The organism is Nannocystis pusilla (assembly GCF_020073745.1).
Classification (GTDB): Bacteria; Myxococcota_A; Polyangia; order Nannocystales; family Nannocystaceae; genus Nannocystis; species Nannocystis radixulma.
In genome coordinates this window covers 1-115,343 of sequence record NZ_JAIRAU010000036.1, presented here as the reverse complement: position 1 = coordinate 115,343, position 115,343 = coordinate 1, and the positions used below count along the sequence as shown (strand labels likewise).

Annotated in this window: 88 protein-coding genes and 2 pseudogenes (1 of these 90 running past the window's edge); 42 read left to right on the top strand and 48 right to left on the bottom strand. The window is 72.7% G+C overall.

Annotated features, from left to right (window positions below; all coding sequences use genetic code 11):
* Window positions 1-2,825, top strand: partial view of a DNA topoisomerase 3 gene (locus K7C98_RS27190; protein WP_224194697.1) — the 3' portion only. The gene continues 1,654 nt to the left of window position 1, outside the view; only the last 2,825 of its 4,479 coding nucleotides appear in the window; its start codon lies beyond the left edge, outside the window; it ends in the stop codon at window positions 2,823-2,825.
* Between the two features lie 5 nt (window positions 2,826-2,830).
* Here K7C98_RS27190 and K7C98_RS27185 read toward each other — a convergent pair whose 3' ends face one another.
* Together K7C98_RS27185 and K7C98_RS27180 are read right to left on the bottom strand one after the other, a co-directional pair.
* Window positions 2,831-3,586: a ferritin-like domain-containing protein gene (locus tag K7C98_RS27185; protein ID WP_224194696.1), complete on the bottom strand. Its 756-nt coding sequence runs from the start codon at window positions 3,584-3,586 to the stop codon at window positions 2,831-2,833.
* A complete protein-coding gene (locus tag K7C98_RS27180) occupies window positions 3,583-4,791 on the bottom strand; it encodes a hypothetical protein (RefSeq protein WP_224194695.1) in 1,209 nt (402 codons plus the stop codon). The genes K7C98_RS27185 and K7C98_RS27180 overlap by 4 nt, the downstream gene beginning before the upstream one ends.
* An 866-nt stretch (window positions 4,792-5,657) precedes the next feature.
* Between K7C98_RS27180 and K7C98_RS27175 the strand changes: the two genes are divergently transcribed.
* From K7C98_RS27175 to K7C98_RS27165, 3 genes are all read left to right on the top strand, one after another.
* Window positions 5,658-6,737 carry an aldose 1-epimerase gene (locus K7C98_RS27175; RefSeq protein ID WP_224194694.1) on the top strand — a complete coding sequence of 360 codons (1,080 nt, stop codon included), beginning with the start codon at window positions 5,658-5,660 and terminating at the stop codon, window positions 6,735-6,737.
* A 188-nt stretch (window positions 6,738-6,925) separates the two neighbouring features.
* Window positions 6,926-7,405, top strand: coding sequence for a hemerythrin domain-containing protein (locus K7C98_RS27170; protein ID WP_224194693.1), 480 nt, complete (start codon window positions 6,926-6,928; stop codon window positions 7,403-7,405).
* Between the two features lie 13 nt (window positions 7,406-7,418).
* Window positions 7,419-8,318, top strand: a complete 900-nt coding sequence (locus K7C98_RS27165; RefSeq protein ID WP_224194692.1) for an NAD(P)/FAD-dependent oxidoreductase — start codon at window positions 7,419-7,421, stop codon at window positions 8,316-8,318.
* Window positions 8,319-8,322: 4 nt separating this feature from the next.
* Here K7C98_RS27165 and K7C98_RS27160 read toward each other — a convergent pair whose 3' ends face one another.
* Window positions 8,323-8,520 carry a hypothetical protein gene (locus tag K7C98_RS27160; protein ID WP_224194691.1) on the bottom strand — a complete coding sequence of 66 codons (198 nt, stop codon included), beginning with the start codon at window positions 8,518-8,520 and terminating at the stop codon, window positions 8,323-8,325.
* 62 nt (window positions 8,521-8,582) lie between these two features.
* Window positions 8,583-9,101: a hypothetical protein gene (locus tag K7C98_RS27155; protein ID WP_224194690.1), complete on the bottom strand. Its 519-nt coding sequence runs from the start codon at window positions 9,099-9,101 to the stop codon at window positions 8,583-8,585.
* Between the two features lie 163 nt (window positions 9,102-9,264).
* Here K7C98_RS27155 and K7C98_RS27150 point away from each other — a divergent pair, with 163 nt between their 5' ends.
* Both K7C98_RS27150 and K7C98_RS27145 read left to right on the top strand, forming a co-directional pair.
* Window positions 9,265-9,846: a DUF6624 domain-containing protein gene (locus K7C98_RS27150; protein WP_224194689.1), complete on the top strand. Its 582-nt coding sequence runs from the start codon at window positions 9,265-9,267 to the stop codon at window positions 9,844-9,846.
* Between the two features lie 171 nt (window positions 9,847-10,017).
* Complete coding sequence (locus tag K7C98_RS27145) at window positions 10,018-12,567, top strand: DUF4215 domain-containing protein (protein ID WP_224194688.1); 2,550 nt, start codon at window positions 10,018-10,020, stop codon at window positions 12,565-12,567.
* A gap of 66 nt (window positions 12,568-12,633) precedes the next feature.
* Here K7C98_RS27145 and K7C98_RS27140 read toward each other — a convergent pair whose 3' ends face one another.
* Window positions 12,634-14,085, bottom strand: a complete 1,452-nt coding sequence (locus tag K7C98_RS27140) for a lyase (RefSeq protein ID WP_224194687.1) — start codon at window positions 14,083-14,085, stop codon at window positions 12,634-12,636.
* A gap of 215 nt (window positions 14,086-14,300) precedes the next feature.
* Between K7C98_RS27140 and K7C98_RS27135 the strand changes: the two genes are divergently transcribed.
* Together K7C98_RS27135 and K7C98_RS27130 are read left to right on the top strand one after the other, a co-directional pair.
* The gene (locus K7C98_RS27135) at window positions 14,301-14,507 is read left to right on the top strand and encodes a hypothetical protein (RefSeq protein WP_224194686.1); all 207 of its coding nucleotides are present in this window, start codon (window positions 14,301-14,303) and stop codon (window positions 14,505-14,507) included.
* A gap of 113 nt (window positions 14,508-14,620) precedes the next feature.
* Window positions 14,621-15,679: a hypothetical protein gene (locus K7C98_RS27130; RefSeq protein WP_224194685.1), complete on the top strand. Its 1,059-nt coding sequence runs from the start codon at window positions 14,621-14,623 to the stop codon at window positions 15,677-15,679.
* Between the two features lie 104 nt (window positions 15,680-15,783).
* On the opposite strand, the gene K7C98_RS27125 is transcribed toward K7C98_RS27130, so the two are convergent.
* Window positions 15,784-16,713 (bottom strand): hypothetical protein, encoded by a 930-nt coding sequence (locus K7C98_RS27125; protein WP_224194684.1) that lies wholly within the window; start codon window positions 16,711-16,713, stop codon window positions 15,784-15,786.
* A 145-nt stretch (window positions 16,714-16,858) separates the two neighbouring features.
* Between K7C98_RS27125 and K7C98_RS27120 the strand changes: the two genes are divergently transcribed.
* Both K7C98_RS27120 and K7C98_RS27115 read left to right on the top strand, forming a co-directional pair.
* The gene (locus tag K7C98_RS27120) at window positions 16,859-18,007 is read left to right on the top strand and encodes a hypothetical protein (protein WP_224194683.1); all 1,149 of its coding nucleotides are present in this window, start codon (window positions 16,859-16,861) and stop codon (window positions 18,005-18,007) included.
* An 872-nt stretch (window positions 18,008-18,879) separates the two neighbouring features.
* Window positions 18,880-20,604, top strand: a complete 1,725-nt coding sequence (locus tag K7C98_RS27115; protein WP_224194682.1) for a serine/threonine-protein kinase — start codon at window positions 18,880-18,882, stop codon at window positions 20,602-20,604.
* A gap of 142 nt (window positions 20,605-20,746) precedes the next feature.
* On the opposite strand, the gene K7C98_RS27110 is transcribed toward K7C98_RS27115, so the two are convergent.
* From K7C98_RS27110 to K7C98_RS27065, 10 genes are all read right to left on the bottom strand, one after another.
* The gene (locus K7C98_RS27110) at window positions 20,747-21,010 is read right to left on the bottom strand and encodes a hypothetical protein (protein ID WP_224194681.1); all 264 of its coding nucleotides are present in this window, start codon (window positions 21,008-21,010) and stop codon (window positions 20,747-20,749) included.
* 521 nt (window positions 21,011-21,531) lie between these two features.
* A complete protein-coding gene (locus K7C98_RS27105) occupies window positions 21,532-22,176 on the bottom strand; it encodes an RNA polymerase sigma factor (RefSeq protein WP_224194680.1) in 645 nt (214 codons plus the stop codon).
* A 162-nt stretch (window positions 22,177-22,338) separates the two neighbouring features.
* On the bottom strand, window positions 22,339-25,593 hold the full coding sequence (locus K7C98_RS27100; protein WP_224194679.1) for a serine/threonine-protein kinase: 3,255 nt from the start codon (window positions 25,591-25,593) through the stop codon (window positions 22,339-22,341).
* Between the two features lie 457 nt (window positions 25,594-26,050).
* Window positions 26,051-28,477: a type VI secretion system protein TssA gene (tssA, locus tag K7C98_RS27095; protein WP_224194678.1), complete on the bottom strand. Its 2,427-nt coding sequence runs from the start codon at window positions 28,475-28,477 to the stop codon at window positions 26,051-26,053.
* A gap of 22 nt (window positions 28,478-28,499) precedes the next feature.
* Window positions 28,500-29,933 carry a type VI secretion system contractile sheath large subunit gene (gene tssC / locus K7C98_RS27090; protein ID WP_224194677.1) on the bottom strand — a complete coding sequence of 478 codons (1,434 nt, stop codon included), beginning with the start codon at window positions 29,931-29,933 and terminating at the stop codon, window positions 28,500-28,502.
* 10 nt (window positions 29,934-29,943) lie between these two features.
* The gene (locus K7C98_RS27085; RefSeq protein WP_224194708.1) at window positions 29,944-33,498 is read right to left on the bottom strand and encodes a type VI secretion protein IcmF/TssM N-terminal domain-containing protein; all 3,555 of its coding nucleotides are present in this window, start codon (window positions 33,496-33,498) and stop codon (window positions 29,944-29,946) included.
* 5 nt (window positions 33,499-33,503) lie between these two features.
* On the bottom strand, window positions 33,504-34,172 hold the full coding sequence (locus K7C98_RS27080) for a DotU family type IV/VI secretion system protein (RefSeq protein ID WP_224194676.1): 669 nt from the start codon (window positions 34,170-34,172) through the stop codon (window positions 33,504-33,506).
* A gap of 3 nt (window positions 34,173-34,175) precedes the next feature.
* Window positions 34,176-35,540 (bottom strand): type VI secretion system baseplate subunit TssK, encoded by a 1,365-nt coding sequence (gene tssK, locus K7C98_RS27075; RefSeq protein WP_224194675.1) that lies wholly within the window; start codon window positions 35,538-35,540, stop codon window positions 34,176-34,178.
* Between the two features lie 19 nt (window positions 35,541-35,559).
* Window positions 35,560-36,309 (bottom strand): type VI secretion system lipoprotein TssJ, encoded by a 750-nt coding sequence (tssJ, locus tag K7C98_RS27070; protein WP_224194674.1) that lies wholly within the window; start codon window positions 36,307-36,309, stop codon window positions 35,560-35,562.
* Window positions 36,310-36,425: 116 nt separating this feature from the next.
* Window positions 36,426-38,186: an ATPase, T2SS/T4P/T4SS family gene (locus K7C98_RS27065; protein ID WP_224194673.1), complete on the bottom strand. Its 1,761-nt coding sequence runs from the start codon at window positions 38,184-38,186 to the stop codon at window positions 36,426-36,428.
* A 190-nt stretch (window positions 38,187-38,376) separates the two neighbouring features.
* Here K7C98_RS27065 and K7C98_RS27060 point away from each other — a divergent pair, with 190 nt between their 5' ends.
* Window positions 38,377-38,964 (top strand): hypothetical protein, encoded by a 588-nt coding sequence (locus K7C98_RS27060; RefSeq protein ID WP_224194672.1) that lies wholly within the window; start codon window positions 38,377-38,379, stop codon window positions 38,962-38,964.
* Between the two features lie 428 nt (window positions 38,965-39,392).
* Here the strand turns inward: K7C98_RS27060 and K7C98_RS27055 are convergent, their stop codons facing one another.
* Window positions 39,393-39,797, bottom strand: coding sequence for a hypothetical protein (locus tag K7C98_RS27055; protein ID WP_224194671.1), 405 nt, complete (start codon window positions 39,795-39,797; stop codon window positions 39,393-39,395).
* Window positions 39,798-39,825: 28 nt separating this feature from the next.
* Between K7C98_RS27055 and K7C98_RS27050 the strand changes: the two genes are divergently transcribed.
* Window positions 39,826-40,302 (top strand): hypothetical protein, encoded by a 477-nt coding sequence (locus K7C98_RS27050; RefSeq protein ID WP_224194670.1) that lies wholly within the window; start codon window positions 39,826-39,828, stop codon window positions 40,300-40,302.
* A gap of 411 nt (window positions 40,303-40,713) precedes the next feature.
* On the opposite strand, the gene K7C98_RS27045 is transcribed toward K7C98_RS27050, so the two are convergent.
* The 7 genes from K7C98_RS27045 to K7C98_RS27015 form a co-directional block, all read right to left on the bottom strand.
* A complete protein-coding gene (locus K7C98_RS27045) occupies window positions 40,714-41,649 on the bottom strand; it encodes a hypothetical protein (RefSeq protein ID WP_224194669.1) in 936 nt (311 codons plus the stop codon).
* Window positions 41,650-41,653: 4 nt separating this feature from the next.
* Window positions 41,654-43,012, bottom strand: a complete 1,359-nt coding sequence (locus K7C98_RS27040) for an FHA domain-containing protein (protein WP_224194668.1) — start codon at window positions 43,010-43,012, stop codon at window positions 41,654-41,656.
* Window positions 43,009-44,043: a type VI secretion system baseplate subunit TssG gene (gene tssG / locus K7C98_RS27035; protein ID WP_224194667.1), complete on the bottom strand. Its 1,035-nt coding sequence runs from the start codon at window positions 44,041-44,043 to the stop codon at window positions 43,009-43,011. Before tssG ends, K7C98_RS27040 begins: the two co-directional genes overlap by 4 nt.
* A complete protein-coding gene (gene tssF / locus K7C98_RS27030; protein WP_224194666.1) occupies window positions 44,019-45,749 on the bottom strand; it encodes a type VI secretion system baseplate subunit TssF in 1,731 nt (576 codons plus the stop codon). Before tssF ends, tssG begins: the two co-directional genes overlap by 25 nt.
* A gap of 7 nt (window positions 45,750-45,756) precedes the next feature.
* Window positions 45,757-46,176, bottom strand: coding sequence for a type VI secretion system baseplate subunit TssE (gene tssE, locus K7C98_RS27025; protein WP_224194665.1), 420 nt, complete (start codon window positions 46,174-46,176; stop codon window positions 45,757-45,759).
* 343 nt (window positions 46,177-46,519) lie between these two features.
* On the bottom strand, window positions 46,520-47,344 hold the full coding sequence (locus tag K7C98_RS27020; protein WP_224194664.1) for a hypothetical protein: 825 nt from the start codon (window positions 47,342-47,344) through the stop codon (window positions 46,520-46,522).
* A 77-nt stretch (window positions 47,345-47,421) separates the two neighbouring features.
* Entirely contained in the window at window positions 47,422-47,829 is a 408-nt protein-coding gene (locus tag K7C98_RS27015) for a DUF6010 family protein (protein ID WP_224194663.1), read from the bottom strand.
* A gap of 121 nt (window positions 47,830-47,950) precedes the next feature.
* Between K7C98_RS27015 and K7C98_RS27010 the strand changes: the two genes are divergently transcribed.
* Both K7C98_RS27010 and K7C98_RS43940 read left to right on the top strand, forming a co-directional pair.
* Complete coding sequence (locus tag K7C98_RS27010; RefSeq protein ID WP_224194662.1) at window positions 47,951-48,580, top strand: RNA polymerase sigma factor; 630 nt, start codon at window positions 47,951-47,953, stop codon at window positions 48,578-48,580.
* Between the two features lie 94 nt (window positions 48,581-48,674).
* Window positions 48,675-51,548 carry a serine/threonine-protein kinase gene (locus tag K7C98_RS43940; protein WP_263429851.1) on the top strand — a complete coding sequence of 958 codons (2,874 nt, stop codon included), beginning with the start codon at window positions 48,675-48,677 and terminating at the stop codon, window positions 51,546-51,548.
* Window positions 51,549-51,608: 60 nt separating this feature from the next.
* Here K7C98_RS43940 and K7C98_RS26995 read toward each other — a convergent pair whose 3' ends face one another.
* The 3 genes from K7C98_RS26995 to K7C98_RS26985 form a co-directional block, all read right to left on the bottom strand.
* Window positions 51,609-53,144: an ATP-binding response regulator gene (locus tag K7C98_RS26995; protein WP_224194661.1), complete on the bottom strand. Its 1,536-nt coding sequence runs from the start codon at window positions 53,142-53,144 to the stop codon at window positions 51,609-51,611.
* A 5-nt stretch (window positions 53,145-53,149) separates the two neighbouring features.
* Window positions 53,150-55,177, bottom strand: coding sequence for an ATP-binding response regulator (locus K7C98_RS26990; RefSeq protein ID WP_224194660.1), 2,028 nt, complete (start codon window positions 55,175-55,177; stop codon window positions 53,150-53,152).
* A 298-nt stretch (window positions 55,178-55,475) separates the two neighbouring features.
* Window positions 55,476-56,183, bottom strand: a complete 708-nt coding sequence (locus tag K7C98_RS26985) for a cobalamin B12-binding domain-containing protein (RefSeq protein ID WP_224194659.1) — start codon at window positions 56,181-56,183, stop codon at window positions 55,476-55,478.
* Between the two features lie 288 nt (window positions 56,184-56,471).
* Here K7C98_RS26985 and K7C98_RS26980 point away from each other — a divergent pair, with 288 nt between their 5' ends.
* Window positions 56,472-57,290: an arylamine N-acetyltransferase family protein gene (locus K7C98_RS26980; RefSeq protein WP_224194658.1), complete on the top strand. Its 819-nt coding sequence runs from the start codon at window positions 56,472-56,474 to the stop codon at window positions 57,288-57,290.
* 102 nt (window positions 57,291-57,392) lie between these two features.
* On the opposite strand, the gene K7C98_RS26975 is transcribed toward K7C98_RS26980, so the two are convergent.
* Window positions 57,393-57,881 (bottom strand): hypothetical protein, encoded by a 489-nt coding sequence (locus tag K7C98_RS26975; RefSeq protein WP_224194657.1) that lies wholly within the window; start codon window positions 57,879-57,881, stop codon window positions 57,393-57,395.
* 303 nt (window positions 57,882-58,184) lie between these two features.
* Between K7C98_RS26975 and K7C98_RS26970 the strand changes: the two genes are divergently transcribed.
* Complete coding sequence (locus tag K7C98_RS26970; RefSeq protein ID WP_224194656.1) at window positions 58,185-59,276, top strand: DUF4241 domain-containing protein; 1,092 nt, start codon at window positions 58,185-58,187, stop codon at window positions 59,274-59,276.
* Window positions 59,277-59,385: 109 nt separating this feature from the next.
* Here K7C98_RS26970 and K7C98_RS26965 read toward each other — a convergent pair whose 3' ends face one another.
* Complete coding sequence (locus K7C98_RS26965) at window positions 59,386-60,039, bottom strand: AraC family transcriptional regulator ligand-binding domain-containing protein (protein ID WP_224194655.1); 654 nt, start codon at window positions 60,037-60,039, stop codon at window positions 59,386-59,388.
* Between the two features lie 298 nt (window positions 60,040-60,337).
* Here K7C98_RS26965 and K7C98_RS26960 point away from each other — a divergent pair, with 298 nt between their 5' ends.
* From K7C98_RS26960 to K7C98_RS26940, 5 genes are all read left to right on the top strand, one after another.
* Window positions 60,338-61,996: an FG-GAP repeat domain-containing protein gene (locus K7C98_RS26960; protein ID WP_224194654.1), complete on the top strand. Its 1,659-nt coding sequence runs from the start codon at window positions 60,338-60,340 to the stop codon at window positions 61,994-61,996.
* A 188-nt stretch (window positions 61,997-62,184) separates the two neighbouring features.
* Window positions 62,185-62,793, top strand: a complete 609-nt coding sequence (locus K7C98_RS26955; RefSeq protein ID WP_224194653.1) for a sigma-70 family RNA polymerase sigma factor — start codon at window positions 62,185-62,187, stop codon at window positions 62,791-62,793.
* Window positions 62,794-62,845: 52 nt separating this feature from the next.
* Window positions 62,846-63,697, top strand: coding sequence for a hypothetical protein (locus K7C98_RS26950; protein ID WP_224194652.1), 852 nt, complete (start codon window positions 62,846-62,848; stop codon window positions 63,695-63,697).
* Between the two features lie 17 nt (window positions 63,698-63,714).
* Window positions 63,715-66,513 carry a CHAT domain-containing protein gene (locus K7C98_RS26945; protein WP_224194651.1) on the top strand — a complete coding sequence of 933 codons (2,799 nt, stop codon included), beginning with the start codon at window positions 63,715-63,717 and terminating at the stop codon, window positions 66,511-66,513.
* A gap of 60 nt (window positions 66,514-66,573) precedes the next feature.
* Window positions 66,574-68,682, top strand: a complete 2,109-nt coding sequence (locus K7C98_RS26940; RefSeq protein WP_224194650.1) for a S8 family serine peptidase — start codon at window positions 66,574-66,576, stop codon at window positions 68,680-68,682.
* Window positions 68,683-68,773: 91 nt separating this feature from the next.
* On the opposite strand, the gene K7C98_RS26935 is transcribed toward K7C98_RS26940, so the two are convergent.
* Window positions 68,774-69,523 carry a hypothetical protein gene (locus K7C98_RS26935; RefSeq protein ID WP_224194649.1) on the bottom strand — a complete coding sequence of 250 codons (750 nt, stop codon included), beginning with the start codon at window positions 69,521-69,523 and terminating at the stop codon, window positions 68,774-68,776.
* Window positions 69,524-70,293: 770 nt separating this feature from the next.
* Here K7C98_RS26935 and hflX point away from each other — a divergent pair.
* From hflX to K7C98_RS26900, 6 genes and pseudogenes are all read left to right on the top strand, one after another.
* Entirely contained in the window at window positions 70,294-72,474 is a 2,181-nt protein-coding gene (gene hflX / locus K7C98_RS26930) for a GTPase HflX (RefSeq protein WP_224194648.1), read from the top strand.
* 112 nt (window positions 72,475-72,586) lie between these two features.
* On the top strand, window positions 72,587-73,417 hold the full coding sequence (locus K7C98_RS26925; protein WP_224194647.1) for an NAD-dependent epimerase/dehydratase family protein: 831 nt from the start codon (window positions 72,587-72,589) through the stop codon (window positions 73,415-73,417).
* A gap of 835 nt (window positions 73,418-74,252) precedes the next feature.
* Window positions 74,253-74,402, top strand: a pseudogene (locus K7C98_RS45045) (glutathione S-transferase family protein); the annotation flags it as partial.
* 129 nt (window positions 74,403-74,531) lie between these two features.
* Window positions 74,532-75,782, top strand: coding sequence for a cytochrome P450 (locus K7C98_RS26910; protein WP_224194645.1), 1,251 nt, complete (start codon window positions 74,532-74,534; stop codon window positions 75,780-75,782).
* A gap of 85 nt (window positions 75,783-75,867) precedes the next feature.
* The gene (locus K7C98_RS26905) at window positions 75,868-76,611 is read left to right on the top strand and encodes a hypothetical protein (RefSeq protein WP_224194644.1); all 744 of its coding nucleotides are present in this window, start codon (window positions 75,868-75,870) and stop codon (window positions 76,609-76,611) included.
* Window positions 76,612-76,818: 207 nt separating this feature from the next.
* Window positions 76,819-77,478 carry a glutathione S-transferase family protein gene (locus tag K7C98_RS26900; protein WP_224194643.1) on the top strand — a complete coding sequence of 220 codons (660 nt, stop codon included), beginning with the start codon at window positions 76,819-76,821 and terminating at the stop codon, window positions 77,476-77,478.
* 29 nt (window positions 77,479-77,507) lie between these two features.
* On the opposite strand, the gene K7C98_RS26895 is transcribed toward K7C98_RS26900, so the two are convergent.
* Window positions 77,508-78,449, bottom strand: a complete 942-nt coding sequence (locus K7C98_RS26895) for a LysR family transcriptional regulator (protein WP_224194642.1) — start codon at window positions 78,447-78,449, stop codon at window positions 77,508-77,510.
* Window positions 78,450-78,544: 95 nt separating this feature from the next.
* Between K7C98_RS26895 and K7C98_RS26890 the strand changes: the two genes are divergently transcribed.
* From K7C98_RS26890 to K7C98_RS26880, 3 genes are read left to right on the top strand one after another with little or no spacing between them, the layout of a single operon-like run.
* Entirely contained in the window at window positions 78,545-80,020 is a 1,476-nt protein-coding gene (locus K7C98_RS26890; RefSeq protein WP_224194641.1) for a DUF1585 domain-containing protein, read from the top strand.
* Window positions 80,021-80,033: 13 nt separating this feature from the next.
* Complete coding sequence (locus K7C98_RS26885) at window positions 80,034-80,660, top strand: hypothetical protein (RefSeq protein ID WP_224194640.1); 627 nt, start codon at window positions 80,034-80,036, stop codon at window positions 80,658-80,660.
* Between the two features lie 19 nt (window positions 80,661-80,679).
* A complete protein-coding gene (locus tag K7C98_RS26880) occupies window positions 80,680-82,164 on the top strand; it encodes a hypothetical protein (RefSeq protein WP_224194639.1) in 1,485 nt (494 codons plus the stop codon).
* Between the two features lie 18 nt (window positions 82,165-82,182).
* Here K7C98_RS26880 and K7C98_RS26875 read toward each other — a convergent pair whose 3' ends face one another.
* Window positions 82,183-83,328, bottom strand: coding sequence for a hypothetical protein (locus K7C98_RS26875; RefSeq protein WP_224194638.1), 1,146 nt, complete (start codon window positions 83,326-83,328; stop codon window positions 82,183-82,185).
* A 687-nt stretch (window positions 83,329-84,015) separates the two neighbouring features.
* On the opposite strand from K7C98_RS26875, the gene K7C98_RS26870 reads away from it, so the two are divergent.
* Window positions 84,016-85,116: a hypothetical protein gene (locus tag K7C98_RS26870; RefSeq protein WP_224194637.1), complete on the top strand. Its 1,101-nt coding sequence runs from the start codon at window positions 84,016-84,018 to the stop codon at window positions 85,114-85,116.
* A 275-nt stretch (window positions 85,117-85,391) separates the two neighbouring features.
* Entirely contained in the window at window positions 85,392-87,107 is a 1,716-nt protein-coding gene (locus tag K7C98_RS26865) for an FG-GAP repeat domain-containing protein (RefSeq protein ID WP_224194636.1), read from the top strand.
* 48 nt (window positions 87,108-87,155) lie between these two features.
* Here K7C98_RS26865 and K7C98_RS26860 read toward each other — a convergent pair whose 3' ends face one another.
* Entirely contained in the window at window positions 87,156-88,640 is a 1,485-nt protein-coding gene (locus K7C98_RS26860; protein ID WP_224194635.1) for an FG-GAP-like repeat-containing protein, read from the bottom strand.
* Window positions 88,641-88,723: 83 nt separating this feature from the next.
* Window positions 88,724-89,818 (bottom strand): citrate synthase, encoded by a 1,095-nt coding sequence (locus tag K7C98_RS26855; RefSeq protein WP_224194634.1) that lies wholly within the window; start codon window positions 89,816-89,818, stop codon window positions 88,724-88,726.
* Between the two features lie 96 nt (window positions 89,819-89,914).
* Here K7C98_RS26855 and K7C98_RS26850 point away from each other — a divergent pair, with 96 nt between their 5' ends.
* Window positions 89,915-91,174, top strand: coding sequence for a citrate/2-methylcitrate synthase (locus tag K7C98_RS26850; RefSeq protein ID WP_224194633.1), 1,260 nt, complete (start codon window positions 89,915-89,917; stop codon window positions 91,172-91,174).
* A 30-nt stretch (window positions 91,175-91,204) separates the two neighbouring features.
* On the opposite strand, the gene K7C98_RS26845 is transcribed toward K7C98_RS26850, so the two are convergent.
* Window positions 91,205-91,771, bottom strand: coding sequence for a DUF2165 domain-containing protein (locus tag K7C98_RS26845; protein WP_224194632.1), 567 nt, complete (start codon window positions 91,769-91,771; stop codon window positions 91,205-91,207).
* Between the two features lie 193 nt (window positions 91,772-91,964).
* On the opposite strand from K7C98_RS26845, the gene lepB reads away from it, so the two are divergent.
* Window positions 91,965-93,350, top strand: coding sequence for a signal peptidase I (gene lepB / locus K7C98_RS26840; protein WP_224194631.1), 1,386 nt, complete (start codon window positions 91,965-91,967; stop codon window positions 93,348-93,350).
* 78 nt (window positions 93,351-93,428) lie between these two features.
* Here lepB and K7C98_RS26835 read toward each other — a convergent pair whose 3' ends face one another.
* Window positions 93,429-94,313: a haloalkane dehalogenase gene (locus K7C98_RS26835; protein ID WP_224194630.1), complete on the bottom strand. Its 885-nt coding sequence runs from the start codon at window positions 94,311-94,313 to the stop codon at window positions 93,429-93,431.
* A gap of 148 nt (window positions 94,314-94,461) precedes the next feature.
* Here K7C98_RS26835 and K7C98_RS26830 point away from each other — a divergent pair, with 148 nt between their 5' ends.
* Entirely contained in the window at window positions 94,462-95,376 is a 915-nt protein-coding gene (locus K7C98_RS26830; RefSeq protein ID WP_224194629.1) for a LysR family transcriptional regulator, read from the top strand.
* Window positions 95,377-95,496: 120 nt separating this feature from the next.
* Here the strand turns inward: K7C98_RS26830 and K7C98_RS26825 are convergent, their stop codons facing one another.
* A complete protein-coding gene (locus K7C98_RS26825) occupies window positions 95,497-95,814 on the bottom strand; it encodes a hypothetical protein (protein WP_224194628.1) in 318 nt (105 codons plus the stop codon).
* Window positions 95,815-96,089: 275 nt separating this feature from the next.
* On the bottom strand, window positions 96,090-96,611 hold the full coding sequence (locus K7C98_RS26820) for a hypothetical protein (RefSeq protein ID WP_224194627.1): 522 nt from the start codon (window positions 96,609-96,611) through the stop codon (window positions 96,090-96,092).
* Between the two features lie 432 nt (window positions 96,612-97,043).
* Here K7C98_RS26820 and K7C98_RS26815 point away from each other — a divergent pair, with 432 nt between their 5' ends.
* On the top strand, window positions 97,044-97,994 hold the full coding sequence (locus K7C98_RS26815; protein ID WP_224194626.1) for an alpha/beta fold hydrolase: 951 nt from the start codon (window positions 97,044-97,046) through the stop codon (window positions 97,992-97,994).
* A gap of 46 nt (window positions 97,995-98,040) precedes the next feature.
* Window positions 98,041-98,970, top strand: coding sequence for an AraC family transcriptional regulator (locus K7C98_RS26810; protein ID WP_224194625.1), 930 nt, complete (start codon window positions 98,041-98,043; stop codon window positions 98,968-98,970).
* Here the strand turns inward: K7C98_RS26810 and K7C98_RS26805 are convergent.
* Window positions 98,927-100,201, bottom strand: a complete 1,275-nt coding sequence (locus K7C98_RS26805; RefSeq protein WP_224194624.1) for a right-handed parallel beta-helix repeat-containing protein — start codon at window positions 100,199-100,201, stop codon at window positions 98,927-98,929. The two genes, K7C98_RS26810 and K7C98_RS26805, sit on opposite strands and share 44 nt — an antisense overlap.
* 86 nt (window positions 100,202-100,287) lie before the next feature.
* Complete coding sequence (locus K7C98_RS26800; protein WP_224194623.1) at window positions 100,288-101,136, bottom strand: pirin family protein; 849 nt, start codon at window positions 101,134-101,136, stop codon at window positions 100,288-100,290.
* A 149-nt stretch (window positions 101,137-101,285) separates the two neighbouring features.
* Here K7C98_RS26800 and K7C98_RS26795 point away from each other — a divergent pair, with 149 nt between their 5' ends.
* The gene (locus tag K7C98_RS26795; RefSeq protein WP_224194622.1) at window positions 101,286-102,245 is read left to right on the top strand and encodes a LysR family transcriptional regulator; all 960 of its coding nucleotides are present in this window, start codon (window positions 101,286-101,288) and stop codon (window positions 102,243-102,245) included.
* A 48-nt stretch (window positions 102,246-102,293) separates the two neighbouring features.
* Here K7C98_RS26795 and K7C98_RS26790 read toward each other — a convergent pair whose 3' ends face one another.
* Window positions 102,294-103,037 carry a hypothetical protein gene (locus K7C98_RS26790; protein ID WP_224194621.1) on the bottom strand — a complete coding sequence of 248 codons (744 nt, stop codon included), beginning with the start codon at window positions 103,035-103,037 and terminating at the stop codon, window positions 102,294-102,296.
* A gap of 315 nt (window positions 103,038-103,352) precedes the next feature.
* Window positions 103,353-103,970 carry a glutathione S-transferase N-terminal domain-containing protein gene (locus K7C98_RS26785; RefSeq protein ID WP_224194620.1) on the bottom strand — a complete coding sequence of 206 codons (618 nt, stop codon included), beginning with the start codon at window positions 103,968-103,970 and terminating at the stop codon, window positions 103,353-103,355.
* Between the two features lie 66 nt (window positions 103,971-104,036).
* On the opposite strand from K7C98_RS26785, the gene K7C98_RS26780 reads away from it, so the two are divergent.
* The 3 genes from K7C98_RS26780 (at window position 104,037) to K7C98_RS26770 (ending at window position 109,497) form a co-directional block, all read left to right on the top strand.
* Window positions 104,037-104,972: a LysR family transcriptional regulator gene (locus tag K7C98_RS26780; RefSeq protein WP_224194619.1), complete on the top strand. Its 936-nt coding sequence runs from the start codon at window positions 104,037-104,039 to the stop codon at window positions 104,970-104,972.
* Between the two features lie 296 nt (window positions 104,973-105,268).
* Window positions 105,269-107,029: a prenyltransferase/squalene oxidase repeat-containing protein gene (locus K7C98_RS26775; RefSeq protein WP_224194618.1), complete on the top strand. Its 1,761-nt coding sequence runs from the start codon at window positions 105,269-105,271 to the stop codon at window positions 107,027-107,029.
* A gap of 323 nt (window positions 107,030-107,352) precedes the next feature.
* Window positions 107,353-109,497: a beta-propeller domain-containing protein gene (locus K7C98_RS26770; protein ID WP_224194617.1), complete on the top strand. Its 2,145-nt coding sequence runs from the start codon at window positions 107,353-107,355 to the stop codon at window positions 109,495-109,497.
* A 78-nt stretch (window positions 109,498-109,575) separates the two neighbouring features.
* Here K7C98_RS26770 and K7C98_RS26765 read toward each other — a convergent pair whose 3' ends face one another.
* The 5 genes from K7C98_RS26765 to K7C98_RS26745 all read right to left on the bottom strand — a co-directional run bounded on the left by K7C98_RS26765 (window position 109,576) and on the right by K7C98_RS26745 (window position 113,824).
* Window positions 109,576-111,954 carry an ATP-binding cassette domain-containing protein gene (locus tag K7C98_RS26765; RefSeq protein WP_224194616.1) on the bottom strand — a complete coding sequence of 793 codons (2,379 nt, stop codon included), beginning with the start codon at window positions 111,952-111,954 and terminating at the stop codon, window positions 109,576-109,578.
* Window positions 111,955-112,025: 71 nt separating this feature from the next.
* The gene (locus K7C98_RS45040) at window positions 112,026-112,253 is read right to left on the bottom strand and encodes a hypothetical protein (RefSeq protein ID WP_346660303.1); all 228 of its coding nucleotides are present in this window, start codon (window positions 112,251-112,253) and stop codon (window positions 112,026-112,028) included.
* Window positions 112,254-112,457: 204 nt separating this feature from the next.
* Window positions 112,458-112,898: an SRPBCC family protein gene (locus tag K7C98_RS26755; protein ID WP_224194614.1), complete on the bottom strand. Its 441-nt coding sequence runs from the start codon at window positions 112,896-112,898 to the stop codon at window positions 112,458-112,460.
* Entirely contained in the window at window positions 112,895-113,224 is a 330-nt protein-coding gene (locus K7C98_RS26750) for an ArsR/SmtB family transcription factor (RefSeq protein ID WP_224194613.1), read from the bottom strand. The genes K7C98_RS26755 and K7C98_RS26750 overlap by 4 nt, the downstream gene beginning before the upstream one ends.
* A gap of 363 nt (window positions 113,225-113,587) precedes the next feature.
* Window positions 113,588-113,824 carry a DUF6289 family protein gene (locus tag K7C98_RS26745; protein ID WP_224194612.1) on the bottom strand — a complete coding sequence of 79 codons (237 nt, stop codon included), beginning with the start codon at window positions 113,822-113,824 and terminating at the stop codon, window positions 113,588-113,590.
* Between the two features lie 588 nt (window positions 113,825-114,412).
* Here K7C98_RS26745 and K7C98_RS26740 point away from each other — a divergent pair.
* Entirely contained in the window at window positions 114,413-115,138 is a 726-nt protein-coding gene (locus K7C98_RS26740) for a hypothetical protein (protein ID WP_224194611.1), read from the top strand.
* 7 nt (window positions 115,139-115,145) lie between these two features.
* Here K7C98_RS26740 and K7C98_RS26735 read toward each other — a convergent pair.
* Window positions 115,146-115,343, bottom strand: a pseudogene (locus K7C98_RS26735) (FAD-containing monooxygenase EthA); the annotation flags it as partial.

Below are 115,343 nucleotides of genomic sequence, written 5' to 3'. Positions count from 1 at the left end.
TCATCGAGACGCTGCTCCGCCGCGAATACGCGGTGCGCGACGGCAAGTCGCTCGCGGCCACGGACAAGGGCATCCACCTGATCTCGGTCGTCCACCCCGAGGTCCGGAGCCCGGCGATGACCGGCGAATGGGAGGCCAAGCTCAAGCGAATGTCGCGCGGAGACGGCGACCTCTCGACCTTCATGGCCGAGATCGCGTCGTTCGTGACCGACGTGGTCGGCCGCGTCACGACCGAGCCGTTGCCGCTCCGCAACCCCTCGGGCCGCGCCGCGCGAGACGCCGTCGCCACAACCGCCCCTCGCCGCGCGCGCAAGGCCGCGGAGGAACCGGTCCTCGCGTCCGACACGAGCACGCCGATCACCCCTTCGACGACCGCCCCTCGCGGCGCGCGCAAGCCAAAGAGCGAGCGAGACGCCACAATCACCACACCCGCCCCTCGCCGCCCGCGAAAGGCCGCGAACGAACCGGAGCTCGTCTCCGACCCCGGCGCCCCTTCCACGACCACGCCTCGCAGCGGGCGCGAGACCCAGAGCGAGCAAGACCGCGAAATCACCGCACCCGCTCCCCGGCGCACGCGCAAGGCCGCGAGCGAACCCGAACTCGCCCCCTTGAGCTCGCCGGGACAGCGAATCATCACTCCTCACAACACCCAGAGCGAGCAACACCTCGCAATCACCACACCCGCCCCTCGTCGCCCGCGCAAGGCCGCGGCCGAGCCAGACCTCGACCCGAGCCCGCCGCCGACCGGGCTCACGGGCGAGCGAATCGCCGCTCCTCGCAACAACCGCAGCGCCCAGAACGAGCCAGCTCTCCCAATCACCACACCCGCCCCTCCCGCGAGCTCGTCCCGGGCCCGCGAGCCGGTCACGCTCGATCTGTTCGCGCGCGGCACGGGCGACGCCGCGAGCCAGCGTGCCGCCACGGCCGCCACGGGCACGCGCGACCCGTCCACCCTCGACCTGTTTCCCCGCCGCGAACCCGCGTCGAGCGACCTGCGCGCCCTCTTGCAGTCGCGGTTCGGCTTCCCCGGCTTTCGCCCCTATCAGGAGGCCGTCTGTCGCGCTGCCACGCGCGGCCGCGACCTCTTGTTGGTCATGCCGACGGGGGCCGGCAAGTCGTTGTGTTATCAGCTGCCCGGCATCGCCCGCGGCGGCACCACTCTGGTGATTAGCCCGCTCATCGCGTTGATGGAAGATCAATCGACCAGGCTCGCGGCCCAGGGCTTTCGCGCCGAGCGGATCCACTCGGGCCGCAGCCGCCTCGAATCACGTCAAGCCTGCGTCGCCTACCTCGCCGGCGAGCTCGACTTCCTGTTCATCGCCCCCGAGCGCCTGCGCGTGCCCGGCTTCCCCGAGATGCTCGCCCGGCGCACGCCCGCGCTGATCGCCGTCGACGAGGCCCACTGCATCTCGCAGTGGGGCCACGACTTCCGCCCCGACTATCGCATGCTCGGCCAGCGCCTGCCCGCCCTCCGCCCGGCGCCGATCGTCGCCCTCACCGCGACCGCCACGCCCACCGTCCAGGACGACATCGTCGAGCAGCTGGGCCTCCGCGACGCCGCCCGCTTCATCCACGGCTTTCGCCGCACCAACATCGCCATCGAGGTGCTCGAGCGCAACCCGGGCGAGCGCGCCGCGACGATCCGCGAGCTCCTGTCCGAGCGCGCGCGCCGGCCCGCGATCGTGTACGCCGCGACCCGCAAGAGCGCCGAGGAGCTGGCCGACGCGCTCGGTCCGCGCCTCGCCGCGGCCTACCACGCCGGCATGAGCAACGACGAGCGCGACCGCGTCCAGGCGGCCTTCCTCGCCGGCCAGCGCGAGGTCATCGTCGCCACCACCGCGTTCGGCATGGGCATCGACAAGGCCGACGTGCGCACGATCATCCACGCGGCGCTGCCCGGCAGCCTCGAGGGCTATTATCAGGAGATCGGCCGCGCCGGCCGCGACGGCCGGCCGGCGACCGCGATCCTGATGCACGCCTACGTCGATCGCAAGACCCACGAGTTCTTCCACGAGCGCGACTACCCCGAGCCGAAGACGCTCGCCGCCATCTACACCCGGCTGCCGAAGACGCCGACGCCGCGCGCGACGCTCAACAAGAAGCGCAGCCGCGCCGGGCGCGAGGCGTTCGAGCGGGCCCTCGAGAAACTCATCGTCCACGGCGGCGCGGTCGAGACCGAGGGCGGCGAGATCGTCAAGGGCGCCGCCGGCTGGAGCGCCGGCTACGAGGCTCAGCGCGCGCACAAGGAGGCCCAGCTCCAGCTCATGGCCCGCTTCGCCGGCGCCCACGGCTGCCGCATGGTCCACCTGATCCGTCACTTCGGCGATCGCGAGGACGGCGGCGAGCCCTGCGGCCTGTGCGACGTGTGTGCCCCCGATCGTTGCATCGCCCAGGAATTCCGGGCGCCGAGCGCGAGCGAAAGGCTCCACGTGGCGCGCCTCCTCGCCGCCCTGGCCGCCGCCGACGGGCAGGCCACCGGCCGGCTGCACCGCGACACCTTCCCCGCCGGCGACGTCGATCGCCGCTCGTTCGAGCACTTGCTCGGCGGCCTGGTCGCCGCGGGCCTGGTGACGATCGAGGAGGCCTCGTTCACCAAGCGCGGCAAGGTCATCCCGTTCGAGCGGGCCACGCTGACCGCCGCCGGCCGCTCGCACGAGGCGACCGCCGTCGGGCTCAAGCTGCCGAAGCCGCCGCCGGCCAAGAAGTCCGGGCGGGCCGCCGCGAGCAAGCGGACGCGGACCCGGCGCAAGACCGCGAAGCGCCCGTCGACCCGGCGCAAGACCGCCACGAAGCGCAAGCGAGCGCCGGGCGGCGACGACGATTGACGCGATCAGGCGCTGTACTTGAGCTCCCCCAGCGCCGCGAGCTCGGCGTGGCGATTGAGCCACGCGATCACCGTGTCGCGGTGATGGACCTCCTGCGCGTGCGCGGCGCGGAACCTCGCGGCCAGCGGCTGTTGGTCGACGACGCCGGCGAGCATGCACAGCTGATCCCAGCCCGCGGCGTCGACCAGCTCGGCGATCATCTGCGCGTGGAGGCTCTGCGCCAGGGTCGTGCGCGGGTCGGCGATCGTCTGCAGGAGGCCCAGGCTCTCGACGCCGACGAGGTCGGCCGACGGCGTGACGACCGTCGGGTCGGCGCCGAGGTGGACCAGGACCTCGTGGATCAGCGTGAAGTGATTGGCCTCGTCGCCGCGGAACTCGACCAGCGTCTCGAGCGTCGGGCCGCCGTCCCACGTGTCCTGGGCCTCGAGCTTGACGATGAGCGCGTCGAACAGGCGCACGCCGGTGCGCTCGAACGCCAGCCGCTCGCCGAGCTTGTCGAGCAGCACCCCGTACCGGTGGCCGTGGATGAGGCCCTTGAACTCCTGCAGCACCGCGCGCACGGCCAGCGGCGGCGGCATGTGACCGATCGGGTGCGCCTCCTCGGCGAACTGCCGGCGCAGCTCGGCGAGCTCCTGCTCGGTGCCTGGCGAGGTCGGGCGGCTCTGACGCGCGGCCTCGACGGTGGCCGGGCCGTCGAGCGGCGACAGGAAGATGCCGGTGCGGTTGATGTCGAGGTCGGTGGGACGGTCGGGGGATTTCATGCTCCGCTCGCTCTCTTGAACAATTGAGTGGACGCCGCGGGGATGAGGAGGCTCGTCAGCTCGGTGCCGGGCGCCCAGCGATAGCCCGCCGCGACCGCCTCCGAGGGCGAACCGTCGCGGTTCATGTGCGTGCGGTACACCAGCGACGCCTTCGACTCGGCCGACAGCGGCACGAACTCGGCGCCGCTGGTGCGCAGGTCGACCTCGCGGGCGAGCACCTGGCGCACGAACTTGCGGTGGCTGACGAAGTCGAGCGGGTCGGGCAGGCTGGTCGGGATCACCGACGCCGGGTCGCGGCCCTCGACCTGCTCGAAGATCTCGCGGGCGATCCGCAGGTGCTCGAGCTCGTAGTCGAGGAACCGCTCCCAGATCGCCTTCACCCGCGGGTTGCGCTCGTAGGCGACGCAGCTCCAGTAGGCGTAGGCCTCCATCGCCTCGTGCACCAGCCACTTCTCGAGCCAGGTCTCGTCCGGGTCGCTGATCGCCTGGTACTGCGTCACGTGCTGCTCCTCGATCGACGCGATCTCGGCGTAGAGCTGGCGCGCGACCGGGTCGGCGAAGGTCGGCCCGACCGTCAGGTAGAAGTCGCGCGTCTGGTACTCGGAGCCGGCCAGCAGCGCGGCGTGGATCTTCGTCAGCGGCGCCGCGCGCTCGCGGTCGTACCAGCGCCGCAGGTCGTCGGCCGGCGCGCGGTGCTCGACCGCCGTCGCCCGGCCGGGGCTGATGTCGGTGTACGACTGCAAGATCGCGTTGGCGTCCTTGCCCTCGACCCGGTCCATCAGCGCGGCGAAGCGATAGAGGTGGTCGAAGTCCTCGAGCAGCCCGAAGCGGTGGACCTGGGCGATGTACGGGTCGGGCTCGACCCGGGCGACGTACGCCGTGACCTCGATCGCCGTCTGCTCGTAGCCGATCGTGGTCTCGAGCAGCGACTGATCGGCCGGCTGCATCCAATTGATCAGCGTGGCCTGGTGGTGCTCGACCCGGCGGATCGCCGCCAGCGACAGTCGCAGGTCGGGGTGGATCCCGCGCGACAGGACGTGCTTGAACCGACACGCGTCCTGCTCGACGCCGTGCATGAGGATCAGGCGCACGCGCGTGAACGCGTCGTCGTCGAGCTTGCTGATGGGCTCGGGGGCGAGCTCCTTCCAGCTGAAGACCTGCCGCCGGAGCGGCGTGCCGCGCTCGTGAAAAAGGTCGAGGCTCATGGCGTGAAGGTACCCCGCGTCACCCGGCTCGCAAGCGCGGCGAGCGATTTTGTCGCGTGTGTACCTCTCGACTATGTACATTCTCGATCGAGCTCGATATCGTATGATTCGACCGACGCGCCGCTCACCGCCGGAGCTGCGGCGGGAGCGGCCACGTCGAACGTCGGGGCCGCGAGCGCGGCGGATGAGCATCAACGCCGCTCGCGGTTCATGTCCCCGGACGGGCGGGCGCCTCGAGCCTCTCCGCCGCCCTGCTCGCCTGCGCGGTCCGCCGGCGAGCCGGAGCCCCTGCCCGCCGATTCGCCCGACGGCGCCGTGGCGGGTCTGCCGGCCGTGTCGGAGCTCGGCGCCGTCGCGCCGTGCGTCGTCCCGGTCGGGCTCTGCCTGCCCGGCCCCGGCGTGCTCGCCGAGCCGTCGCCGCCGGGGGTGCCTTGACCGCCCACCGCGCCGCCTTCCGCCGCCGTGGGCGTGGAGCTGTCGGCGCCCGTCTGACCGCTCTGGCCGGGAGGCGGCCCCTGCGTCCGCGTGTACACCGTCGACCGGTCGCCGCCGGCCTCGCGCGTCGTCTTCTCGCTCCGGCCCTGGCAGGCGGGCAGCGCCGACAACAGCAACAGCACGAAGAGTCCATGGATCTGCTTCGAACTCGACATCGTCTCAATCCTTCCGCGTGGGTGCACGCGGGTTAGCCCACGCGCCCGCGCGCGCAAGCGCGGCACCGGGACCTGCGCGCCCGAGGCCCGCGCTCCGGTGATTGCGAGCACCGCGAGCTCTGCCGGCGGAGCCGCGACCCCGGCGCTCTGGTGAATTTCCCTGGCGCCGGGCGACCGCCGCGGTCGCCCCGATTCGCCGCGTGCTACCACTCCGCCGTGACCCGCGAGCCCGATCTCCCCGCCATCGGCGGCGCGCCCGTCGTCCGCTTGCAATGCGAGGACCGCGACCGCGCCGGGCCCGCCTTCACCAGCGCCGACGTCGCCCCCGGGCGCGGGATGTTGCTGCTGCAACTACGCGCAGCGCTCCCCGGCCGCGGCGAGGTCGAGCTGCTGGCCACGCCTCCGCTCGACGAGGTCGCGCGGCACCTCGACGGCGGGCCGGACGACTTCGCCGGTAACCGCAGCTTCAGCCTCGGCGGCGCGATCCTGCTGCCGTTCGCCAACCGGATCCGCGGCCGGGCGCTGACCGACCGCCGCGAGATCGAGACGCGCGTGCTCGGCCGCATCGTCCGCCTGCCCCGCAACTGGGGCGGCAGGGCCGCGGGCGCCGAGCAGTACGCGATGCACGGCCTCATCCTCGATCGCGCGGCCGACGAGCTCGAGCAGACGCGAGGCCACGTGCGCGGGCGAATGCGGCCCGGCGACTTCGCGGGGCGCTGGCTGTCCCGCACCGAGGTCCGCTGCGACTACGCGCTGCGCCCGGACGCGCTCGACCTCACCGTCGCGGCGAGCAACGTCGGCCCGGATCTGCTGCCGATCGGGATCGGCTGGCACCCCTACTTTCGCTGCATCAGCGGCGATCGCAGGCAGGCGAGGCTGCACATCCCGGCGCGCGGGCGCGTCGTCGTGAACAATTACGACGAGGTCCTGCCGACCGGCGCGGTGCAGCCGGTGAGCGGGACCAGCCACGACTTCTCGCGGCCCGGCGGGCGCGCTCTGGGCGAGCTCTACCTCGACGATTGCTTCGTCGACCTCGCCCCGGGCGCCGGCCGAGCCGCGGCCGAGCTCGTCGACCCCGCCGCCGGTTTCGGCCTGCGGGTGAGCGCCGCGGCCCCGCCGGTCTCGGCCTTTCAGGTGTACGCGCCGATCGATCAGGCGTACGTGGCCTTGGAGCCGCAGTACAACCGCGCCGATCCGTTCGGCGCCGAGTGGAACGGCGCCGACACCGGCATGGTCGTGCTCCGCCCCGGCGAGACGACGACGTACGCCGTCCGCGTCGAGCTGTTCCAGGTATGATGATTCCCCGGCCGCCGCTTGCGCGTCCGCGGATGGCTCCCGTCGTGTCGGAATCGTCGAGCTCGCCGGCTCATCCTGCGGCCTGGCGCCGCCGCCTGGATCGCGGCGACGCGCGGCCTTTCGCCGCGGTTGCTTGCCTATCCACCGGTTCCGGACAACCTCGTCGAGGGCCGCCGGAGGAGCTCACCATGGCTTCGATTGTCGACCACCTGCGCGAGGAGCACGAGCGGCTCCGCCACTCGGTCCGCTGCCTGTATTCGATCGCAGCCGGCGTCGATCCGCAGCAGCAGTTCTACCAATTGCTGTGCCAGTACACGGCCTACGCCAGGGCGGAGGAGCGGATCCTCTACAGCTACATGCTCCACGTCCGGCACCTGCGCGAGCGGGCCGTCCAGGGGCTGGAAGAGCACGAGCAGCTCGACGCCCTGTTTTGTCGCGCCGAGCAGACGCCGTGCGGCTGCGCCCGCTGGAACGCCACCGTTCGCCAGCTCTGCGAACGGATGTCCCGCCACCTGCGCGAGGAGGAGCGCAGCCTGTTCGAGCTGGCGCGGACCGCCCTGACCGGGCAGGAGGCCGCAGGGCTCGGCATCTGCTTCGTCGCCGAACGGACGCGGGTGTACCGCGATCTCGTGCACCTGAAAGAGACGACAGGACCAAACCCGCGGTGAGCGAGTCATTCGTATGTACGACGTGATCGTGGTCGGCGGCGGCCCGGCCGGGCTCAGCGCGGCGCTGCTGCTCGGCCGCAGCGACCGCAAGGTCGTCGTGTGCGACAGCAGCGAGTATCGCAACGCGGCCTCGTCGGCGATGCACGGCTTCCTGTCCCGCGACGGCACCCCGCCCGACGAGCTGTTGCAGATCTCCCGCGCGCAGCTCGAGCCCTACGCCGTCGAGTTCGTGGCCGCGCGCGTCGTCGATGCGACCCGCGAGCGCGACGGCTTCACGGTGACACTGACAGACGGCGCCCGGCTGCGCGGGCGCAAGCTCCTGCTGGCCACCGGCCTCGTCGACGAGCTCCCGCCGCTCGCGGGCCTGGCGGAGCTGTGGGGCCGCAGCGTGTTCGGCTGCCCCTATTGCCACGCCTGGGAGGTGCGCGGCGCGCCGCTGGGGGTGTACGGCGAGGGCGGGTCCGAGCTCGCGCTCACGCTCCTCCGCTGGTCCGACGACGTCGTCCTGTTCACCTCCGGCAGCGGACCGCTCCCCGCCGACGAGGCGGACCGGCTCGTCGACGCCGGCGTGCGCGTACGCGACGAACCGGTCGTCCGACTCGTCGGTCGCGACGGCCTCCTCGCGCGCGTCGAGCTCGCGGACGGGCGCGCCGAGCCGCGACGCGCCCTGTTCCTCAAGCTCAAGCAGCGCCAGCGCTCGAACCTCGCCGAGAAGCTGGCGCTGCCGGTCGACGAGCAGCACGGCGTCGAGACCGGCACCCGCGAGAAGACCCGCGTGCCCGGCCTGTTCCTCGTCGGCGACGCGTCCCGCGACGTCATGTTCGCCATCGTCGCCGCCGCCGAGGGCGCGATCGCCGGTTTCACCATCGACGGCGAATTGCAGGCCGAGGATCGCCGCGCCCGTCGGCGCTGAGCGCTCAGGCGCGCTCGTCCTGGTCGCGGCGATGGGAGGTTCGCTCCTGCTCCCGCGCCGCGTCGCCGCTGCGGTCGTCACGCTCGTCGTATTCGTCCTGGTTGCGGCGATTCCTCGCCTGGTCGCGCTCGCGCTCCTCCGCGCTCCGGCCGGGTCGCCGTGCTCGCTCGTCGCGCTGCTGCCGATCGTCCTGGGTCGCCATGGGGCACCTCCCTCGCCGGAGAGCATGAGCGAGCAGCCGGCGGCGACAAGCCTGACTTGCCGTCAATCCATGTCGCGCTTGAGCTCGCGGACATGCCGTTCGAACGCGCCGCTCGACCCGTGGACGCCCCGCGCAGCGAGCCACGCGCCCGGCAGATGATTGCAGCGACGCGGCCGGGCCCAGCCGCTCCAGTACAAGGTATGCCCGTCGCCGAGCACCAGCAGGGCGGCGCGAGCGCCCCCGCGATCCAGCAGCTCGAGCGTCGGACCTGTCGCGTCCGCCGGCGAGAGCTCGTCGCGGAGCGAGCGGAAGGCGACCCACAGTTCGGCGAGCGCCGCGGCGTCGTCGACGTCGATCGACAGCTCGGCGCCGGGAGGGACGTCGGCTCGATCGCTCGACGACCACACGCGCACGCGGACGGCTCGTTCCAGTACGGACTCGAGCGCGGCGCCCTCCGGATCGCGCGCCGGATCTGCCCGAGCGGGCACGTACGGTCGTACCGGCGGCTCGCGCCGCGCCAGCGCCTTGAGCGTGGCCGCGACCACGAGGTACCCGACGAGCACGACGAGCAGCAGCTCCACGAGGAACAGGATAGACGCGGACGCGCGCGAAATCACTGCCCATCGCGATCCTGCGAGCGCGACGGATCGTCGGCGACCGTGAACACGGCGCGCGGCTGCTCTCGCACCAGGTCCCGCTCGAACGTGAGTTGCACGCCGACGCGACCGCGGCAATGCTCGGCGCATGGACGAGGACCTGCGCGCCGAGTTGATGCGATGGATCGCCGAGGACGACGAGACGCGCGAGCGACTGGCGCGCGACGGCAGCCTGTTCGCCGGCTATCACCCCGAGATGGAGGCGGTGCACCGGCGCAACGCGGCGCGCCTGCGCGAGGTGCTGGCGGGGGTCGGCTGGCCGGGGCGGACGCTGGTCGGTGACGACGGGGCGAGCGCGGCGTGGCGGATCGTGCAACACGCGATCGGCGAGCCGGCGCTGCTGCGCAGCTGCCTGCCGCTGCTGCAGCGGGCCGCGGCCGAAGGCGAGGCCGATCCGGCGGAGGTGGCGAAGCTCGAGGACCGGATCCGCGTGTCCGAGGGCCGGCCGCAGCGCTACGGCACGCAGTACGATTGGAACGAGGACGGCACGGCGATGGTGCCGATGGTCGGCGTCGAGGCGCCGGAGTCGCTGGCCGAGCGGCGCGCGGCCGTCGGCCTGCCGCCGATGGTGTGGCGCCACCCACCGCCCCCCGGCGTACTCGCGCCGGCGGACCCCGCGGCGCGCCAGGCCGAGATGGACGCGTGGGCGCGTCGCGTCGGCTGGCGCTGAGCGTTCGGGCGCGCTTGCGCGCATGCCTCGAAAGATAGGTTGCACCACGCACGAAGTCGACGCGACGTCGAGGCGACCCGGCAGCCCGTCGGCACGGCGGCCCCCGTGTTAGCATGCGCTGTCGTGAGCAGTGCGAGCAGACAGCTCCGCGGCTGCGACGCGAGGGTATCGATGAAGCGCGTTCGATTGGGATTCAGGGACATCTCCGCTCCGCAGCTTGCGACCGGTCGCAGGATCGGTGCGCTGCTCTGCGGCGTCCTCGCCTGCGGCGACCCCGGCGGTGCGGCGTCGACGGCCGACATGGTCACGACCGGCGGAGTCGCGGACAGTTCGACCGCGGAGGGGTCCACCACCGGCGACGCTCCGACCACGACCGCGCCGACTGTCAGCACCGGCGAGCCTGCGACGAGCGAAGCGTCGACGAGCACGAGCACCAGTACGAGCACCAGTACGAGCACGGACACGTCGACGAGCACGGAGTCGTCGACCGCCGCAGGATCGTCGAACGGCGCGGAGACGTCGACCGGTGAAGGCACATCGACCGGCGAGGACACATCGACCGGCGAGGGCACATCGACCGGCGAGGATGCGTCGACCGGCGAGGATGCGTCGACCGGCGGACCGCCCGTATGTGGCAACGGCCAGCTCGAGCCCGGGGAGGCCTGCGACGACGGCAACGGCGACAACAGCGACACCTGCCTCGACACATGCGAACAGGCGAGCTGCGGCGACGGCCATCAGGGCCCGGGCGAGGGCTGCGACGACGGCAACGCGGTCGACGACGACGCGTGCAGCAACACCTGCATGCCGCCGAGCTGCGGCAACGGCCAGCTCGAGTTCGGAGAGGCGTGCGACGACGGCAACCTCGACGACACCGACGGGTGTCTCGTCACCTGCGCGGCCGCCGGCTGCGGCGACGGTGCTGTGTGGCTCGGTCACGAGGCCTGCGACGACGGCAACGCCGACGACACCGACGCCTGCCTGAGCACCTGCGTGGCCGCGAGCTGCGGCGACGGGATCACCTGGGTCGGCCACGAAGATTGCGACGACGGCAACGCCGCCGACGACGACGCCTGCCTGAGCACCTGCGTGGCCGCGAGCTGCGGCGACGGGATCCAGGGTCCGGGCGAGCTGTGCGACGACGGCAACGACGACGACGACGACGCGTGCAGCAACACCTGCGCGCCCCCGAGCTGCGGCGACGGCAAGCTCTCGCAGAACGAGGCGTGCGACGACGGCAACCTCGACGACACCGACGGCTGCACCAGCTTCTGCAAGACCGCGACCTGCGGCGACGGCTACGTGCGGGTGGACGTCGAGGAGTGCGACGACGGCAACTTCGACAACACCGACGACTGCACGACGTCGTGCGCGCCGCCGACCTGCGACGACGAGCTCAAGAGCGGGGACGAGACGGGCGTCGACTGCGGCGGCAGCTGCGACGAATGTCCGTGGGGCCAGGGCTGCGACGGCCCCGAGGACTGCCTGAGCGGGGTGTGCAAGGCCGGCCTGTGCGCCGATGCGTGCTCGACGTGGATCAGCCAGCTGGGCACCGCGAAGGCCGAGGCGGCGCTGGGCATCGCGATCGACGCCGCCGACAACCTGTTCGTCGCCGGGTACACCGACGCCCAGCTCGGCGCCGAGCCGGCGCTGGGCGGCGGCGACGTCTTCCTGGTCAAGTACGGTCCGGCCGGCGCGATCCAGTGGATGCGCCAGGTCGGGACGCCCACCCCCGACGAAGCCCGGGACGTGGCCGCGGATCCCACGGGCCACGCGGTGGTCGTCGGCTACACGCTCGGCAATTTCGCCGGCAACACCAGCGCCGGCAGCTACGACGCGCTCATCATCCGGTTCGCGCCCGACGGCACGCTCTTGTGGAGCCGCCAGCTCGGCAGCCCGCTCCTCGATCACGCCGAGGGCGTCGCCGCCGACAGCAAGGGCGACATCCTCGTGACCGGGTTCACGGCGGGCGGCATCGTCGACGGCGTCCCGGCCGGCAGCTACGACGTCTTCGTCGCCAAGTACGACAAGGACGGCGCCCTGCTGTGGACGCGGCAGTTCGGCACGAACCTCGAGGATCGCGGCCTCGGCGTGACCACCGACAGCCAGGACAACGTCATCGTCGTCGGCTCGATCGCCGGCAGCATCGACGGGCAGCCGCACGCGGGCGACCTCGACCTGTTCATCGTCAAGTACACGCCCGACGGCGTCCGCCTGTGGACGCACCTGTTCGGCAACGAGACCCAGAATACGGCCCAGGCCGTGGCGATCGACCGGGCGGACAACATCCTGATCGCCGGCAAGACGATCGGCAACATCGACGGCGTCACGCCCGGCGCCGGCGCCGACGGCTACGCGGCCAAGTTCTCGCCCGCGGGCGAGCTGCAGTGGATCCGCCAGCAACACACCAACATGTACGACCAGGCGACCGCGGTCGCCACCGACGCCTCGGACAACGTCTACGCCGCCGGTTACACCAACGGGCCGCTCGACGGCAACGTCAACCTCGGGCTCGTGGCGGACATGTACGTGACCGCCTATTCGACCAACGGCGCCAAGTTGTGGACGCGGACTCTCGGCACGACCACCTACGACTCCGCGTTCGACCTCGCTGTCACGAGCAAGGCCGCGCCGGCGGTGGCCGGAAACACACAGGGGGCGCTGGTCGGCACCTTCAAGGGCATGTCGGACGCGGCGGCCGCCTTGCTGTGCAAGCCTTGAGGGCCGGTCGCTCCGTCGCCTGCGACCTGGCGTGAAGACCATTCACGCCGGGTCGCGGTCGCGGCATCACCCCGGCATGACGGCGTTGAACAGCCCGCCGCCGGTCATGTCGGAATAGGTGTAGTGGTCGCCGGCGATGAGCACCTGCGTCTTGACGTAGGTGTTCGGGTCGATGCGATAGGCCCAGCCGCCGTAGTCGACCATCCACACGAAGCCGTCGACGTCGATGCTGACGCCGACGGGCGTGCTGCACTGCTCGAAGGTGTGGAACTGGACGGCCGTCAGGGTGTTGGTGTCGATCTGGTTGAGGCCGCAGCCGTGGGTGCCGCCGGCGTTGGCGGCCACCCACGCCATGCCGTTGGCGTCGACGGCGATCCCGCGGTGGTTCTCGGCCGAGTTGGGGATCTGGTGGAACGTCTCGGTCTGGGCGTCGAACATCGCCACGTTGCCGTTGCTGTACGGCCCGAACCACACGTTACCCTTGCCGTCGACGGTCATGCCGTAGAACTGGATGCCCTCGCCCGGGTAGCGCTTGACCTCGAGCGTCTCGGTGTCGATGCGGACCAGCTCCTGGTAGACGTTGATGAACCACACGTAGCCGTTGCCGTCGGCGGCGGCGCCGTAGGGGGAGATCTGGCTGCTCCAGCCGTCGAGCGGGATGGTCGCGTCCTGCACCCCGGTGACGCCGTCGAAGCGGCCGATGATCGCGTGCGTCGGTGCGTCGAGCCAGCCGACCCACACCTTCTGGTTCTCGTACTTGCAGGTCGCCGGGTTGAACTCGCCGGGCGCCCACGCGGTGCCGCGCGGGCCGCCGTTGTAGCCGAACGGCGCCGGGCTCACCGCTGTGTTCCACAGCATGCACTCGTCGGCGCCCCACGGCAGGATGTCGTCCTTGTTGGCCGACGTCTGGATCACCCCGTCGCCGTTCTTGTCGACGCAGTCGCCCTTGTCGGCCGCGAATTTGGTCACGCTGTACGAGGCGCGGTTCGAGACGACCACGAAGTGGCCGTCGATGTTGACCGACGTGCGCGACGAGCTCGCCCCGGCCGGGTTCGGGTCGGCGTAGTAGCGGCCCTCCTCGGTCAGCGTCTGCGTGTTGACCTTCGAGATGCTGCCCTGCGAGGTGTTCGCCACCCACAAATAGCTGAAGTCGAAGGCGCCGCTTCCGCCGCCGCCGCACGGGTCGCCGGTGGTCGTGTCGGGCCCGGTCGAGCCGCTCGTGTCGGGGCCGCTGGTCGGGTCCGTGGTCGAGCTCGCCGTGACGCCGGTGATGTCCTGCGTCGTCGTCGGCAGCGCCGTCGTCGCCTCGCTGTCGGAGTTCGAGGCGGTGCCCACGTCCTCGGTCGGGCCCTGCGTGACCGAGGCCGTGCCGGTCGTCGCCGTCGTCGTCGGGCCCGGCGCTGCGGTGCTGTCGGTCTGTCCCGCCGTCGCCGAGTCCGTGGCCCGCCCGCCGTCGCCGCACCCCGCGAGCCCGATCACCGCGGAGATGACCCCCATCCACCGATGCATGAAAACCATCGCTCCGACCCTATCACAACCACTCACGAGCCCGCCGAGATCCCCGCCTCGGTCCGCCGGGCCGATCCCTCCGGTGCGCGCGCAACACCAGATCATCAAGTCGCAAGTCTTGACTCCCCCTCCGGGCACGTCACGGTTCGAGCATGGACCCCAAAAAGCGATTCAAGCCCTCCCACGACCGCGACGATCGCGACCGCGACGGTCCGTCCAGCGGCGTGAACCAAGTCAACCCCCACGACACCCCGCGCAACCGCGAGGACGGCGAGAAGGGCCACCAGGGCGGCGAGCCCGACGACGTGCGGCCGAGCGCGCTCAATCCCAACCGCGACCGCCAGTCCGACGGCCACCGCGACCCGGGCTTCGACGCCTTCGACCCGCGCGAGCTCCGGCGCCGCGGCAAGAACCCGCGGGGCGGACGCTGAGCGCCGGCCTCGCCGCGACGGCCCCCGGGCCGCGCGCGCGCGTGGCCCCGACCGCGCGCCGCCCCTGGGCAGCATCCGCGGACGCCGGCCGTCACCTCGCGCATGAACCACGCATGCGCGCGCGCACCGGCTCCGTCCTCGCCCTCCTCCTCTGTTGCGGCGGGCTCGGCTGCGTCGGCGCCGAGGGCATCACCCGCAAGGCCGTGCCGGCCGCGCTCGACGAGAGCGTGGCCTTCCTCGAGGACCCGGAGTCGCAGCGGCGCATCGAGCAGCTGATGCTCGACCCGCAGGTGCAGCACGCGGCGCGCGAGTTCAGCAAGACCCTGGTCGACGGCGTGCTCGCGGCGGCGACCGACGGCGAGCGCCAGGCCGCGCTGCGCGAGGCGTCGAGCCGCTACGTCCAGGCGGTCGCGGCGGCCGCCGCCCGCAGCCTGCGCACCGACCTCGGACCGGCCGCGGCCGAGGCCGCGCGCACGGCCGTCGCCGGCGTGCTGGACGGCGGCCTGTCCCCGGAGACACGCCGCAACGCCCAGGCGCTGGTGCAGGAGCTGACGCGCTCGACGGTCGACGGCCTGTCGCGCGCCGCCGGCCACGGTTTGAAGGAGCACCTCGGCCCGGCGATGCGGGCGGTGATCGAGGACGAGCTCGGCCCGAGCCTGCGCACCGTGCTGGCCCGCGACCTCGCGCCGGCGCTGCGCCAGGTGATCGCCTCCGAGCTGACGCCGGCGTTCGGCGTGGCCGCGCGCGAGGCGACGCGCCAGATCGTGCTCGGCGCCCACGACGGCCTCGAGGAGCTGCGCTTCCGCCAGCGCGCCGGCCAGTTCGAGGTCACGGTCTTCGACCGCCTCGACTCGCTGCTCAACAAGGGCATCGCCGTCAGCGCGATCGTGGCCTGGGTGCTCGGCGCGATCGTGCTGGTGCTGTCGATCCTGTTCGGCCGCGCGATCCTCCTGCGCCGCCGCCTCGACGAGGAGCGCCTCCGCAGCGAGCGCATGCTGCTCGGGGTGATGCGCGGGCTGCAGCAGGGCAGCGACAAGCCAGACATCGAGGCCTTCCTCGCCCACCTCGGCGAGCGCGACCCGAACTTCGCCGACCAGACCTACCTGGACGAGCTGGCCCGCCGCGTGTCCCAGACCGGCGGCCGCGCCGGCCGCCCGCGCCGCCGCCTTTAGACGCCGGCGCTGCCGGGCGCTCCTCACATGTACGCACGAGCATGTCCGTTCGGGCATGCCCATTCGGACATGCCCGAGAGGGCATGTCCTTTACGACCTGCCCCTCAGAACCGGCCCTGAAGCACGAGCCCGGCGCCGCCCCGCAGCCACGTGGGGGCCAGGCCGAGCTCGCGGCGGGCCCGCTGCTGGCCGGCCGCGCCGGCGCCGAGCAGGCCGATCCCGGTGACGACGAGGACGCCGCCGACCACCGCGGTGGCGATCGCCAGGCGGTTGGCGGCCATGCCCTGGTCGAGCAGGTCGCGGTAGACCGCGGGGTCGGTCACGCCGTCGGCCTTGGCGGCCTGGCCGTCGCGGTCGGCGCGGGCGCCCTGCGCCAGGCCGTAGGCCATCACGCCGAGGACGATCGCGCCGGCGCCGGTCAGCGCGCCGCCGGCGATCGTGAGCCGGCGCGACTTCTTGGCCTCGCGCTCGGCGGTCGCGCGGCGGTCCTCGGCGTCGCCCGCCTCGTCGCCCTTCTGGGCCGCCGGCTCCGACTCGGACTCGGGGTTCTTTTGCCCGGCCGCCTCGGCGGCGGCCTGCTTCTCGGCGGCCTCGCGCTCCTCGGCCGCGCGGATCTTCTCGCGCAGCTCGTCGAGCGTGCCCTGCACCTTGGCGGTGGTGACCTTGTCCTTGGCGCTGATCGTCTTGAGGTAGTTGTCGAACAGGCGCTCGGCCTTGCGGAGGTAGACCAGCTGCGGGTCGAGCGCGTAGGCCTCGACGCACGCCTGGGCGATCTGGTAGGCGAGCACGTTGCGCCGCTTCTCGTAGGCGGGCTCGTCGGGCAGCGCCGCGTAGGCCTGCGTCCACAGCTCGATCGCGCCGGCGAAGTCGGCCGTCTCGAAGCGCGTCTGCGCCTCCTGCGCGAGGCCGCTGATCTTGGCGTTCAGCTCGTCCTTGCCCTTCGCCGGCGCAGCGCGGACCTCGGCGATCCCCGGCGAACTCGCCAGCACCGCCGCGAGCCCCGCCGACCACCATCGCCGCGCGTATCTCGCCATGAACGCCTCGATACTATGCCCGCGGGCCCCACGGCCACAAGGCGCAGATCCGCGCGGCCCCTCGCTGAGCGTGGGTCATCCTGTCTCCGGGGACAGGTGATGCAGGCGTTGCACCCGGCGCGGGTCATCGCCGATACTGCCGATGATGGCGCGCCCGCTCTTCGTCGCCTGGGCGCTCTCGCTCAGCGCCTGCTTCACCGGCGGCTTCCTGTCCGGCCAGCCTTGCAATTCCGACGCCGACTGCGGCCCGAGCCTGCGCTGCGAGTCCGGCGTGTGCGGCGGCCCGAACAGCCCGACCAGCCCGACCTCGACGACGAGCCTGACCTCGACGACCCCGACCACCGGCGTCACCGTCGGCGACACGACCACCGTCGACCCGACGACCACGACGACCACGACGACCGGCGACACGACGCTCGCGCTGACCACCACGACGTCCACCGGCGAGGACGAGACCACCACCGGCGGCGGCTGCGGGATCGGTCGATGCAAGGACATCGACATGCTGTTCGTCGCCGACAACTCGCCGAGCATGCTGATCAAGACCCTGATCCTGCTCGACTTCATCACCGCGTTCGGCAGCGAGCTGATCCCCGAGCTGTCGCAGGCCTGCAGCGTCCACCTCGGCGTGACCACCACCGGCGTGTACACGCCGAACCCGGTCGAGTGCCAGAAGCTCGGCGCGCTGGTCACCGCCGACAACAACGGCGATCCGTGCAACTTCAGCGAGGGCCTGCCCTACGCGACGCTGCCCGACCTGCAGATGCCGCTCACGCTCGAGTGCCTGTTCAACATCGGCTCCGCGGGCGACCCCGACGAGCGCCCGGTCGACGCCCTGTTCTCGACCGTGGGCGCGCTCGACCCCTCGCTCAACACCCCCACCGGCTGCAACCAGGGCTTCTACCGCCCCGGCGCGTTCCTCACGCTGGTCCTGATCAGCGACGAGGACGACGACAACAACGACGCGCAGGGCCACGACGGCTCCGAGGAGATCTTCGAGTCGTTCTGGGCCGGGTCGCTGGCCAACATCAAGCCGACCGGGCTCAACGACCTCTACATGATCGGCCTGCTCGGCGACCCCAAGATGGGCCAGCCGGCCTGCCCGTGGCAACCGAACGAAAACGAGGACGGCCTCGGCACCGAGCAGACCCCGAAGCTGCGCGCTTTCATCCAATCGCTGCCCCCCGAGCGCTACGCGCTCGACACGCTGTGCAACGTCGTGCCTGGGGGCAGCGCGTACGCTTCGCTGATGGCGGAGATCCGGACCGAACTGCGCGCCGCGTGCGGGGCGTGACCGCCGCGGACCCACGTTGCGGTATCGTGGCCGACGTGAGCACCGAGGAAGTGCCCCTGGAGGTCGACGCCGAGGCCGAGGCGGACGCCAAGCCCGTGGCGACCGCGCCGGTCAGCACACCGCCCGTCGTCGCGCCGCGACCCGTCGCCCCGCCGCCGACCCTGGGCCGACCGATCGCCGCACCTCCGACCGCAGGTCGACCGATCGCCGCGCCTCCGCTGGTGGGCCGACCCCTCGCGCCGCCGCCCGGCGTGGGTAAACCGATCGCGCCACCGACCTTCACGCCCCCACCGGCCGCGACCCCGCCCTTCGCCCCTCCGACCGCGACGCCGGCCGCTGCACCGCCCACCGTCGCACCCCAGGCCGCAGCACCACCCGTGGCCCCACCGCGGTTCGCCGCGCCCTCCTTTGCCGCGCCACCGAGCGCCGCGCCCTCCTTCGCCGCGCCGCTGTCCGCTGCACAACCTGCCGGCGCGCCGCGGACTGCCGCGCCCTCCTTCGCCGCGCCGCTGTCCGCCGCACCGCAGGCCGCCGCGTCCTTCGCCGCGCCGCTGTCCGCTGCACCGCAGACCGCCGCGTCCCCTGCCGCGCCACCGAGCGCTGCGCCCTCCTTCGCCGCGCCGCCGTTCGCGGCACCGCAGGCCGCGTCCTCTGCCGCGCCACCGAGCGCTGCGCCCTCCTTCGCCGCGCCGCTGTCCGCCGCACCGCAGGCCGCCGCGTCCTCTGCCGCGCCACCGAGCGCTGCGCCCTCCTTCGCCGCGCCGCTGTTCGCGGCACCGCAGGCCGCGTCCTCTGCCGCGCCACCGAGCGCCGCGCCCTCCTTCGCCGCGCCGCTGTCCGCGGCATCACCTGCCATCGCGCCCCAGTCCGCGGTGCCTTCATTCGTCGCGTCCGCACTCGCCACGGCGCCGGTCGGCGCGCCGGCCGACGAGGAGGTCGCCGTCGACGACGTCCCTGTCGAGGAAGCTCTCGTCGACGACGCCCCTGGCGAGGAAGCGCCCGTCGAAGACGTTCCCGTCGATGCCTCGCCCGCGCCGCCGCCGGCGACCGACACGCCGACGCGCATGTCCGGCTCCAATTCGGCGAGCTTCAGCCACCCGCCCGCGCCCGCGCCCGCGACGATCCGCGAGGGCGCGGTGCTGGCCGACCGCTACCGCGTGTACCACCGCCTCGGCAAGGGCGGCATGGGCGAGGTCTACCTCGCCGAGCACATGGACATCGGCCGTCCGGTCGCCATCAAGACGCTCAACGCCCACCTGCAGGACAAGCCGGAGATCGCCGAGCGCTTCATGCAGGAGGCGCGCACCTCGTCGCGGGTGCGCCACTCGAACATCGTCGACATCACCGACTTCGGCAAGACCGACCACGGCGCGCCGTTCTTCGTCATGGAGTACCTCGAGGGCGAGGACCTCAAGTCGGTGCTCAAGCGCGAGCGCGTGCTGCCGTGGGACCGCGCGCGCGACATCATCCTCCAGGTGTGCGCCGCGCTGTCGGCCGCGCACGCCCACGGCGTGGTCCACCGCGACCTCAAGCCCGACAACATCTACCTCATCCGCCAGGGCGAGCAGGAGCTCGTCAAGGTGCTCGACTTCGGGATCGCCAAGATCATCAGCGACGCCGGCGACGAGATGACCCAGACCGGCGTGCTGCTCGGCACGCCCGAGTACATGTCGCCCGAGCAGGCCCAGGACCAGCCGCTCGACGGCCGCTCCGACATCTACGCCATGGGCGTGCTGATGTTCCGCATGTTCACCGGCCGCCTGCCGTTCCGCGCCAAGGCGTTCATGGCGGTGCTGGCGATGCACATGCAAGAGCCGCCGCCGCGCCCGAGCGAGGTCGACCCGACCCGCCCGGTCACCGCCGGACAAGAGGCGGTGATCCTGCGCTGCCTGGCCAAGAACCCGGACGACCGCTTCCAGTCGGCCGACGAGCTGGCCGCGGCGATCCGGGCCATCGACGCCGCCGGCGCGTTCGACATCCACTTCGAGATGGTGCAGGCCCCGCCGCCGCGCCGGATCCTCGGCCCCGCCCTGGCCGCTCTCGGCCTCGCGGCCGCCGTCGGCGTCGGCGTGTTCCTGGCCGTGCGACCATCTGCCCGGGAGGACATGCCCGCAAAGCCAGCCGAGACGCTGGCCGCCGCGCCGGTCGACGCCCCGGCCGCCGCGCCGACCCCCGAGCCGACCCCCGAGCCCGCGCTGCCGGTGGCTCGACCTGTCCCCGAGGAGCCCGCCACGCCCGAGCCCGAGCAACCGGCCAAGGCGGCCAAGAAGGCGAAGGAGCCGAAGGCGGCCAAGGCGACCCCGCCGCCGGCGACCCCGAAGTCGCAGACCCCGCTGGCGTCGCTCGGCGACGCCGAGATCAAGGCGGCCGCGGCCGGCCTGTCCGGCGCGCTGCAGGACTGCGCCGAGCTCGGCCTGCCCGGCACGACCTACAAGGTCGACGTCGAGGTCGGCACCAACGGCAGGGTCACCAGCGCGACCGCCCACAAGCCCGCCCGCGGCTCGGACCTCGGCAACTGCATCGAGAAGGCCGCCGAACGCGCGCGCTTCCCCGCGGTCACCTCGCCGCAGCAGGTCACCCTGGCGCTGCGCCTGTGAACCCGCCCTCGCCTGTCTCTCGGAACAGGTGCAATGATACCACGTGCGGCCGGCCGAGACATGAGAGCGCCCCCGACTCGGCCTTCTGCGGCGAGTCGGGGGTCGACGGGTCCAGGGGCGGACCCGGCTCATCGCCATGCGATCACCGGCAGCCGGCGCCCGGCTCGAGATCGGCGGCCTCGCTCGTCGAGACCTCCGCCGCGGCGAGGCAGAGCCCCTCGACCTCGTCGTAGACCGGCTCCTCGGTGATGTCGCCCGCCTCCTCCTCGACCGCGCAGGCGAGGCAGTAGTTGCAAGCGTTCGGCGGCTCCTCCTGCTGGCAGATCGGGGCGCTGCAGCACGGGGCGGCCTGGGCGGAGCTCGACGCGAAGGCGGCCGCGCCGAAGGAGAGAGCGATGGCGATCATGGGGATGGAACGGATGAAACGCATAGTATTATCCTCTTCTCTATTCATCAGTGTCACGAACAACGTCCCTGTCGGACAGCGGACCGTCGACCATTCGGCGGACCGCAAAGCCATGTCATGGAATAAGGTACCGGAGGATCCGGCGGAGAAGCCAATCGAAGCCAGAGGAGCGCGGGACAGCGGCGGCGCAGGGGGAGGGCCGCCGTCCGCCTCACGCAAGAACTATGATGATAGTATGATTCACCAACCTGCTCATGAGCGACGCGACCACGCCATTCGGATCACCGTGCATTCGCTGCGAGGCGCACGCGCCGGCGCAGCGGCCCGCCGCGACGTCGCAATGCGACGCCCGGCCCGTCACGACCACGAGGCCGCCCGCGGCCGCCGTCCGGGCCGTCCGGGCCGGCTGCGCCGCGCGTCGGGGAGCCGACGAGGCGGACATGGCGGCGAGAGGGCGGGCGGGTCGGCGTGGAGACGGGCGCATCACTCGTCTCTAGTGGTTCCAAAGGCGGGGCCCAGGATCACTCGAGCTGCGGATCTTTTTTCGCGCGCTCGCGCGCGACCCGCTCGCGCAGGGCCTGGGCCCAGGCGTCGACGTCCTCGAGCGTGCTCTGGGCCAGCTCGGGGGAGGCGGCGAGGCCCTCGATGGCCGCGCGCAGCAGCTCGCGTCCGCGGCGCAGCCGCGACTTGACGGTCCCCTCGGGGACGTCGAGCACGGCGGCGATCTCCGCGGTGCCCATCCGCTCCCAGTAAAGGAGCTCGAGCGCGACCTGACAGTCGATCGGGATCCGCCGCAGCGCGACGAGCATCAGGCGCTGCTCGTCGCGCTCCGCGAGCACCTGGCTCGGCGTCGGGCCGAGGTCGTGCGCCGAGACCGTGCCGAAGTCGATCTGCTCGCCGCGACGAGTCCGGTGATGACGGCAGAGCTGACGATACGCGATCGAGAACAGGTAGCTGCGGAAGCTGCCCTTGCCGAGGAACCGCGGCAGACCCTCGACGCAGGCCAGGAAGGTGCGCTGGATCAGCTCCTCGCTCGCACCCGCGAGCTTGTTGGCGAAGAACCGCGCGACGGGCTGATAGTAGCGATCGAACAAACGCCCGCCGGCGGTGCGATCGCCCGCACGCCAGGCGGCGAGGAGCGCGTCGTCGGAGAGCTCGTCGGCCACGGCTCGCGAACGTAGCATGACGGGCCGCGCACGACCGCGGGGATGCATCGCAGCGACATGGGACGGGGTTCCTCGCCCGACGCTTGCAGCCGTCGGCTGCGACCGAGTGACCCGGCGAGCGGCCGTCGGCGCGACCCCGATGGCGCAGCGAGAGGTCGCTCCTCACCGCCGCGCGGCGATCCACTCCCGTATCTCGGCGAGCTCGCGGGCGTACGCCGGGCCGGCGCTCTCGATCACCTCCGCGGCCGCGCCGGCCAGCGCACGCGCTCTCGCGCGGTCGACGCGGCTGTTCCAAAGGGCACGTGCCAGCGCGTAGCGGGTGAACGCGAGCTCGACGGGCTCGAGCGACGAGCGCTCGGCGATCGCGAGGGCGCGCTCCAGCGGCACGAGGGCCTCGAGCGGCCGGCCGAGCTCGACGAGCGCGCTGCCCACGCCCGTCAAGGGGACCACCAGATAGTCGTGGTGGTCGCCATAGGCTCGCTCCGCGTTGACGACCGCGCGCTCGTAGTGCGCGAGCGCCTCGGCGTGGCGGCCGCGCTCGTTCAGCGCCAGCCCGAGGTTGCAGCGCCGCAGCACGAGCATGCGGTGGTCGGGCCCGAGGCTCTTCTCGAGCAGCTCGAGCGCGATGAAGTCGTGCGTCAGCGACTCCTCGAACTGACCGAGCGCGTATAGGCCGCTGGCGAGGTTGCCGTGCGACTCGGCGACGTACGGGTGATCCGGCCCGAGCCGGCGCTCGCGGATCGCCAGCGCCCGGCGGAAGTGGGCCACCGCGCGGGCGGGCTCGCCGAGTCGGTCGTGGGACATGCCGAGGAGGTCGAGGGCGCTGGCCGCGTCCGGATGGTCGACGCCGACCCTGCGCTCGATCGACGCCAGCGCTCGCTCCGCGTGGGCGATCGTCCGCGGGTAGTCACCCTCCTGGAACGCGAGCACACCGAGGCTCTGATGCACGCGCGCGAGGTCGGGGTGATCGGGCTCGCGCACGCGTGTGAAGAGCTGCTCGGCGGCCTCGAGGTGGACCCTCGCCGCCGCCAGCTCGCCGCGGTGTGTCTGGGCGCCCCCGAGCTTCAGCTCCATCGCCCCGACCAGCGGGTGATCGGCCGGCAGGGCGGCGCGCATCAGCTCGCGGGCGCGGGCGAAGGCCTCGGGGGCCTCCGCGTGCCGGCCGAGGTCGTCGAGCACCATGGCCATGTTCGCCAGAGCGACTGCGACGTCCGGGTGGTCCGGTCCGAGCGCGCGGGTGCGGATCTCGAGCGCGCGCTCGTAGCCGGCGAACGCGGCCGGGAAGTCGGCGAGGTCCCGGCGGGCGCCGGCGATGAGGGTCAGCGCGTCGGCGATCGCCGGGTCGTCGGCGGCCAGCGCCTGCTCGCGCAGCGCCAGTGCGCGGGTGTATCGCGCCTCGGCCTCGGTGTACTCGCCGCGCTCGTGGAAGATCTTGCCCTCGGCCACCAGCTGCGCGGCGCGCTGCAGCGGCGCGTCGCCGGCTTGCAGCACCGCCGCGTCGGCGGCCCGGCTCCACGCGAGGCCCTCGTCGTAGCGGCCGAGCTCCTCGCCGACGATCTCGGTCAGCCGGGTCCAGGCGTCGGCGACGAGGTCGGAGCGCCGGCTCGTCGCCGCGGCGCGGAGCGCCTCGTGGGTCGTGATCTCGGCGCGCTGCGGGTCGCCGGCCGCGGCCTGCAGCACGCCCGCCAGCGCCAGCGCCTCGGCGACCACGGGCGGGTACGCGAGGGCTCGCGCGCGCTCGACCGCCGCGTCCGCGAGCGCGCGGCCGTCCGGGAAGCGCCCGGCGAAGTGGAGCGCGCGCGCCTGGTCGAGCTGGACGCGCAGCGCCTCGACGTCGCGCCGGACCGCGGGGTCCTCGGGCGGCGGGGTCGCGGTCCTCAGCGCCTCGGCGTCGGCGCAGCGCTCGAGCGGCCCGAGCAAGTCGCTCGCCCGCGCCGCCCGCTCGACCACCTGCACGTCGGCGGCGGCGAACAGGTCGGTCAGCGCCCGGACCTCGTCGAGCCGGCGGCGCAGGCACGCCGTGCGCAGGTCGAGCAGCGCCATCGACTGGGTGCCGCGCACGTGCGTGGCCAGACATGACTCTTCGTACATGTCCTTCCAGCCATTGACGTGATCGTCGATCTCGCGGGCGGCCCGGGTCCAGGCCGCCTCGGCGAACGGCACGCCGGTGGCGAGGAACGCCGCCTGCAGCGCCTGCCGCCGCTCGTCGTCCCACACGCCGGCGAGCTCGTCGGCCGCGCCGGCGCACAGCGGCGGGCCGCGCTCGGCGAACACCGCGGCCGCGCCAGCGCCCCCGAGCGCCAGCGCGACGGCGGCCAGCCACACGCGCCCGCGGCCCGCGCGCGGCTCGAGCGCGGCGAGCAGGTCGGTCATCGTGGCGAAGCGCTGCGCCGGGTCGCGCGAGAGGCCGCGCGTCACCACCCGGACGACCTGCGCCGGCACCTTGCTGCCGGCGGGCGGCGGCGTCAGGCGCCCGTGGACGACCGCGTCGATGACCCCGGCCAGGTCGTCGCCGACGAACGGCCGCCGCTTGAACAGCGCGTGCCACAGCGCGACGCAGAAGCTGAACTGATCGCTGCGGGCGCCGGGGCGCTCGCCGCAGAACAGCTCCGGCGCCATGAAGGCCGGGGTGCCGGCGATCTTCCACCCGGCGGTGTCCGTCTGTGACGAGGCGTCAACGGCTGTCGTGAGAGTCATGTCCCCGGAGACATGCTCTGAAGCGCTTGTCTTTTCGGACAGCACGGCGAGCCCGAAGTCGAGCACCCGCACGCGCCCGTCGGCGCCGACGATCACGTTGTCGGGCTTGAAGTCGCGGTGGACCAGCCCGACCGCGTGGGCGGCCGCCAGCCCGCGGCCGGCCTGGAGGTAGACGTCGAGCGTCTCGCGGACGGTGCGCGGCCGCTCGCGCTGCCACGCCGACGCGGCCTGCCCGGCCACGAACTCCATCGCCAGGAACACCCGGCCCTCGTGCACGCCGACCTCGTGCACGCCGACGACGTTCGGGTGGGCCAGCCGGGCCAGCGCCTGCGCCTCGCGCAGCAGGCGGTGCTCGCCCCCGTCCCCGCCGCGGAGCAGCTTGATCGCGACCTTGCGCTCGAGCTGCTCGTCGTAGGCCGTGTAGACCACGCCCATGGCGCCGGCGCCGAGCATGCGGAGCACCGCGAAGCGGCCGATCCGGACCGGCTGGGCCGGCTCGTCGCCGAACAGCTGGGCGCGCAGCACGGCCTGGTGCTGCCGCGCCGCCAGGTCGCTGCGCGTGCCGGGCGGCGCGCCGGGGAACGACCCGCCGGTCACGCCGAGCGATTCGAAGTCGTCGCCGCCGTGACTGACCGGGTCCGGGGCGGTGCGGTGCATCCCCTCGGCCGCGGGGCTCGGCCCGGCCGACTCGTCCAGGGGCACGTGCTCACGCCCGGCCATGGCCGCCCGCCTCCGCAGCCTCGCGGCAACCACGACCCACGCCCTCGCCCGGCGACGCGCCGCAACCGACGCGCATCGCCAGGGTGCTCCGCGGCGCCGGCGAACAGCCCGAACGAGAGGACATGGGCCCGGATTGTACACGCGGACTCGCTCCCGCGAGCACGCGCGGGCGTGACCGTCGATCGTGAACCAGCCTGCACGGGCGGTGTTCGCCGTGAGCCACGGTCAGCAAAGCTCCGAGCCGGAGCTCGCCGGGCGCGTCATGCAGGCGGGGCGCACGGCGCCTCAGGTCCCGTGCTCGCGGTGCTTCATCATGGAGCACCGCGAGGACGAAGCACTGGGTCGAGCGCAAGCGCGAGCGCACCGGTGAGCGCGCTCGGCTGTTCATCATGACATGACTCTCAAGACATGCCCTATCGAGCATGCCCTATCGGGCATGCCCCTCAAGACACGCCGCTCAGCCCTTCGGCACCAGCGCCGCCGCGCGCACCGGGTCGAGGCCTGCGAGGCGGGCCAGCGCCGCGTCGACGGCGGCCTTCTCGGCCGGCTGGCCCTTCGGGGCGGCGCGCACGTGGCCCTCGAGGCAGCGGGCCGCCAGCTCGGGCTCCCAGGTGTCGAGGCGTTCGGCGTCGATCTCGCCGACCAGCCCGGCGAACAGCGAGCGGGCCAGGCCGACCTCGCCGCCGTCGAGGCAGGCCTCGGCCATCTCGACGCGGCGGAGGAAGCGGGACCGCCCGCCGCTGGCCGACTGCACGCGCGCGGCCCCGAGGCGCAGGCCCTCCTCCCGCTTGCCGCGCAGCAGGCCCTTGATCTGGGCGATCGCGGCGTCGTCGATCCCGCTCGCGGCCGGAGCCGCGACCACGATCTGCGCCGGCGCACCCGCGGCCACCGGCGCAGCTGCACCGCCGCCGCCTCGACCGCCACCGCCGAGCGCCTCGCGCTCGAGCAGCGCCCGGGTCGCGTCGCTGCACAGCGGCACGCCCGAGTTGTCCTTGAGGTCGAAGACCTTCGGCAGGCGCGTGAGCAGGGCGCCGACCTCGGCGTAGAGGCCGCGCAGGGCCGGGTCGTGATCGGGGCCGAGGCCCTTGAGGCCCTCCGCGGTGTAGCGGTGCAGGTCGAGCGAGAAGCGGTTCATCGGCAGCAGCGACTCGCTGTTCTCGACCAGGTCGGCCCACTTGCCGGCGTTCATCAGCGCCTCGAGGCGGTTGCGCTCGCTCTCCGGCAGGCCGTTGATCGCCGTGTTGCCGTCGGGCCGGGTCGGCGGCGGCGCGGCGATGTAGATCCACAGGCCCGAGCGCAGCAGGCGGTAGGCCAGCGCGTCGTTGGTCCGGGCCCGGCGCAGCGCGTGCGCCAGCTTGACCAGCTCCTCGCCGGTGCCGCGCAGGAACTTGTCGACCGCCGCCGAGTTGGCGACGTCGCCGGTCGGCGCGGCGGCCGTGGCCTTCGGCGGCTCGACCACCACGGCCGGCTTCGGCGGGCTGGCCTGAGGGACAGGCGGCGGCGCCGGTTGTGCCGGTTGCGGCGGCGGCGGCGCCGGCGGGGCCTCGACCTTCGGCGGCGGCGGCGGCGGCGGCGGTGCGGCCGGCTTGGGCGGCTCGGGGGCGGGGATCGTCAGCAGCAGCTGGTCGATCGTCTGCAGCAACAGGCGCAGGTTGGGCGCCTGGTCGGCGTAGCGAGCCCGGGCCACCTGCTGCAGGCGGACCGCGCAGTCCTTGAGCTGCTCGAGCGCCGCGCGCTCGTTCGGCTTCGGCTGCCACGCCCCGAGCTCCGGCTCGATCTGGTCGAGCACCCCGCGCAGCGCCCCCGCGCGGCCGCGCAGGCGGGCCGCCGGCGGGAACGCGACGTCCCAGAACGCGTCCGCGACCTCGGCGAGGATCGCCAGGCCGAGCGCGAGCCCGTCGATGCGGCCGGTCTTGAAGCGCGCCAGCGCCTGGTGGCACACCACCCGCAGGTCCTTCGCCTGCGTCTTCAGCACGACGTCGGCGTCGCGCACGATCGCCGCCCAGTCGATCGCCCCGCCGGTCGGCGACTGCAGCTTGTCGACCTCCGCGAGGATGTTCTGATATTCGGTCGACTCGGTCGGATCCTTGCCGGCCGGGTTCGCGCCGGCGATCGGCGCCAGCCACGGCGCGGCGAGGTCCTTCGGCGCCGGCCGGGCCGGCGGCGGCGGCGGAGCGGCGGCCTCGGGCGCCGGCGCGGCGGCGGTCGGCGGCGGTGGAGGCGGGGCCGCCGGCGGCGAGGCTGCCTGTACGGACATGTCCGATACAACCTGTCCCTTCGGCGCTTCGGCCGGCGGCGCCGGCTCGACCCGGGCCGGCTCGGGCGGCAGCGTCGCCTGGATGCTCTCGAGCAGGTCGCCCCACTCCTTGAAGGAGGGCACGTGGTCGCCGAGCTTCTCGCGGGCGCGCCCGCGCAGCTGCTTGCTGGCGGCGACGAGCGCGGCGATCGCCTCGCGGTCGCTGACCTGCGGCTGGTAGCTCTGCAGCGCGCCGGTGGCGTGCTCGATCAACCACTTGAGCGCGGTGCCGCGGCCCTTGAGGCGGGCCACCGGCGGGTACATCGTGTCCCAGAAGCGGTCCAGCAGGCCGTCGACGACGAGGACGCCGAGCGCGAGGCCGGCGATCCCGCGGGTCTTGTGCAGGGCGAAGGCGGTGTAGGCGGCGACGAGGAGGTCCTTGGCGACCTTGCCGAGGATCTCGCGCCCGAGGCCCTCGACGCGCCCCCAGCCGACGGCCTCGCCGATCGGCGAGTTCTCCTTGTCGACCTCGACGCGCAGCTCCTGGTAGCGCTCGTCGGTGCTGGGGTTCTTGCCGCCGGGCTCGGCGGCGGAGATCGGCGCGAGCAGGGCCTCGGCCTCCTTGATGAACACCTCGGCGATCGCCACGGCTTCCTCCTACTCCCTCGGCTCACTCGCGCGAGCTCGTGCTCTTCTCGAGCCGACCGAGCAGCGACAGCGTGAACGAGGCGCTGTTGTGCGTCAGGTGCGGCTGCAGCAGCAGCTGGCAGCGGTACCAGCCGGTCTGGCCCTCGACCGACTCGACCTTGATCGAGGCCTTGCGCAGCGGCTTGCGGGCCCGCGTCTCCCAGTGCGGGTTCTCGACGTCGGACACGAACCCGCGCAGCCAGTCTTGCAGCTCTTTCTGCAGCGTCTGGCGGCTGTCCCACTGGCCGAGCCGCTCGCTCTGGACCCGCTTGATGTAGTGCGACAGCCGGCACACCAGGAACATGTACGGCAGCTGGGCGCCGAGGCGCTCCGAGGCCTGGGCGGCGCGGCCCTCCTCGGTGTCGGCGTACTTGCGCGGCCGCTGGGTCGACGACGCCGAGTGGATCATCGCCCCGCCGGAGGCGCGGTCGTACACGAGGGCGATGAAGCCCTCCTCGCTGAGCATGTGCTCGATGCGGCTGGTGACCAGGCACTCGAACGGGCAGCGCGGCGTCAGCCCCGGCATCGACGGGAAGCCGATCTGCTGCAGGCCCTCGATCATCCCGCCGGCGCGCGAGCCGATGATGTACACGCACCAGCGCGTGCGCGAGAAGCTGTCGATCGCCCGCACCGCGAACGCGAACGAGGCCCGGCCCCACAGGAAGTGGTCGTGGTCGTCCTCGACGCGCTCGCGGTAGCGCAGCGGCATGAACGGGTCGCCGTCGACGCGGTACGGCACGCGCAGCAGGAACCGCGGCAGGCACAGGCCGACGTAGCGGGCGTCCTCGGTGTCGCGGAACGCGTGCCACAGGCGGTAACGCGGCCCGCCGAGGATCGCCCGCAGGTCGCGGACGCGCGGCATCTGGTCGAGGCACTCGAGGCCGAAGAAGCCGGCCGCGGCGTTGGCGATGAACGGCGAGTGGGCCATCGCCGCCACCGCGGCGCACTGGCGCAGCAGCCCGAGGTCCTCGGCGCCGGGGCCGAAGTCGTAGTCGGCGCACACCAGCCCGTACGGCTTGCCGCCGAAGGTCGCGTAGGCGCTCGAGTACACCAGGCGGTACAGGCCCGACTGCGGGATCTCAGGCGCGTCGGCGAAGTCGTCGGCCAGCTCCTGCTTCGTCACGCTGACCAGCTCGACGAACGTGTTGTCGCCCTCGCGCACGTGCTCGATCACGAAGCGGAGCCCGCGCCACGCCGACTCGAGCGCCTGCACGTTCGGGTGGTGCAGGATGAGATCGAGCTGGCGCGACAGCCGGCGGTCGAGCTCGGCGATCACGCTGTCGACGTGGACCGCGTCGACCAGTTCCGGCGCGCGCCAGGCCCCGACGCGGGCCAGGCCGGACAGCACCGTCTTGAGCCCGAGGCGGACCCGCGGGCGCTCGCTCTCGGCGACGCCCTCGAGCAGCCCTTCGAGCACGGTCGCCACCTCAGACGCCTCCGCAGGGCGCCATGTTGGTGAACAGCCGCTTGGGCGGCAGCACGTCGGGGGCGCGGACCAGCGACAGGAACTGCTTGTTGCCGTTCGGCAGGCCGAAGAACGCGGTGCCGCCGCGGACCCGGCGCGGGCGCACGCGCACGTCGAGCTGGCCGAGGTTGTACGAGGTCATGTCGAAGCGGAAGTTGATGACCTCGTCGCCCTTGAACTCGGGCACCGAGCTCGGGGGCTTCTCGAGCAGCTCGAACAGGCCCCACTCGCCGGACATGTCGAGCAGCTTGTTGGTCTGGCGGCCGTAGGCCTTGAGCGACGCGCCGTGGCCCTCCTTGCCGGGCCAGCGCATGAGCGTCGGCTTCTCGTTGCCGCACGCGAACTCGACCTTCTTGCCCTCGACGGTGACCTCGACCTTGCTGACCTGCGGGTTGCAGGCGAGGATCAGCTCGAAGTCGACGCGCAGCTCCTCGCTCTGGAACATGACCGTGCCGATGTCCTGGGCGCGGTTGAGGAAGCGGATCACGCCGGGGTCGAGGCGCGGGCCGTCGTTGCGGCCGCGGTCGCGCAGCCCGACGGTGTTGCCCTCGAGCACGACGTAGCCGGACAGGAGCTCCTCGCGGGCCTTGCGGATGAAGCCGTTCTCGGGGTGGAAGAACTCCTCGAAGTCGGCGACAGCGGCGTCGCTGCGCGAGTCGGCGGCGAACGGGTAGCGGCCGTCGAAGCGCTCGTACATCGGGTCGACGACGCGGGCGCACCAGTCGGCGACCGCGCCGGTGCCCTGGTCGCGGACCAGCATGCGCAGCAGCTCCTCGAGCGGCGTGACCAGCAGCTTGGTCGTGCCCGCGGTCCACGTGTCGAGCTCGGCGTCCTGGACCAGCGACTTGGTGAAGTCGATCGCCCCGCGCAGCTGCTCGACCAGCGCCTTCTCCTCCTCCTTGTTCTCGAGCGCCTTGCCGATCGCGTCGCGCAGCTCCTTGAGCCGGCCGTGGTACTGGTCGAGCCCCGCCGTGCCCTCCTTGCCCTCGGGCGCGACGGCGAAGACCACCAGGCGCGCGAACTCCTTGCGCACCGCGTCGGCCTTGACGAGCCCGCCGGAGTTCTTGTCCTTGTTCTTGCTCAGCAGGTCGAGCAGCGACTTGTTGTCGCCGTACTGGTAGTCGTCGGAGATCTCGGTGTGGCGCTTGAGCTCGGCGAACACCCGCCACAGCGGCAGCTTCGGCCCCTTGACCAGCTCGCCCATCAGCCGCTTGCCCTCGTCGAGGCTGGTCGGCGGGGCGATGCGGGTGCGCTGGATGAAGCGGCGCCACTCCTCCGTGTACATCTTGAAGTACTCGGTGCGCATCTCGGCGCCGCGGCGGCGCCGGCGGCTCTCGGCCTGCGACTGGTCGAGCCCGAGCACCCACGAGTCGGCCTCGAGCGCGCTCGCCAGCTCGCGCTTGACGTAGGCCCAGCCCTCGATCGTGAACGCCGCGCGCACCTCGGTGCCGTCGTTCTCGAGGTCGGGCAGGCCGGTCAGCGTGCGCAGGTTGATCTTCGACAGGCCCTCGATGCCGTTGACCTCGTCGACGATCTTCTCGACCTCGCCGCGGACCGAGTCCTCGCGCTTGAGGATCTCCTGCACCTGCTCGATGAGGCCCTGCTCGCGCGGCAGGGTGAAGTCGGAGTCCTGGGCGAGGTCGATGTACTTGTCGACCGCGCTCTCGATCGCCCCGTACTCGGCGGTGCCGATCTGCGTGCGCGAGCTGCCCGACCAGCGCTGGCGCAGCGTCTCGCGCAGGAACTTCGACTCCCCGCTGATCGGCTGCATCTCGTAGTTCTTCTTGCCGCCGGTGACGAGCAGGTAGAAGCGCAGCGACAGCCGGCTGCGCACCCGCTCCTCGATGTCGGGGATCAGCTCCGGCGACTCGAAGCGGGCCGCGAAGTCGCGCAGCTCGGCCTCGGCCTTGTCGCGCAGCGTCGAGGTGACGCCGGCGAACATCGACTGCTTGTAGAAGGTGCGCAGCGGCGGCACGACCTCGTCGCGGAACAGGCCCCACTCGCGCACCTGGTCGACGTCGCGGCCGCCCTCGTCCTCCCAGCGGGCCAGCAATTGCCGCAGCGGCACGATCTTGCCGCTCTCGACCGGGACGCGCCGCTTGCCGCCGAGCTCGGCCGCGGCCGCGGCGCTGGCGTCGGCTGTCTGTTGGTTCAGGTCGCGGTTGCGGCCGGCCGCGCCGGCGGCGTCGAGCGCGACCCACAGGGCGACGAGCCCGAGCGAGGCCCCGACGACGATGCGCTTGACGCTCGAACGCTGCAGCACGCGCGTGGTCCGGCGCGCCAGGCCGCCGGCCCGCAGCACGTGGGTGCCGAGCAGCTCCTCGGCGAAGATCCGCTTGCTCGGCGCCGAGTCGGCCAGCGCCGGGGTGAAGGTACCACGTGTCTTTTTAGCCAGGTTCTCGAGGACAGCGTCGAGCACCGGCTCGGCGTCCTGCACCGCGCTGGTGAGGAACACCCCGCGCAGGCGCACGGGGTCGCCGCCGCGGGCCGCGAGCACGCGCTGGGCGATCGCGGCGAGCGGCTCCTGCAGGCCCGCGAGCTGCTGCACGAGCGTGTAGATGCGGCCCTGGCGGGCCGGGTCGGGCTCGCGGAAGCGGCTGAGCAGGCGCAGCGCGCGGCGGTCGAGCCAGCCGGCCAGCGCGTCGAAGCGGGCGCGCAGCTCCTTGAGCGCGAGCTCCTCGCTGCGGCCGTCGGGCAGCTCGAAGCCGAACGGCTGGGTCAGCGTCTCGAGCGCGCCGAGCACGTCGCCGAAGCCCGACAGGCGGTCGAGGCGAGTGACGACCAGGAACACCGGCACGTGGACCTGCAGCGCGGTGACGAGGTCGCTGACCTCGGCGGCGAGCAGGTCGCCGATCTCGCCGGCGCGGGCGATCGGGTCGGCGGCGGCGACGAGGTCGTCGGCGGCGACGCACACCACGATCGCGTGCAGCGGCTGGCGGCGCCTGGCCAGCAGCTTGAGCTCGGCGAGCCACGACTTGCGCAGGTCCTCGCGGTGCGCGAGCGCGTGCGGGACCTCGACGAACACCGCCTGGCCGGGCGCGCTGAACAGCCGCGGCCGGTCCTCCGGGGCCGCGCTGGCGTCGGCGCCCTTGACCGGGCCGTTGTGGTCGTACTCGGGCAGGCGCTTGGGGTGCGGCGCGCCGAGCAGGCGCGTCTTGCCCTGGCCCTGCAGGCCGAGCACCGCGACCCACGGCGCGTCGGCGCGGGCGGACACGAGGCGCGGGCGGGCCGGCGCCGTGCTCGCCTGGTGGCGCTCGACGTGCTTCAGCGTCGCCGCGAACTCGCGCAGGCGATTGTTGAAGTCGAGCTGCTCCTGGCTGGCCTTCGGGTTGGCCCGGTCGACCTGCGCCTTCTTGGAGCGCAGGAAATTGACGAACGTGACGATGCCGGCGATGAGGACGACGACCGCCATCAGCGCCGCCGTCCACCACACGTACTCCTGCGGCAGCTTGAGGTAGCGGACCGCGGCGACGACGGCGGCGATCGCGGCGCCGGCGAACGTCAGGACGTAGACCATCCCCTTCACGGCACACCCTCCTGCAGCCGCGACGCCAGCGCCTCGGCGTCCTCCGACAGCTCGCTCTCATAGCCGCACAGCAGCGCGACCGAGAACAGCAGCGCGATCGCACCTATCCAAAGGGCCAGGTTGCTGGTGTGGCCCGGCCGGCGCCACTCGGCCTCGGCCGGGGCCGGCAGGCCGTCCTCGAGCGCCAGCCGGTCCTTCAGCTTGTCCTCGACCTTGCGGCACAGCTGGTCGAAGCCCCGCTCGTTCGAGCGCGCGACGTACTTGCCGCGGAACCCGAGGAACAGGCAGGTCGCGTACACCTGCAGCACGTCGAGCGCGTCCTCGTCGTCGCGCCGGGCCGCCAGCAGCTTCTCGAGGTGGACGAAGAAGTTCTCGCCGGCGCGGACCTCGTTGAAGTAGTCGCGCTGCAGCAGGTGGTCGACCCAGAAGTCGGCGACGTGACCCGGCGTGGCCTGGGCGACCTCGTCGATGAAGGCGACCAGCGCGTACTTGATGAGCCTGGCGTTCTCGGCCCCGAACCCGGCCTTGCGCGCCGCGGCCTCCATCGCCTCGACCTGGTCGACCGCGCTGCGGTGGAGCGTCGCCACGTCGGCGACCCCCTCGGGCTGCTGCAGCAGGAGCGCGTGGTCGAAGCAGACCCGCGTCACCTCGTAGATCCGGTGCATTCGCTAGTCCTCCCGCGCCAAGATCCCCATCAGCGTGACCTTGGCCCGCCGCGGGTCGTAGGGCGGCTTGATGTAGATCGCGATCGTGCGCTCGTTGAGGATCTCGCGCCAGTGCGGGTCGTCGGTGGTGACCATGAAGTAGACCTGCCGCGGCCGGATCGGGATCTCCGGCGGCGGGCGGTGGGCCGTCTTCAAGGGCACGCCGAGCACGTTGTTCTTGACGACCAGCGGGATGCGCTTCCAGCTGGCGATCTTCGCCAGCTCCGGCACCTCGTTGGCGACCTGCTGCTGCTCGCCCTCGGCCTCGACCGCCAGCACCCACTGCGTGCAGCGCTGCAGCCGGTCGTCGCGCAGCTCGCCGATCCACGAGTTGTCCTGGCGGGCCCGCAGCGGCACCGTCACGAACGCCTCCTGGATCACGAGCCCGAGCAGGCGCTTGATCTCCTGGGTCAGCTTGCCGAACGCGCCCTGCAGGTCGTTGTACTGGAACGCCGGCAGCTCGGCCGGGTCGCCCTCCGACGAGAACGTCATCAGCGCGCCGCACAGCCGCGACAGCTCGACGTACACCGGCCACGGCGAGGTCGCCGGCGCCTCGCTGAAGTGCTTGAGCACCGGGATCGCGCCGCTCAGCGTCTGCAGGAACAGGTAGCGGGTGATGTCCTGGGCGTTGAACTCGATGCGCACGCCGTCGCGGGTGCGCCGCTCGTCGGCGAGGCGGCGCCGCTTGGTCACCGACAGGCTGAGCAGGTCCTGCAGCGACGCCATCAACGCCGGCGCCGCGCCGATCGCCAGGCACGGCGGGATGTACTCGTCGTTGAGGCGGAACCCGCCGGTCTCGTCGCGCACGACCTCGGCGACCTTGATCGCGGCGTAGTCGTCGCGCGGCTCGCTGCCGAACAGCAGCACCAGGTTCGGCTCGCTGAACTGCAGCTCGCGCTCGCTGCGGGCCAGCGTCAGGTCGAACACGTTGCGCGTGACCGTCTTGTAGCGCTGCAGCCCCGCGGTGACCTCGGCGCCGGCGTAGTTGGCCACGCCCTCGCGCAGGGTCGGCAGCGCCAGGAACACCTCGACCGAGCGCATGCTCGGCGGGAACGCGGGGGCGATCGGCCGGCTCGCCGGGCGGCTCTGGCTGGTCGCCTCGAACATCACGGCTGTCCCGTCGGGCAGGACGCCGCGGAAGCCGGTGAGCGCCAGCTGGCCGGCCTTGATCGCGCCGGCGTCGAACGAGATCGCCGCGACGCCCCAGTGCAGCGCGCTCATCACTCCGAGCCGCGCCGCCAAATTCTGCTCGTGATACAGGTCCTGCTGCTGCATGTGCTGCGGGCACAGCAGCATCCCCTCGTTCCACACGGGTCGTCCGCTCAGCATCGCGTGTTCCTCTCCAGTCCTAGCGTCCGGGCAGCTTCGGGGCCGTCGGCGCACTCGGCTTCGACGGCATGCTCGGCGTCGAGGGGGCGCTCGGGGTCGACGGCGTCGTCGGAGTCGTCGGGGTCTTCGGCGTCTGCGGCACCTTCGGCACCTTCGGCACCTCGGCCTTCTTCTTCTTCTTCGGCGGCTTCTTCTTGGCCGTCGACGGCGCCGCGCACACCGTCTCGAACGTCGACAGCTCGAAGCCCGACGGCGCGAACGCCCCGCCCGCGAGCTCGCTGCGCTCGAGCGAGACGTAGAGGCACGGCAGGGTCGGCTCGTCGCCGGCCGCCACCGCGGCGCACTGGTCGTCGCGGGTGCTCGGCGGCACCGCCATCGAGGCGTACCAGGCCGAGCCGATCTTCTCGCGGAACCCGGCCGCGACCACCAGGTGCGTGGTGTTCGGCTTGAGCGCGATCGTCATCTTGTCGCGCGTCAGCTTGTCGGCGGTCGACGGGTAGGCGACGAGCTCGCGCTTGTCGATGAACTCCTCGCCGAACACCTTCTCGGGCTCCTTGAAGACCGTGTCGGCGTCGAGCGGCTGGTCGAGGCTGGTGATGCCCTTGAGCTGGAACACCATCAGCGTCGTCGGCCACGACTCGCCGCCCTCGCCGACGTTGACGATGTCCGACACCTGGACCAGCGCCTGCACCGCGGGCTGGGTCTCGCACGGCGGCTTGGAGTCGGTACCGGCCTTGCAGCCGACCGCCGCGGTCACCAACACCAACATCGCTGGCCACACGGCCGACGGCACCCTTCGCTCGCGCCCTGTCACAGCGCCGAAGGTATCAGAAACCGCCGCAGCCCTAGAGGAACCATTCGCACTGCTCGATGCCGCTCGCGCGGTCACACGAGCGAGGACGTGACGCCGGTCGACTGCAGCGGCGACTCGTCGTCGGCGCGCGCGAACAGCTCCACCAGGTCGCCGCGCCGGATCTCCGCCACCTGCGCGACGATATCGCGCCCCGACAGCGAGCGGCGCAGCGCCAGCACCACGTCGAAGCACCCGGTCGCGTAGGCGCGAAGGTGCCGCGGATCGGCGCCCGCCGACGTCAGCGCCAGCATCGCCTGCAACCGCTCGAGCCCGACCTCGACGTTGTCGGCCGCCAGCGCCGCGATCGTCGCGCCGCCGGGGCGCCTCGCCGTGGCGCACAGCTCCGCCACCTCGACGCCGCCGACGTCTTGTACGAACAAGAAGTCGGGTCGCATCCGCGCCGCGCTGCGCACCGCCGCGGTGGCGTCGCGGCCCGCGTCGAGGACGATCGCCCGGCTCGCCAGCGCCGGCGCGACCGGCCCGCGGTGGACCGCGACCACCCGCGCGTCGCCCGGCAGCTCGCCGGCCATCGCCCCGAGCAGCACCCCCGCGTCGGCGCGGGTCGATGCGCACACAAGGAAATTGAGCCGCTGCCGCAGCGCCCCCGCCAGCAGCTCGGCGGCCGCGGGCGACAGCGTCTTGCGCTCGCCGAGCTGCGCCAGCGACAGCGTGTCGCCGGCCGCGCGCGTCAGCACGAGGATCGGTCCGGCGGCGGCAATCGGGCGCCCCACCGCGTGGACGGAGACGCCGGCCTCGGTGACGCCGTCGACGATCGGCGCGCTCGCGGTGGTGCGCGTGCCGATCAGCCGCTCGAGCGCGAGGCTCACCGCCTGCTCGCACGAGAAGCGGGCCGGGTGGCGCGAGCGCTGCTCGCCGCGGCAGACCTCGATGTGACCGGCGCCGGCGACCAGCACCTCCGAGACCAGGGCGTCGGCGAGGATGTCGTCGAGCGGTCCCATGCCGGCGACCTCCTGGGCCAGCCAGTCGGTCCACTGCCGCCGCTGGCGGGCGTCGACCATCGTCAGCACGCGCTCGACCACCTCGCGCGCGGCCGCGAGCGCGCGCACCCGCGCCTGCGGCCCCGGGGGCTCGCCGAGCAGCGCCTCGGAGGTCTGGCGGAACGCCAGCTCGAGCGCGTCGTCGAGCGTCTTGGGCGGCTCGGGCTCGGGGTCGGGCTCGGTGCGGCGCGGCGAGACCGCGGTGCGGCGCATATCCGCGCCATACGGACGCGACGGCGAGTCGAGCGCGGGCTCGGGAGAGATCCGGAACGATCCGCTGCCGGGCGGGCCGACCTGCTCGACCCCGCGCATGCGCTCGACGGCGCGGGCCTCGATCGGGTCGGCCGGCGTCGGCTCGACCGGGGCGAGCAGCAGATCGGGCGGCTCGCCGATCGGCTCGGGGCCGCCTTGGAAGTCCTCGTACTCGCCGGGCTCGCCGTAGCCCGTGTGCTCCTCGAAGTCGGGCCCCGCTCCGTACGACTCCTGGACCTCGTGGCCCTCCTCGGCCCGCTCGAAGTGCAGCGTGAACACGCCGACGTCGACCGCGTCGTGCGGCGCGAGCACCACCGGGCCGCGCACCATCTCACCGTTGACGAAGGTGCCGTTGGTCGAGTTGTTGTCGACCAGCACGATGCCCTCTTCGTTCTCGATCACGCGGGCGTGGACGCTCGACACGCGGTTGTTGGGCAGCACCACGTGGTTGCGGTCGACGCGACCGATCGTGATCTGCGGCAGCGTGAACTCGTGAACCTCGTCCTGGCTGGAATCTTGGCGACGGATCGTGACGCGGATCATCAGTGGTTGCTCCCGCGCGCGCGCGGCGGTCTGCTCGACATGATTGACTCGAGTCGGGCGGGAAGGTAAGGACCCTATGGTACCCATGAGCCAGGTGGAGCGGCACATGAATCTGCGGGCGCCTTCGAACTTCCAGCCTCGAGGCACGCTCGCCTGGTGTCGACCGCTCGCGGTGCTCCTCCTCACGGCCATGGCGCTGTCCGCGAGCGCATGCGCCCGCCGGCTCGATCTCACCCCGGGTGAGCTCGGGCGCATCAAAGAGAAGGACTCCGAGCTCAAGACCCTGCGCGTGGTCCCCAACAAGAAGCTCATCTCGATCTACCGCGAGTCGTCGGTCAATCAGAGCTACGACGTCAGCAAGCGCAAGATCACCGAGCGCGGCGCGTACCGCCCGCTCGAGCGCATCATCGGCAAGAACACCCCCGGCAAGGTCGTCGCCAGCACCGAGCTCAACGGCATGCCGGTGCTGTGGATCAGCTTCGACAACCAGTGCGAGGACACGGCCTGCGCCTACGGCTTCGCCCAGACGGAGCTCGACCGCTACACGCTGATCAAGGTGCCCGACCGCGAGAAGTACGACCCGCCGGTCAGCCACCGCCGCAACAAGTTCAAGCGCAACATCCTCCGCTACACCAAGCAGCGCTCGCTCGCCGAGGCCAACGAGGTGTTCGCGGTCGTGCGCAAGTCCGGCAAGGTCCTCACCATCGACCTGCAGATCCGCAAGGACATCTACCGTCCGACCCGCTCCGACGTCGAGCGCGCCGGCGGCGCCGACTGAGCCTGTCCGCGAGGACAGCCCGCGACCCCCGGAAATCTGCTCGCTCGCCTGACCTTCGGGCCAGGCCCCGGCGACGTCCGCAGCCCCCCGCCCGGCCGGTGCCGACCTCGCGCCGGCCGCCGCGCGCGGCCTCGGGCCGGACCTGTCTGTGAGGACAGCTGGCCGCTCGCGCCCGGGCCCCCGCACCGCGCCGCCAGGCGCCAACCTGACCTTCAAGCCAGGCGCGGGCATGTCCGCAAATGTGCGTACAGACGCCCTGCCGCCGCCCGCGCGGGAGATCGGCCAGGCGCGCCGCCGTCCCTCGCGTGCGGCGCTCCGTCGCCGCGGGCCACCTCAGCTCGAGCTGATGTCGCCGACCACCGCGTCGTACCCCTGCAGCGGCATGACGCCCAGGACCCACGCCCCGCTCGCGGGACACGGCGATCCAGTCACTCGGGCACGGAGAACTCGGCGATCATCTCGAAGTTGCCGTGACCGGTCGTCGGCGAGTCCGTCGTCTGCCCCCCGTAGAAGAAGTCGACGAACAGGTCGCCGTCCGGGTCACGCCAGTCCAGATGGATGGAGAGGGCCTCGGTGTCGTGCTCGTGCTTGGCGTGGAGCCCCTCGACGAAATCGTCGACCGACGTGATCATGGCCTCTCCACGAAACTCGTCGGTGGTGTCGTCGCGGTACACCGTCACCGGCACCTCGAGCTCGACCTCGCCGTCCTCGACGCGCACGAACGACAGCATCGCGTCGATGAGGATCCGGTCGGGCCCGCAATAGTCCCATTTGAACTTCGGAGGTCGGGTGTACTTGTACCTCCGCGTCGTCGACAGATCGAAGTCGAGCACGGCCTCGACCGCGATCGCCTCGCTCCCCGTGGTTCACATCGAGCGGCCGCATCGCTCGGTCGGCGCGCTGGTCGAGCGCGCGGCGATGGTGATCTCGCTGCTGCAGGATCGACCGGCGAGCGCGTCGCAGCCACTCGAAGTGGAACCCGTCGGCCGGCTCGCCGACGCTCTCGAGGAACCCTTCGCCGGACGCCAGATTGGTCGCCGTGTGGAACTCCACCGCCTCGGCGGCGACGACACCGACGGTCCGACGGCGCTGCGCGTGTCGGCGTTGACGCCCGGGGCCGAGGCCGACGCGCTGTGGGCCCGCGCGAGCGACAGGCCGGTGGTGGTCGGGGTGATGACGGCCGACTGCGGCATGCGCCTGCCGGCGAGGGGCTACCCCAGACGAGCAGGCCGGCGCTCCCGTGGCCGGCGTAGACGGCGAAGCGGAAGGCGTCGCCGTGCGACGCGTCGCGACCGCCCGGCTGTTCGGTGCCCTCCCAGAAGTCTTCGGGAATGGTAGCCTCGTCGACGAGCCGGAGTCCTTGCCAGCCGGCGTCGTCGAGGCGGGCCTTGAGGCGCTTCGTGACCGTGTTCAGCTTGGTCTGTTCGCACTCGCCGGGGCTGTCGAACCGCACGGTCTCGCCGATGAAGTAGGTGCGGTGGTCGGCCGCCTCGCCGGGTCCACCGCTGGTCACGACCCCGTCGGTCACGACCCCGCCGGTCACGCTCGTGGAGGAACTCCCGACGCCCGGAGCGCCATCCGTCGCGGAGACGTCGGTCGAACCGCCGGAGCTCGGCGACGTCGGGCAACCGAGCGAGCCCAGGAGGGATAGCGTGACTGTGCTCGTGCGGACGGCGGACCTCCCCATGACAAACGCCACGGTACCGGCACCCGCGGGTGCCGTCCACTCCGCGGTCTGCTCACCCCGATCTACTCGCCGGTCGGCACCTGCGTCATGTTCTCGAGCCGCGTGCGGGTCCAGGCGCTGCGCGGGGCGATGAACACCCCGTCCTTGAACACCAGCGGCCGCTTCTCGGCGGCGTCGATGCGCTCCTCGCAGGGCGTCGCGCTCTTGGGGTCGCAGTCCTTGCTGCGGATCGTCTCGTCGACGATCGGCACGCCCTTCTCGAACTTGAGCAGACGGACCAGGTCGTAGCGGCGGATCCACCCGTCCTTGAGCGTCAGCTCGAAGTGGTCGGACAGGACGAAGCGGGCCGGGCCGATGTCGACGCCGTCCTCGATCATCGGCGCGCTGACGAAGCGCTGCTCGACCAGCGGCAGCAGCTGGGCCTCGCGGGAGCACGGCGCGGACGGTCCCTGGTCTTTGGGACATGTCTCGCTCTCGACCACCAGCACCTGCTCCTCCTCGCCGAGCGGCTCGAGGCGCAGGCGGGCGCGCTGAGCCGGCGCCTGCACGCTGCCGATCCCGCGCACCTCGAGGCCGCGCTCGACCCACCGGACCAGCGCGACCGGGCCGAGCGCGTCGCCGTTGCCGAGGTCCTGGATCCGCGCCCACACCAGCAGCGCGCCGTCCTCGCCCTGGGTGAACGTCACGTCGCCGTCGGTCAGCCGGCGGCGGTCGAGCTTGCGCGCGGTGGCCCGCGGGTCGTCCTTGAGGTTCTCGGGCCAGGTCACCTCGATCGGCCGGCCGCTGCACTCGCGCGGCTCGTCGGGCGGCTCCATCGCCATGCGGTTGAAGTTGCGGACCAGCACCGAGTACCACACGTCGACCGGCAGCGTCTGCGTGTCGGCCTCGCTGGCGCGCTCGGCCGCCACCATCGACGGACAGATCGGCAGGTCGCGCTCCTTGGGCTTGCAGGCGCCGCCGGCCAGGAGCAGCGCGGCCCCGGCGGACATCGTGATCATCGACCTACGCATCCTCGTCCTCCTCGGCGTCTTCGCCGGACTGCACGCGGATCCCGGCGCGCGCCAATTCCTCGCGGATGGCCCGCCCGGCCGCGACGCGGAACACCCGCGACAGGCCCTCGTCACCGTCGCCGAACACCGACTCGTAGCGCTCCTCGAAGCGGCGCCACAGCGCGCCCGCGCGGGTCGGCCACGTCGCCGTCACCGAGCGCTCGATCTCCCGCGGCGACAGCGTCTCGCCGACCTTCTGCCCGCCGCTCACGGTCCCGCGCAGGGCCCCGCGCAGGTGCGCCATCGCGGCCGCGAACACCTCCGCCAGCAGGTGCGAGCGCTCCTCGCGGGTCGCCCGCCAGTCGAGCAGGTAGCGCAGCAGGTCGGCGTCCGACTCGGCGATCAGCAGCGGGTTGTCCTCGCCCTCGATGCGCACCCCGAGCTCGTTGCCCTGGCGGTGCAGCAGCTCCTGCAGCTCGACGGTCGCGACCGCGAAGGCCCGCAGCGCGGCGACGCAGCGGTCGAGGAAGCGGCGCGTCTCGTCGACGTTGCCGGGCGCGCGCAGGCCCTCGAGCAGCTGCTCGGCCGCCTGGGCGACCGCGCCGAGCTCGGCCTGCTGGTAGAACTCGGCGCCGCCACCGTCGAGCGCGGCCGGGCCGTCACCTGACCCGAAGGACAGCGGCGGGAACTCCCGCTGCAGCAGCAGCGCCTCGCCGCGGTCGCGCCCGCTCGACAGCTCGGCCAGCGCGTCCGAGAACGCCGTGTCCCACGCCTGGTGGCCCTCGCGCAGCTTCTCGTACTGCGGCCGCAGGCGCAGGATCGCCTGGTGCAGCCGCGACAGGTTCATCTGCTGCGTGCCGCCCTCGGGCATCAGCGTCGGCGGCTCGTCGCCGTCGCCGAGCTCGCCCTGCGCCGACCGGCGGTCGCGCATGTGCAGCTCGTCCGGGGGCGTCGGGCCGGGGGCCGCGCCGCGCGAGCGCGGGCCGCGAGGAGCTGGCTCTTCGAGCAGGTCCGGAGGGCCAGCCGCGGCCGGCTGCGCGCCCTCGACCTTGTGCTCGACCAGCAGCTCGACCGGGCCGATGGCGATCTTGACGCGGCCGCGCACCTCGACGCGGCCGCCCGAGGCGACCCGCTGGCCGTCGACGCTGAGGCCGTTGGCGCCGCCGAGGTCCTCGACGCGGGCGCCGCGGGCGTCGAACTTGGCGACCGCGTGCCACGACGACACGAACTTGTACGGCAGGTGGAGCTCGTTGCCCGGGTCGCGGCCGATCCGCACCGGGCCGCGCTGGAACTCGTGGCGCTTCTGCCGGTGCTCCTCGGTGTCGATCACCGTGATCACGAGGCTGCTCTTCGGGACCTGTCCTCTGTTCAAGCCGCCCCCTCGCGCCGCTTGCCCATGGGCACCGCCATGCGGGTGGTGAGGCCGGCCTGCTTGCTGCGGGCGAGCCACAGGTCGTCGGCGAGCCGGCGCTCGCCGAGCCGGGCCGGCGGGTACGTCATGTCCTGGATCTCGAGGACCATGTCGAGGTGCAGCGGCTCGTCGAGGAAGGTGTCGAGCACCTCCGCGGCGCGCTCGTAGGCGCGGCCGCCGGGCGTGAACTCCTTGTAGTTGTCGCCCGACAGCGGGCCCACGACCACCCGCGCGGCGCCGGAGCGGTGCATCACGCTGGTGCCGAGCACCGAGGTCATGCCGACGCCGGCGGTGGCCGAGCCGAGGCGCGACCACTCGGCCGGGTCGATCGGCATCCACTCGCCGGTGAACGGCTCGCAGCGGACCGTCGCCTGGCCGAGGCAGTCGTCGAGCGCGATCCGCATGGCCGCCTCGAGCATCTGCGGCGAGGTCACCCCCGAGGCCAGCACCGGCGCCAGCCGCAGCAGCTGCCCGACCGACAGCGACCGCTGGCGCTCGCCGACGCCGAGCAGCGCCAGCACCCGCAGCGTCCACGGGTCCTTGCCGTCCTCGCGGAAGGCGCCCGGGTAGTCGAGCTGACGCACCCCGCGGTACAGGAGGCTGAGCAGGCGGTGGTGGAAGATGCCGAGCACCCCGCGCGTGACCTCGCCGTGGTCGTCGTCGCGATCTGCCTCTTCGGCCATGTGCAGCGGCAGCGGGGTGGCCGCGCCGGTGAGGCCGAAGAAGTCGGCGACCAGGCGCGCGCGCAGGCCCTCGGGGCCGCGCTCGAGCTCGACCTTCTCGACCTCCGAGCGCAGGAACCCGAGCCCCGGCGCGTGGCCGAGCAGCACCTTCTCGTCCTGGAAGCGCTCGCTGGCCCCGAGCTCGCCGCCGCCGGTGGCCGCGGTCAGCACGTCGACGGCGGTGAAGAAGTCGACCGCACCTGGCGCTTGGGCCAGGCGCTCGGCCCACGACTCCGCCGTCTCTTTTACAGGCCGATCTGCACGGGCCACGCGAACTCCGCCTTGGAGGGGACGAGGGTGATGACGACCTCGCTGGCCGCGTTGAGGCTGACGAGCGAGCCGAACAGCGCGTTGAGCACCGCGCCGAACACGAACGCGTTGCCGGCCGAGGGGAAGCCGGTCTCGTCGAGCTCGATGCGGGTGCGGACGGCCCGGATCGGGATGCCGTAGACCAGGCGCGTCACCGTCTCGCGCTGCAGCCGGCGCACCGCCTCGATCTGGCGCTCGTTGCCGCGGCCGATCTGCACGTTGCCGAGGCCCTGGAGGTTGTAGAGCCCGAGCAACGCGCGCAGCGCCTCGACCTCGACCAGCCCGCGCTGGCCGATCGCCAGGTGCGACAGCATGCGCCACAGCGCCTCCGAGCCGAGCGGCACGCGCACCGGCGCCGTCACCTGGGTGATGTTCTCGTAGCCGCGGAACATCGCGCCCGGGGTCGTCTCGGTGATCTGGCCCGGCTGCAGCTCGCGCGGCAGGCCGCGGTTGGTGCACACCAGCTCGATCGACACCGACTCCTCCTGCGTCGGCGCCGACCCGGCCGGCTCGTCGAGCGTGATGTACGTGTCGACGCCGTCGTCGATCGCCTCGACGCGGCGCAGCGAGTAGTTCGGCGTCGAGCGGGCCGCGCCGGCGTGGGTGAAGCGGTAGAACGGCAGGAACGAGCGCCGCGTGTTGGTCGCGCGCCCGACCCCCGTCACCCCGCGCACCTCGTAGATCTCCATGTGCCTGGGGTCGACGCCGTCGGCCCGCAGCAGGTGCTCGCGCTCGAGCGGCGAGTACTGCACCGGCTCGGCCGCGACCTCGAACAGGTTGACGGCCGGCGTGCAGTGCAGGCGGAACGTGTCCTTGCCGACGGCCGTCGGCAGCGGCGGCGGGCGCTCGAACTCGAGGCGCAGCGTCAGCTCGTTGGTGGCCAGCTTGACCTTGTCGAGGCCGAGCAGGTCGAAGAAGTGGTACTTCTCCGGCAGCGTGAAGTACTCGAGGATCGCGCGGTAGCCGGTCGGCGCGGTGTCGGGCCACGGGAACACCGCCGCGTCGCGCGACAGGCCCACCGGCTCGATCGCCTTGGCGCCCAGCTGGACCGTGCCGCCCTCGCCCTCGCCGGTCTTGGCCGTCGCGCCGGTGAAGTGGCGGTTCAGCCACATCATCAGCGTCGCCGGCAGCGACGGCTCGCGGTGGTGGAGGAAGAAGCGCAGCCGCTCGCACTCGGCCAGCACGCCCTTGCCGGTCTCCGACAGCCGCAGCGTGATCTTGATCGCCGGCCGCGCCGCCACCGAGTCGTCGAGCGACGCGTCGATCACCTCGACCGGCGCGAGGTCGACGTCCCAGCAGGTGCGGAACTTACAGGCTGTCCCTTCGACCAGGCGCGACTGCAGCACCCGCCCCTTCGCCACCTTGTGGCGGTTCCGCAGCGCCCGCATGTTGGGCTGGAACTCGACGATCGTCGCCGCCGGCAGCGGCCGCAGGTAGTGCGGCAGCAGCAGCTCGGCCAGGCCGTGGACGATGCTCGGCGCGACCGCGTCCATGCGCGCGCGGATGCCGGCCGCCTGGAACGCGAACGCCTCGATCAGTCGCTCGACGTCGGGGTCGCTGCTGCGCTCCTTGAGCAGGCCGGCGGTCGCCGGGTTGGCCTCGGCGAACGCGCGCGCCATCTCGGTGATGAACGCGAGCTCGCTCTTGTAGTAGTGCGAAAAGCTCATCGTCGCCTCACCGCCCGGAGACCTGGATCTTGCCGGTCGACGTCATCTCGGTGCGCACGCGGAACACCCCGCGCTGGGCCCCGCTGGCCAGCCGCGCCGACACCTCGAACGCGATCATCAGCGTGTCGCCGCTCGGCACGGGGTGGACCGACACGTTGCGCAGGCGCGGCTCGTACTTGAGGATCGTCGCGCGGATGCTCTGCTGCAGCACCTGCGTCGCCTCGGGGAAGTTGTGCACGACGTCGGCGAAGTCGACGATGCCGAAGTCGGGCGCCGACAGCGACTCGCCGCAGCGCGTGTTGAGCAGCTCCTGCAGGTGCGTCACGATCGACTCGAGCTCGCCGATCCGCTGCCCGCCCGTCGACAGCCGCGCCAGCAATCCGCGGCGCGGCGCTCTCGGGCCCGACCCCTGGCTCGTTGCGTTCATCGACCTGCTCGATCCCCCCGTCGCGCGCGACGCCGCGCCTCCCGGCCCGGCGGACTGCGACGATAGCAGGCCGGCAGGGCCGCGGACCAGACACCACCGCCGCCCCTCGCCTCCGCGACGCGCGCGCATGCGAGCGCGCGCGGCAGACGCCCGCTCGCCTCGCATGTCTATTCGGACAGGTTCGTTCGGACATCCCTCGGCCCGGGGCGACGCTCCCGGCCGCCGCGACCTCCGGCCCTCGCGCGGGCGCGGCCCCGCCCTGGCCTGCGTCCGCGCCTCGCCGCGGCGTCGACGCGGACACCGGCCCACCCGGCCGTGGATCTCCTCGCGGCGCCCTCGCGCCTCAGCGGGTCGCGGCCGCGAGCGCGGCCGCGGTGTGGGTCCACTGTTTCGCGGCCGCGATCTCGGCCGCGGTCCGGCGGTCGTGCTCCGACGTCGCCGCGGCCGACCAGCCCGCGGCCACCAGCAGCGCGACGATCTCGGCCGTCTCGGCGTCGTCCTGGCCGCGCTCGACCGCCTCTCGCACCGCCGTCTCGCCGTTCGGACAGGCGTCGGCGGTGACCCCGTGCGCCAGCGCCGTGCGCACGAACGCCGGCTTGCGGCCGACCAGCGCGCAGCGGCGGAACTGCGGCTCGCGGGTCGCCTCGCGCATGTCGGCCCCGGCCGCCAGCAGCAGCGCCAGCGCCCCGGCGTTGTCGTACTGGGCCGCGCGCCCGACCGCCTGGTCGAGCGCCGACCGATCTGGCCCTTTGGCCAGCTCGGCCCGGACGTCGTCGAGGTCGCCGTCGGTCGCGTAGTACGCCAGCATGCTGCCGTAGGTGTGGGTCAGCGCGACGATCTGCAGCCCGCGGAACGCCGCCGCCAGGGACAGCGCCGCGCCGACCAGGATCCCGCCGCGCACCAGCGGCCGCCCCTTCGCCGCCGCGAAGCGCCGGCGCACCAGGCCGCCGAACAACGCGAGCCCCACGATCAGCGCCCCCGCGGCCGCCAGCCCGACCACCTCGTCCCAGTGCCGCGGCAGCTCCGTCTCCGTGCCCGACACCTTGAGGGCGAGCTCGAGCTCGAACGCGACGTTGAACACGCTGACCAGCGCCACCAGCAGGCAGCCGCCGCCGATCAGCAGCGCGAGGAGCCCGAGCGTGCCCGTCTCTCGCCGGTCGTCCGCCATCGCCGCCGATGGTGACAGACCGCGGGCCGGCGGGGAAGGCCCATCACATGTCCTTCACGACATGTCCAGAACACCATTCACCGCCGCGGCCCGAGCGTCGGCGCCCCGAACCAGAACCACAGCGCCAGCAGCGAGTCCGTGACCGCGCAGCCGGCCGACGACGTCGGCACGAACGGCACGATCGGCGCGCCGCACAGGTGATGCGCGACGTCCCAGGCGACGTGCAGCAGCCACGCCGCCGCGATCCAGCGGTACGATTCGAGCCCGCGGAAGGCCGCGTAGGTGGCGACCGCCGTGAACGCGAACTCCCCCGCCCCGAGGCCGCCGCCGCTCAGGTAGGCCGCGCCCGCGCCGGCGACGAAGATCGCGTTGAAGCGGCGCCGCGTCGGCTCGCGCAGGCGCGAGGCCAGCAGCACGAGCACGAAGGCGATCGCGACCGCGGCGGCCGCGTCCATGACGGTGAATTGGTGCGAGGCGTGGCTCATCGCCGGCGATCGTGCGCCCCCGGCTGCGCGCCGCGCCAGCGGCCGGAACGCCAACGAGCGCCCGGTTTCAGCCACGCACCGCGTATTGACGCCGATCGACAAACCTCTCACTCTGCGAGAGGTGGAGCCCGTCCCCGACCGCGAGCTCGTCGACGCCTGGCGCGCGGGCGATCGCGCCGCCGGGCACGCGCTGTTCGACCGCTACTACGAGCCGGTCGCGCGCTTCTTCTTCAACAAGGTCGACGCCGACGTCGCCCGCGACCTGATCCAGCGGACCTTCCTCGGCTGCATCGAGGGGCTCGCCGCCTTCCGCGGCGACGGCGAGTTCCGCAGCTGGCTGTTCGGCATCGCCTACCGCCAGCTGTGCCGCCACTACCGCGGCAGCGCCGGCGAGCGCGGCGTCGTCGACTTCGAGCAGCTCTCGGTCGCCGACTGCCGGCCCTCGCCGAGCCAGCACGCCGCCTCGGGTCAGGAGCTGCGGCTGCTGCTGGCCGCCCTGCAGCGCCTGCCGCTCGACTACCAGGTCGTGCTCGAGCTGCACTACTGGGAGAGCATGACGACCGACGAGATCGCCGCGGCGCTCGAGCTGCCGCCGGGCACCGCGCGCTCGCGGGTGCGACGCGGGAGGCAGCTGCTCGAGGACAGCCTCGCCGCCGTCGCGCACGCGCCCAACCTGGTCGAGAGCACCCTCGCCGGGCTCGAACGGTGGATCACCGCCGTGCGCGCGCACGTCCGCGGAGCGAGGGGCTAGTGCCGGCCGGGGCGCGCCGCCGCGCGGGCCAAAAAAATCGCCGCGACCTTAAGCAAGACGCCCTGCTCGCGGAACCACCGCGCCGGAGACCGACATGGCCCTGGCAGCGACTTCCCAGCAGCGCATCCACCTCGAGACGGCGGACGTGACCGCCCACGACCAGCCCGACGCGTCCGGCGAGTTCTCCGCGGCCCCGCTGCCGCGACCCGACCTCGCGCGCGATCCGGAGCACCAGGTCCACAAGGCCGCCCTCGCCAGCGAGCTGTTCGACCAGCCGCCGCAGGTCGTGCATCTCGCCCACTACCGCATCATCCGCCAGCTCGGCCACGGCAGCATGGGCACCGTCTACCTCGCCGACGACGACCGCCTCGGCCGCCAGGTCGCCCTCAAGCTGCTGCACGACGAGCAGCACCTGCCGCGCCTGCGCCGCGAGGCCCACGCGCTGGCCCGCCTGTCGCACCCCAACGTCGTCCAGGTGTTCCACGTCGGCAGCGCGGCCGGCCGCGGCTTCGTCGCCATGGAGTACGTGCCCGGCCAGACCGTGCACGCCTGGCTGCGTCAGGCCCGGCGCCCGTGGCGAGAGGTCCTCGCGGTGTTCCTCGCCGCCGGCCGCGGCCTCGCGGCGGTCCACGCCGCCGGCCTGGTGCACCGCGACTTCAAGCCCAGCAACGTCGTCCTCGGCGACGACGGCCGCGCGCGCGTGTTCGACTTCGGCCTCGCCCGCTCCCTCGACGCCGACGACGACGCTCCCGCGTCCTCCGCCCTCCCCGACGCCGCGCTGACGAACGCGCTGACCCAGACCGGCATCCTCGTCGGCACCCCGGCGTACATGGCCCTCGAGCAATTCCGCGATCGCGTCTGCGACGCCCGCGGCGACCAGTTCAGCTTCTGCGTCGCCCTGTTCGAGGCGCTGTACGGCGTGCGCCCCTACGACGGCCCGACGATCGCCGACCTCTACCGCGCCCTCGACCGCGGCCAGCCGGTCGCGCCCCCGGCCGACGCGCAGGTGCCCGCGTGGCTGCACGCCGCGGTGCTCCGCGGCCTCGCCCGCGACCCTGCCGATCGCTGGCCCTCGATGACCGCGCTGCTGGCCGAGCTCGGCCGCGACCGCGACGGCGCGCGCCGGCGGCGATGGCTCGGCGTCGCTATCGCCGGCCTCGGCGCGCTGACCCTCGGCCTCGCCGCCCCGTACGTCCAGCAGCACCGCCTCGCGCGCGCCTGCGAGGCCGCCGCCGACGCCGAACTGGCGGAGATCCGGCCCCCCGAGCTGCGCGCCCACGACGTCACCGCCGCCCATCCCTTCACCCGCCATTCCGACCGCGTCGCCCAGCACCTCGAGGACGACGCCCGCCGCTGGCGAGACGAACGCGTCACCGCCTGCGTCGCCCCGCCCCCGCGGATCGCCGAATCGACCTGGCTCAAGAGCCAGATGCAGCATTGCCTCGACGAGGCCCGCGACGACCTCCGCATCCATTTCACCGCCGCCGCCGAGGCCGCCTCGCCGGTCCGCCTGCATCACGTCCTCGCCGCGCCGGACCCCGCGCGCTGCCTCGACCCCGCGCACCTGCTCGCCGCCCGCTACCCCGAGAGCGACGACCAGCGCGCGCAGCGACAGGCCGCCCGCGTCGGCCTGCTGCACGCCGAGCTCGCCGCCGGCGCCGGCGAGTTCGCCCGCGCCGAGTCCCGCCTCGCCGAGGTGCTCGCCGCCCCGCAGGACCCGGCGCTCGCGCTCGCCGCACACGAGGCGCTCGCGCGCGTCCGCTTCGCCGCCGGCCGGCGCCGCGCCGCCTGGGACGCCGTCGACGCGGCCTTCGCCGCCGCCACCGCGGCCGCCCCGGCGAAATTGCCCGACCAGACGTTCGCCGCGCTCGACCTGCAGATCGTCCTCGGCGCCGCCACGGGCGTCGCGCGCCAGGCCCAGCTCTCGCTGATCGACGGCCACGCCGTCTCGCCCGCGCTGCCCCTCCCCGAGCTCCTGCGCCGCTCCGTCAGCGACGACGACGGCGTGCCGTTCTGGCGCCAGCCGCTCGTCGGCCCGACCACGAGCATCGCCGACCGCCTGCTCCCGCGGCTCGCCGTCGCCGCCGAGGCCTGGGCCGACCTCGGTGACTGGGACGCCGCCGCGGACGCCGCCCGCCGCGGCCTGGCGATCGCCGCCGTCCATCCCGAGCGGCCCTTCCTCGCCGTCGACCTCTTGCTCGTCCTCGGCCGCGCCCACGTCGGCATCGGCCTGCTCGACCGCGGCGAGGAGACGCTGCTGCGCGCCCGCCGGCTCGTCGAATCCTCCGCCGACCCCGCCGTGCTCGCCCGTCGCGGCCGCCTGCAGCTCGCGCTCGTCGAGCTCCGCCTGGCCCGCGGCGACCGCGACGGCGCGGCTCGCGAGCTGGCTGTCGCCGAGGACATGTCGCAAGAGTCATCCGCGCTCGACGACCGCCACGCCCCCGCGCTCGCGCTCGCCCACGGCCGCCTGCTCGCGCTCCGCGGCGACCTCGCCGGCGCCGCCCACCACCTCGGCCTCGCCCGAGACGGCCTCGCCGACAGCCACGGCATCGCCCGCCTGCGCCGCGTCGACGCCGACGTCGAGCTGGCCCGCCTCGCCCTCGCCGAGGGCCGCCTCGCCGACGCCGAGGCCGGCCTGCGCGAGGCCCTGCGCGCCAGCGAGGCCCTCGTCGGCGCCGCTCACGTCTCCCAGCTGCCGATCGTCGCCCTGCTCGGTCGCAGTCAGCACGCCCTCGGCGACCTCGAGGCCGCCCGTGCGTCGCTCGCCCGCGCCCGCGACCTCCTCGCCGCCCGCGTCGCCGCCGCGGACGCGCGCGACGCCCAGCCCGATCCGCTCGCGCACACCCTCGGCGCCATGAAGCCCGCGCCCGACCTCGCCTTCGCCTTCCTGCCGGCCCCGCCCGCCCCGGACGCCCGCGATCCGGAGCTGCGCGAGCTCGCCGCGCTGCTCGCCGAGGTCCCTCGCTGAGCGCGATCGCTCGCATCACATGCCTCTTCGGACATCTCGTCCGAGCCGCGCCCGCGTGTCTCAATGCACCGCCGACGTCGACGAGATGAACCGGGCCAGCCGCTCGGGATTGACGGGCTTGACCAGGTGGAGCTCGAACCCGGCCTCGGCCGTGGCCGCGCGCAGCTCCTGCGAGCCGTAGCCGGTCAAGGCGACGAGGTGCGTGTCGGACCCGCGCGGGTCGTCGCGGATCCGCCGCGCCACCTCGCAGCCGTCGAGGCCGGGGAGCCCGATGTCGACGAGCGCCACATCCGGGCGCAGCTGAAGCGCCAGCGCCACGCCTTGCGGCCCGTCGGACGCCAGCGCGACCTCGTGCCCCCACTGTTCGCAGAGATCGCCGAGGAGCACCCGGATGTCCTCGTTGTCCTCGATGATCAGCACCCGCCGCCGCTGCCCCGCGCCCGGCGCCGCGCTCTCGACGTAGAGCTCACTGTTGGCGGCGTCCCGCACCGTGGCGACGCCCGGCAGGACCACGTGGAACTCCGTGCCCCGGCCCGGCCCGGCGCTGTGCGCCGTCACCGTGCCGCCGTGCATCTCGACGAGCACCCGCACCAGCGTGAGACCGATCCCGAGGCCGCCCTCGGCCCGGTCGAGCGACACCTGCGATTGATAGAACAGATCGAACACGTGCTCGAGCCCGTCCCTGGCGATGCCGACCCCGTCGTCGCGCACGCGCACGTGCGCCTGCCCGCCGTCGTCGAGCAGCGACACCTCGATGCGCCCGCCCGGCTGCGTGTACTTGATCGCGTTGTCGAGCAGGTTGGAGAAGACCTGCGACAGGCGCGTCGGGTCGCCGTCGACGAAGATCGGTCCGGGCGCGGCGTGCAGCGACACCCGGCGGTCGCTGCCCGCCGCGAGGTTCGTCACCTGCGCCAGCAGCTCGTGGAGATCGACGCACTCGCGCCGCAGCGAGATGTTCCCGCGCACGACGCGGGACACCTCGAGCAGATCGTCGACGATGCGGATCAGGTGCTGCGCCTGGCGCTGCGCGATCTGGCGGGTCCGCTCCTCCCGGGGCTCGCGCGCGGGGTAGGCGAACAGCACCGCGTGCGCCGAGACGACGGCGGCCAGCGGGTTGCGCAGCTCGTGCGCCAGCATGGCGAGGAACTCGTCCTTGCGCCGGTCGGCCTCGGCCAGCTCCTCGGCGCGGCGGCGCTCCGCGGCCTCGCGCGCCTTGAGCCGCAGCAGCGAGCGCACCGTCGCGACCAGCTCCGCCGCGGTGAACGGCTGCGTCAGCGACGCGTCCGCGCCGGCCTCGAGGCCGCGCACCCGCTCCGTCAGCGGCACCGACGTCTCCGACGTCTGCAGCACCGCCGTCGTCGCCGTCACCGGGTCCTCCTTCAGTCGCCGGCACACCTCGAGGCTGTCGATGTCCGCGAGCTCGAGGTCGAGGATCATCACCGCCGGTCGCTCGCGCTGCGCGATCGCCAGGGCCTCCTCCCCCGACGCCGCCTCGAGCGCGCGGAAGCCGGCGCGGGCCAGCGTGCGGGCGGCGACGTAGCGCGCCGAGGCCCGCTCGTTGGCGATGCAAATGGCGACCGCGTCGTCCGTCTTCATCGCCCTCACGATCTCCTGATGCTCGCGCCGCCCGCCCTGGCGAGCGCGTCGCGGATCCGGTCGATGGCGAGCGCGCGGGACAGGTCCTGCTTGCGGACCACCGCCTCGGTCTGCGCGAGCAGCCGCTGCTCGCTGGCGTCGTCGAGGACGTGCGACGTGACGATGACCACCGGGATCGCGCGGGTCCGCGGATCGGTCTTGAGCGCGTCGAGGACCTCGAAGGCCGTCTCGTCGCGCAGCATGAAGTCGAGGAGGATCACGTCGGGGCGCTGCGACCTGGCCGCAGCCACGCCCGCGGACGCGCTATTCGCCTCGAGCACCTCGTAAGGGCTCCCCTGCAGCTGTCGGCGCAGGACGTAGCGAGCCTTGTCGTCGTCGTCGACGACCAGCACCCGCGGCGCCGGACCCCGCCGCACCAGGCCGTCGAGCTTGCGGAGCAGGCGCTCGCGCCGGAGCGGCTTGAGCCAGAACTCGTCCGCCCCGAGCGCGCGGGCCCTCTCCTCGTAGTCCGCCACCGTGACCACGAGGACCGGGATGTCGGCCGTCGCCGGATCGCGCTTGAGGTCGCCGAGGAACTCCCACGAGGTCTCGTTCTCGAGCATGACGTCGAGCAGGATCGCCGCCGGCCGGGTCCTCGCCAGCGCCGCGCGAGCGGACGCGATGTCGCGCGCCGGGATGACGCCGAAGCCGGCCAGCTTGAGGTACTTCTCGTGGATGAAGAAGGTCCTGCGGTCGTCCTCGACGAGCAGGACGGAGGCCGGACCGGCCGGCGCGCGCCGGCTGCGATCCTCGATCGCTCGCATCTCCGCGGCCTCCGGATGGACGCGGGGGATCGTCACGGTGAACGTCGAGCCCACGCCCGGCTCGCTCGTCACGGCGAGCTCGCCGCCCAGCGCCTCGACCAGCCGCCGCGACAGCGGCAGGCCGAGGCCCGTGCCCTTGAAGCGGCGCTGCTGCGGGCTGTCGATCTGCACGAACTCCTCGAAGATCCGCTCGAGGTCGGCCTCGGCGATCCCGATCCCCGAGTCGGTCACGGTGATCCGCACGGTGTCCTCGTCGCGGTCGAGCTCGGCCCGCACGCGGACGACCCCGCGCTCGGTGAACTTCAGCGCGTTCGACACCAGGTTGCGGACGACCTGGGCGAGCTTGCCGCGGTCCGTCTCGAGCAACACGTCCCGCGCCGCCTCGTCCCAGATCAGCGCGACGGGCCCATCGGCCGGGGCGAGCGGGCGCAACATCCCGCGCAGCGCGGCGATGAATTCGACCATCGTGAAGCGCTCGGTGCGGAGCGCCGCGCGACCGGCCTCGGCCCGCGTGAGGTCGAGGACGTCGTCGACCATCTGCAACATCTCCGCCGCCGCCGAGCGGATGAACTCGACCTGCTTGTGCTGTTCGGCGTTGAGCGAGCCGTCGGCGCCCTCGGCGAGGAGCTCGCCGAGGCCGAGGATCGCGTGCAGCGGCGTCCGCAGCTCGTGACTCGCGCTCGCCAGCACCCGGCGCCGGATCTCGGCCTGACGCTGCATCTCCTGCGAGTGCTCGCGGATCTCGGCGTGCATCGTCAGCAGCCCGCACTGCGACTCGTCGAGCTCGCCGGTGACGCGGACGAGCTCCTCGTGGCGACGCTCGAGCTCGCGGTGCTGCGATACGAGCCGGCGATGCAGCTCGACGATCTCGCTCGTCGCCTTCTCGACGGTCGCGAGGGCGCGTGTGAAGTGCTCGGGGATCTGCGCGCCGATCAGCCACAGCCGGCCCTCCGCGTCGAGCGCCGCGGCGAACGAGACGGTGACAGGCCGGCCGCCGAGCACCAGCGAGAGCTCCCAGCCGTCGAGGCGGCCCTGGCGCCCCTGGCCGAGCAACGTGTCGGCCTTGTCCGCCGTGCCGGGCGCGCAGAGGTCCTGCAGGCGCGTCCCCGGCCGCGTCCCGAGCAACCGCTCGGCGCGCGCATCGAGCCAGCGGATCGTGCCATCGGCAGCGCAGCCGACCGTGAATTCGTGGCTGAGCTCCTCGGCGAGCGCTGCGGGCGGTCCGGTCACGCTCGAATCATACGAGCTGCGCCTCGCCCGCGATCCGCGGCACCTGCTCTCGCTGCCGGCGAAGACCGCCCGCAAAGACCCGCGAACCGCTCACGCACCGCCGCGCGTGCGGGCCGTTCCGCACGTCGACGGTGACGCTCGGGGTGACCTCGTCGTCCTGAACGCTCGTGGGCGAGCCCGGCGCCTCGGCGTCGACGACGACGCGCGCGGGTGGCGGGCGTCCGCGGACCTGCGAGCGCGGCCGACAGCGAGCGCGACCACTGTGCATCGCGCTCCTGCAATCGTCGGCCGTCGGCGATCATCGCGTCGCATGGCGTCGCCCGCGTTCGCCCGCCTCGGTCGCCGGCCCGGAGTCGTGACCGAGCTCCACGGCTCGCTCGACTGCCGTCAAGAGTTCGTCGGGATCGTCGCCGGCGACGAGGACCCCGAGCTCCGCGCCGAGCTTGGGGCACCACGCGAGCAGCTGGCCGCCTGCCAGGATCGGCAGTGCGGGGAAGCGCCCGCGCACCGCCTCGACCGCGGCGCGCAGGGCCGGCGCGTGGAAAGCCATCGTCGCCGACAGTGCGAGCGCGGCGGGCGGCTCCTCGGCGACGATGGCCGGCAGGCTGTCGGTCGGGACGTCGGCCCCGAAGTATCGGACGGCGAAGCCCCCGAGCTCGAGATAATCCGCGACGAGCCGGGCCGGCAGCTCATGGAGCTCGCCCTCGACGCACGCGACGAGAATGGTCGCACCGCGCGCGGGCGCCCGCAGCGCGCGCTCGAACAGGTGCATGAGCACGCGCTGGGAGATCGCCGTCGCCATGTGCTCGTGAGCGATGCTGAGCCTGTTCTCTTGCCACCTGCGACCGAGCTCGCGCTGCGCAGCCTGCACGACCTCTCGCTGGAGCGCGCGCACCGTGTGGCCCTCCGCGAGCGCCTCGTCGATGACGCCGATCGCAACCTTCGGATCGCCGCCGAGCTGGGCCCTCAAGTATTGCTCGCGCACGGTCTCCAGCGCTCTGGCCATGAGAACAACATGACACGCGGCCCGAGCGGCGCACGCAGAGCCGTCCGTCCGGCGCCCCCCGCCCGCCCAGGCGCGAGCGCGGCGATTCAATCACATGTCCTTTCGACCAGCCATGGCAATTGGACGCGCGCCCGCGACCAGCCGACGCGCCACTCGCCGCGCGTCCTCGACATCGTCACTCACCCTCGTCCGGGGGCCGCTCCCCGTCCTGCTCCGCGCCCCGTGATCGCCGCCGGCCCGCTCACCGCCGGCCTTCTCGCGGCCCGGGTTCGGGCGTAGAGTCCGGGCGTGCAACACCCGGCGATCGACCTGTCCGCCTACTTCCGCCGCATCGGCCACCACGGCCCGAGCGCCGCGACCCTCGCCACTCTGGCCGCGCTCGTCCGCGCCCACGCGGCCGCGATCCCGTTCGAGAACCTCGACCCGTTCCTCGGCCGTCCGGTCGCGCTCGACCTCGCCGACCTCGAGAAGAAGCTCCTGCACGACGGGCGCGGCGGCTACTGCTTCGAGCACAACCTCCTGCTCTCCCACGTGCTGCGCGCCCTCGGCTTCCGGGTGCGCGGCCTCGCGGCCCGCGTGATCTGGAACCAGCCCGCGGATCGCATCACCCCGCGCAGCCACATGCTCCTGCACGTCGACCTCGACGGTCAGGCGCACATCGTCGACGTCGGCTTCGGCGGCCTCACCCTCACCGGCGTCCTGCGGCTCGTCGCCGACGTCGAACAACCGACCCCGCACGAGCCGTTCCGCCTGGTCGCCGTCGACGACGCGTTCCGTATGGAGGCGCAGGTGCGCGGCGAGTGGCAGCCGCTGTACCGCTTCGACTTGCAGGAGCAGTTCCAGGCCGACTACGAGGTCACCAATTACTTCCTCTCGACCCACCCGGGCTCGCACTTCCGCACCGGCCTGATCGCCGCGCGTGCCGCCGCCGATCGCCGGTACGCGCTGAGGAACCGCAACTACGCCGTGCATCACCTCGGCGGCGACACCGAGCGGCGCGTCCTCGACACCACCGACGAGCTGCGGCGCGTCCTCGTCGAGGAATTCGCGATCACCCTGCCCGACGATCCCGAGCTCGAGCACGCGCTCGAGCAACTCCCGCGCTGAATCGTGGGACCAGGCCCGGACGCCTGCGACGAATCACAGCAGGGCGAATGTCCTCACCATCGGCGTCTCTGGACGACGGCCGGCCGCGCCCGCGGACCGCCCTCAGAGGGCCTGCAGCTGTCCCATGAGCCAGTACGGGCCGACGCACGCGGCGTCGAGCGGCGCCTTCAGCTGCTGGCGCAACGCGTCGCTCATCGGGACCCCGCCGCCGCCGGTGCGCAGCGGCTCGCCGACACGGGCGACCACCTTTCCGGTGCCGTCGACGATCTCGACGCGGTCGCCCGCCCGGCGGGCGGTGTACCCCGGCTGCCAGATCAACAGGTGACCGGGCTGCTGGCCGTCGGGGCTCACGCGCAGGCAGCCGGACTGCTCGATCAGGGTGCCCGAGAGCAGGGCCTGCATGAACGTGTCGCTGGTCTCGCGCAGCTCGGTCAGGGCGGGGATCGCTTCGGACGACGCGGGGGACTGGGCGGCGGGCTCCGGTGCGGGAGCGGGTGCAGGCGCGGGGGAAGGCGCGGGCGTCGAGGCCGGGCGCGGGCCGGCGTCCTGCGCGGGGGCGGAGCAGGCGAGCGCGAGGGCGGGGGCGATCATGGAAAGGAACGTGGTGACGCGCACGCGGTGGTTGTGGCACGGACGCGACGCCGGCCACCATCGGGGTCCACCCCTCCGGCTGGTGCGAAGTCCGTGGCCGGATCGGCTCGCCGCAGTACCGAACATGTCGGTGCAGCCGACGGGCCCGACGATTCACATCCCCGCGCCCGACTCCCGCTTTTTCTGTCTCTTCGAGCATGTCCTGGAGGGCACGCGTGAGACTTGCTCCGCTGGCGACGAGGAACAATTGGACCCCGTCCCGGGAACCCGAAGAGACCGGGCTCGCGTATCGTCGCGTCACCCATGACCTCGCCGCGTCACGCCCTCCCGCTCGCCTTCGTCCCTCTGCGCACCGCTCACCTCGCGGGCAAGAAGGCAGCCGGCGTGAAGGAGGTCGTGTCGGCCGGTGCGCTCGTGATCACCAGCGGCAAGCTCGTCGCCTGCGACGCGCTGATGCAGCCCGAGCGCGCCCCCTTTTTGCGACCGCTCCCCGCGGGCACCTATCCCGTGTACCTGTACGTCGCCAGGTCCGGTTCCGCGATCGGCTTCGCCGAGCTGCGCCTGCGCGACACCGCCGTCGTCCGCTTCGAGCTGGCGACCATCCCCGGTCAGGACGCCGCCACGCTCGGCGAGCGGGAGTCGTTCGTCTACCCCGTCGGCACCGGCCTCGGCAGCTTCGCCGACGCCGCCGCGATCGAGCGCCTGCGCGCCGCCGACGCGGCCCTGCAGGCGGCCGACCCCCGCGCCAACGACTACGATTCGCGCCTGCGCGACGAGCTCGCGCGCCACGGCGGCCTGTGGACCGATCACCGCCCCGACCCGCACGCCGCCGACAACGTCATCGTCTTCCGCTCGGGCGACGGCGACGGCAGCTATCCGACGTGGTTCGGCCTCGACGACGCCGGCGAGGTCGCGTGCGTGGTGACCAGCTTCCGCGTGTTCAAGGAGCCGGAGACGCCCGAGCAGAAGCTGCGCAAGGTGGCCGACGTATTCGCCCCGTTGATCGCGGCGATCGACCGCGACATCGGCGCGACCTTGAAGGCGCGCGGGTTCGCCGGCCCGGAGGCCGCCTACAAGGTCAAGAGCGACGAGGGCGAGCTCAAGCTGAACTACGCCCGCGACGGCCTGTGTTTCGAGGTCCAGGCCTGGTCGCGCGGCCCCTATCTCGGCTCGGCGCACTTCCGCTGGACGCGCGTCCGCACCACCCTCGACGTCGGCAACGAGCACCGGAAGGCCGGCGTGCCCCTGGCGCTCGAGAGCGCGCTCGCCGTCGGCGACCGCGCCTATGGCCATTCGGCCAAGATCGGCGCCACCTATGCCGAGCACTGGGACGCGCTCGAGCGCGCCGTGCTCCACTACTTGCCGGTCAAGCCGGCCAGGCCGAAGAAGAATTAGCTCGCGTCGCCACGCCCTTCGGCCATGTCTTTAAAAACATGTCCATTCCAAAACCCCCGACTCTTCGTTGCTGAGTGCTTCACCAAGAAGATCTGCAGACCCACTGTCGTCACCAGCCTCGCCGATCAAACAGCGCGCCGGGCCTCGACTGGAGTCGTTCCAGTCCATGCCCGGAAGGCGCGGTAAAACGAGTTCGGCTCCGAGAAGCCGAGCAGGAAGGAGAGAACGACACACGGTGCTTGATGCCCCTTCTCATGCGTACGCCGAGGAACTGCTCATAGGCCCCGATCGGCGTCGGCAGCACCGTGGTCGTCACCTCGATCGGACGCACGGGTTCGCGGGTCGCCATGCGCGCGATCACGACCGAGAACAGGAGCTCGGTCACGACCAACGAGGGCGGCGGCGTGGGCGGCGGCGTGAGCGGCGCGTCGAGCCAGGTCAACTCGAAGGACACCACGTCGCGCTCCTCGGTGACATCGATGCGCATGGGCCCGATGAGCCGCTTGTATTGCGCGACACGCCGCGCGGCGCAGAGGAGGTTCGGGCTGCACAGCGCGGCGAATAGCGGCGGCGAGAACGACTCGCTACCGTCGGCGCGGAGGCGGCGGAGCACGGCGTCACGCACGGCGCAGGGGATGGGGCCGGGCTTGACGCAGATCTGGACCGCGAGGTCGATGGCGCGGAAGCGGGGTTCCGGACGAACACGTCGCGGCCGGCCAGGCCGAAGAAGAAGAAGCTCGGCGTCGCCACCCCCTTCGGCCATGTTTTTAAAAACATGTCTATTAAATCATGTCCTCGAAGCCGAGGTCGCCGAGCTCGCGCGCGGCGACGAGCCCGTGGGCGCCGGCATCCCTGCGAACCTGCTTGCCGGCTCTGCGCCCGCAGCCCGGGCCGCCACGGAGCGGCCCGGGATCGCGCCCCGAACGCGCTTGCAAACCGGAGCCGGCGCGGGGAACCTGCCTGCGATCATGCGTGACATCCGAACGGCATCTCGCGGTCCCCGTCACGGTGCTGACCGTGTCGTTCGCGGCGCAGCCCGCTCTCTCGCGGCCGCGGTCGCGGTGCTCGCCGCGTGCAGCGACGACGGCAGGCCGACCGGCCAGACCTCCGTCACCGCCCCGACGAGCACCAGCGGCGCGACCACGGCCACCACGGGGGGCACCGCGCCCACCTCCACCGGCGTGCCCACCTCGAGCGGCGGCGCGAGCGAGAGCGACGGCACCAGCGTCACGGACACCGGCGGCGTGCAGTTCGACGTCGGCAACGGCGACGACACCGACACCGACACCACCGGCGGTCCGCCGAACCTGTGCAAGGTCGCCGGCGATCAGGACGCCGGCAGCTGCCGCGCCAAGGCCCCGCCCGACGCCTTCAACCCCGAGGTCCAGTGGAGCTGGCCCGGCGCGGGCCCCGACGTGTTCTGCGGCGTCTCGCCGCTGGTCGCCAACCTCACCGACGACAACGGCGACGGGGAGATCGATCTGTGCGACATCCCCGACGTCGTCATCATCGCCGGCCCCGGCGACGGCGTCGAGCCCGACACCGGGCACATGTACGTCCTCGACGGCGCCACCGGCAAATTGCATTACTCGATCCCCGACGCCCTCTACGGCTATTCCAGCCCGGCCCTCGGCGACATCGACAATGACGGCGTCCCCGAGCTCCTCGCATTCGCCCACGGCGACGTCGTCAAGGCCTACGAGCACGACGGCACCCTCAAGTGGACCTCCGTCCCCGTCAACGCCACCGCCACCCGCAGCGCGATCGCGGTCGCCGACCTCGACGCCGACGGCAACCCCGAGATCATCGCCTCCGACTCGGTGCTGAGCGGCGCCGGCGAGGTGCTGTGGAGCGTCCCCGACGGCGCCTGGGCCTACGCCACCCCCGTGGCCGCCGACCTCGACGACGACGGCTTCCTCGAGGTCATCTGGGGGCACAGCGCCTATCGCCACGACGGCACCAACTATTACACCAACGACGCCATCCCGGTGGCAGGATTGCCGCACGTCGCCGACCTCGACGAGGACGGCCTGCCCGAGGTGCTCATCGCCAGCGGCAACGGCCTCAGCATCCTCGAGCACGACGGCACCACCAAGCCCGGCCACCTCGACCTGCGGCTCACCGGCGCCAACCCCGACCACCCGTTCATCTGGCTGCGCCCGGCCGCCGTCCACGACTTCGACGGCGACGACCTGCCCGAGTTCTCGCACAGCTCCGCCGCCCAGTACGCGATTTACGACACCAACCCGGCCGCCATTCAATGGCAGGCCCCCGTCCTCGACCAGAGCGGCGCCGCCGGCGGCACCGCATTCGACTTCATCGCCGCCGGCGCCGCCCAGGCCATGTACGCCGACGAATACAGCCTGTTCGTGTTCGACGGCGCCGGCGCCCCGCTGCTCGAGGTCCCGCACACGAGCCTCACGTACATCGAATTCCCGGTGGTCGCCGACGTGGACAACGACGGCTCGGCCGAGATCGTCGTCGTCTCCAACCAGGCCCTCGACGGCAGCCCGCCCTCGCCCACCGTTCAGGTCATCCGCGACGTCGAGGACCGGTGGATCCAGGCGCGACGGATCTGGAATCAGCACACCTATCACGTCACAAACGTCCGCGAGGACGGCACCATCCCGGCCGGCGAGCCGAAGCACTGGCAGCTGCTCAACACGTTCCGCACGCAGGCGCAGATCGAGGGCGGCGCCGTCTGCGACCCGCCGGGGTGAACGCCCGCCACCTTCGCTCTGGAGAGCGGTCGGCGACCGCGCCGATGGCCATTCGGCCGTGCTCCCGCGCGGCGGCGACGCGCGCGCAGGCCCTCTGCACCCGCCGGCACCGGCTCGCTTGCGCGCGTGTCCTTCCGGACATGTTCTCGCGTTCGCGGCGCGCCGATTCTGTTAAAGTCCGGCGGCCCTTGACCCGCGATCAGGTCCAGCAGGCGCTCGACGGCGACCGGCCCGCCCTCACGGCCCTCGTGCGCGCGCTGCTGCCGGTGATCCGGGTCGAGGTCGGCGTCGCCCTGGTCCGCCGGGCGCTGCCGCGGCGGCGCGACCCGAGGCAGGACGTCGACGACTTCGCCCAGGACGTGCTGCTCTACCTGCTGGCCGACGGCGGCCGGCTGCTGCGGCAGTGGGACCCCGAGCGCGGCCGCTCGCTGCCGAGCTTCGTGCGCCTGATCGCGCGCCAGCGCGTCGCGCGGGTGCTGCACGGCCACCGCGGCAACCCGTGGAGCGACGAGCCGACCGCCCACGACGACCTCGAGCCGGTGATGCCCGAGACCTCGCGCGACGATCGCCTGCTCGAGTCGCGCGAGGAGCTGCGCGCGCTGCTCGAGCGGCTGCGGGCCCACCTCAACGAGCGCGGCCTGGTGCTGTTCGAGGAGATCTACGTGCAGCAGCGGCCGATCGCCGAGGTCGCGCACGAGCTCGGGATGACCCGCGAGGCGGTCGACGCCTGGAACACCCGCACCCGCAACCTGGCGCGCCGCCTGGCCGCCGGGCCGGCCAAGGAGCAGAAAGCATGAGCGGGCGTCGGATCGGCGCGCGTCGGCGCGTAAGGTGCTCGAGGAGGCCGCGATGACCGAACCCCTCGATCCGCTGCTGCGCGCCCTCGGCGAGGTCGAGCGGGACTACGAGCGCCGCCACCCCGCCGCCTGGGAGGCCGCGGTCGCCGGCTCGGCCGACCCCGCCGCGGTCGCGGCCGAGCGCGCCGCCGTCGACCCGGCCGACGAGCACCATGTCTTTCAGGACATGTTCTCTCGACCATTGTCCGACGACCAGGTCGCGGCGATGGTCGAGCGCGCCGCCGCCGCGCTCGGCCGACCCACCGAGGTCGCGCCCGCCGGCGCGGCCGTCGCGGCGCCGTCCGGACCCGCCGCGGCCCCCGCGGTCGCCGAGGTCGTCCCGCTGCGCGGCCGCGGGCGCGCGCTGGCGCTGGCCGGCGCCGCCGCGGCGCTCGCGGCCGCGCTGCTGCTGTGGCGCTCCACCGCCCCGGTCGGCGACCTCGGCGCCTACGACGTCACCGTGCGCAACGCCGCCGTGCAGGCCATGCGCAGCAGCGACGGCGCGGCCGCGGTCGACCGCTACCGCCTCGACTCGGAGATCGACTGGGTCCTGAGCCCGGAGCGCGACGTCTCGCGAGTGGTCGAGCTGCGGGTCGTCGCCCGCGCGGCCGGCGGCTGGGAGGAGCTGGTCACGCCGGTGTACACGCGCTCGCCGGCCGGCGCCCTGCGGATCCGCGGGCGCCTCGACGCCGTGCTGCCGCTGAAGCCGGGCCGCTGGCAGCTCGCGTTCGTGGTCAGCGCCGCCGGGGCGGCCCCGACGAGCGCCTCCGCGGTGCCGCGGGCGGTCGCCGAGCGCGAAGCCATCGTGGTGCCCGAGCGCCTCGAGGTCGAGGTCGAGGCGGCCGAGCACGCAGCTGCCCCATGAGACATGTCCGTTGGCGCATGACCTCTTGGACATGCTCATCGAGGCATGTCCGAAGCGCCACGCTGCTCGTCGCCCTCGCCGGCGCCTGCGCCGCGCCGGAGGCCGCGTCGACGACGGGCTCGCCGCTCGCCCCGGCCCCGCCGCACGAGCCCGCGCCGGAGGTCCTGTACGCCGGCTGCGAGGCGGTGACGAGCGGCCCGGTGTGCCGGCTGCGCGCCGGCGCGACCCTGCGGCTGTGGGTCGGCACCCACGCCGAGGCCGCGCTCGACGTCCGCCAGGACGACCGCCCGCTCGCCGTGACGTGGACCCCCGCGGCCGACGGCCTGCGCGCGGAGGTGCCGGCGAGCGCGGGCCTGCTGACGCTCGCGGCCGCCGACGCGGCGTGGCGCTGGTCGCTGCAGCTCGCCCCGACCGAGCCCCCACCGGCGGCGCTGGTCGAGGTCGACGCGAGGACGCAGGCCGGCGCCTACGCCGAGGCGCTCGCGCTGCTCGCCGGCCGCCTCCCCGAGCTCCGCGGCGCCGCCCTGGCCGAGGGCCTCAAGGCCCGCGCCGACCTCGAGTTCCTGCTCGGCGACCTGTCGGCGGCCCTGCGCAGCTACGACCAGGCGTTCGCGGCCGCCCTCGCCGAGGGTCTGCTCGGGCGCGCCGGCGAGGTCGCCCTGACCGCGACCTTCGTGTGCGCCACCCTGCGGCACGACCTCGCCGGCGCCCGCGACTGGCTCGCGCGCCACGAGTCGCTGATCGACCGCCTGCCCGAGGCGCGCCTGCGCCACGACTACTACGCCGGCCTCGTGGCCGATCGGGCAGGTGACGTCAACGCCGCGATCCGCCGCTACCGCGCCCACGCCCGCGTCGCGCGGGCGCTCGGACAGGCGCACGACGTCGCCGCCGCGCTGTCGGCCCTCGGGGTCCTGCTCGGCCGCCTCGGCGACGCGCTCGCGGCCGAGGCCGCGTTCGCCGAGGCGCTCGCGCTCGGCGAGCAGGTCCCCGCCGGCGAGCGCGCCCTGCTCCTCTACAACGCCGCCTGGACCGCCCTCGAGGCGCGCGCGCGCGGCGAGGAGGCCCCCGACCCCGAGCCGCGCTTCGCCGCCGCCGCCGCGCTGTTCGGCCCCGAGGGCCCGCGACCGGACCGCTTCATCGCCGCCGACGCCCAGCTCAACCTCGCCTACGCCGCGACCCTGCGCCGCGACGCCGACGCAGCCGCGGCCGCCCTGGCGCGCGTCGAGGTCGCCGATCGCCGGACCGGTCGCTGGCGGCTCTACGTCGCCGCGCGGATCGACGCGCTCGCCGGCCGCCACGCGGCGGCGCTGCGCGGGTTCACCACCCTGGCCGCGCGCGCCCGCGAGGACGACGACCGCGGCCTCGAGTGGAGCGCGGAGCTCGGCGCCGGCGACGCCCTCGCGGCCGGCGGCGACGACGAGGCGGCGCTCGAGCGCTACCGCCGGGCCGCGTCGCTGCACCGCGCCGACGTCGGGGCGCTGGCGATCGAGCACGGGCGCGAGCGCTTCGCCGCCGGCCGCGACGGCGGCGCGCAGGGCCTGGTCGCCACCCTGCTCCGCCTCGGCCGCGCCGAGGAGGCCGCCTGCGCCGCGCGCCAGGCCCGTGCCCACGCGTTCGCCGACCTCGCCGCGACCACCCGCGACCCCGCCGCGCTGGCGGCCTACCGCGACGCGCGGGCCGGGCTCGACGCGGCCCTCGAGCGCACCTGGGAGCTGCCCCGCCGCCGCGGCGAGGCCGAGCGCGCGCGCCTGCGAGCGCAGCGTCAGGCCCTCGACGCGGGCCTCGACGCGGCGCTCCGCGGCGACGTGCAGCCGGAAGCCGGCGCGCGCGCGGCCGACAAGCTGTCGCAAGAGACAGCTCCCTCGCCGGACTCTCCCCACCGCCGCCCCACGCCCGCTGCCGCCGACGACCTGCCCCGAGAGACAGCCCCGTCGCGCCCGCTGTCCGCCTGCCCCGGCCTGCGCGACCCCGCGCCCGGCGAGCTGCTGCTCGTCTACTACCCGCTCGCCGAACGCCACGTCGGCTTCGCCGTCGAGCGCCACGGCGTCGTCGCCGCCGCGCTGTCCGACCCTGACGCCGCCCTCGACCGCGGCGCCGCCCTGCTCGGCCCGTTCGACGCTGCCCTCGCGCGCGCGCGGCGGGTCACGATCGTCGCCTCCGGGCGGCTCGGCCGCGAGGCGTTCCACGCCCTGCCCTGGCGCGGCGCGCCGCTGGTCGCCGCGCGGCCCGTCGCCTACGGCCTCGACCTGTCCCGGACGCCAGGTCCGCCGCGGCCCCTCGCCCGCGCCGTCCAGCTCGTCCCGCCGAGCAACCTCGCCCGCGCGCGCGAGGAGGCCGACGCCGTGCGGGCCCTCCTCGGCGAGCGCGCCGTCGCCGTCGTCCGCCTGCGCGGCGACGAGCCGGCGCTGGCGGCCGCGCTGACCGGCGTCGACCTGCTGCACTTCGTCGGCCACGCCCGCGGCGGCGGCTGGGGCAGCGCCCTCGATCTCGGCGGCGAGCGCAGCCTCGCGGCCCGCGACCTGCTCGCCGCCCCGGCGCCCGCGATCGCGGTCCTCAGCGGCTGCGAGACCGGCCTCCACGACCCGCGCTCGCACGCCGGCGGCATGAGCCTCGCGCACGCCTTGCTGCTCGCCGGCGCGGACGCCGTGATCGCCGCCGACGATCGCGTCGACGACGACCTCGCGGCCGAGCTCGTGCCCGCGGCGACGCGCGCGATCGCCGACGGCCACGACCCCGTCGCGGCCCTCCGCGCCGCCCAGCAGCAGCTCCGCGACGCGCGGAGCGACTGGTCCCGCTTCCGCGTGTTCGTCCCCTGACGCCCGCGGTCGATCACGACCGCGTGAGGACCGACCGCCTCGACGTCTACGGCCCCTCCGATGCCCGCTCCTCCGAGCCTCGCCCTCGTCCTCGCCGTCACCGCCGCGCCCGCGCAGGCCGCAGGCCCCCGGGCCGAGGTCCAGCCGCCGCCCGCAGGTGTCGCCAAGGACAGCCCCTCCCTGCCCGCAGATGTCCCCAAGGACAGCCTCACCTCGACCGGCCCGCTCGCCAAGCAGGTCTGGCGCCGCTACGTCGCCCTCGTCGACAAGACGCCCGCCGATCCGTGCCCGACCGCCAGCGCCGGGTGGACCGGCGAACGGCTGTTCCGTCGCGGCAGCGTCGCCGCCTTGCTCGGCGACAAGGGCGTCTTGCCGCCCGCGCTCGAGCGCTTCTGCCTCTACACCTGGGGCGGCAAGAGCCCGCCCGCGGCGCCGCCCGCGTTCCCGGGGCCCGACGGCGTCAAGGTCGTGCGCGTCGACGCCGATCGCGAGGTCGTCGTCCCGCAGGCCCCGTACCTCGGCGGCGACCGCGACGTCCGCACCCGGCTCGCCAACGTCTTCCTGCAGGCCGCCGGGGCCGCGCCGGGCGGCGCCGTCGGTCCCTCGATGCACGCCGACAAGGAGGGTCCCGCCAGGGTCGCCGTGATCGACACCGTGGGCTTCGACGAGGCCGGCCGCATCGACTACGCCGGCGCCGCCGCGCGCGAGCGCCACGGCCTGGCCGTGGCCGAGGTCATCGCCGCCGTGCGCTGCCCCAACGGCGAGGCCGGCTGCCGCGGCCAGCAGTTCCACGCCCAGGCCTTTCCATACGTCGCGGCCTCGCCCCAGCCGCAGCCCGGCGGCGGCCCACTCGCCAGCATGGCCTCGCTCGCCCACGCGACCGCCGAAGCCCTCGTGCGCTGGAGTCGGGGCGACATGCGGACCTCGCCGCTGATCCTGAACTTCAGCGTCGCCTGGGACCCGCGGTTCGGCGACGCCCTCACCGCCCCCGGCCAGGAGGCCGCGCACACCGACCTGCTCGCGACCGCGAGCGCCGGCGTCCCGGCCACCGTGCAGGCTGTCCATACGGTCATGGTCTATGCGACATGTCTCGACGTACTTGCGATCGCCGCCGCCGGCAACAACACCGGCGCCGCCTGCGAGCAGCAGGGCCTGATGGCGCCCGCGAGCTGGGAGCGCTACCCCGCCCCCGATCGCGCCCGCTGCGAGGCGCTGTTCGGCGCGCTGCCGCCGTGGCGCCCCGGCGACCCCGCGATCGCCGCCCCGAAGCGCTCGCTCGTCTACGGCGCCGGAGGGGTCGACGCCGCCGATCGCCCGATCCCGGTCGCGCGCCCGGGCGGGAGCTCGCCGCGCGTGCTCGCGGCGCTGCAGGCCGTCGCCGGCGCCGGCACCCGCCAGACCGACGCCTGGACCGGCACCTCGATCGCCGCCGCCTCGCTGTCGGCGCTCGCCGCCCAGGTCTGGTCGCACCACCGCACCTTGACCTCGCATCAGGTCCTCGCCGTGCTCGACGCCGGCGGCCAGCTCACCGCCTCGCCCACCAAGGAGCGCGTGCTCCGGCTGCGGGCCCACACCGCGTTCGCGCACCTGTGCACCCTGCGCTACCCCGGCGTCGCCTGCCCCAACCCGTACGCGCCGCCGACCATGCCCGCCGCGATCGCCTGGCCTCCGCAGCTCATCAGCGCGAGCGTGGGGCCGACCCAGGCCCTCGCGTGCTCGACCTCGACGGTGCGATGCGGCGCCGGCACGTTCGCGCGCCACGACTGCGGGGCGACCGCGGCCGCCGCCTCGCCTCCGCCGGCCGAGCCGTGGGTCCGGCCGCAGCCCGACATGCCCCTGTGCCCGGTCTGCCCGGTCCGCGGGGGCCGCTTGACCCTCTCGCTCCACCCCGACTTCACCGGCGCGAGCGTGACCTTGCAAAATCCTGTCCTCGAGTTCAGGCGCGCCGACGGCAGCTACGTCGCCACCCGCCTGGCCCAGGTGTCGGTCGGCCCCGCCGGGACCGAGGTCGACCTCTCGCGCTACCGCGTCAGCCTCCCCACCGGCCCCGTCACCCTCGCCGCCCTCCTCGCCGCCGAGTCGATCCGCGCCGGCGTGCTCGCCTTCGTCGTCACCGACGCCAGCGGCGCCCGGGCCTCCCTCCGCAGCGCCGTGACCGTCGAGCCCTGAGCTCGCAGATGAATGTCTTCGAGGACATGCCCTTGAAGACATCCACGAGAAAGGCGGCGCATCGATCGCGCCGCCCATCCTCACCGACGGCTCACGGCTTGACCTTGACCTCGAGGTCGAGCTTGTCCGTCGCGTCGGTGGGCCCGCCGACGAGCATCATCTCGGCCGTCGACGCGATCGTCACCCCGCCGGGCGCGACCAGCAGCATGATGATGTCCTCGATGACGATCGACGCGCCGAGGTGCACGCGGGCCGCGGGCGACAGCGCCGGGACCTCCCACTCCAGCGGATCGATCGCCGCCATCATCCGATCGCCCTCGAACACCGGCAGCGTCTCGCCGTCGATCGCCTCGACCGGCAGCACGGGCGTCAGCCCGCCGAGCGGCGCCAGCTCGCGGACGGCCGGCTCCTCGGCGAGCACCGGCAGCAGCGCGAGGCAGCTCGCGCGCGCGGCCTTGTCCGCGAGGCGCAGGCAGGCCTCCTTCGGGCTCGCGGCCGGCTTCGTCGGCCCGTCGGCCGTGTGGACCTGCCACTGCCGCGCCTCTTCAAACTCGGCCTCGGCGAAGCGGTCGGTGATCACCACCCCGACCTTGCTCTCCGTGCATTTCCAGCGGGCGCGGAGCAAGGAGCACTGGTCGGGCGTGAGCTCCGAGCAGCGCGTGTTGAAGTAGTCGTAGCAGCTGTTGACCTCCGGGAAATGCACCGGCTCGTGCAGGCCCCAGCGATCGGTGAGCGTGACCTTGCGAAAATCGGTCGAGGGCTCCTCGATCGCGGCGTCGCAGGCGGCCGCGCCGAGGGTGAACGTGACGAGCGAGAGCATACGGAGTCGAGCGAACGGCATGACGATTCCTCGTGACCCGGCGACGGCCGGGCGACATTCGGGTGAGTGACGACGCGGCCCCGTCGCCCGCCTCCGGGAGGCTCGGCGCGCCGCGCAACGGTCATCGACATCGACCCGCCGACTTCTGACGCGACCGCGAAAATTTTTAAAACGAAACGACGGATGCGCCCGACGGTCCGCGCACGCCGGCCGTCATCCCTCCGCCACCGCCCGAGTGCTCCTCGCGCATCGGCGGCGCAGTAAACGGAGCGACGCGGGTGAACGCGCGGGTTACGCGTCGTGCAGTCGACCGCGCGAGGGGCCGTACCACGCGACGGCGCGCGGCGGATCGACCTTCGGCTCGTTCATCGGCCTCGGACCGCATCGTGGCGCTCGTCGCATGGGCCGACCGAGCTCGGCGGCGAGCCGGCTGACGATTGGGGCTTGCGCGGCCGGAGCGGTGATGGCATTGTCGTCCGCGACATGGCAATGTTCATCCGCCTGCGCTGAGCTCCGCAGTACCCGCTCGCAGACCGCGTGTTCCGGCAGATCCGGCGCGCAGGTCGTGAGCGCGAGTGCTGCGGTGCCGTGCCCGCATTTCCGTCCTTTTGTCCCACGGAATGCCCGGGCGCGGCGTCTCATGCCGCCGGAAGGCATCGCCGCGTCGAGACGTCGTCTCGCCGCGCCGGGGCACATGAGCCGCGCGCACGGGCTTCCCAGCTCGCTCGGGCCTACGGGCCGCGAGCGGAGGAGTCCATCGTATGACCAGACATTCCAGGCATTCGTCCACCGTGCGTCCCACGCCGCGGGCCCTCGTGCTCGGCCGGCAGTTCCCCGGCGACAGCGAAGCATCCGTGCAGGCGGCCCTCGACGAGCTCGAGAACCTGCTCGCCCAGCTCGAGATCCGCGTCGTCGCCACCGTGCTCCAGCGCCAGCGGACCGCCGATCCGACGATCGGCGAGGGCAAGCTCGCGGAGCTCGCGGCGCGCGTCGCCGAGGTCCGCGGCGGCGGCGACGAGGAGGACGAGCTCCTCCTCGTCGTCGACGACGCGCTGAGCCCCGCCCAGCTCCGCGCCCTCGAGGACGCGCTCGCGGGCGTCGAGGTGATCGACCGCGCGAGCGTGATCCTCCGGATCTTCGAGCGCCACGCGCGGACCCGGGTCGCGCGGCTCGAGGTCGAGATCGCCGCGCTCTCGCACGCGCTCCCACGTGTCCGTGAGGACAGGTCGCTCGGCGGGCGCGAGGGCGGCGGCGGCGGCCGTGGCGAGCGCGGTCACAGCAACGTCACCCTGAAGAAGCAGGAGCTCCGCGAACGGATCGCCGGCCTGCGCCGGGAGCTCGCGGGCCTGCGCGCCTCCGAGGAGACGCAGCGAGCGCGCCGCAAGGACCACCCGCGCGCGGCCCTGGTCGGCTACACCAACGCAGGCAAGTCGTCGCTGATGCGCGCGCTGACCGGGAGCGAGGTGCTGGTCGAGGACCGGCTGTTCGCGACCCTCGACACCACGGTGCGGGCGGTCTCGCCGGAGACGGCGCCGCGGATCCTGGTGTCGGACACGGTCGGCTTCATCCGCGAATTGCCGCACGAGCTCGTCGCGTCGTTCCACGCCACCCTCGCCGAGGCGCGCGACGCAGGGCTCCTGCTCGTCGTCGTCGACGCGTCGGATCCGCAGTGGCGCACCCAGCTCGCGGTGACCCGCGAGGCGCTGGCGACGATCGGCGCGGCCGCGGTGCCCTCGCTGGTGATCTTCAACAAGATCGACCGGGTCGACGCGGCGACGCGCGAGGCGCTGGCCGAGGAGCTGCCGGCGGCGCTGCAGATCTGCGCGCACTTGCCGGAGGACGTCGCTCGCCTGCGCGCGGCGCTGATCGAGGCGTTCGACGCGTCGCAGGTCGACGACGTGCTCGAGGTGCCCTTCGCGGAGGGCCACCTGCTCGGGGAGATCCGCGCGCACGCCCGCGTGCTCGCCGAGGCGTACACCGAGGCCGGTGCGCTGCTCCGGGTGCGCGCGCTGCCGGCGGCGCTCGAGCGCTGGCGCGGCCTGCTGTCGACGGTGCGACCGATCACGAGCCCGGCGGAGCTGCTCGCGGTCGTCCGCCGACACGGGCTCGAGCTGCACGCCGAGGACGCCGAGTTCGATCGCACCGGGCTCGACTTCCTGGTCGTGCACGCGCGCGACGAGGCGGGGGCGCCATGGATCGTGCGGACGCCGCGTCGCCCCGAGGTGACGGCGTCGACCTACGTCGAGGCGCGGGTGCTCCGGCTGGTGCGCCCGCGCCTGCCGGTGGCCGCTCCCGACTGGCGGGTGCACGCCCCCGACGTGATCGCCTACCCGCGGATCTCCGGCACGCCGGCGGTGACGGTGACGCCGGCGGGCCCGCAATGGAACATCCTCGATCCGGCGGCGCCCTCCGAGGCGTTCCTCGAGTCGTTCGCGCGCGCGCTCGCGGCGTTGCAGTCGATCGCGCCGGAGGCGGCGAGCCGCGCGGGCGTGCCGACGACGACGATCGCGGAGGTGCGCGCGGCGCTGTCGCGCTCGATGGACGCGACCCGCGAGGCGCTGCAGCCCACGGAGGCGGTGTGGCGACGCTGGCAGCGCTGGCTCGCCGACGACGCGATGTGGCCGCAGCACCTCGCGCTGGTGCACGGGGACCTGCACCCGGGGCACATGCTCCTCGGGACAGACGGGACGCTGGTCGGGATCCTCGACTGGACGGAGGCCCGGGTGACCGACCCCTCGATCGACCTGGCGATGTTCTGCGGGTGCTTCGGGCGGCCCGCGCTCGAGCGGCTGGTCGAGCGCTTCGCGCGGGCGGGCGGGGCGACGTGGCCGCGCCTCGTCGATCACGCCGCCGAGCGCTGGGCGGCCTTCCCGGTGCTCGGCGCGGAGTGGGCGCTCCGCACCGACAACGCGGCGGTGCTCGAGCACGTGCGCGGACAACTCGCGGCGATCACGGCCGAGACCGCCGCGTGAGCGAGGATGCCGGGCGAGCCCGCCGACCTGACGCTCGAGACAGGTCAGGTCGGCGGCGCTGCCGTCCGGTTTTTCCAATCCATCCGTCGCGCGGCTCGCTACGGTCCGTACCATGAAGATTCTCGTCACAGGAGCGACCGGAAAGGTCGGAAGCCGTCTCGCTCGTCGCCTCGCCGACCGCGGTCATCACGTGCGCGCGCTCGTGCGCGATCCGGGCCGCGCCGACGCGCTGCGCGGGCGCGACGTGGACCTCGTGCGCGGCGACCTGCTCGACGTCGCGTCTCTCGCGGCCGCGGTGCGCGGCGTCGACGCGGTCGTCCACTGCGCGGCGTTCTTCCGCGGCGCGACGCCCGAGCAGGCGCACGCCGTCAACGACGGCGGCACGCAGCACCTCGCGTCCGCGGCGCGCGCCGCCGCGGTGAAGCGCTTCGTGTTCACGAGCACCGGGTTGGTGTACGGCGGGACTGGCGGGCGCACCGCAAGCGAGGACGATCCGTGCACGCCGGTACCGGCGTACCCGGTGAGCAAGCTGGCCGCCGAGCGGGCCCTGTTCGCGCTCGACGGCATCGACGTCCGCGTGCTCCGCCTGCCATTCGTGTACGGCGACGGCGATCCGCACATCGAGGAAGCGGTCCCGATGATGCGCGGCTTCCCGCCGGCGCAGCGCATGTCGATCGCTCACCACGCCGACGTCGCGCAGGCGGTCTTTCGCGTGCTCGAGACGGCGTCGCCGTCGCACCGGATCTACAACGTCGCCGACGACGAGGCGCCCGACCTGGCGACGCTCTTCGCGTCGGTCGGCGCGCCGCCGCCCGACGGCTCCGCCGCCGAGGCTGCGCGCCCGTTCGACGTCGTGCTCGACGTCCGCCGGATCCGCGAGGACCTCGGCTTCCGCCCGCAGTACCCGCGCCTCCAGGACGCGATCGCTGCCGGCACCGCGTGACGCGAGCCGGGCGCCCGCGGCCTACCTCCGGGCGCCCGCGATCAGCGCCATCATCTCGGGATAGTGATAGGTCGCGCTCGTCGTCGGGGTGTTCTTCGCCCTCGCGATCATCGCCTTCGCAATCTGCTCCACGGTGATCGACTTGAGATTCGCCGGTGTGATGAATGAAAATAACGGCAGCGTCTTCTCGAGCAGCCAGGGCGTGTGCTGTGAGCCGATGATCATCGCCGGGCGGAAGACGCTCACCGTCGCCGGTCCGCTCGCGCGCACGGCTGCTTCGGACTCGCCCTTGACGCGGTTGTACCGCGACATGCCCGCGGCGCCGCTGCCGGTCGCCTTCGCGGTCGGGTCCGCACCGACCGCGCTCATGAACGCGAGGTGTCGGACCTTGCCCGAATCGCGCAGCGCCCGCGCGAACGCTTCGTTCAATGCGACGTCCACCGCGCGATGTTCTTCCAGCGTGAGCTTCGCGGTGCCGGCGCCGACGCCCAGCACGCTGAAGCCCTCCAGGTCGCCGTCGAGCTCGCGGCACGCCTCGATCGTCGCCGCGGCCAGCGGCTCGGGCTTCATCTCGGGGACGAGCTTCTCCACCAGCGTGCGACCGGCGGCGCGGGCCATGGCGACCGCCTCGGGTATCGATCTGCGCGAGAGCGTGACGACGGCCTCGAAGTCGGCGTCGTGGAACAACTCGCGGAGCAGTGCGGTGCCGACCGAGCCGGAGCCGCCGAGAACGATCGCCGTGCGCTTGATGGCCAAAGCAGCGCGATGATACGGCCCAGCGCGCCCGACGACCAGTGCGGTGCCGCTCGACCCGTGGTAGGAGACAAGGCTCGCATCGCAGCTGAGGTCTGTCGACCTGCTGGCCGGCGTCGACGACGCCGCGGAGTTTCTCGCCATCAACCCTGCCGGGTTCATCCCGGCCATCCGGGACGGCGACGTGACGATGGTCGAATCGCTAGCGATCATGGAGTACCTGATGGCCCGCTGCGAGCGACGCGGTGAAGGCCGGCTCGCGCGGCCGCGCCACGGACGAGCCCACCAGGCGCCGCGCCGCCGGCAGACCGCGCAGGTCCGCGCGTTCCCTCGATGCATCGCCGGGGGGTAGTCTGCGGTCATGGCCACGGAGCTCAGCACCGCCTTCAATCCCATGGCGCCGGATCAGATCGACGATCCGTACCCCCTGTACGCGCGGGCGCGCCGCGAGCGGCCCGTGTTCTTCGCCGAGAGCCTGGGCGCGTGGGTCGTGACCCGCTACGCCGACATCGCCGCGGTCACCCGCGACACCGAGCGGTTCTCCTCGACCGGCGCGCTCGAGTCCTCGGCGGTGTTCCCGGACGAGGTGACGGACACCCTGCGGACCGGCTATCTGGAATTCCAGTCGCTGGTCCAGAGCGACCCGCCCGACCACACGCGCGTGCGCAACGTCTTCAATAAAGCCCTGTCGCCGCAGCGCGTCGCGGCGCTCGAGCCGAAGGTCCGCGCGATCGCCGACGAGCTGATCGACGGGTTCGTACACGACGGCGAGGTCGAGCTGATCGAGCGCTTCGCGTTCCCGCTGCCCGGCGCGGTGATCGGCGAGCTGCTCGGGGTCCCGCGCTCCGATCTGCCGCGGCTCAAGCGGGGGTCGAACGCGAAGCAGATCTTGCTCGCAGGCGTCGCCCCGCCGGCGCTGCTGGCCGAATGCGCCCGCGAGTTCGTGGACCTGCAGCGCTACTTCGGCGCGCACATCGAGGCCCGGGTCGGCGAGCCGCGCGGCGACCTGCTGACCCTGCTCGCGCCGATCGACATCGGCGGCACGGCGCCGCTGACGATGCAGGAGGCGGTGTGCAACGCGATCGACCTGCTCGCCGCGGGTCACGAGACGACCACCGACATGATCGGCAACGGCATGACGCTGCTCATGGCCCACCCCGAGCAGCTCGCGGCCCTCCGCGCCGACCCGTCGCTCGTCCCCGACGCGGTCGACGAGATCTTGCGCATGGAGGCGCCCGTCCGCGGGCTGTTTCGCCGCGTGACCGTCGATACCACGCTCGCGGGCGTGGCGCTGCCGGCCGGCGCGCGGCTGTTCCTGCTGTACGGCTCGGCGAACCGCGACGAGCAGGCCTACCCCGACCCCGACGCGTTCGACATCCGCCGCCGCCCCGCGACCCCGCACCTCGCGTTCTCGAAGGGCATTCACTACTGCGTCGGCAACGCGCTCGCGCGCCTCGAGGGCCGCGTCGCGTTCGAACGCCTGCTCGCGCGCCTCCCCGGCGTCCGCCTCCACCCGACCCGGCCGGCAGAGCGCCGCGCGTTCATCATCCTGCGGGGATACGAGCGCCTGCCGCTGGTGTGGGACGCGGCGCCCCGCCGGGCGAACGCATGAACGCGCGGCCCGCTGGTCTCGCTCCCCGCGCTCCCGGCGAGCCCGCCGTCGCGCCGCACGCCGCAGGGCCGTGGTAAGGTGCGGCGTGGCCGACGACCGCCGCTACGACGACCGCGAGGTCGGGCTGATCCTCAAGCGGGTCGCAGAGCTGCAGGCGCATGAGGGCGATCGCGCCGACGCGCGCGCGATGACGCGAACGGAGATCGAGCAGGTGGTCGGCGAGCTCGGGTTCTCGAAGGCCCTCGTCGCGCGGGCGGCGTCCGAGCTCTCGGTGCAGGACCTGCGCAATCGCCCGGTCTGGTACCTCGGCGGCAAGACCGACCTGATGTTCGAGGAGGTCGTCGAGGGGACGATCGACGAGGCGACGCTGACCCGGATGCTCGAGGCGCTGCGCCGCCACCTCGGCGAGCCCGGCAAGCTCGAGCGCGAGGGCGGGGCGCAGATCTGGTCGACCCGCGAGGGCGGGCGACGGATCCACTTCACGGTGGTGCCGCTCGAGGGCCGCACGACGCTGCGCGTCGAGGAGCGCATGCCCTTCGAAGCCCGCGGCACTGTCGGCGTCGGCGCCTTTCTCGGCGGCTTCCTCGGCTTCATGAGCATGGTCCCGCTCAAGGCGCTGATCGCCAAATCGTTGCTCATGCTGCTCATGGGCCCGCTCACGCTGGGGGGTGCGCTCCTCGGCTGGCTCCTGGCCCGCGCGACCTGGAAGCGCATCGCCACCGCGCGGGAGGAGGTGCTCCGCCGGGTGTTCGGCGAGATCGTCGCCGTCGCCGCCGCCCGCGACACCACGCGAGCGGGCCTCCCCGCCGACGAGGATGAATCGACGTAGCCCCGAGTACCTCGAGGCAGGCCCCGCCGCCGTCGCTGTTGCTGCACCACGAGCCGTCCGCCTGTATCCGACGAACTGGACGCACCGGCGATCCGCAGAGGCCGGTGCCCGGCGATTGGGCGGCGCGCTCTGCCGGCGACGAGGCCGTCCGCGCTGTGGCACTCTTCGGCGCGGGCCGGTGGACCCGGCCGGCGATCGGAGGACGAGATGATCACGCTTTATGGCTTCGGACGCATCTTTCCCGAGGGGCGCGGCGAGACGAAGGACCTCCGGGCTCAGTGGGCGCTCGAGGAGACGGGGCTGCCGTATCGAGTCCACGCGCTCGACCACACCGGCGGCGAGCTCGACGGCGACGCCTTCGGGCGGATCAGCCCCTTCCGTCAGGCGCCGGTCATCGACGACGACGGCTTCATCGTGGCCGAGTCGGCGGCGGTGGTGCTCTACCTGGCGGAGAAGGCCGGCAAGCTGATCCCGGGCGACGTCCAGGGCCGCACCCGCGTCGTCCAGTGGTGCTTCGCCGCGGCCAGCACCGTCGAGCCGACCCTCGTGTGCCTCGATCTCATCGAGATCTTCGACCGCGACGGGGCCGCCCACAAGGTCAAGGCGGGGGTGCGCGAGATCGCCGGCCGCTGGCTCGGTCACGTCGAGCGCCGCCTCGAAGGCCGCGAGTGGATCGCCTGCGATGAATTCACGGCGGCCGACATCATGATGGCCTGCGTTTTGCGCGGCATCCGCAAGACCGACCTGATGGAGCCGTATCCGCGGATCAAGGCCTACTACGAGCGGACCTTCGCCCGCCCGGCCTGGCAGCGCACTCTCGGCCTCTATGCGGAGCGGGTCGGCGCGAGCGTCGACGACCTCCGCTAGCGCCCGGCGTAGCCGCGAGCTGTACCGGGCTACGGCGTTTCTCGCCGGGCCGAGCCCCGCCGTGGCGGCGCGGTGAGACGGGTCGTGCTGCGCTCCGCGTTGTAGCGCGCGATGTCGGTGAAGACCGCGCGCAGGACCGGGCTCCTGGCCCGCTCGGGCAGGAACAACGCGATGATCTCGAGCGTGGCGCCGATGTCTTCCGGCAGCACCCGCACCAGAGTGTTCGCCGCGAGGTCCTGGAACACCAGGTGCATCGGCAACAGCGCGACGCCGAGCCCCTCGAGCGCCGAGAGCCGCAACAGGGGGAGGTCGTTGGTGGCCAACCACGGGCGCACGAGCAGCGACGTGCCGCGGAGCTGCGGCCAGGTCGTGAGCCCCTCCACGCCCCGTGGGCCGGAGAGCACCACGTGTTCCGCCAGATCTTGCGGCTTCGTGAGCGGCGAGCGACCGGCGAGATAGGCTGGACTGGCGACCGCGATGAAGTGTGCCTCCCCGAGCTTGCGCCGCATCCACGGCAGCTCGGGAGGCGCCTCGGTGGTGATGATCGCGTCGAAGCGTTCCTCGACGAGATTCGGGCGCCGCTCGGTCACCACGATCTCGATCTCGACGGCCGGGTATTGTCGCTGCAGGCGCCCGAGCACGTGCCCGATGGACGCACCGCCGAGGCCGGCCGGCATGGCGAAGCGCAAACGTCCGCGAATTTGACCCGCGTCGGCGCGGACCGAGTCGGAGATGCTCTGTAGGTTGGCGAGCAACACCCCTGCCTCCGCCGCGAGCCGGCGCCCCGCCCCGGTGAGCGTGAAAGTGCGCGTATTCCTCTCGGCGAGGACGACGTCCAAATCGTGTTCGAGTCGAGCCAGGCGGCGGCTCACCGTGCTCCTGGGTACGCCGAGCTCGGCCGCCGCGGCGGTCAGCGAGCCGGTACGAGCGAGAACCAGAAGGGTCGGCAAGTTCGCGAGCAGGGCGTCCACGCGCGTCATTGTACTGGAGCATCGGCGCACCACAGAAGCGCTTCGATGTCGCGTAGTCGCTACTCATCTCCTGGCGTACTCTGCTCTCGGACGCCATGCCGACGGAACGACCGCCTCACCTGACACCGACCGTCTTCCTCGTTCGCTCGCTGTCGCGGCACACCCGGTGTCTCCTGGCGTTCGCCGGCATCAGCGTCGGCACCACCGAGGCCTGGGCGAGACCCACGGGCCCGCGCGCCTTCTGCGAGACCTACGCCGACGCGCCCGAGTGCATGGGTCGGAGCGTCACGTGCAACAAGTGCCACCTGTCGACCCAGCCGGTGGCCTGGAACGCGTACGGCGGCGCCGTGTTCGCCGCGCTGGGCGGCGGCGCGTTCGACGACAACATCGCCGCGGCGCTCGTGTCGATCGAGGACGACGACAGCGACGGCGACGGCCTGAGCAACCGCGAGGAGATCGAGCTCGGCACCGATCCCGGCGATCCGCTGTCACAGTGGATGCCGCGGCCGACGCCCGAGGGGGCCGAGAACCCGAGCTACGCGATCGGCGAGTACGATCCGAGCTACGCCTACAAGCGGGTGCGCTTGCTGTTCTGCGGCGCCTCCCCCTCGTACAAGGAGGCCAGGGCGTTCGCCGAGCTCGACGGCGAGGCCCAGCTCGCGGCGATCCACGACGCGCTCGCCGAGTGCCTCGAGTCCGACTTCTGGATCGACGAGGCGCTGACGTCGCTCGCGCACCCGAAGATCCGCCCGGTCAAGGCCCTCGGCGCCGAGACCGACGTCCTCATCAGCGGTTACAAGATCACGCTCGCCGATTACCAGTGGGACTACCGCCTGTGGCAGTACCTCCTCTCCGGCGACCGCGACGCCCGCGAGCTGCTCACCGCGCAATACCACATCGGCCGCGACGACGCCGGCAACTGGCAGCGGATCGACGGCACGATCCCCAACCCGCCGATGGGGTTCGGCGGCGGCCAGCTGCTCGCGCCGGAGCATCGCGCCGGCATGCTGACGACCCAGTGGAACCTGCTGCTCAACATCATGTTCGCGGCGGTCCCCCGCGTCGCGGCCGGGCACGCCTACCGCGAATACCTCGGGCTCGACCTGTCGCTGAGCCAGGGCATCAGGCCGGTCGCGGGCGAGCCGCTCGACATCGACGCCAAGGGCGTCGACGCTGCCGCGTGCGCGCAGTGTCACTCGACGCTCGACCCGCTCTCGTACGCGTTCGCCTACTACGAGGGCATCGACCTCAAGAACCTGAGTCGCACCGGGCAATACCGCCCCGAGCGCCCGACCGAGCGGATCCCGGGGTGGGACGAGGCGCAGCCGGAGTTCGTCGTGCTCGATCGGAAGGTCGAGAACCTCGTCGAGCTCGCCCAGCAGATGGCGCAGTCGCGCGAGTTCCAGCGCAACCTCGCCGACATGTTCTTCGTCTACGCCGTCGGGCACGAGCCCCTGCCGGACGAGCTCGAGGAATTCGACGCGGTCTGGACCGCGATGCCCGCCGACGGCTACTCGGCCAACCGCCTATTGCACCGCCTCGTCGACACCGACGCCTTCGGGGTCCCGTGAAAGGAGCACGACGATGATCATGCGCATTCTCCTTCGTTCCCTCCTGCCGGTGCTGGCGCTGGCGAGCGGCTGTCGCGACGGCGACGCCGGCGGCACCGAGGACACCGGAGCCGACGAGGTGCAACGCGCCCAGCGCGGCGAGCTGCAATGGAAGCGCAACGCGGCGCTCCAGCGGGACCTCATGCGTGCGCTCGAGCTCCCCGAGGACGGCGTGTGCAACGAGCTCGGCCGGGGCTCCTGCACCCGGGAGATCCACCATATCGCGCTCGGCGCCGCGGATCCGCTGCGCATCGGCCTCTACGAGCCCCTGCCCGACACCCTGGTGTCGACGCCGATCGTGCTCGATCGCGTGGTCATGAGCGCCTGCGTCAACCGGGCGGACCTCGACCGCGGCGGCGCTCCGGTCGTCTTCACCGAGCTCGACTTCGGCGAGGCGGCGCCGGCCCCCGAGGACGAGGCCTTCGCGGCCACGGTCACCGCGCTGTATCGCCGCCTGCTGTCGCGCGACCCGGAGGCCCACGAGCTGACGACCCTCGGCGGGCTCACCGTCGACGACGCGGGCGAGCCGGTCTCGGCCCACGAATTCGCCGTGCTGGCCTGCTTCGCCATCGGCACCTCGAGCGAGTTCTTGTTCTTCTGAGCGACGGGAGCGAAAAGCGATGACTACCAAGATCGGGCGACGACAGATGCTCCTGGCGATGGCAGGAGCGATGGGTACGACGGCGCTCGGCTCGGCCATCGGCCGGGCCATGGAGCGCGAGGGCAGCACCGCCGACAAGGACCGCAAGCTGCTGTTCGTCCTGTGCGCCACGGGCGGGGCGAGCATCGTCGACAGCTTCCTGCCCGTGACCCGCACCGAGGTCGACGACGACGCGCTGGCCGACACCCTGAACGTCTACGAAGACGCGCACATCATCACCCCGACCGGGAGCAACATCCGCTGCCCCGGCTACGTCGAACCGGCCGGACTGCTGGGGAATCTCTACGAGTTGGGCTTCTCGCTCGACGGCTTCCTCGCCAAGCACCACCGGTGGATGACGGTGCTGACGCAGGAATGTACCAGCGTCAACCATAACGTCGGTCAGCACCGGGCGGTGACCGGCGCCGGGATCAACCGCGGTCGGACGATCATGGAGGCGATGGCGCTCCGCCACGGCGAAGATCTGATCATCCCGAACTGCAACATGGCCAACGACGGGTACATCCAGCCCGGCGTCGATCCCTCGCTCCCCGCGTTCGCGCAGGCGGAGATCATCGCCTCGCCGCTCGGCTTCGCGGCGGCGCTGGACGGCGTCAAGGGGGTGCTCGGGGCCCCCGACCGCGCGCTGGTGGAGCGCGCGCGCGGCGTTCGCGAGGAGCTCGACGACGCGTCGATGTTCGGCAAGACCTTCGCCGACAGCCCCCGACGGCAGCGCTTCCTCACCAACCGCCGCGAGGTGCAGCCGCGCCTCGAGGCGGCCAAGATGATGGATCGGCTGACCCTCTTGCCGCCCGAGCTCCTCGACCCCAAGTACGGCGTGATGTCGAGCCCGCTGCTGCCGACGCTGGCCAGCAAGTTCTCCAACTTCCTGGTCGATCCCTGGGAGTCCCAGGCGGCGCTGTCGGTGCTCCTGGCCTACTACGGCCTCTCGTGCGTCAGCACCATCGGCCTGCGCCAGGAGCCGACCTTCGGCAACGAGAAGCTGATCACCACCCCGATCGCCTTCGACTTCTCGCACAACGACCACCGCATGGCGCAGTACTTGATGTGGGGCCACGTCCTCAAGGCGGTCGACGCGCTGGTCGACCTCCTGCAGCAGCTCGACTACCTCGGCGATCCCGCGCTCGGGAAGATGTGGGACCGGTCCATGATCTACGTCGCCACCGACTTCGGCCGCGACAAGACGCGGCCCGCCGGGGCGGAGTCGTGGGGCACCGGCCATTCGCTCAACAACGGCACGCTGATCGTCTCGCCGCTGCTCGCGGGCAACCGCGTGTTCGGCGGCATCGATCCCACGACCTGCGAGACCTACGGCTTCGACGGCAGCACGGGTGACTCCGACCCGGGCCTGAAGTGCTCCGAGGGCCACATCTACTCCGCCATCGCCCAGGCGCTCGACATCGAATTCCCCGAGCGCATCGACATGTCCGCGCTGCTCGCCTGATCCGCAGGCGCGCTTGCGTCAGCCCTTCTCGCAGGCGGCGAGGGTGTCGGCGACGACGCTGGCGAGCGGCCTCGGCTCGCCGCCCGCGTCGTGGCGGACGTCGTAGCCGGCGAGCGCGGCGATTGCGTTGACGACGACGATGTGGGTGCGCGTGACGCCACGTTCGCCGCGCGCGCGCAGTCGGTCGACGAGCGCCGGCACGTGCTGCGCGGAGCCGAGGAGCGCCGTCATGCCGAGCAGCTGCTCGACGTACCAGTCGTCGTCGCCGCGGTCGCGGGCGGCCCAGAACACGCGGGCGAACAGGTCGCGCGCGGCGGGGTCGTCGGCCCCGAGCTCGGTCAAGCGCGAGCGCACGGGGGGATCGGCGAGCAGCGTGTCCAGGGCCTCGGCGACGATCGCCAGCGGCACGCCGAGCTTCTGATCGTGGCCCGTGCCGTCGTGGCCGGTGAACACGTGCTGCACCCCGCGACCGCGGTCGTCGGCCAGGCGGAGCGCGGCGTGGTAGTAGTGGGACGAGCCGCTCGCCATGACGGCGAAGCTGTTGTCCTTGCGCGGGGGCGGCTCGTGCTCCTCGATCTCGACGTGGGCCGCGGCTCGCAAGCGCTCGAGCAGCGGCGCCATGACGGCGCCATCGAGTCGCGCGCGGCGAACCGCGAGCGGCCCGGACGAGTGGGCCTGCCACGGGTCTTGCTCGTCCTTGCCCGCGACCCGGGCATCGTGGTCGTACTCGAGCAGGACGAGGTCGTACGCGCCGCTGGCCTCGCGCTCGAAGCGGGCCAGCGTCAGCGCGCCGCCGTGGCCTTCGCAGCTCTCGATGACGATGGAGCTCGGCTGTGCGCCGAGGCGATCGCAGCCGCCCCGGATCTCGAGCCGACCCGCCGGCCACTCGCGCGCCCATCGCTCGCGGATCTCCGCGCGCAGTTCGCGAGCCACTCGGGCCGGGACGGCGCGGCAGGGACCCCCGGCGGCTCGCAGCTCCTCGAAGCGCGCCGGGGCCTCGGCCGGGTAATCACAGGTCGCGCCGGCGACGGGCGCCGGGGCGGGCGCGGCGAAGTCCGGGGCGCTGGCCGGGGGAGCGGCGGGCTCCTGCGCGGACCGGGGGGCGCCGCGGGGCGGCATGCACGCCAGCAAGAGCGCGGCGAGAGACCAGGTGACACGAGGCATGCGCGATGGACAGGCGATGACGCGGGATGTTCTTGGCGCGGTGACATCCCTGCCCTCGCAGCGCAGCCGCGCGCGACTTCAGGGTCGCGCCGAGCGGCCGGCGCGGTCATCCCGGATGAGGTACGGCGGGCCTCGTCGCCGTCGTATCGAATCATGGGACCCGACGCATCGCCGCTCCGCTCCGGCAATGTCGATATCGCCACAGGTCAATCGGTGCACGTCATCGAGGACCCGGCCGTCACGCCACGCGCAATCGGCGTCGATGCAGCCGCCCCCCCTTTTCCAGCATCCTGCTACAGTGGAGGTCATGAACTCCGCACGGCTCGAGCAGGCCGGGCAACGCCTTCGAGCTCGCGCGCTTTCGCAGCTACGCCAAGGCGTGCGCGCAGGAGCAGGCGTTCACCGCTCGCGGTCCCCGACAGCTGTACTGGGTCGAGCCGGCCTGAGCGTGCCTGCCGAGCGAGTCGCGCATGGGGCAGACCCGGACCTCTGCGCGCGAAGGCGGCCATGCCCGCGCGTGCGGGGGATCGCACGACGCGACCGTCACACCAGGGCGCCGGTGGAGCGACGCGGCCACCCGGGCCGCCTCGCGCCGCCGGCGACGGAAGCGGCTCCGGGGGCCGTCTGCGGGCGCTCCGGCGACTTGGCACGGGTGCTGCTAAGGGGCTCGGACCGACGGAGAACCCCATGACCACCACGCGCCTGCTCACCCTGTCTTCCCTCTTCCTCGTTCTGCCCGCGTGCGACGCGAAGAACCCGGCTGGCCCCGATCAGGACGGGCTGAACAGCGACGACACGGACGACGGCAAGGACGACGGCGAGCCGTCCGGCGAGAGCGAGGGCGAGGTCAAGGGGGAGGACGAGGGCGAGCCGGAGCCGCAGGAGGACTTCGGGCGCGCGGACGAGTTCTGCGATCAGTCGGAGCTGTCCGCCGCCTGTCAGAGCGGCGGCGTCGCCGGGATCGAGTTCTGCGCGTGGTCGCTCGAGCATTACAACTTCGTGTGGACCACGTGCATGACCGAGACCTGCGCGAAGGAGGGCGAGTCGCGCGCGTGTGACGGCGGGACGCAGTACTGCGTGGCCCACGACGTCAGCGCCGACGCGACCGAGACGCGCTGGGGCGCGTGCGGCGAGGCCAGCGAGTGCGAGCCGGGCGAGCAGAAGTCGTGCGACTTCGGAAACGAAGGCGAAGGCTTCGACATCGAGATGGGCTGCACCACCGACGAGAACGGCCGCCACATCTGGAACTGGGATGACTGCAACACGCCGCTGGTGCTGAGCTTCGGCGACGAGATCGAGTTCGCGCCGGCGTCGGCCGCGGCGGCCGGGTTCGACGTCCACGGCGGCGCCGGCACCTGCGAGCGCGCCGACTGGCCGACCGCGAGCAGCCCGTGGCTCGCCCTCGACCGCGACCGCAACGGCACCATCGACGACGGCAAAGAGCTGTTCGGCGCCGCCACGAAGATGTCCTCGGGGACAGGTCCTCACAACGGCTTCCAGGCGCTCGCCGAGCTCGACAGCGACCGCGACGGCAAGATCACGGCCAGCGACGCGCGCTGGGGCGAGCTAGTGCTGTGGGCCGACCACGACGGCGACCGCCGCTCGAGCGGCTGGGAGATGCTGCCGCTGGCGAGCTTCGAGATCGTCGAGATCGACCTCGGCTACGCCAGCCGCCGCGAGTGCGACGGCCGCGGCAACTGCGGGCTCGAGCGCGCGAGCTTCGTCTACCGCTCGATGGGCCGCCAGCGCACCGGCGAGGTCGTCGACGTGCGCGTGCGCTGCGAGTGAGCGCGGCAGTGAAGCTGCCCGAGCGCGCGCCCGGAGTCCGCGAGCGGCCCGGGGCGCGCTCCACTTTTTTGGTGATGCGACGACCTGCTCGGGTCGACATACGACAGGAATTTCACACATCCATCTTCGAACGCCGGGATGGATGCCAGGTCGTGTCCGCCTGCGCGCAAGAACTGCTGAATGGGCGGTCTCGAGTCGCTATTGGAGACAGTTCCTCGGCGTCTTTCCCCCTCCAGGCATGCGCGGCCGCCGGGATTTTTGCGAGGATGGCGCTCATGTCGCTCCGGACCTCCGCCTCGCTCGCGCTGTTCGCCCTGTTGTCGATCGCCTGCGGTGACGACACCACAAATGCCAGCGCGAGCGACGGGGCGAGCGGCGACGCCTGCTTCCCGGGACACGAGGGCTGCGAATGCGCGGAGGACGGCGCGTGCCTGGCGGGACTCGTGTGCGTGGCAGACCGCTGCGAATCGACCGACCCCACCAGCGTGCCGACCGGGACGGGCACCGACGGCGCGACCGCCGGTTCGCAGTCGGCGTCGGAGAGCGCGAGCGGCGGGGTACCGACCGAGGGGACCAGCGAGTCGGGCGCGACCGCGACCGACACGACCCCGAGCACCGCGACCGACACGACCCAGGGCACCGCGACCGACACCGGGCCGGGGACGGACACGGGCGTCGGTCCGGACAGCACGACGAGCACCGACACGACCGAGGGCACGACGAACCCTGACACGACGCAGGGCGACACCGAGGACACGAACGGGGGAGCGGCCTGCGGCGACGGCGTGGCCGAGGGCCAGGAGGCGTGCGACGGGGCCGACCTCGCGGGCGCGAGCTGCATCGGCCTCGGGTTCGAGGGCGGCACGCTCGGCTGCACCGCGGCCTGCGTCCTCGACACCACGAATTGCACGAACAGCCTCGCCTGCGGCGACGGCATGCCGGCGGGGCTGTCGTTCAAGCCGGCCGCGATGGTCGCCGAGCGCTACACCACGAGCCTGAACCGCGGCGATCTGAACGAGGATGGCCACCTCGACCTGGTCGCCACCAATCCCACGTATGGCATCATGATCTGGTACGGAGACGGCGACACGCTCGCGGGAAGCCCGGACAAGACCCACCCGACGCTGACCCACCTGGCGAAGCTGGTGGTCGATGTCGACAAGGACGGGCACCTCGACGTCGTCGGCGACAAGGCCGCCAAGGACGTCTACGTCTCCTACGGCGACGGTGACGGCAACCTGGTCGCCGGCGAGGTCTACGACACCTTCATGCATCTGCGCTGGGTCGCGCTCGGGGACCTCGACGAGGACGGCTGGTACGAGATGGCGGCCGGCTTCGCGGGCTTCACGGACGTGGTGACGCTGCGGCGCGGTCTGTTCGGCGGGCTGTTCGGGCCGGCGGTGGCCTACGACGCGCCGCTCGAGACCTGGTTGGGCGGCTTCGCCGACATGGACGCCGACGGCCACCTCGACGTGTGGTCCGTGACGGGCCAGGGTGTCTTCCTGCACTACCGCGGCGACGGGGCCGGCGGGCTCGAGCTGCAGCCGATGCAGCCGATCATGAGCGTCTCGGCGCCGCGCTGCGGCCTCGTCGGCCACTTCAACGGCGACGCCTATCCGGACGTCGCGATCGGCCGCTACAACACCGACGCGGCGCTGCACGTCCGCCTCGGCGGCGCGGCGGGCCTCGGGGCCATGCTCTACAAGTACCCCGCCGAAGGCGAATATGCGCTCGGGTGCGCGGCCGGCCACTTCGATTGCGACGAGTTCCTCGACATCGCCGTGCTGACGGAGAACTCCAGCGCCCTCGACGTCTTCCGCGGCGACGGCACCGGCCTGTTCTACGACGGGCACGACCTGGAACCGGGGCTGCGCGGGCGCCACCTGGTCGTCGGCGACTTCAACGAGGACGGCGTCGACGACCTCGTGAGCGGGCACTACTACACGCAGACCGAGGATGAGGCGATCAAGATCTTCCTGTCGGACCCGTGAGCGTGCAGCGCCCGCGAGCGACGACGACGGACGGTGCGACGACCGCGGTCAGGGCCGGGAGAGCAAGAGGGTGTCCGGAAAGCCGCCGATCACCAGGTCGTCGATGCCGTCGGCGTTGAGGTCGCCGACCGCGATGTAGCGCGGATCCTCGACGCCGGCGCTCGACAGGGGGACCGGCGCGGGCGGCCAGGGGTCCTGGCCGAGCGCCGCAGTGAAGCCGGAGAAACCGCCCTGGGCGACGTCGAGGCGAGCGTCGCCGTCGAAGCGGCCTCGCGCCGCGAGCGCGGACCAGCCGCCGGTGAGCACCTCCTGCGGCTCGGCGAGCGTGCCGTCGTCCGCGACGGTGAACGAGCGCAGCACCGTGACGGCGCCTTCATCGGACAGCACGAACACCGCGGGCCGACCGTCGTCGGCGGCGTCGACGACGAACATCGACGAGAATTGCCCGGTGCCGGTCAGCAACTGGCCGGAGGTGAACGTTCCGTCGCCGACGCCGAACATCGTCTCGAGGGCGTCCACGTCGTACCCCCAGCGATTGATCACGAGGTCGAGGTGGCCGTCGTCGTCGAGGTCGAACATCACGACGTCGTCGCGTATGACGTTCGCCGCGGGGAACAGGGTCGTCGTGAAGCCGCCGAGGCCGTCGCCGAGCGTGACGGCGAAGGCCCCGTTGTCGACGCTGACGAAGTCGAGGTCGCCGTCGCCGTCGATGTCGCCGACGTCACAACCTCGCGCGTCGAGCGGCAGGGGGATCGCGCTCGCCGGGCCGAACGTGCCCAGACCTGTCCCGGGAGACAGGGAGGGATCGCTGTTGATGCCGGATGTGAACAGGTCGACCACGCCGTCGCCGGTGAAGTCGTCGAAGATCATCTCGTCGGGGTAGCCGAGGGGATGCCACTTGGGACCGGGGGTGAAGCCGCCCTCGCCGTCGCCGAACTGGACGATGAAGGTCTGGGCGGACATGCGGACCACGCCGGAGGGGATCTTGAGCGGCAACGGAGCGGCTGGCTTCAGCGACGGGTCGGGGACGAGCGGCAGCGGGAGCGACTCGAGGGTGAGGATGTCGAGGTGACCGTCGCCGTCGAAGTCGAGGAACGCGACCTCGTCGACGAAGGAGAGGAAGTCGAGCTCGATCGCCTGGAAACACAGCTCGCCGGGAGCCGGCTGGCCGTCGCCGCAGCCGGGCCCGAGGGGCTCGCCGGTCGTGTCGGTGTCGGTCGCGCCGGTGCTCGTCCCGTCGGTGCTCGTCGAGTCCGCGCTCGTCGTCGGGTCCACCGTCGTCGTCGGGTCGACGGCCGTCGTCGAGCCCCCGGTCGTCGTCGAACCCGTGGTCGTCGTCGGGCCCGCGGTCGTCGTCGGGTCCGCCGTCGTCGTCGGGTCGGGAGTCATCGTCACGCCGCCGGTCGTGGAGGCGCTGACGCCGTCGCTGGTGGAGGTGGAGGCTGCCGAGGTGTCGCCCTGGGTGTCGGTCGTCGCGGGAACGGGCGTACAGGCGAGCGCTGCGGCGAAGGCGAAGCTGCGACGAACAAGCATGATTTCACGATAGCAGACATCGACGCGGCGAGCGCCGAGAATCACCCGCCTCCGACCGGCCCGACGCGGCCGGACGCGGTCGTTCACGCGTTCGGGGCCGGCCCGACGTAGCGCGACGCGGGGCGAATGAGCCGACCCGTCGCGCGTTGCTCGAGCACGTGAGCGCACCAGCCGGCGACGCGGCCCGCGGCGAACGTGGGCGAGAACGCGGCGCGGTCGAGGCCGACGGCGTCGAGCAGCACCGCCGTGTAGAACTCGACGTTCGCGGCCAGCGGGCGGTCCGGGTATTTCGCCCGCAGGGCGCCCTCGGCCGCGCGCTCGACCGCGCGGGCCAGCGCCAGGCGGCCGGTCGCCGGCTTCGCCTGCTCGAGCCGCGCCAGCGCCCCCTCGAGCACCGCCGCTCGCGGATCGCGGACGCGGTAGATCCGGTGGCCCATCCCCATGATCCGCCGGCCTGCCGCCAGCTCGGCCTCGATCCACCGCGCGGCGCGGGCCGGCTCGCCGATCGCGTCGAGCATGTCGAGCACCGGCCCGGGCGCGCCGCCGTGGAGCGGCCCCTTGAGCGCCCCGATCGCCGCGACGATCGCCGACACCGCGTCCGAGCCGGTCGAGGTCACCACGCGGGCGGCGAAGGTCGACGCGTTCATGCCGTGGTCCGCGACGGTGACGAGGTAGGCCTCCAGGCCGGCGACGCGGGCCGGGTCGGCCGGCTCACCGGTGAGCATGCGCAGGTAGTCGGCGGCGTGGGACAGCTGCGGATCGGGCGCGAGCGGTCTTCCACCGGCCCGCACGCGCGCCCACGCGGCGGCGTACACCGCCACCGCGCCGGTCAGCCGCGCGGGCGCGTCGAAGCCGTCCTCCGCGGTCAGGCGGGCCGTGGCGGCGCGCAGGGCGTCCATGCCGTCGGCGAAGCGCGGCAGCTCGGCGGCCTTCAGCTGCGCGAACGCCCGCACCCGGCCCTCCGCCAGCGCGCGCCGGACCGCCTCGAGGGCCTCGCCCTGCGGCAGCGCGCCCGACCACAGCAGCCCCGCGACCGCCTCGAACGCGGTCGCCCCGGCCAGGCGCTCGATGTCGTGGCCCGCGACCACGAGCCGCCCGCGCTCGCCGTCGACCTCGCTGAGCCGCGTGTCCGCCACCACCACGCCGTCCAGACCGCTCCTCGTCACCGTCGTGTCCATGCCGTTCCTCCTGGCCAGGAGATTGATGCCACGGTCGACGTTGATCAACGTTGATTCGACAATCCACCATTCGCTTGATAATCCATCGCTCCGATCATGAGCGAGGGACGCGGGGACCACCACGACGAGGGCGCCGAATTCGTGAGCGGCAAGGAGGCCGCGGCGCTGCTCGGCGTCAAGCGCGAGACGCTGTACGCCTACGCCAGCCGGGGCCTGGTGCGCAGCGAGCCGGGCGGCGCCGGGCGGGAGCGCCGCTACAGCCGCGACGACCTCGAGCGGCTCAAGGCCCGGCGCGACGCTCGTGCGGGCCACGGTCCGGTCGCCGCGGGGGCGCTGCGCTGGGGCGAGCCGGTGCTCGAGTCGGCGCTCACCGCCATCGAGGCCGCGGGCCCGCGCTACCGCGGCCGGCCGGCGGTCGAGCTGGCGGAGGCGACCTCGTTCGAGGCGGTCGCCGAGCTGTTGTGGTCGGGCGTGTCGCCGGAGCAGGCGCCGCGGTGGTCGGTCGCCGGCCTCGGTGTGCGGCTCGCCTCGCTCACCGCGCTGTTGCCCGAGGGGGCCTTGCCGCTCGTCACGCTCGCGCTCGCGGTGCCGGCGCTCGCCGCGGCCGACCCGGACCGCTTCAACCCCGCGCCGGGGCCCGAGCTCGTCCGCGCCCGCGCGCTCATCCTGCGCATGGCGGCGCTCGCCGGCGCGGGCCTCGACGTCGAGCAGGTGAGGCCCGCGCTCGCCGAGGCCGACGTCGCCGGCGCCCTGCTCGTCTCGCTCGGCGCTCCGGCGACCGCCCGCGCCCGCCAGGTCATGGGCCGCGCGCTGGTCCTCTCGGCCGACCACGAGCTCAACGCCTCCGCCTTCGCCGTGCGCGTCGCCGCCTCCGCCGGCGCCGACCTGTACGCCTGCGTGTGCGCCGGCCTGGCCACCCTGTCCGGTCCGCGCCACGGCGGCATGGCCGACCGCGTCGAGGCGCTCGTCACCGAGGTCGGCAAGCCCGAGCGCGCGCGTGCGGTCGTGCAGGAGCGAGCCCGCCGCGGCGAGGAGATTCCCGGCTTCGGCCACCCCCTCTATCCCGACGGCGACCCCCGCGCGACCGCGCTGCTGGCCGCGGCCGCCGAGCACGCGCCGCGGAGCCCGAAGGTCCGCACGATCCACGCCGTCGTCGCGGCCATGCGCGACGCGGGCCGCGAGCCGCCCAGCTTCGACATCGGCCTCGTCGCCCTCGGCGCGGCCCTCGGCCTGCCCCCGCGCACCACCGTCGCCATCTTCGCGGTCGGCCGCGCCGCCGGCTGGCTGGCCCACGCCTTCGAGCAACGCGCGGCCGGCTTCCTCCTGCGCCCGCGCGCCCGTTACGTCGGGCCGTGATCGCTCGCCCCGAATGCTCGGAGTCCACGCTCAGCCGTCGCGCTGCTCCGAGTCGCCCGACTGCTCCGGCAGCAGATGGATGAGGACGAGCGCGAACCCTCCGATCGTCGCGTTGTGGAACGCGGGCTCGATCCCGTTCCACGTCTTCGATTGCCACATCGCGAACCATTCGCCGCCGATGGTGATAAAGCCGCCGACGAACAGGATCTCGAGCATCAGGAGGCCCACCGTGGCGAGCCGGCGGGGCCGGCCGAACAGGCCGGTCCGCAGCGCGCGCCCCCAGGCCACCGTCGCTGCGATCAAGACCACGGCCGTGAGCAACTCCCAGGCGATGATCCCGACGTAGGCGATATCCTGGATCGTCTCGTCGGTGATGGCGCGCCACATCAGGTCCTCGTCCTGGAACGTGGTGTCCATCGCCAGCACGTGGCGGACGAACGCCTCGTTGGTGTCCGGGTCGGCGATGTTGCCGAGCGCCACGAGTGACATGTAGAGCGCGACGAGCCCGGTGAGCACCGCGCAGACGACCGGGAGCGTCCCGAGGTCGAGCAGCCGTCGTCGCGCGCGGGGGCGAATTGCGGAGGGAGGTGCATGCATGGCGGGCTCCTGGTCGGTATGGCTTCGGCGCCGATCGACGTGTTCCTCTTCTTGGGCGGCAGCCGGCCCTGACGCAATGAAGAGGCCCGCGAGCTCCGAGACGGCCTCTGCAGCTCGACACGGTAAGAGACCTCACGATCCCGCGCCGATGCTCGACTTGCGCGCGTGCAGAGCCGGGCCCTACAACGCGCGCATGCACAGGCGCTGGCTCGCCGCGGTCGCGGGGCTCGGTTCACTCGTCATGCTGCGATGCGGAGGCGAGCCTTCACCTCCGCATCGGCCGGCCTCGCCAGCCGCCGCCAGCTCGCCCGCGCCCCACGAGGAGCCCCCCGATCCCGCCCGCTGTGCCCGATGGACGGGCGGCACGCTCCCCGCACCACAAACGGCGGAGACGCTCGATGGTCCCGCGCCCGTCACCGCCGTCGTCGATCTCGACGCCGGGCACGGGCCGGCGATTCGCCAGGAGCTGCAAGCGCTCGTCGACGCGAGCTTCCCCGATCTCGCCGGCTGCGACCTCCGAGCCGCCGACCTGCGTTCGCTCCGCCTCGTCGTCGATCCGTCCTCCGGGGTGCAGGGGCGAATCGTCGGGCTGCCTGCGCTGGAGAAGCTGCGCGCGTGTCCCTCGCTCCCCGACCTCGTCGCCCTGGCCGGCGCGAAGGGCTGGGTCCTCGAGGACGAGCGGCCGGGCACGCTGCGAGTCCGACGCCGGCACACGACGCGGTTGCCCGACGAGGCGTTCGAGTTCGCCGCTCCCGCGCAGCGCTGGCTGCACCTGCGAGCCACCGCGGGCCCGCCCACGCGCCGCGTGACCGTGACCGTGGAGGACAGCGACGAACACGGGATGCTGCTCCGCATCGATGCACCCGTCGACGTGATCGCTACCGCCGGTGCGTGGTGTGACCGCGCGCTCCAGCGCCAGGAGTCGCTCGCGACCCGCCATCTCGGCGGCTGTCTCGCGCCCGCGCCGACGACTCTGCAGATCCTGCCGGCCTCGCAGGAATCGTCGGACTTCGTGGCCCTGCAGGCCGCCATGCGGAGCGAGCTGTTCGAGACCTTCGCGGTCCACGGGACCAGCATGCTCCCCACCCTGCGCGACGGCGACGTCGTGTTCGTGGACAAGCTCGAGCGCGGCAAGGTCCCGGCGCGGGGCGACATCGTGCTCTTCGACGGCGGTGAGGGCGCCAAGCTGGTCAAGCGGGTGATCGCCTTGCCCGGTGAGGCGCTCGAGCTGTCCGCGGAGGGGCTGCGCATCGATGGTCGCGCGCTGCCCTGGTCCCCGACCACGGACACCGAATCCGCGTCATCCTGCGCGGTGCGACTGCTCGCGCAGCACCTCGACGCCGCCCGCTTCGAATTCATCGCCGACACGAAGACGGACACCGTGACCGCGCGCGTCCCCGAAGGTCACGTCTTCGTGTTGGGCGACAACCGCCCCGCCTCGCACGACAGCCGGGCGTTCGGCCCCGTCGACGTGCGAGCGATCGACGGCGTCGCCCGCTTCATCGCCTGGAGCGTGGCCGGTGAGCGCCTCGACTGGGAGCGGGCCACCACGGCGCTGCGCCCGGCGCCTGCTCCGTGACGACGGACTCTTGCGACGCGATGGCCTGCCCCGACGACGGGCAGGCCATTCGCCAGCGCACGAGTCTCGGCGGCGTCCTCACCGCCCGACCCGCCGATCGAGCCACGCGACGATGGCACCGCCGATCGCGTCGGGCGCATCCTCGGGCGCGTGGTGACCGGCGGCGCCGAGCGGCACGACCTCGAGGTTCTGCATCGTGCGCTGCGCCCACGCGACGACCGCCGGCGAGTTGCTGAGGCCGCCGCCGTCGAAGGTCAGCAGCAGCTTGGGGATCTCCGGTGAGCTCGCCAGCCACCGGCCGTTCTCGTCGACCACGGCGGCGACGTCGGCCGGCTCACCGTCGATGGGGAGCTCGCGCGGCCACTGCAGCATCGGGCGCCGCGACGCGGGATCGGGGAAGGGCGCGTGGTACTCGGCGCGATCGGCCTCGGCGAGGCCGCGCTTGACCCCGTTGCCCAGCGAGCGCGCGAGAAACTGGTTCTGCTCGAGCACCATCACCTCGCCGACGCCAGGCGTGCGGAGCGCGCGGAACAGCTCGGCGCCCTGCGGCGGATAGTCGCTCCATCGCATCGGCTGGAGGAAGGTCTCGAACACGACGACGCCGCGCACGCGGTCGCCGTGCCGGCGCGCCCAGTCGAGGGCCAGCACGCCGCCCCAGTCGAACCCGACCAGCACCACGTCGCGGAGCGCGAGCGCGTCGAACCAGGCGTCGAGGTAGCGCGCGTGGTCCTGGAACCGGTAGGGGCTGTCCGGCTTGCCCGAGCGCCCCATGCCGATCAGGTCGGGCGCGAGGCAGCGACCGCGCGGCGCGACGAGGGGGAGCACGTCGCGCCACACGTACGAGGACGTGGGGTTGCCGTGGAGGAAGACGATGGGCGAGCCCGAGCCGACCTCCCGGTACGAGAGGAACGAGTCGAGGACGTCGAGGCGACGGACGGTGGCGCGCGCGGGGGTGGCGGTCATGACATGGCTCCGAGAGGGAGGAAGGGGCGAGTGACAGGCGGCCACGACAGCCGCGGAGAAGCACAGCGCTGCTCGGTTCACGTCCCGATCGTGGACCGCGTCCTTGCACACCAGAAGTGATCGTTCGTGAGCTATAAAATCACGATCCGTGAGCGCTTCCTCCGTCGACCTGAACCTGCTCCTGGTGCTCCACACCGTGCTCACCGAGCGCAACGTGGCGCGCGCCGCGGAGCGCCTCCACGTCACGCCCTCGGCGGTGAGCAACGCGCTGGCCCGCCTGCGTTCGGCGCTCGGTGACCCGCTGGTGACCCGCAAGGCTCGCGGCGTCGTGCCCACGCCGCGCGCCCTCGAGCTCGCCCCGGGCCTCGCCCGCGTCGTACGGGAGCTCGAGCTCATGCTGTCGGTCGCGCCGTTCGAGCCGGCGAGCTGCACGCGCACGTTCACGCTCGCCGTCGCCGACCTCGGCCAGGTGGTCTGGTCGCCGCTCCTCGCCGCCGCGATGCGCCGCGAGATGCCCCTCGCCCACCTGCGGGTGGTGGGCATCGACACGCTGGTCTCGCTCGGCGATCTCTCGGCGTCGGAGATCGATCTGCACCTGGGCATCCCCGCGAAGGGGCCGGGGATCTACGCCGAGCCGCTGCTCGAAGAGCGGAGCGTGCTCGCGGCCCGACGCGACCATTCGGTCTTCGAGCGCCGCGTGACTCGCCGCGCGCTGGGCGAGCTGCGCCACGTGCGGGTCGAGATGGTGCCGGGCAAGAATTTCCGCGACCCGTTCGCCGCGACCTACGCGCGGGCAGGCGTGCCGCGCGAGGTCGTGATGACCGTGCCCTCGTACACCACCGCCGCCGAGATCGTGGCGGCGAGCGAACTGGTGACCATGCTGCCGCTCTCCTTCCTCCGCGCCAGGGGCGAGGGGCTCGGTCTGCGCGAGGTCAACGCGCCGTTGCCCGCGCACACCGCCCGAATCGCTATGTGCTGGCACGAACGCACGCACGCGGACCCGGCGGCGCGGGCGTTTCGCGCGCTCGTGCGCGACGTGGTCAAGGGGCGCCAGCGGACGTGAGCCCGTCCGTTCGACATTGCCACCTCGCCCCGCGCACCAGCACGATTCACGGTCGCATGCACGATCGATCGTGCCACCGGATGAGCCCCGCGAACACGCCGGGCCGGCGACGAATTGTCGCTACTCCGCGGCCTCGCTGCCGACGAGGGTGACGCCGGTCCAGCTGTACAACTCGGTCGTCGGCGGGCCGAACGGCGCCCTGTCGGGGACGCCGCCCGACAGGGCGAGGATCGTCGATTTGAACCATGCCTCGAACTCGTCCGAGCTGGCGGTGTAGTCCTCGAACCGCAGACTATCGTCGACGCGCGTGATCACCAGCACCCACGGCCCGAACGAGGTGTGCTGAATGTGCCAGGTGTCCAGGAGCACCCCGTAACGCCGATACGCGGCCTCGGCCTCGGCGCGACGGTGCCCCCGGAGGGCTGATACGAATGCCATCAGTTCGCCGACCGGTCGGCGCAACGGGAATGCACGCACCGCGTAGGACATGCTCGCGAACGTAGCACCGCCGCCAATGGCCGCGAGCGCGGCGCCCGCCCCTTGCGATCCACGTCGCAATGCTCCTGCTCGGGCGACCGCCGACGCGCCCCGGATGTGCGCCGCGTCGCCCGGACCTCTCGCCCGCGCCCGTGTTTCGCCGTCCGCGCGTCGCCTGCGCCGAGCTCGCGCCGGGGCCGCCATGGCTCTCCGTGCGCGAAAGGATGCTCCGTCGCTCAGGGGGCGGTCGATGCGAGCGGGCGGAGCGAGTCGAGGAAGCGCGTCCCGTCGCGGCGGGTCTCCGCGTCGTTCGGGCCGATGGCGATGAGGTGGATCATGCGCCCGCCGAGGATCACGCAGCGATCCTCCTCCCACCCGCCGTTCGGCAGCGTCGGCCCCGGCGGGGCGATGCCGGTGACCGCGATGGCTTCCTGGCCGGCGATCACGAGCTTGCGCGGCGCCTCGGCGACGAACTTCGAGCCCTCACCGAACGCCACGAGGCAGTCGACGCTCAGCAGCGACTCGACGGGGATGCCGTCCGTCGGGAGCAGCGCGTACGAGGAGACCTGCAGCATCCCGCGCGACTTGCGGTCGAAGACGACGCGCTCGACCTCGGTCACGGTCGGCAAGGTGAGCTGCTGCTCGACGGTGACGGTGGGCGCGCCGGGGAACTCGACGGCGATGCCGGCCGCGCGCGACTCGAAGGGCTGCCACGCCGGGGCCGGCTCCTCGCAGGCCAGCGACGCGAGGAGGGGCACGAGCGCGAGTGAAGCGTGCAAAAAACGGGCAGGCATCGGCGTGGATGATACGTCACCGCCGGGCGCCGCGCCGGCCGACCGACACCTCCGGGCGGGCCCGAAGCGGCCCTCGGACGCGGCGCCCGAGCTGCAGCGAATGGCGGCGCCCGGCGCCTGCCGTCATTCCTCACGTCGCCTCGCAACAATGAGACCGTGACTCACGCGAATCACTGGCGGCCGCGTACCATCGTCCTGCGAGTCTGCTGAATCGCTCCAGTCGACCGCCCTCGCGCGCGCTCGCGCGACCCAGGTCGCCGCGGGCCGGAGCGCAGGAACGGTCAAACATGGCGGCGGCCTTGTACCTACAGTCCGGGATCCGGCCGGGCGGCGACCGCCCGCGACCGGACAAACCGCAAGACCGCGGGCGAACGCCCGCAGCGAGAGGAGACTAGCATGAGACTCGTCGATCGAAGCGACGTCGCCCCCGCCGAGGAGCGGGCGACGGGCGTCGGCCCCCACGGCATCGACGTCGCCTACCAGCGCTTCGGCGATCCGGCCGCGCCGCCGGTGCTGTTGATCATGGGGCTCGCGATGCAAATGGTGCACTGGCCCGATTCGCTGTGCCACGAGCTCGCCGGCCGCGGCCTGCACGTCATCCGCTTCGACAACCGCGACGCGGGCCGCTCCACCCACCTCACCGGCGCGCCCGCCCCCGATCTGCCGGCGGCGCTCGCGGGCGACCTGTCGTCCGCGAGCTACACGCTCAGCGACATGGCCGCGGATGCGGTCGGCCTGCTCGACGCGCTCGGCATCGCCAGCGCGCACCTCGTCGGTGCGTCGATGGGCGGGGAGATCGCCCAGACCGTCGCCATCGAACACCCCGGACGGGTCCGCTCGCTGACGTCGATCATGGCGACGACCGGTCAGGCGGGCGTCGGCCAGCCCGACCCCGCGGCGCTGCGCGTCCTGTTCGCCGGAGCGCCGGCGACGACGCGCGACGAGGTCGTCGCGCAGACGCTCCGGGTCGCGCGCGCCGTGGGCTCGACCGGCTTCACCGTCGACGAGGCCGACATCGCCGCGCGCGCGGCTCTGGCCTTCGACCGCGGCCACGACCCGCCGGGGATCGCCCGCCAGGCGGTCGCGCAGGTCGCCTCCGGCGATCGCACCGCTCGCCTCGCCGCGGTCGACGTGCCGACCCTCGTCATTCACGGCCTCGCCGATCGCATGCGCGACCCCAGCGGCGGCCGGGCGACCGCGGCGGCCCTCGCGGGGGCCGAGCTGTGGCTCGTCGAGGGGCTCGGTCACGACCTGCCGCCCGGGCTGTGGCCGGAGCTGGTGCGCCGGATCTCCGCGCACGTCGAGCGCGCCGAGGCCGATGGACGGCGAGCCCCCGGATCGCGGTAGGCGGCGCGCGGGCCGGCGCCTATCATCTCCGACGAGAGGAGCTGCGATGTCCGACCGGCTCTCGGCGCGCGAGGAAAAGGCGGTCGCCTACGCCCAGGCGCACCTGGCGGCGATCGCCTTCATCGAGCGCCGCCTCTTCGAGCCGCTGGATCTCGCGCGCGTCGCCCGTGCTGCCGGCTACTCCGCCTCGGAGTTCTCGCGTCGATTCACGCAGATGCAGGGCGAGAGCGTGATGGCCTACGTGCGCGGGCGACGGCTCGAGACGGCGGCCGCGCGGATCCTCGCGGACCCGGAGGCGCGGCTGATCGATCTGGCGATCGAGTGCGGCTTCACCTCGCAGGCCGCGTTCACCCGCGCCTTCACGCGCGCCTTCGGCGAGGCGCCGGGCCGGTTGCGCCGCGGGGCCGACGAATCACCGCCGCAACGGCGACGGCGCGCGGGGCCCGGTGCGAGCGCGCCGGCGCTGGACGAGCGGATCGAGCAATTGCCGGAGCTGGTGCTCGCCGGCATGGCCCGACGATTCGCGCCGGCGAACTACGGCGAGCTCGGCGGGCTGTGGGAGCGGCTGGTCGCGCTGCGGCAGGCGGCAGGCGGCAGCCGCCGCGACGAGAGCTTCGCGGTCTTCTTCGACCGCGAGCCCGGCGGGGCCTTCGAGTACTTCGCCGCCTGGCGGGCCTGGTCGGAGGACGTGCCGGCGCCGCTCGAGCGCGTCGTGCTGCCCGCGGGGCGCTACCTGGTGGTCCGTCACCGCCTGCGGGAGGGACCCCTGCTGCCGCAGCTGACGGCGGGGCAGGAGGCGATGGACCCGGTCCGCCGCCGCGTCGGAGCCGCGTGGGAATTCGAGCGCTACCCGGCGAACTTCGGCGTGGTGTGCAGGTGGGTCGATCGTTGCCTGCCGCTCGACGAGGCGGTACGCCGCGTGCCGGCGCGGCTCACTCCCAGCACAGCTGGACGACGATCGGTTCGCGCATCGTGAAGTCGAGCTCGTCGAGTTCGATGACCTCGAACGACTCGTCCGGCCACACGAGGTTCCCGTTGCACGACGCGAAGTAGTGCGAGTCTTCGAGGCGGATCTTGGTGTATCCGGGGTGGCCGGCCCACATCAGCGCGTTGGACAGCGGCGCGCCGCGGCCCTGGTCCTCGCAGATGTTCTCGCGGCAGCGGGTGCGACGGAACACGACCCCGTCGCTCCCGGCGTAGTCCGAGAAGCAGCCGTTCCCCATCCGGATCGCGTCGACGTCCTCGACGACGCCGAGCGCCAGGTCGCCGTCGAAGATCACCCCCACGCCCGACGGCGAGTTGTTGCCGTCGATCATGCCGCGGCGGACCTCGACATCGACCGACTGGTAGATGTTGACGTTGTCCTCGGGCCACGAGCTCGCCTGCGGGTTGACCACCGAGAAGTCCTCGAGCACCCCGCCGTTCGACTTGTCGAACTGCACGAGCTGCCCGCGCGGGAACGGCCCGCGGAAGTCGTGGCCCTCGAGGAAGCTCAAGTCGGCGTCCGGGCACTCGACGAGATAGATGCCGCTCGAGCCGCGGACGAGGCGGGCGTTGCGGACGACCGGGCGAGCCGACCCGTAGCACTCGATGTTGTTGAGGCCGTCCGAGGGGTTCTGCCCCGCCGCCGGGGCGCCGGTGTGTTCGATCGCTACGTCCTCGATGTGCACGTCGTCGGAGCCGCCGCCGATCGAGATCCCCGGGCCGCCGGCGTGCTCGATCCACACGTTGCGGATCGTGACACCGTGGTGTCCGTCGATCGTGATCGCCGGGCCGCGCGTCGACACGATGTGCAGGTTCTCGATCACCTGGTCGTCGGCGTCGACGACGACGGGCCCGCTCTCGGCGAGCAGGCAGGCAGGCAGGTCGCCCGTGCTCGACCCGGTCGTCCCGGTGGCGGCGTCGGTGGTGACGTCGGTCGTCGCGGCGGCGGTGGCCTCCGTCGTCGCGGCGGTGGTCGCGGCGGTCGTGGGCTCGGAGGTCGCCTCGGTGGGGCTCGTGGTGGTGCCGGCCGTGGTGCCGGGGCCGGTGGTCCCGGAGGTCGGTGCTTCGGCGGTCGTGACCCCGCTGGTCTCGCTGCCGCTGCCCGTCTCGTCGCCCGGGGTCGAACCGCCACACGCAGCCGCGGCGACGCCGAGGAGCGCGATGGCGATCGGCGCGGCCCGCCGGGCTCGCCTCGCGTCGCTGTCAGGCCGGTGAGAAAGCATCGGGCGATGCTCGTGGAGTCGCGCTTCGATTGCACCCGGCGAAGCCGCGCCGCGCCGGCGCAAGGCCGCGCAGCGACGGTCGGGGTCTATGCGTCGCGGCGGGCCAGGTGCTCGAGCTGGCTGACCGGCACGAAGCGGCCCGCACGATAATCGTGGTACATGCGGACGATCGTCGACTCCGAGCCGGCGACGAAGGGACCGTGATGGATCGTCGGCTCGTTCTGGCGCTGGCCGGCGTAGAGCAGCACGCGCGCGCCGACCGGTCCGGCGGTGATGTCGACGCGCGTGGGGCCGTCGTCCTCGCGGCGATCGAGCCAGCCGATCTCGCCGACCGTCAGCCAGGCGCCCGTGCCGCCCACGCGCACCTCGCCGGCCAGCGGATAGAGGAAGCCGTTGTACGCGCGTGGCAGCGCCTGCTCGAACGTCACGCCGGCTTCGAGGCGGACGTCGACCAGGGTGACGGGGACGTGGTTGCGTGTCGGCGCCGTGAGTCCGTGGGTCGACCCGCTGTAGAGGCGCGCCTGCACGCCGGACGCGCGGTGGACCGGCAGGTCGGCCACCCGCAGGACGTCGAGGCGCGGCGGCGCGTGGCGGTCGCGCTCGGGCAGCGTGAGCCAGAGCTGCAGCGCCCGGGTGGGCGTCCCGGTGGCGAACATGTACTCGCCGTGCACGACGCCGCGGCCGGCGGTCATCCACACCAGATCGCCGGCGGCGAGCGAGCCCTCGTCGCGGTCGAACAGCCCGCCCTCGAGCGTCAGCGTCACGGTCTCGAGCCCCGCGTGCGGGTGGGCCTCGCCGACCTTTCGTCCGGCGGCGAAGTCGATGCGGTCGTCCATCAGGAGGACGAAGGGGTCGGTGGCGACGAGATCGCCGGGGCCCACGACCTCGACGGCGGTGTGGCCGGGCCCGAGGAACCCCGTCCGGGGCGCGGGCAATCGCTTGCGCTGGTCGATTCTCCGGCCCGGGGCGCGGCCCGTGTCGGTCGTTCGTCTCGCGGTTTCCATGTCGATGCTCCCCATGCCCCCAGCTTGCAGCCCGGGGCCGGCCGATCAAAGATCGATCGAATGGAAGGAATTGCTCACGGATGATCCAGATCGCCGAACCGCTGGAAACGGCCGAGCTCCTGGCGTTCACGCGGACGGTCGAGGCGGGCACGGTCTCGCGGGCGGCCGCGGAGCTCGGCGTCCCGCGAGCCACCGTCGGGCGCCGCCTCGCGCGGCTCGAGGAGCGCCTCGGCGTGCGGCTGCTCCGGCGCACGACGCGGAGCCTCGCGCTGACCCCCGCGGGCGAGCAGTTCTACCGGCAAGCGCGCCTCGTGCTGGAGGCGCTGGTGAACGCGCAGGAGAGCGTCCGCAGCAGCGGGTCGGTCATGCGCGGCAGCCTGCGCGTGACCGTGCCGCCGGGCGTCGCGTCGGCGCTGTCGCAGCTGGTGCTCGCCTTCCTCCGCGGGCACCCCGAGGTGCGCGTCCAGATCGACTTCTCGACCCGGCTCGTGGACCTGCGCCGCGAGGGTTACGACGTGGCCTTGCGCGCGTCGGGCCAGCTCGAGCCGGGGCTCATCGCCCGGATCGTCGCGCGCCAGAAGATGTTCGCCGTCGCGTCCCCCGCGTACCTGGCGAAGCACGGCCACCCGCGCACGGTGCAGGACCTCCGGCGTCATCGCTGCCTGACCGGCTTCGCCCGCGGCGAGCTGCCGCAGGCGAGCTGGAAGGCCCGGCGCGGCGAGGTGCACGTCGAGCCGGCGTTCTCGACCAACGACCTCGGGCTCCTGCGCGACGCCGCAGCGGACGGGGCCGGCATCGCCATGCTGCCCGACGTCCTCGTGGCGGCGCTGCTCGGGCAGGGCGCGCTCGTCCGCGTGCTGCCGCAGGTCCTCGAGACCGAGAACCGCCTGGCGGTGGTGCATCCGGAGCGCGAGTTCTTGCCGGCGCACGTGCGCGCGTTCATCGACGCCCTCGTCGCCTGGGCGCCGACTCTGCAGAAGACGGTGGACCTCGGCGCCGCGGCTCGCCGCCCGCGCCAGAGCTCCCGGCGCGCCCGCTGAAGCTGTTGTCGAGGGCGAGGACAGGAGAGCCCCCGCGACGCGACCGCCTCAGAACCCGCAACAGAGCAGCGCCGCCGTGTCGATCTGCTCGAGGTCGGCGCAGATCTCCTCGGGCTCGCACGAATTGATCAGCATCCCGTCGACGAAGCACTCGCAGGACTCGAGATCGCAGCTCATCTCGAACTTCGGCTGGCCGGGGCACTCACGCGAGAACGAGCACTGCGTGCCCTCCGGGTCGCCACCTTCGACGATGTCGCACCCCTCGCCGGCGCCGCACAGATCGTGCTGCGTCGCCGCCTCGTCGAAGCAGGGCCCGAGGTCGCCGCCGCCCGTCGCCTGGAGCTCCTCGCAGGTCATCCCGGCGACGCACGCCAGCGACGCCGTCGACGCCGCCAGGCACTCGCCTTCGAGCGTCGCCTGCTCCGCGCTGCAGTCCACCACGCACACGGCCGCGCTCTCGGGGGTCTCGAGCGAGCACTCGACGAACCTCTGGCAGAATTTCTCGCAGTCGCCGTCGATCGGCTGGCCGCCGGTCGTCGTCTCCTCGCCCGACGTCGCGCTGGTCGACCCCGCGGTCGTCGTCGACGTCGACGAGCCGCCCTCGGTCGCCGTCATCAATCCCGCGGTCGTGGTCGGCTCGGGGGTCCCGCCGGTCGACGACTCGCCTTCGCCGGTGTCGGTCGCGCCCGACGTCGAGCTGCTCTGGGTGTCGCCGGCGCTCTCGCCCTTCTCCGTGTCACAGGCCGCGAGCAGCCCGATCGCCACGGTGATCGCAATCGTTCGAATGATCATATTAAATCAAATCCTCTGCGCGCGAGCCTACCACGGCGGCCAGCAGACCTCTGCCTCGTGGCGCCAGGCCGGGCGAATTTTGCTCGCCCGGCCGCACGACTCCGACTTCGGATATGCCGGCCGCGGAACGGCGCGCCGCTCCGCGGGCCCGCGACGATCAGCCTTCTGGTCCAACATCTGGAGCGCACGGATACGCCTCCAGGTCCGCTCCGCGAGCCGCCCCCGCGCCTTGCGGCGCAAAAGTTGTCGCTTCTCGCGCTCGAGCTCGAGCCCTGGGAGCCAGGCCAGGCGGCTTCCGCTGCCTCCTGCTGGCGCTCACGCCTTCAGGCCCTCGGCCGCCAGCGCGGCGAGCACCGCGGGCCGCTCGGCGATCCGAGCGCCGTGGGCCGCGAGGTTCGGCGGCAGCGGGGCGAGCAGCTTCTGGTAGGTGCGGAGCGCGTAGAAGGCGTAGGCGTCGGCCACGGTGAACGCCTCGCCGTGGAAGAACGGCCGCTCGCCGAGGTCGCGCGCCAGCGCCTCGACGCGCGCGGCCAGGCGGCCCGCCGCCCACCGCTTGCTCTCCTCGCTCGGGCTCGGCATCAACGTGAACGGCGCGAAGCCCTTGTGCAGCTCGGTGGCGATGAAGAGCAGGCGCTCGTCGAAGCGGACCCGCTCGAGCCCGCCGCGGCGCGGCGCGAGTCCGGCCTCGGGCCAGGCGTCGGCGATGTACTGCAGCAGGACGGCGGTCTCCGTCAGCACGCTGCCGTCGGCCAGCTGCAGCGCCGGCACGTAGCCCTTCGGGTTGATGCTCGCCAGGTCGTCGCCGGCCTCGGTCTTGCGGGTGCGCAGGTCGACGCGCACCAGCTCGAACGCCGCGCCCGCCTCGCGCAGGGCGACGTGAGGCGCGAGGGAGCAGACGCCGGGGGTGTAGTAGAGCTTCAGCGGCTGGGTCATGGGCCCGGTCTACGCCGCCGCGCCGGCTTGAACAATCCCGGCCGATTGATCAATCTGTTCAGCGCCATGAACAGCCGCCCCGACTTCGCCGCCATCGAGGCGTTCGTCCGCGTCGCCGAGACCGGCAGCTTCCGCGCCGCCGCCCTCGCCCTGGCCGCGCCCGTGTCGACGGTCAGCGTGCAGGTCAGCCGCCTCGAGGCGCGGCTCGGCACCCGCCTGTTCGAGCGTACGACCCGGCGCGTGCGCCTGACCGACGAGGGCGAGCGTTACTTCGAGCAGGTCCGCGCCGGGCTCGACGTCGTCAGCGAGGCCGAGCGCGCGGTCACGGAGCGCCGGGGCGAGGCGCGCGGCCGCCTGCGAATCGCCGCGCCGAGCGGCTTCGGCGAGGGCGTGTTGGGGCGCATGCTCGGGTCGTTCACGCGGGAGCACCCGCACGTCGACGTCGAGATCGAGCTCGCCGCCGGTCAGCTCGACCCGCTGCGCGACGGCTTCGACGTCGTGATCCAGGCCGAGCCGGCCGCGAGCGCCTCGCTGGTGGCGCGCAAGCTCGGCGCGCCCACCAAATACCGCCTGGTGGCGAGCCGCGAGTACCTGGCCGGGCGCGGGACGCCGACCCACCCGCGCGAGCTGGCGAAGCACGTATGCCTGGTGATGGGCACGCGCCGCGAGGCGACCACGTGGCGCTTCGTGCGAGGCGCGAGCCGCCCGGCGATCGTGCACCGCCACGCCACCGCCAACAGCTGGCCGCTGATCCGCGACCTCGCGGCCGCCGGCTGCGGGATCGCCCGGCTGCCCGAGTACCTCGCGGCGCCGGCGATCTCCGAGGGCCGCGTCGTCCCGGTGCTCGACGACTACTGCCCCGCCGTCGAGCAGATGTACGCGGTCTACGCCCACGGCCGCCACGTGCCGGCCCGCCTCAGCAGCTTCGTCGCGGCGCTGCAGCGATTCCTCGCCGTGTGGCCGGGCTGCCTCCCGCCGCCTCCGCCGCGCGCGAGGACCTGACCGCCGACGCACGGTCGCTCGCCTGCTGCCATCGATCGACCGCGGCGCGCGACGCGTGCATCGCTGCATCCGTTGGAGGTCACCGCGGAGGCGGGCCGCGCGATCCTGCGCGATCGATGTGATCACTGTCGGCTGCTCCAAGGCCGCACCCGGCGCCTGGTTGTCGCGTCGCCGGCCGGCGCTAGCCTGCGATTCAGCGCAGTCTACTCGCCGCGCCCCTGCCATGAATGGTATCGCGGGGGTGCGCGGGCTCTACCATGGAAGCGAGGCCGGAAGTGCCGCCGCGAGAACCCATCTTGGTCGATTGCAGGGACATCGAACGCCCGGCCGCTCGCGTACGCCCGCGCCTGATTGCAGCATGGCTGGCGATCGCCGCGGTCCTCTTCGTGGCCTGCGACCCGGGCGAGCGAGACGGCGCCGGGGCGCAACTCGCCGGGCTCGACAATGCTGAATTTCGCGACCGCGTCGTCGCCTTCGTGCGCGAGGTGGCCGCGCGCGAGCCGGACGTCGCCTGCCCCGTGTCCATGACCGGGGTCGAGCCGCTCCACGTCGCGGTCGCGATGTACGTCGGCGGCGCGGTCGTCGGGCGCGGGTTCGCGGCCGAACACGAGCTGTGCCCGGCCCTGAAGGCCGCCACCGAGCGAGCCCTGGCGGCGTCCGGCCCCGACCGCTCGCGCCTGGCCCAGGCGCGCTTCGTCGTCGAGCTCACCGACTCCGCGTACGCCATGGTCGAGTACGAGGGCGAGGGCGTCGAGCTGGTCAACGGCCTGGTGCCGGCGCGCGTGCTCGACCGGCACATGGTGCGCCGGCGCATCGACGAGGGCGAGGCGTACCTGCTGCGGGTGATGGATCCGTCGCTCGGCGGCGTCCACAAGTACTATCACGCGCCCACCGACAGCTTTGAAGCCCGGCTGCACACGATCTACACCGCCTCGACGCTCTACACCTTGCTCGCGCTCCACGCCCACGATAGCGACGAGAGCCTGCGTCAGCCGATCGAGCGGGCGGCCGGGTTCCTGCTGTCGATGCAGCGCCTCGCCCCGGGCCAGCCCGGCCACGGCGCGTTTCACTACTCGCTGGACCTGCAGCGACACGAGCGCGAGCCGCGGTTCGTCGTCGGCACCACCTCCAAGTCCATCTTCACCTTGATCGCGCTGCACGCCCTCACCGGGGACGACGCGTACCTCGACGCCGCCCGCCTGGCCGCCGACTGGCTATTGATCATGCAGGACGCCGACGGGCGCGTAACACCGGAGCTGCGCCTCGACGCGAACGCCGCCTGGAGCGTGACGGACCGCGAATCGCTGCTGTACACCGGCCAGGTGCTCTCGGCGCTGTCGCGCCTGTACGAGGCGACCGCCGACCCGCGCTACCTCGACGCCGCCGCGCGCACGGCCGGCCGCCTGCTCGCCCGGGTGGAGAGCGAGGGGTGTTACCTCGGTGACGACTATCGCTCGCCCAACCCGATCTCGAGCTCGTGGGTGATCCTGTCGCTCTTCGACTACGCGCGCGCCGGCGACGAACCCGCGATCCGCGAGGCCGTGTTCGCGTGCGCGGACGAGCTGCTCGCCCGGCAGATCGACGATCCCGCCGACGTCTACCGCCACGGCCGCTGGCAGGCCTCGCTGTCGAGCAGCGGCAACGGCTGGTTGGCCGAGGTCCTGTCCGAGCTCTACCGCGATTGCCCGGACAGCGACCACGACGGCTGCGCCAGGTTCCGCCGCGCCGTCGTCCTGCTGTTCCGCCTGCTGATGCAGTACACCTATTCGCCCGAGAACTCCTTCGTGGCCGCGGACCCGGACATGGCCCGGGGCGGTCTGTTCTGGAACCCGCGCGAACGCGACGTGCGCACCGACTCGGTCTGCCACGCCATGAACGCCTACGTGTTCATGCTCGACCATTTGCCCGCCGGCGTCCTCGTCGAGCTGCCCGAGCCGCCGCTGGCCGAGCGCCTCGCGCCCCTGGATCGGTCGGGGCGCCTCGCCGATCTCGAGGACGAGGAAGCCGACGGCGAGGCCGAGGAGGACGATGAACCCGCCGTCGACATCGTCGAGTGAGGCGCCCCGGGCCGGCGGTCGCCGCGGCGGCGTCACCGAGCCGTGCTCGACCGCTGCCCGCGGACGGGCAGGCGGCCCGCGAGCGACGCAATTCGCACCGGAGGTCGCTGGACGGCTCCGGGCACGAATCACATCTTTGGTGGCATCGCCGACCCGATGCTGCTGGTTCGACGGGCTCGCGCCCCGGGCGTGCGTCTCGTCGTGCCCGGGCCTCGGCGCGGCCAGAGCCGCGGGTCGCCGCGGGCGATGTCGATTGCGAGCACGCGGGCGGACACCTCGGCGGGCCTGACCGCGTCCGGTCTGTTCACAGTAGGAGGCGCAAGATGTTGCTGTCACGAGAGTTCAAAGTGTTCCCCCTGACACTCCTGGCCGCGTGGCCGATCGGCTGCGCCGGGGAGGCGCCGGGGGACGAGGCGTCCATCCAGGTCGCGGCGGATGAAGAGGCCGACAGGGCCGAGCGCGGCGGCGCATCGCCGGCGCTCGTCCGCGCCGATTCGTGTGAGGACGTCGCCAGCACCGTCAAAGCCAGGCTCATCGAGGCCATGGAGGCGCAGCTGGAGTCCAGCCTGTCCGAGGCCATGGCCGCGGCCACCTACTCCTGCGAGAATTACGGCGAGGAGGAGGAGGAAGAGGAAGAAGAGGAGGAGGAAGAGTCCGACGCGGCCAGCGAGTACTCGGAGACCAATACCCAGGTGGCCGACGTCGACGAGGCCGACTTCGTGAAGAACGACGGCGGCTACCTGTACGTCCTCGCCGACGGTCGCTTCCGGGTGCTGGACGCCTGGCCCGCCGCCCAGGCGCACGCCCTCTCCTCCGTCAAGATCAAGGGTACGCCGCGGCGGATGTACGTCCACGCGGACACGGCGGTCATCTACTCCTCCCTCGACGAGATGGTCGGCGACGGCGGGTACGGCGAGTGTACGTACGGCTACGATTGCGACTTCACCGGCGACGGGCACAAGCTCCAGATCACCGTGCTGGACATCAGCAATCGCGCCAGGCCGCGGCGGATCCGCGAGGTGGTGTTCAACGGCTCGTACCTGAATTCTCGGCGCGTCGGCAAGGACGTCCACACCGCGGTGGTGTTCCCCGAGCTCGAGGTCCCGGGCCTGACCTACTGGCCAGACTCCCTGCCGCAGACGTATTGCGGGCTGCAGGATGACGGCTTCACGCAGACCGAGGTGCAGGCGCTGTTCGAGAAGGTGCGCCTCGCCAACCTCAAGCGCATCGAGGCGGCCCCCCTGTCCAAGCTGTTGCCGTCGGTCACCGACGCCCGCCTGGTCGGGAACAAGGTTCACATCAAGAGGGGCCCGCTGTCGTCATGCAGCGAGGTGTACCTGGCGCAGACCGGCGACACCCGCGGCTTCCTGTCGCTGGTGTCCTTCGCCATCGGCGAGCAGACCCCCGTGGAGGCCAGCACGATCATGAGCCGCCCCGGCGCGGTGTACGGCACCAAGGATTCGCTTTACGTCGCCGTGCGGCACTGGCGGGACCCGGACGACGCGTGGTTCGCGGGGCTCGAGGAGGACGTGACCGACGCCACCACCGTGCACAAGTTCGCGCTCGCTCCCGGCGGGGGCGCGGCGGAGTACGCGGCCAGCGGCGTGGTCAAGGGCCGGGTCCTCAACCAGTTCGCGATGGACGAGCACCACGGCGCGTTCCGGATCGCCACCACCAGCGGGTACCTCCCGGACCCGAACGTCCACAGCACCGTCTCGGTGCTGAGGGAGCAGGGCTCGCGGCTGGTGGAGATCGGCAGGATCGACGACATCGCCCCGACCGAGGACATCCGCTCGGTGCGGTTCCGCGGCGACGTGGGCTTCGTGGTGACGTTCAAGAAGACCGACCCGCTGTTCGTGCTCGACCTCGCCGACCCCGCCGCGCCGGGCATCAAGGGCGAGCTCAAGATCCCGGGCTTCTCGACCTACATGCACCTCATGGACCGCGACCACCTCCTCACCATGGGCTACGACGCCGACGATCAGGGCGACTTCGCGTGGTTCCAGGGCATCCAGCTGCAGGTCATCGACGTGTCCGATCTGGCGAACCCCGAGGTGCTGGACAAGGAGGTGATCGGCACCCGCGGCTCGACCTCGGAGGCCGCCACCGATCACCTGGCGTTCACCTACTTCAAGGCGCGCGACCTGCTCGCGGTGCCCATGACGATCTGCGAGGGCGGCGGCGGCGGTGAGTACGGCGACCTCATGACCTTCAGCGGTCTCCTGGTCTACCGCGTGACCGTGGACGGCGGGTTCACCCTGCTGGGCGGCGTGCCGCACGAGGAGCCCGAGACGCCGCAGGCGTGGAGCGGCAAGTGCAACAATTGGTGGACGGACTCCGCGTCCAAGGTCAAGCGTTCGGTGTTCATGGAGGACTGGGTGTTCTCGATCGCCCCCGATCTCGTCAACGTGGCGAGCCTCGACGACCTCGCGCACCCCGCCGTCTCCATCCCGTTGACGGGCCATTGAAGGCCCCGGACGACGCGTGGCGGTGACGGCCCGCTGGGCCGGCACCGCCACGACGGCGCTCCGCGAATTCTCGGCGAGCTAGCGAGCGCGGGCGGCCTTCGCAGGGCTGCCGACGAACGCCGCCAGATGCTCGCCGGTCAGCGTCGACCGCTTCGCCACCAGGTCGGCCGGCGTGCCCTCGAACACGATCCGCCCGCCGTCGTGGCCCGCGCCCGGTCCGAGGTCGATGATCCAGTCGGCGTGGGCCATCACCGCCTGGTTGTGCTCGATCACGAGGACCGACTTCCCGGAGTCGACCAGTCGATCGAGCAACCCGAGCAGCTGCTCGAGGTCGGCCAGATGCAGCCCGGTGGTCGGCTCGTCGAGCACGTAGACGCCGCCCTCTGCGCCCATGTGCGTCGCCAGCTTGAGCCGCTGCCGCTCGCCGCCGGACAGCGTGGTGAGCGGCTGGCCGAGCCGCAGGTAGCCGAGCCCCACGTCGGCCATGCGCTGCAGGATCGCGTGCGCGGCCGGCGTGCGCGCCTCGCCCTTGCCGAAGAATTCGACCGCGTCCTTGACCGGCAGGTCGAGCACCTCGGCGATGTTGAGCTTGCCGAGCCGGTACTCCAGCACCGACGCCTGGAACCGCCGGCCCTCGCAGTCCTCGCAGACCGTGGTGACGCCGGCCATCATCGCCAGGTCGGTGTAGATCACCCCGGCGCCGTTGCAGGTCGGACAGGCGCCCTCCGAGTTGGCGCTGAACAGGGCCGGCTTCACGCCGTTGGCCTTGGCGAACGCCTTGCGGATCGGCTCGAGCAGATCGGTGTAGGTCGCCGGGTTGCTCCGCCGCGAGCCGCGGATCGGCGCCTGGTCGACCGACACCACCCCGTCGCGGCCGCTCACCGAGCCGTGGATCAGCGAGCTCTTGCCCGACCCGGCCACGCCGGTCACCACCACGAGCACGCCGAGCGGGATGTCGACGTCGACCTTCTTCAGGTTGTGCGTGCTGGCGCCGCGGATCTTCAGCACGCCCGAGGGCTTGCGCACCTTCGGCTTCAGCGAGGTCCTGTCGCTGAGGTGCCGCCCGGTGAGCGTGCCGCTGGCCCGCAGCCCGTCGACGGTGCCCGTGAAGACGATCTCGCCGCCGGCCGTGCCGGCGCCGGGGCCGAGGTCGACCACGTGGTCGGCGATGGCGATCGTCTCCGGCTTGTGCTCGACCACGAGGACGGTGTTGCCCTTGTCGCGCAGCCGCAGCAGCAGGTCGTTCATCCGCTGGATGTCGTGGGGGTGCAGCCCGATCGTCGGCTCGTCGAAGACGTAGGTGACGTCGGTGAGCGACGACCCGAGGTGGCCGATCATCTTGGTGCGCTGCGCCTCGCCGCCCGACAGCGTGCCCGACGGGCGGTCGAGGCTGAGGTAGCCGAGGCCGATCTCGACGAACGAGTCGAGCGTCTCCTGCAGCGTCTTGAGCAGCGGCGCGACCGACGGCTCCTTCAGACCGCGCACCCACTCGGCCAGGTCGCTGATCTGCATGGCACAGACGTCGGCGATGTTCTTGCCCTTGATCTTGCACGACCGGGCGGCCTCGCTGAGGCGGGTGCCGCCGCACTCGGGACACGCGGCGAACGTGATCGCCCGCTCGACGAACGCCCGGATGTGCGGCTGCATCGCGTCGACGTCCTTGGACAGGAACGACTTCTGGATCGCCGGGATCAGCCCCGAATACGTCAGGTTGATCCCGTCGACCTTGATCTTGGTCGGCTCCTTGTGGAGCAGGTCGTGCAGCTCCTTCTTGTTGTACTTGCGGATCGGCTTGTCGGGGTCGAAGAAGCCGCAGCCGCGGAAGATGCGGCCGTACCAGCCGTCCATGCTGTAGCCGGGGATCGTCAGCGCGCCCTCGTTGAGCGACTTCTTGTCGTCGTACAGCTGCGACAGGTCGAAGTCGGAGACCTGGCCCATGCCCTCGCATCGCGGGCACATGCCGCCGGCGATCGAGAACTCGCGCTTCTCGGGCTTCTTGCCCTCGCCCTTGTCGACCGAGATCGACCCGACCCCGCGGACCGACGGGACGTTGAAGGAGAACGCGTTGGACGAGCCGATGTACGGCTTGCCGAGCCGGCTGAACAGCACCCGCAGCATCGCGTTGGCGTCGGTCGCCGTGCCGACGGTCGAGCGGGAGTTGGCGCCCATGCGCTCCTGGTCGACGATGATCGCGGTCGTCAGCCCCTCCAGGACGTCGACCTCGGGCCGGCCCAGCGTCGGCATGAACCCCTGCACGAACGAGCTGTAGGTCTCGTTGATCAGCCGCTGCGACTCCGCCGCGATCGTGCCGAACACCAGCGACGACTTGCCCGACCCCGAGACGCCGGTGAACACGGTCAACCGCCGCTTGGGGATCTCGACGCTGATGTCCTTCAGGTTGTTCTCCCGCGCACCCTGGACGCGGATCAGGTCGTGGTTGTCTGCCGGGTGTTTCATTGGAGTGGCCATGTTCGGCTCCTCTATATATCGAGCGTCGGCGGTCTGTGAAGAGGCCCCACTGCGCCGGGTCATCCGCGGACGCGCGCCGACTCGGCCCCGCGCCACCTGGCGGCATACGGCAGCACGAACAGGTACAGACCGGTCAGCAGCAGCAAGATCAGCGGGAACAACGCCAGCAGGCCCACCCACACGACCGGCTCCCCCTGCCCCATGGCGGCGATGTTGATGATGACGGCCACGGTGAAGGCGATGGACACCCAGCGGTGAGTCTGCCGAATCCACTTGTTCGAGTTCATCACGTCCTCCTCTGGAAAACGAGCCGCGAGCGGCCCGGACACACGCACATGTACGACGAAGTTGTTGCTGGCGAGCGCATCCTGCTCGCCGAGCGTCACGAAGCGCAGCGAGTCGCCGAGGCGCACGAAAACCCTCGGCGCTCGCTGGCACATGAAGGCCCGGGCCGCACGACCCGGGCGTGGTCATTCAACAGGCCACGAGGCTCATGCGATCCGCGGCAGCAGCTCGACGAGCTTCCCGCCCATCATCTTCCAGCCGTAGCGGGCGCCGCCGAATTCCTGCTTCTGCTCCGCCTTGAAGCCCGACTGCACGAGCGACAGGAGGGTCCCCCTGGCGGTGGGCGTGAGCGTGAAGGTCACGACGGTGTCGAGGAAGGGGACGCGCCACGTGTAGCTGATCTTCCGCGGCGCCTCGACCTCGAGGACCTCGCAGTTCACGGTGCCGTCCCAGCCGGGATACGCCTGCGTCTTGAACATGAACGCCGCGCCGGACTCGGGCTTGAAACCGATGACGGGCAGGAGCCACTCGGCGAGCAGCTCGGGGTCGGTGAGCGCCCGCCACACCTTCTCCGGCGAATGCTGCAGATCGAACTCGAACGACAGGGACTCGGTCTGCGACTTTGCGGTCGTCTCGGTGACAGTCATGGGTCCATCCTCTTCAACAGTTGGTCAAGGCGATCGACGTGCTCCGTCCAGAAGGCACGGTAGTGGGCGATCCAATCGATGAGCGGCTTCATTCCACCTGGCTCCACCCGGTAGTAGACACACCGCCCCTCGCGCCGGCCGTTGACCAGGCCGGCGTCCTTCAAGGTGGCGAGGTGCTGCGAGACCGCCGGCTGCGAGATGTCGAAGCGAGCGGTGAGGTCCTTCACCGCCGCCTCGCCTCGCGTGAGCGACTCGAAGATCGCCCGACGACTGGGGTCCGCCAGCGCCTGGAAGATCTTGTCCTCGAGCACGGCCGCGCTCTGCATGTGCAACCTATAAGCCGATGCTTATTGGTTGTCAAGCGCTCCAATCAGGCCGCTGCTGTCCGTACAGCGCCTCGCAGGACCTCTCGCCTCCAGCCACGGCGCGTGCTCTCGGAGCGCAGCCCGCCCCGATGAGCTACCGCACACTCAGCATCGCCGGAGGCATCCGGTGCCCGCGAAGCACTACGAGCTGTCCTCGCTCGGCTCGCCCGCTCGCTACCAGCGGACGGAGCGGAGCCACGAACAGGATTTCAGCGATTCAACGACAACAGGCGCCTCCGTCGAAGACGAAGGCGCCTGCTCCCCAGGAGATCGCAACGGGCAATGACCGGCCTCTGCAACAAACGCCGGCGCGTCGCCCTGCTCTCACTCGATGGGCGGGGGATAACAGATGAAGCAGGCGCCGCACGCCGAGTACTGCGTCTTGCTACCCCAGGCGATCTTGTTGTTGCAGCAATCGTAGCCGAACTGGCCGACGACCGTGGTACGGCTGGCGTCGCTGTAGTAGGTGCAGTTGCTCGCCGCCTCCACCGAGGGGGCGGAGAACAGGGCTCCCAGGGCGAAGAAGGCCAGGAAGAGGGCGGTGAATCCAGCTTTATGCATGTGGTCGCTCCTTTGACGTGTGCATCTACCTTAGCGCAATTCGGTCGACGATGAAGCTGTTCTTTTGGGTTCATCACCCCCCAATCGCCGTCACTCTCTGGGGCTCGCATTCGCAGCGCGGCGACCCCGAACGGAGATCCCCCATGCGCTTGCAGCGAACTGGCATGAACGAGACGTCGGTGATCCCGGCTGTCGCTCGCGGAATGAGCGGCTTGTCACGCAGAGGCTCGCGGTTTGCGCTCGCGCGCGACGAGCGAGCCGGGCTCAGCGGCTCCTCGTATCGTCATACCACGGAGGGGGAACACTTCATTCGGCGTGCCCCTGCGGAATGATCATATTGCCGGCGCGGCCGGTACAGGTTGATTCTCAAGACATGTCTTTTGGAGCATACGAAAAACCCCACCCCTCCCCCGCGCACCGGTCGGGCCATCTTGCCCGTGTGGACCCGCCCGCGTGGGGCTTCGCTCCCCCTGACACGCGTGCCCGGGTCGGTGCGTCGCCGGACGCTCCCCGACCACGCCGGAGCAGCCCCTGCAGGCCGCTTCCGGCAAAATGCCCCGCGGTACGGGTTTTGCTCTCGCGCCCTGCATGCGAATTACATTCGTCCAGGGCGCCCTGGCGCCCGCTCTTCTGGTCCTCGTCTGCGGCGCCGCGCTCGGCTGTCCGGGCAAGGACGGCGAAGACACCGACACCGACGTCACGACCGACGCGACCCTCGGCACGACCACCGGCACCGACGGGGCCAGCGCTCCGTCGACCACGATCGAGCCCACCACCACGGACGCCACCGGCACCACCGAGGACACGCTCGGCACCACCACGATGGAGGTCGATTCGCGCTGCGAGTGCGTCGAGACGTGGTCCTTCGGCTCCGACTCGTACTCCTGCGTGAAGGGCTCGTGCGGGATCCTCAACGGCCGCTGCGAGGGGGGCGACCCCGACACCGGGGACGGCGAATGCGTGTTCACGGGCGTCAGCGAGGAGAAGATCGACTGCGCGCTCGATCGCCTGATCGCCGGCGAGGTCGGGTTCGGCGCCGAGTGGAGCTACACCTCCAACGGTGGCTTCACCTCGAGCGGCGGGTGGGTCACGATCGTCGACTCCGATCGCACTGCCGTGATGCGCCGGTGGTGGTGGCTCGACCTCGGCGGCGAGGAGACCAGCGCCGGCCTGGTCCGGCTCAAGGACGCCGCCTACTTCGAGGGTTGCAAGGCCGAGCCCGACCTCGAGGCCCGCTTCGACTGCCTGATCGGCTGGACCGACGACGAGCCCGACGCCCTGTGCGACGAGGAGGGCACAGCCAGCGACATCTGAGCGATACTCATGCGAGTGAGCTCGCCCGGGGCGGGCTCGAGAATCGCATCGCCCTGTCGGTCACCGACCCGAGGCGCAGGCTGACGAGGTCGGACGGGTAGTTCATCCGCAGGCGCCACGGCGCCCGCGAGCCCTGCTTCGGCAGCATGGCCAGCGAGCGGAGCACGTAGCCCGCGCCGAAGTCGAGCAGCGGGCGCTCGGCCAT

Bases quoted from the DNA above. Each gene is read 5' to 3' on its own strand.
- K7C98_RS45040 (WP_346660303.1), bottom strand. From the start codon at position 112,253: ATGAACTCGAACAAGTGGATTCGGCAGACTCACCGCTGGGTGTCCATC.
- K7C98_RS27065 (WP_224194673.1), bottom strand. From the start codon at position 38,186: ATGATCCGCGTCACGATCCGTCGCCAAGATTCCAGCCAGGACGAGGTT.
- K7C98_RS26860 (WP_224194635.1), bottom strand. From the start codon at position 88,640: ATGCTTGTTCGTCGCAGCTTCGCCTTCGCCGCAGCGCTCGCCTGTACG.
- K7C98_RS26785 (WP_224194620.1), bottom strand. From the start codon at position 103,970: ATGACCCAGCCGCTGAAGCTCTACTACACCCCCGGCGTCTGCTCCCTC.
- K7C98_RS26900 (WP_224194643.1), top strand. From the start codon at position 76,819: ATGATCACGCTTTATGGCTTCGGACGCATCTTTCCCGAGGGGCGCGGC.
- K7C98_RS26755 (WP_224194614.1), bottom strand. From the start codon at position 112,898: ATGACTGTCACCGAGACGACCGCAAAGTCGCAGACCGAGTCCCTGTCG.
- K7C98_RS27125 (WP_224194684.1), bottom strand. From the start codon at position 16,713: ATGGCGAGATACGCGCGGCGATGGTGGTCGGCGGGGCTCGCGGCGGTG.
- K7C98_RS26855 (WP_224194634.1), bottom strand. From the start codon at position 89,818: ATGGACACGACGGTGACGAGGAGCGGTCTGGACGGCGTGGTGGTGGCG.
- K7C98_RS27170 (WP_224194693.1), top strand. From the start codon at position 6,926: ATGGCTTCGATTGTCGACCACCTGCGCGAGGAGCACGAGCGGCTCCGC.
- K7C98_RS43940 (WP_263429851.1), top strand. From the start codon at position 48,675: ATGGCCCTGGCAGCGACTTCCCAGCAGCGCATCCACCTCGAGACGGCG.
- K7C98_RS26925 (WP_224194647.1), top strand. From the start codon at position 72,587: ATGAAGATTCTCGTCACAGGAGCGACCGGAAAGGTCGGAAGCCGTCTC.
- K7C98_RS26835 (WP_224194630.1), bottom strand. From the start codon at position 94,313: ATGACCGCCACCCCCGCGCGCGCCACCGTCCGTCGCCTCGACGTCCTC.
- K7C98_RS26965 (WP_224194655.1), bottom strand. From the start codon at position 60,039: ATGGCCGAAGGGGGTGGCGACGCCGAGCTTCTTCTTCTTCGGCCTGGC.
- K7C98_RS27120 (WP_224194683.1), top strand. From the start codon at position 16,859: ATGGCGCGCCCGCTCTTCGTCGCCTGGGCGCTCTCGCTCAGCGCCTGC.
- K7C98_RS27110 (WP_224194681.1), bottom strand. From the start codon at position 21,010: ATGATCGCCATCGCTCTCTCCTTCGGCGCGGCCGCCTTCGCGTCGAGC.
- K7C98_RS26985 (WP_224194659.1), bottom strand. From the start codon at position 56,183: ATGGCCAGAGCGCTGGAGACCGTGCGCGAGCAATACTTGAGGGCCCAG.
- K7C98_RS27150 (WP_224194689.1), top strand. From the start codon at position 9,265: ATGGACGAGGACCTGCGCGCCGAGTTGATGCGATGGATCGCCGAGGAC.
- K7C98_RS26810 (WP_224194625.1), top strand. From the start codon at position 98,041: ATGTCCGACCGGCTCTCGGCGCGCGAGGAAAAGGCGGTCGCCTACGCC.
- K7C98_RS26780 (WP_224194619.1), top strand. From the start codon at position 104,037: ATGAACAGCCGCCCCGACTTCGCCGCCATCGAGGCGTTCGTCCGCGTC.
- K7C98_RS27180 (WP_224194695.1), bottom strand. From the start codon at position 4,791: ATGAGCCTCGACCTTTTTCACGAGCGCGGCACGCCGCTCCGGCGGCAG.
- K7C98_RS27100 (WP_224194679.1), bottom strand. From the start codon at position 25,593: ATGGCCGGGCGTGAGCACGTGCCCCTGGACGAGTCGGCCGGGCCGAGC.
- K7C98_RS26790 (WP_224194621.1), bottom strand. From the start codon at position 103,037: ATGATCATTCGAACGATTGCGATCACCGTGGCGATCGGGCTGCTCGCG.
- K7C98_RS27045 (WP_224194669.1), bottom strand. From the start codon at position 41,649: ATGATCACGATGTCCGCCGGGGCCGCGCTGCTCCTGGCCGGCGGCGCC.
- K7C98_RS27185 (WP_224194696.1), bottom strand. From the start codon at position 3,586: ATGAAATCCCCCGACCGTCCCACCGACCTCGACATCAACCGCACCGGC.
- K7C98_RS26870 (WP_224194637.1), top strand. From the start codon at position 84,016: ATGACCACCACGCGCCTGCTCACCCTGTCTTCCCTCTTCCTCGTTCTG.
- K7C98_RS26885 (WP_224194640.1), top strand. From the start codon at position 80,034: ATGATCATGCGCATTCTCCTTCGTTCCCTCCTGCCGGTGCTGGCGCTG.
- tssJ (WP_224194674.1), bottom strand. From the start codon at position 36,309: ATGTTGGTGTTGGTGACCGCGGCGGTCGGCTGCAAGGCCGGTACCGAC.
- K7C98_RS27165 (WP_224194692.1), top strand. From the start codon at position 7,419: ATGTACGACGTGATCGTGGTCGGCGGCGGCCCGGCCGGGCTCAGCGCG.
- K7C98_RS26795 (WP_224194622.1), top strand. From the start codon at position 101,286: ATGATCCAGATCGCCGAACCGCTGGAAACGGCCGAGCTCCTGGCGTTC.
- K7C98_RS26770 (WP_224194617.1), top strand. From the start codon at position 107,353: ATGTTGCTGTCACGAGAGTTCAAAGTGTTCCCCCTGACACTCCTGGCC.
- K7C98_RS26750 (WP_224194613.1), bottom strand. From the start codon at position 113,224: ATGCAGAGCGCGGCCGTGCTCGAGGACAAGATCTTCCAGGCGCTGGCG.
- K7C98_RS26850 (WP_224194633.1), top strand. From the start codon at position 89,915: ATGAGCGAGGGACGCGGGGACCACCACGACGAGGGCGCCGAATTCGTG.
- K7C98_RS26970 (WP_224194656.1), top strand. From the start codon at position 58,185: ATGACCTCGCCGCGTCACGCCCTCCCGCTCGCCTTCGTCCCTCTGCGC.
- K7C98_RS26825 (WP_224194628.1), bottom strand. From the start codon at position 95,814: ATGGCATTCGTATCAGCCCTCCGGGGGCACCGTCGCGCCGAGGCCGAG.
- K7C98_RS27085 (WP_224194708.1), bottom strand. From the start codon at position 33,498: ATGGTCTACGTCCTGACGTTCGCCGGCGCCGCGATCGCCGCCGTCGTC.
- K7C98_RS27160 (WP_224194691.1), bottom strand. From the start codon at position 8,520: ATGGCGACCCAGGACGATCGGCAGCAGCGCGACGAGCGAGCACGGCGA.
- K7C98_RS27080 (WP_224194676.1), bottom strand. From the start codon at position 34,172: ATGCACCGGATCTACGAGGTGACGCGGGTCTGCTTCGACCACGCGCTC.
- K7C98_RS27015 (WP_224194663.1), bottom strand. From the start codon at position 47,829: ATGAGCCACGCCTCGCACCAATTCACCGTCATGGACGCGGCCGCCGCG.
- K7C98_RS26945 (WP_224194651.1), top strand. From the start codon at position 63,715: ATGACCTCTTGGACATGCTCATCGAGGCATGTCCGAAGCGCCACGCTG.
- K7C98_RS26740 (WP_224194611.1), top strand. From the start codon at position 114,413: ATGCGAATTACATTCGTCCAGGGCGCCCTGGCGCCCGCTCTTCTGGTC.
- K7C98_RS26995 (WP_224194661.1), bottom strand. From the start codon at position 53,144: ATGAAGACGGACGACGCGGTCGCCATTTGCATCGCCAACGAGCGGGCC.
- K7C98_RS26880 (WP_224194639.1), top strand. From the start codon at position 80,680: ATGACTACCAAGATCGGGCGACGACAGATGCTCCTGGCGATGGCAGGA.
- K7C98_RS26765 (WP_224194616.1), bottom strand. From the start codon at position 111,954: ATGAAACACCCGGCAGACAACCACGACCTGATCCGCGTCCAGGGTGCG.
- K7C98_RS26940 (WP_224194650.1), top strand. From the start codon at position 66,574: ATGCCCGCTCCTCCGAGCCTCGCCCTCGTCCTCGCCGTCACCGCCGCG.
- K7C98_RS26845 (WP_224194632.1), bottom strand. From the start codon at position 91,771: ATGCATGCACCTCCCTCCGCAATTCGCCCCCGCGCGCGACGACGGCTG.
- K7C98_RS27145 (WP_224194688.1), top strand. From the start codon at position 10,018: ATGAAGCGCGTTCGATTGGGATTCAGGGACATCTCCGCTCCGCAGCTT.
- K7C98_RS26815 (WP_224194626.1), top strand. From the start codon at position 97,044: ATGAGACTCGTCGATCGAAGCGACGTCGCCCCCGCCGAGGAGCGGGCG.
- lepB (WP_224194631.1), top strand. From the start codon at position 91,965: ATGCACAGGCGCTGGCTCGCCGCGGTCGCGGGGCTCGGTTCACTCGTC.
- K7C98_RS26910 (WP_224194645.1), top strand. From the start codon at position 74,532: ATGGCCACGGAGCTCAGCACCGCCTTCAATCCCATGGCGCCGGATCAG.
- tssE (WP_224194665.1), bottom strand. From the start codon at position 46,176: ATGAACGCAACGAGCCAGGGGTCGGGCCCGAGAGCGCCGCGCCGCGGA.
- K7C98_RS26805 (WP_224194624.1), bottom strand. From the start codon at position 100,201: ATGCTTTCTCACCGGCCTGACAGCGACGCGAGGCGAGCCCGGCGGGCC.
- K7C98_RS26890 (WP_224194641.1), top strand. From the start codon at position 78,545: ATGCCGACGGAACGACCGCCTCACCTGACACCGACCGTCTTCCTCGTT.
- K7C98_RS27020 (WP_224194664.1), bottom strand. From the start codon at position 47,344: ATGGCGGACGACCGGCGAGAGACGGGCACGCTCGGGCTCCTCGCGCTG.
- K7C98_RS27140 (WP_224194687.1), bottom strand. From the start codon at position 14,085: ATGGTTTTCATGCATCGGTGGATGGGGGTCATCTCCGCGGTGATCGGG.
- K7C98_RS26875 (WP_224194638.1), bottom strand. From the start codon at position 83,328: ATGCCTCGTGTCACCTGGTCTCTCGCCGCGCTCTTGCTGGCGTGCATG.
- K7C98_RS26865 (WP_224194636.1), top strand. From the start codon at position 85,392: ATGTCGCTCCGGACCTCCGCCTCGCTCGCGCTGTTCGCCCTGTTGTCG.
- K7C98_RS26745 (WP_224194612.1), bottom strand. From the start codon at position 113,824: ATGCATAAAGCTGGATTCACCGCCCTCTTCCTGGCCTTCTTCGCCCTG.
- K7C98_RS27060 (WP_224194672.1), top strand. From the start codon at position 38,377: ATGGCGCTGTCCGCGAGCGCATGCGCCCGCCGGCTCGATCTCACCCCG.
- K7C98_RS26935 (WP_224194649.1), bottom strand. From the start codon at position 69,523: ATGCCGTTCGCTCGACTCCGTATGCTCTCGCTCGTCACGTTCACCCTC.
- K7C98_RS26950 (WP_224194652.1), top strand. From the start codon at position 62,846: ATGACCGAACCCCTCGATCCGCTGCTGCGCGCCCTCGGCGAGGTCGAG.
- tssK (WP_224194675.1), bottom strand. From the start codon at position 35,540: ATGCTGAGCGGACGACCCGTGTGGAACGAGGGGATGCTGCTGTGCCCG.
- tssF (WP_224194666.1), bottom strand. From the start codon at position 45,749: ATGAGCTTTTCGCACTACTACAAGAGCGAGCTCGCGTTCATCACCGAG.
- K7C98_RS26975 (WP_224194657.1), bottom strand. From the start codon at position 57,881: ATGATCGCCCCCGCCCTCGCGCTCGCCTGCTCCGCCCCCGCGCAGGAC.
- K7C98_RS27130 (WP_224194685.1), top strand. From the start codon at position 14,621: ATGCGCGCGCGCACCGGCTCCGTCCTCGCCCTCCTCCTCTGTTGCGGC.